The 115,343-nt window shown below is 43.7% G+C and carries 85 protein-coding genes; 62 read left to right on the top strand and 23 right to left on the bottom strand.

What is annotated here, in order from left to right; translation table 11 throughout:
• Nucleotides 1–4: 4 nt before the first annotated feature.
• A complete protein-coding gene (locus LU351_RS20675; RefSeq protein ID WP_269783357.1) occupies nt 5–667 on the bottom strand; it encodes a LexA family protein in 663 nt (220 codons plus the stop codon).
• 111 nt (nt 668–778) lie between these two features.
• Between LU351_RS20675 and LU351_RS07805 the strand changes: the two genes are divergently transcribed.
• The 34 genes from LU351_RS07805 (at nt 779) to LU351_RS07640 (ending at nt 27,358) form a co-directional block, all read left to right on the top strand.
• Nucleotides 779–1,006, top strand: coding sequence for a transcriptional regulator (locus LU351_RS07805; protein ID WP_232593507.1), 228 nt, complete (start codon nt 779–781; stop codon nt 1,004–1,006).
• Between the two features lie 86 nt (nt 1,007–1,092).
• Nucleotides 1,093–2,136, top strand: coding sequence for a helix-turn-helix domain-containing protein (locus LU351_RS07800; RefSeq protein ID WP_232593506.1), 1,044 nt, complete (start codon nt 1,093–1,095; stop codon nt 2,134–2,136).
• On the top strand, nt 2,126–2,377 hold the full coding sequence (locus LU351_RS07795) for a hypothetical protein (protein ID WP_232593505.1): 252 nt from the start codon (nt 2,126–2,128) through the stop codon (nt 2,375–2,377). The genes LU351_RS07800 and LU351_RS07795 overlap by 11 nt, the downstream gene beginning before the upstream one ends.
• Nucleotides 2,374–2,574 (top strand): hypothetical protein, encoded by a 201-nt coding sequence (locus LU351_RS07790; RefSeq protein ID WP_232593504.1) that lies wholly within the window; start codon nt 2,374–2,376, stop codon nt 2,572–2,574. The genes LU351_RS07795 and LU351_RS07790 overlap by 4 nt, the downstream gene beginning before the upstream one ends.
• A 14-nt stretch (nt 2,575–2,588) precedes the next feature.
• The gene (locus tag LU351_RS07785; protein ID WP_232593503.1) at nt 2,589–2,768 is read left to right on the top strand and encodes a hypothetical protein; all 180 of its coding nucleotides are present in this window, start codon (nt 2,589–2,591) and stop codon (nt 2,766–2,768) included.
• Between the two features lie 12 nt (nt 2,769–2,780).
• Entirely contained in the window at nt 2,781–3,239 is a 459-nt protein-coding gene (locus LU351_RS07780) for a NinB/YbcN family protein (protein WP_232593502.1), read from the top strand.
• Entirely contained in the window at nt 3,232–3,546 is a 315-nt protein-coding gene (locus tag LU351_RS07775; RefSeq protein WP_232593501.1) for a nuclease domain-containing protein, read from the top strand. The genes LU351_RS07780 and LU351_RS07775 overlap by 8 nt, the downstream gene beginning before the upstream one ends.
• Nucleotides 3,546–3,905: an antiterminator Q family protein gene (locus LU351_RS07770; protein ID WP_232593500.1), complete on the top strand. Its 360-nt coding sequence runs from the start codon at nt 3,546–3,548 to the stop codon at nt 3,903–3,905. Before LU351_RS07775 ends, LU351_RS07770 begins: the two co-directional genes overlap by 1 nt.
• 73 nt (nt 3,906–3,978) lie before the next feature.
• Nucleotides 3,979–4,662 carry a hypothetical protein gene (locus tag LU351_RS07765; protein ID WP_232593499.1) on the top strand — a complete coding sequence of 228 codons (684 nt, stop codon included), beginning with the start codon at nt 3,979–3,981 and terminating at the stop codon, nt 4,660–4,662.
• Between the two features lie 17 nt (nt 4,663–4,679).
• Nucleotides 4,680–5,888 (top strand): helix-turn-helix domain-containing protein, encoded by a 1,209-nt coding sequence (locus tag LU351_RS07760; protein WP_232593498.1) that lies wholly within the window; start codon nt 4,680–4,682, stop codon nt 5,886–5,888.
• Between the two features lie 215 nt (nt 5,889–6,103).
• Nucleotides 6,104–6,568, top strand: a complete 465-nt coding sequence (locus LU351_RS07755) for a glycoside hydrolase family protein (RefSeq protein ID WP_232593497.1) — start codon at nt 6,104–6,106, stop codon at nt 6,566–6,568.
• On the top strand, nt 6,568–6,999 hold the full coding sequence (locus LU351_RS07750; RefSeq protein WP_232593496.1) for a 3TM-type holin: 432 nt from the start codon (nt 6,568–6,570) through the stop codon (nt 6,997–6,999). Before LU351_RS07755 ends, LU351_RS07750 begins: the two co-directional genes overlap by 1 nt.
• Nucleotides 6,999–7,283: a hypothetical protein gene (locus tag LU351_RS07745; RefSeq protein ID WP_232593495.1), complete on the top strand. Its 285-nt coding sequence runs from the start codon at nt 6,999–7,001 to the stop codon at nt 7,281–7,283. Before LU351_RS07750 ends, LU351_RS07745 begins: the two co-directional genes overlap by 1 nt.
• 140 nt (nt 7,284–7,423) lie before the next feature.
• Entirely contained in the window at nt 7,424–8,134 is a 711-nt protein-coding gene (locus LU351_RS07740) for a Rha family transcriptional regulator (protein ID WP_232593494.1), read from the top strand.
• Between the two features lie 269 nt (nt 8,135–8,403).
• The gene (locus tag LU351_RS07735) at nt 8,404–8,559 is read left to right on the top strand and encodes a hypothetical protein (protein WP_232593493.1); all 156 of its coding nucleotides are present in this window, start codon (nt 8,404–8,406) and stop codon (nt 8,557–8,559) included.
• Between the two features lie 217 nt (nt 8,560–8,776).
• On the top strand, nt 8,777–9,211 hold the full coding sequence (locus tag LU351_RS07730) for a hypothetical protein (protein ID WP_232593492.1): 435 nt from the start codon (nt 8,777–8,779) through the stop codon (nt 9,209–9,211).
• 76 nt (nt 9,212–9,287) lie between these two features.
• Nucleotides 9,288–9,680, top strand: coding sequence for an HNH endonuclease (locus LU351_RS07725; RefSeq protein ID WP_232593491.1), 393 nt, complete (start codon nt 9,288–9,290; stop codon nt 9,678–9,680).
• A gap of 166 nt (nt 9,681–9,846) precedes the next feature.
• Entirely contained in the window at nt 9,847–10,311 is a 465-nt protein-coding gene (locus LU351_RS07720; RefSeq protein ID WP_232593490.1) for a phage terminase small subunit P27 family, read from the top strand.
• Nucleotides 10,304–12,007 (top strand): terminase large subunit, encoded by a 1,704-nt coding sequence (locus LU351_RS07715; RefSeq protein WP_232593489.1) that lies wholly within the window; start codon nt 10,304–10,306, stop codon nt 12,005–12,007. Before LU351_RS07720 ends, LU351_RS07715 begins: the two co-directional genes overlap by 8 nt.
• Nucleotides 12,004–13,218, top strand: a complete 1,215-nt coding sequence (locus tag LU351_RS07710) for a phage portal protein (protein ID WP_232593488.1) — start codon at nt 12,004–12,006, stop codon at nt 13,216–13,218. Before LU351_RS07715 ends, LU351_RS07710 begins: the two co-directional genes overlap by 4 nt.
• The gene (locus tag LU351_RS07705) at nt 13,208–13,993 is read left to right on the top strand and encodes a head maturation protease, ClpP-related (protein ID WP_232593487.1); all 786 of its coding nucleotides are present in this window, start codon (nt 13,208–13,210) and stop codon (nt 13,991–13,993) included. The genes LU351_RS07710 and LU351_RS07705 overlap by 11 nt, the downstream gene beginning before the upstream one ends.
• Nucleotides 13,994–14,000: 7 nt before the next feature.
• The gene (locus LU351_RS07700; protein WP_232593486.1) at nt 14,001–15,164 is read left to right on the top strand and encodes a phage major capsid protein; all 1,164 of its coding nucleotides are present in this window, start codon (nt 14,001–14,003) and stop codon (nt 15,162–15,164) included.
• Nucleotides 15,164–15,463 (top strand): head-tail connector protein, encoded by a 300-nt coding sequence (locus LU351_RS07695; protein WP_232593529.1) that lies wholly within the window; start codon nt 15,164–15,166, stop codon nt 15,461–15,463. The genes LU351_RS07700 and LU351_RS07695 overlap by 1 nt, the downstream gene beginning before the upstream one ends.
• On the top strand, nt 15,460–15,783 hold the full coding sequence (locus tag LU351_RS07690; RefSeq protein WP_232593485.1) for a head-tail adaptor protein: 324 nt from the start codon (nt 15,460–15,462) through the stop codon (nt 15,781–15,783). The genes LU351_RS07695 and LU351_RS07690 overlap by 4 nt, the downstream gene beginning before the upstream one ends.
• Nucleotides 15,780–16,271 carry an HK97-gp10 family putative phage morphogenesis protein gene (locus tag LU351_RS07685; RefSeq protein WP_232593484.1) on the top strand — a complete coding sequence of 164 codons (492 nt, stop codon included), beginning with the start codon at nt 15,780–15,782 and terminating at the stop codon, nt 16,269–16,271. The genes LU351_RS07690 and LU351_RS07685 overlap by 4 nt, the downstream gene beginning before the upstream one ends.
• A complete protein-coding gene (locus LU351_RS07680; protein WP_232593483.1) occupies nt 16,268–16,639 on the top strand; it encodes a DUF3168 domain-containing protein in 372 nt (123 codons plus the stop codon). Before LU351_RS07685 ends, LU351_RS07680 begins: the two co-directional genes overlap by 4 nt.
• On the top strand, nt 16,636–17,094 hold the full coding sequence (locus LU351_RS07675) for a hypothetical protein (protein ID WP_232593482.1): 459 nt from the start codon (nt 16,636–16,638) through the stop codon (nt 17,092–17,094). The genes LU351_RS07680 and LU351_RS07675 overlap by 4 nt, the downstream gene beginning before the upstream one ends.
• 2 nt (nt 17,095–17,096) lie before the next feature.
• Nucleotides 17,097–17,429, top strand: a complete 333-nt coding sequence (locus LU351_RS07670; protein ID WP_232593481.1) for a hypothetical protein — start codon at nt 17,097–17,099, stop codon at nt 17,427–17,429.
• A 208-nt stretch (nt 17,430–17,637) separates the two neighbouring features.
• Nucleotides 17,638–19,947 (top strand): coiled-coil domain-containing protein, encoded by a 2,310-nt coding sequence (locus LU351_RS07665; protein ID WP_232593480.1) that lies wholly within the window; start codon nt 17,638–17,640, stop codon nt 19,945–19,947.
• Nucleotides 19,944–20,318 carry a hypothetical protein gene (locus LU351_RS07660; RefSeq protein ID WP_232593479.1) on the top strand — a complete coding sequence of 125 codons (375 nt, stop codon included), beginning with the start codon at nt 19,944–19,946 and terminating at the stop codon, nt 20,316–20,318. The genes LU351_RS07665 and LU351_RS07660 overlap by 4 nt, the downstream gene beginning before the upstream one ends.
• Nucleotides 20,319–20,321: 3 nt before the next feature.
• On the top strand, nt 20,322–22,268 hold the full coding sequence (locus LU351_RS07655) for a hypothetical protein (RefSeq protein ID WP_232593478.1): 1,947 nt from the start codon (nt 20,322–20,324) through the stop codon (nt 22,266–22,268).
• A complete protein-coding gene (locus LU351_RS07650; RefSeq protein ID WP_232593477.1) occupies nt 22,268–22,810 on the top strand; it encodes a DUF1833 family protein in 543 nt (180 codons plus the stop codon). Before LU351_RS07655 ends, LU351_RS07650 begins: the two co-directional genes overlap by 1 nt.
• Before the next feature lie 2 nt (nt 22,811–22,812).
• Nucleotides 22,813–23,238: a hypothetical protein gene (locus tag LU351_RS07645; RefSeq protein ID WP_232593476.1), complete on the top strand. Its 426-nt coding sequence runs from the start codon at nt 22,813–22,815 to the stop codon at nt 23,236–23,238.
• Nucleotides 23,219–27,358: a host specificity factor TipJ family phage tail protein gene (locus tag LU351_RS07640; protein ID WP_232593475.1), complete on the top strand. Its 4,140-nt coding sequence runs from the start codon at nt 23,219–23,221 to the stop codon at nt 27,356–27,358. Before LU351_RS07645 ends, LU351_RS07640 begins: the two co-directional genes overlap by 20 nt.
• A 54-nt stretch (nt 27,359–27,412) precedes the next feature.
• Here LU351_RS07640 and LU351_RS07635 read toward each other — a convergent pair whose 3' ends face one another.
• From LU351_RS07635 to LU351_RS07615, 5 genes are all read right to left on the bottom strand, one after another.
• Entirely contained in the window at nt 27,413–27,703 is a 291-nt protein-coding gene (locus LU351_RS07635) for a type II toxin-antitoxin system RelE/ParE family toxin (protein ID WP_232593474.1), read from the bottom strand.
• Entirely contained in the window at nt 27,696–27,950 is a 255-nt protein-coding gene (locus LU351_RS07630) for a type II toxin-antitoxin system ParD family antitoxin (protein ID WP_269783356.1), read from the bottom strand. The genes LU351_RS07635 and LU351_RS07630 overlap by 8 nt, the downstream gene beginning before the upstream one ends.
• Nucleotides 27,951–28,082: 132 nt before the next feature.
• Nucleotides 28,083–28,322: a ribbon-helix-helix domain-containing protein gene (locus LU351_RS07625; RefSeq protein ID WP_232593473.1), complete on the bottom strand. Its 240-nt coding sequence runs from the start codon at nt 28,320–28,322 to the stop codon at nt 28,083–28,085.
• Nucleotides 28,323–28,358: 36 nt separating this feature from the next.
• The gene (locus LU351_RS07620; RefSeq protein WP_232593472.1) at nt 28,359–29,345 is read right to left on the bottom strand and encodes a GTP pyrophosphokinase; all 987 of its coding nucleotides are present in this window, start codon (nt 29,343–29,345) and stop codon (nt 28,359–28,361) included.
• Nucleotides 29,338–30,435 (bottom strand): nucleoid-associated protein, encoded by a 1,098-nt coding sequence (locus tag LU351_RS07615; protein WP_232593471.1) that lies wholly within the window; start codon nt 30,433–30,435, stop codon nt 29,338–29,340. The genes LU351_RS07620 and LU351_RS07615 overlap by 8 nt, the downstream gene beginning before the upstream one ends.
• A gap of 365 nt (nt 30,436–30,800) precedes the next feature.
• Here LU351_RS07615 and LU351_RS07610 point away from each other — a divergent pair, with 365 nt between their 5' ends.
• The 4 genes from LU351_RS07610 to LU351_RS07595 all read left to right on the top strand — a co-directional run bounded on the left by LU351_RS07610 (nt 30,801) and on the right by LU351_RS07595 (nt 32,752).
• On the top strand, nt 30,801–31,187 hold the full coding sequence (locus LU351_RS07610) for a hypothetical protein (protein ID WP_232593470.1): 387 nt from the start codon (nt 30,801–30,803) through the stop codon (nt 31,185–31,187).
• Nucleotides 31,188–31,260: 73 nt separating this feature from the next.
• Entirely contained in the window at nt 31,261–31,608 is a 348-nt protein-coding gene (locus LU351_RS07605; protein WP_232593469.1) for a hypothetical protein, read from the top strand.
• A gap of 189 nt (nt 31,609–31,797) precedes the next feature.
• Nucleotides 31,798–32,397: a hypothetical protein gene (locus tag LU351_RS07600; RefSeq protein WP_232593468.1), complete on the top strand. Its 600-nt coding sequence runs from the start codon at nt 31,798–31,800 to the stop codon at nt 32,395–32,397.
• Nucleotides 32,398–32,545: 148 nt separating this feature from the next.
• On the top strand, nt 32,546–32,752 hold the full coding sequence (locus tag LU351_RS07595; protein WP_232593467.1) for a hypothetical protein: 207 nt from the start codon (nt 32,546–32,548) through the stop codon (nt 32,750–32,752).
• Between the two features lie 25 nt (nt 32,753–32,777).
• On the opposite strand, the gene LU351_RS07590 is transcribed toward LU351_RS07595, so the two are convergent.
• From LU351_RS07590 to LU351_RS07580, 3 genes are all read right to left on the bottom strand, one after another.
• Entirely contained in the window at nt 32,778–33,476 is a 699-nt protein-coding gene (locus tag LU351_RS07590) for a Rha family transcriptional regulator (protein WP_232593466.1), read from the bottom strand.
• A gap of 297 nt (nt 33,477–33,773) precedes the next feature.
• Nucleotides 33,774–34,391: a hypothetical protein gene (locus LU351_RS07585; RefSeq protein ID WP_232593465.1), complete on the bottom strand. Its 618-nt coding sequence runs from the start codon at nt 34,389–34,391 to the stop codon at nt 33,774–33,776.
• 192 nt (nt 34,392–34,583) lie between these two features.
• Nucleotides 34,584–35,159, bottom strand: coding sequence for a hypothetical protein (locus tag LU351_RS07580; protein ID WP_232593464.1), 576 nt, complete (start codon nt 35,157–35,159; stop codon nt 34,584–34,586).
• A gap of 607 nt (nt 35,160–35,766) precedes the next feature.
• Between LU351_RS07580 and LU351_RS07575 the strand changes: the two genes are divergently transcribed.
• On the top strand, nt 35,767–36,921 hold the full coding sequence (locus tag LU351_RS07575) for a DNA cytosine methyltransferase (RefSeq protein ID WP_232593463.1): 1,155 nt from the start codon (nt 35,767–35,769) through the stop codon (nt 36,919–36,921).
• Between the two features lie 6 nt (nt 36,922–36,927).
• Here LU351_RS07575 and LU351_RS07570 read toward each other — a convergent pair whose 3' ends face one another.
• From LU351_RS07570 to LU351_RS07555, 4 genes are all read right to left on the bottom strand, one after another.
• Nucleotides 36,928–37,467 carry an Eco29kI family restriction endonuclease gene (locus LU351_RS07570; protein WP_232593462.1) on the bottom strand — a complete coding sequence of 180 codons (540 nt, stop codon included), beginning with the start codon at nt 37,465–37,467 and terminating at the stop codon, nt 36,928–36,930.
• Nucleotides 37,468–37,488: 21 nt separating this feature from the next.
• A complete protein-coding gene (locus LU351_RS07565; RefSeq protein ID WP_232593461.1) occupies nt 37,489–37,668 on the bottom strand; it encodes a hypothetical protein in 180 nt (59 codons plus the stop codon).
• 48 nt (nt 37,669–37,716) lie between these two features.
• Complete coding sequence (locus LU351_RS07560) at nt 37,717–40,011, bottom strand: S9 family peptidase (protein ID WP_232593460.1); 2,295 nt, start codon at nt 40,009–40,011, stop codon at nt 37,717–37,719.
• A 141-nt stretch (nt 40,012–40,152) separates the two neighbouring features.
• Nucleotides 40,153–40,842 (bottom strand): hypothetical protein, encoded by a 690-nt coding sequence (locus LU351_RS07555; RefSeq protein ID WP_232593459.1) that lies wholly within the window; start codon nt 40,840–40,842, stop codon nt 40,153–40,155.
• Nucleotides 40,843–41,126: 284 nt separating this feature from the next.
• On the opposite strand from LU351_RS07555, the gene LU351_RS07550 reads away from it, so the two are divergent.
• The gene (locus LU351_RS07550) at nt 41,127–41,900 is read left to right on the top strand and encodes a hypothetical protein (protein WP_232593458.1); all 774 of its coding nucleotides are present in this window, start codon (nt 41,127–41,129) and stop codon (nt 41,898–41,900) included.
• Between the two features lie 83 nt (nt 41,901–41,983).
• Here LU351_RS07550 and LU351_RS07545 read toward each other — a convergent pair whose 3' ends face one another.
• The 3 genes from LU351_RS07545 to LU351_RS07535 form a co-directional block, all read right to left on the bottom strand.
• A complete protein-coding gene (locus LU351_RS07545) occupies nt 41,984–42,577 on the bottom strand; it encodes an HD domain-containing protein (RefSeq protein ID WP_232593457.1) in 594 nt (197 codons plus the stop codon).
• A 70-nt stretch (nt 42,578–42,647) separates the two neighbouring features.
• Complete coding sequence (prfH, locus tag LU351_RS07540; RefSeq protein ID WP_232593456.1) at nt 42,648–43,337, bottom strand: peptide chain release factor H; 690 nt, start codon at nt 43,335–43,337, stop codon at nt 42,648–42,650.
• Between the two features lies 1 nt (nt 43,338).
• Nucleotides 43,339–44,592 carry an RNA ligase RtcB family protein gene (locus LU351_RS07535; RefSeq protein ID WP_232593455.1) on the bottom strand — a complete coding sequence of 418 codons (1,254 nt, stop codon included), beginning with the start codon at nt 44,590–44,592 and terminating at the stop codon, nt 43,339–43,341.
• Nucleotides 44,593–44,662: 70 nt separating this feature from the next.
• Here LU351_RS07535 and LU351_RS20670 point away from each other — a divergent pair, with 70 nt between their 5' ends.
• Nucleotides 44,663–44,797, top strand: coding sequence for a hypothetical protein (locus tag LU351_RS20670; protein WP_269783354.1), 135 nt, complete (start codon nt 44,663–44,665; stop codon nt 44,795–44,797).
• Between the two features lie 202 nt (nt 44,798–44,999).
• On the opposite strand, the gene LU351_RS07530 is transcribed toward LU351_RS20670, so the two are convergent.
• Nucleotides 45,000–45,752 carry an HAD family hydrolase gene (locus tag LU351_RS07530; protein ID WP_232593454.1) on the bottom strand — a complete coding sequence of 251 codons (753 nt, stop codon included), beginning with the start codon at nt 45,750–45,752 and terminating at the stop codon, nt 45,000–45,002.
• 206 nt (nt 45,753–45,958) lie between these two features.
• A complete protein-coding gene (locus tag LU351_RS07525) occupies nt 45,959–48,007 on the bottom strand; it encodes an alpha/beta hydrolase family protein (RefSeq protein ID WP_232593453.1) in 2,049 nt (682 codons plus the stop codon).
• Nucleotides 48,008–48,676: 669 nt separating this feature from the next.
• Here LU351_RS07525 and LU351_RS07520 point away from each other — a divergent pair.
• From LU351_RS07520 to LU351_RS07460, 13 genes are all read left to right on the top strand, one after another.
• Complete coding sequence (locus LU351_RS07520; protein WP_232593452.1) at nt 48,677–49,207, top strand: hypothetical protein; 531 nt, start codon at nt 48,677–48,679, stop codon at nt 49,205–49,207.
• A gap of 377 nt (nt 49,208–49,584) precedes the next feature.
• Nucleotides 49,585–51,039: an NAD-dependent succinate-semialdehyde dehydrogenase gene (locus tag LU351_RS07515; RefSeq protein ID WP_232593451.1), complete on the top strand. Its 1,455-nt coding sequence runs from the start codon at nt 49,585–49,587 to the stop codon at nt 51,037–51,039.
• A 602-nt stretch (nt 51,040–51,641) separates the two neighbouring features.
• Nucleotides 51,642–53,192: a trypsin-like serine peptidase gene (locus LU351_RS07510; RefSeq protein WP_232593450.1), complete on the top strand. Its 1,551-nt coding sequence runs from the start codon at nt 51,642–51,644 to the stop codon at nt 53,190–53,192.
• Nucleotides 53,193–53,519: 327 nt separating this feature from the next.
• A complete protein-coding gene (gene fliE, locus LU351_RS07505; protein WP_232593449.1) occupies nt 53,520–53,912 on the top strand; it encodes a flagellar hook-basal body complex protein FliE in 393 nt (130 codons plus the stop codon).
• Nucleotides 53,913–54,090: 178 nt separating this feature from the next.
• Complete coding sequence (gene fliF, locus LU351_RS07500) at nt 54,091–55,788, top strand: flagellar basal-body MS-ring/collar protein FliF (protein WP_232593448.1); 1,698 nt, start codon at nt 54,091–54,093, stop codon at nt 55,786–55,788.
• Entirely contained in the window at nt 55,781–56,812 is a 1,032-nt protein-coding gene (gene fliG / locus LU351_RS07495) for a flagellar motor switch protein FliG (RefSeq protein ID WP_232593447.1), read from the top strand. The genes fliF and fliG overlap by 8 nt, the downstream gene beginning before the upstream one ends.
• A 229-nt stretch (nt 56,813–57,041) precedes the next feature.
• Complete coding sequence (locus LU351_RS07490) at nt 57,042–58,073, top strand: FliH/SctL family protein (protein WP_232593446.1); 1,032 nt, start codon at nt 57,042–57,044, stop codon at nt 58,071–58,073.
• Nucleotides 58,070–59,647 (top strand): flagellar protein export ATPase FliI, encoded by a 1,578-nt coding sequence (fliI, locus tag LU351_RS07485; RefSeq protein ID WP_232593445.1) that lies wholly within the window; start codon nt 58,070–58,072, stop codon nt 59,645–59,647. The genes LU351_RS07490 and fliI overlap by 4 nt, the downstream gene beginning before the upstream one ends.
• Before the next feature lie 13 nt (nt 59,648–59,660).
• Nucleotides 59,661–60,119 carry a flagellar export protein FliJ gene (fliJ, locus tag LU351_RS07480; RefSeq protein WP_232593444.1) on the top strand — a complete coding sequence of 153 codons (459 nt, stop codon included), beginning with the start codon at nt 59,661–59,663 and terminating at the stop codon, nt 60,117–60,119.
• Between the two features lie 591 nt (nt 60,120–60,710).
• Entirely contained in the window at nt 60,711–61,016 is a 306-nt protein-coding gene (locus LU351_RS07475) for an STAS domain-containing protein (RefSeq protein ID WP_232593443.1), read from the top strand.
• A 199-nt stretch (nt 61,017–61,215) separates the two neighbouring features.
• Nucleotides 61,216–62,904 carry an ATP-binding SpoIIE family protein phosphatase gene (locus tag LU351_RS07470; RefSeq protein ID WP_232593442.1) on the top strand — a complete coding sequence of 563 codons (1,689 nt, stop codon included), beginning with the start codon at nt 61,216–61,218 and terminating at the stop codon, nt 62,902–62,904.
• Nucleotides 62,905–63,049: 145 nt separating this feature from the next.
• Entirely contained in the window at nt 63,050–63,397 is a 348-nt protein-coding gene (locus tag LU351_RS07465; protein ID WP_232593441.1) for an Hpt domain-containing protein, read from the top strand.
• A 277-nt stretch (nt 63,398–63,674) separates the two neighbouring features.
• On the top strand, nt 63,675–64,802 hold the full coding sequence (locus LU351_RS07460) for a flagellar hook-length control protein FliK (RefSeq protein WP_232593440.1): 1,128 nt from the start codon (nt 63,675–63,677) through the stop codon (nt 64,800–64,802).
• A gap of 267 nt (nt 64,803–65,069) precedes the next feature.
• Here the strand turns inward: LU351_RS07460 and LU351_RS07455 are convergent, their stop codons facing one another.
• From LU351_RS07455 to LU351_RS07440, 4 genes are all read right to left on the bottom strand, one after another.
• Nucleotides 65,070–66,902, bottom strand: coding sequence for a PhoX family protein (locus LU351_RS07455; RefSeq protein WP_232593439.1), 1,833 nt, complete (start codon nt 66,900–66,902; stop codon nt 65,070–65,072).
• A gap of 119 nt (nt 66,903–67,021) precedes the next feature.
• Entirely contained in the window at nt 67,022–69,748 is a 2,727-nt protein-coding gene (locus LU351_RS07450) for a TonB-dependent receptor (protein WP_232593438.1), read from the bottom strand.
• Nucleotides 69,749–70,029: 281 nt separating this feature from the next.
• Nucleotides 70,030–71,100 (bottom strand): FecR family protein, encoded by a 1,071-nt coding sequence (locus LU351_RS07445; protein ID WP_232593437.1) that lies wholly within the window; start codon nt 71,098–71,100, stop codon nt 70,030–70,032.
• Between the two features lie 25 nt (nt 71,101–71,125).
• Nucleotides 71,126–71,686 (bottom strand): RNA polymerase sigma factor, encoded by a 561-nt coding sequence (locus LU351_RS07440; protein WP_232593436.1) that lies wholly within the window; start codon nt 71,684–71,686, stop codon nt 71,126–71,128.
• 413 nt (nt 71,687–72,099) lie between these two features.
• Between LU351_RS07440 and LU351_RS07435 the strand changes: the two genes are divergently transcribed.
• The 8 genes from LU351_RS07435 (at nt 72,100) to LU351_RS07400 (ending at nt 114,928) form a co-directional block, all read left to right on the top strand.
• Nucleotides 72,100–86,205 (top strand): choice-of-anchor Q domain-containing protein, encoded by a 14,106-nt coding sequence (locus LU351_RS07435; protein ID WP_232593435.1) that lies wholly within the window; start codon nt 72,100–72,102, stop codon nt 86,203–86,205.
• A gap of 208 nt (nt 86,206–86,413) precedes the next feature.
• Complete coding sequence (locus tag LU351_RS07430) at nt 86,414–104,356, top strand: hypothetical protein (protein ID WP_232593434.1); 17,943 nt, start codon at nt 86,414–86,416, stop codon at nt 104,354–104,356.
• 189 nt (nt 104,357–104,545) lie between these two features.
• Nucleotides 104,546–106,999, top strand: a complete 2,454-nt coding sequence (locus tag LU351_RS07425; protein WP_232593433.1) for a type I secretion system permease/ATPase — start codon at nt 104,546–104,548, stop codon at nt 106,997–106,999.
• Nucleotide 107,000: 1 nt separating this feature from the next.
• On the top strand, nt 107,001–108,398 hold the full coding sequence (locus LU351_RS07420) for an HlyD family type I secretion periplasmic adaptor subunit (RefSeq protein ID WP_232593432.1): 1,398 nt from the start codon (nt 107,001–107,003) through the stop codon (nt 108,396–108,398).
• Nucleotides 108,399–110,591: a type I secretion system permease/ATPase gene (locus LU351_RS07415; RefSeq protein WP_232593431.1), complete on the top strand. Its 2,193-nt coding sequence runs from the start codon at nt 108,399–108,401 to the stop codon at nt 110,589–110,591.
• Between the two features lie 227 nt (nt 110,592–110,818).
• Nucleotides 110,819–111,307, top strand: coding sequence for an Hcp family type VI secretion system effector (locus tag LU351_RS07410; protein WP_232593430.1), 489 nt, complete (start codon nt 110,819–110,821; stop codon nt 111,305–111,307).
• Nucleotides 111,308–111,392: 85 nt separating this feature from the next.
• Nucleotides 111,393–111,992, top strand: coding sequence for a class III lanthionine synthetase LanKC N-terminal domain-containing protein (locus LU351_RS07405; protein ID WP_232593429.1), 600 nt, complete (start codon nt 111,393–111,395; stop codon nt 111,990–111,992).
• Between the two features lie 281 nt (nt 111,993–112,273).
• Nucleotides 112,274–114,928, top strand: coding sequence for a reprolysin-like metallopeptidase (locus tag LU351_RS07400; RefSeq protein ID WP_232593428.1), 2,655 nt, complete (start codon nt 112,274–112,276; stop codon nt 114,926–114,928).
• Between the two features lie 183 nt (nt 114,929–115,111).
• Here the strand turns inward: LU351_RS07400 and LU351_RS07395 are convergent.
• Nucleotides 115,112–115,343: hypothetical protein (locus tag LU351_RS07395; RefSeq protein ID WP_232593427.1), on the bottom strand; the 232-nt coding region annotated here is incomplete at its 5' end.

Raw genomic sequence — 115,343 nt, 5'->3', positions numbered from 1 at the left:
GGGGTTAGCGAGGGCGCCTCCATATCGCCGAGGCCGCTATCGCCACAATTTCAAACTTATCGAATATTTTTGGGTACTCAGGGCTGTCATTCAAAGGCTTTAGACATCTCCGCCCCTCCTCGCTGGAGAGCATACGAAATGTTGGAAAGCCATTATGAATGGCTAGAACGAAATCGCCCGGCTTGGCATCTGAAGTTGACTCAAAATGAATTGTTAAGCCTCTCGGAAAGCTTGCTGCCGGCGTGCCGGGTTTGGACGTCATCGCATCGCTGTCAAGAATTAACGCAAAGCTATTTTTACCCAACTCGTCACCGGGGTCTGGAATCTGATCAATAGGCGTTGGTCTCTCGGATGGAGGAAGTTCTAGCCAGCCGGAAACTTGACCCCACTCAATCAAAGGGATAGAGGTTTGTTTGGTTGTTCCCACAGAGCTTGTGCCGCTTGACATTATAGAGCCCTCGTTGAGACCCCAATGCTCAGCTCCAGCTACGTCCGAAAAGTAGTCAAATAAGGCGGGTAGCTTGGTTTTTGCTATTCGCCCATCCTTGATCCACCCATCCACTGACGGCGGCTTTACTCCGAAGTGCCTAGCAAGCTCTGACTTTGAGATGCCTTTTTTAACTCTCGCGGCCTCAATAGCTTGGCCCAGCTTCTTTCCTTCAATCATTTATCTAACACCATTAAGCGATGCCTAATTACACATCAATAAGTATTGGTAAGGCAATGGCTTGTTTTGTTTTAGCTTATGCCTTAGTCTTTATGTAAAAGGAGGTCAAACATGCCCAACAACCAACATGTAAAACGGGTAGCAAAGATTATTGGTACTCAAGTAGAGCTTGCAAAACGTCTGGGGGTCAAGCCTGCAACCGTAAACCAGTGGGTTACGGGGGTTCGCAGGGTGCCACCAATAAGAGCAGTCCAAATGGAAGATATAACCGATGGTGTAGTAAGTCGAATCGATCTTTGCCCCAACTTTCCTTGGCAAACTTTAGAAAAAGCCGGTTAGCCAAGATGTGTGAATTATTTCAAATTTTTTGGGTTTCGTTAATAACCCCAGGTGAATGTTTTTTTATCCAGTAGTACAGGTGATTAATGGCAATCATAAGAGGTAAGCGCCCGGATTCGGGTTTTTACGTGCTCAATAACGAGATACCGAATGACGAGCGGCTGTCTCTTGATGCAATGGGTTTATTGATATTTCTTTTGACTCGTCCCGACAACTGGGAGATTCAAGAAGCCCATTTGCGTAAACGTTTTGGTATCGGCAGAGACAAGTGCAGAAAGCTTTTGGGCGAGCTTGTAGAAGCTGGCTACGCGCATAAAACTCAGTCTCGTAAATCAGGCGGATCATTTGATAAAAACGATTGGATTATTCAAGAAACACCGTTTACTGAAAATCCGTCAACGGTGAAAAAGGAAGAAAATGTTACAGAAAAGTTACCGTGTACGGATTTACCGTCGACGGGTTTACCGTTAACGGATTCACCGTCGACGGCAAATCAGTCACTTAATAAAGACTTAGATATAACAAATACTGAATTTAATAAAAACTTACTTGATCAAAACGAGTTTGATCACGAGCGTGAGCCGGAAAAGCCGTTGCCGAAGAAATCAAAACCAAAAACATTCAAACCGAATCTCGACGATTGGGAATCATGGCATTGGCCTGAGCGACCGAGTGACGAATGTTTTGATGCTTGGCTTGATGCTCGGAAAAAATCACGAGGGACGATTTCGATGCGAGCGTTCAGGCTTATCGGAAAAGAATTAACACTGGCGAACATGTCTGGTTACACCGTAGAGCAATGCCTTGATACCGCAATGATGAAAGGTTGGCGGGGCTTTGAATTTCAGTGGATAAAAAACTCACAAAATTTTAATCAGGGGGGGAATCATGCAAACAGCTACCGAACTGGGAAACCAAGTTATAAACCAACTCCAGCAGAGCGAGCAGAAGCCGACTTCATCGAGCACATGGAACGCCTCGACCGAGAAGCTGGTGTCAGCCCTGTGGGTGAGAATGGCGCAACTGTACGGCCACCTGTGGACTACCAGAGCGGGGGCTTTTCTGGTGAAGGGCGAACTTTCGAACACGGCGAAATTGTGGTGCAAGAAACTGAGCCATTTGACTTCTGAGGATTTTGCTCGTGGTTTTGCAAAGCTTGAGCAAATTATCAAACAAAAAACTCTGGATGGCGAAGATGCGTACCCGCCAAGTTACGCACAGTTTGAAAGTCATTGCGCAGTGCCACCACAAGCACGAGGTCACCGAGAATTTACACCGCTAGCGCTACCCAGCGACGAAGCAATTAAAAAATCCAAAGATGCTAACAACCGATTTCAACAAGACTTTAAAAACATATTTGGTGACTTATGAATCCGCTGGCCCTGTATCAAAGTGTGCATGACAGATCATGGGCTTATTTTGATAAGCCAGGAACAATTGTTTTAAGTGAGTCAGAGAAACGCATTGCTGAGAACTTTAAAGCTGTCGATTTCTGCAAGCGTATGGGTATTACCGATGAAAGAACTTTGGCGAATGCGCAGAAATTAGATGGGCTTGTTAAGCAATAAATCAGGAGCGGGGTGTGATGGACATGATTCTTTTTATTTTGATGATGTTGATTCTTTTTTATTGTTGTTATTTTTTCATGAGGCTTTGCCTTGCCATTCGGGAAGATTTTAAAAAAAGTGAAAAATATAAAAAGGACTGGGATAAGGCGGGGCTTGATGTCAAAAGTAAACTTGATGAGATTTTTAAACGTTAATTGGGGGATGTGATGGGCGCAGCATGGACAATAAATTCAGATCAAACACTAAAGGCTTTCACTCAGCACGTTAGCGAGCTTTATCAAAAACACAAATACATTACATACACACAACCACGCATTGGTGCTGATCGTTCACTTGATCAAAACGCATTAAGTCACATCTGGTATGGGCAAATAGACAAAGCGCTAAGTCAGCCCACTGGTAGCTCAAGACGATATTGTAAATTGCATTTTGGTGTGCCGTTGATGCGGGGTGAGTGTGAAAAGTTTCGCGTTGCCTACGACACGGTTTTAAAGCACAGGGATTATCCGGAAAAGCTTCAAATAATGGATTTTTTTACGGTCACCAGCTTAATGAGTCGCGAGCAAATGACACGGTATATGGCAACGATACAGCAACACTTTGCATCTGAGCATGGGATTACGCTGGAGAGTAAGGGCGAGTTTAAGAGGTATCAGAATGGCTAAACAAACCGCTCTAACAAAAGCAGCACGCGGTCAAGAGTGCACTGTACAGCTTTATCCGTATTGCAACGGCAACCCAGAGACGACGGTGCTCGCTCATGCTCCTAGCGAGATGAAAGGCATGGGAATAAAAAGCCCCGACTACTGGGGTGCTGATTGCTGCTCTGCATGTCACGACATTATTGATGGTCGTATGCAGGTCAAAGATATTTCGCAAGACGAGATTTACCGTGCTCATATTCGTGGAGTATTTCGTACTTTGAAACGCCGGATCGGGCAGGGGTTGATTAGTGTTAAGGGGGTTAAGTGATGCTGGCCAGAAATGACAATCAGATGTTTGATACACCTTGGCTTCTAGATCAGTGGGCTCGCTGGGCTCGCTCTAATCCCGACAATATAGGGTATCCGACGATTGAGCCATTCAGGCGCTTGCTGGGCTCTAAGGGCTTATCACCCGCTATCTCCGATGATGAGGCAATGAGAGTGGACGCGGCTTTGTCGCGCCTTTTAGCGCGAGACTCTGAAATGGGAGAGGCGGTGACTAAGTACTATTTATATGGTGGAAACTTATCGCGGTTGGCGCGGGAGCTGAAGGTTGACAGGCGCAGAGCGGAGGTGATTGTGAAGGCTGGTACGGCATGGATGGATTGTGCCCTATATGCCTTGTAATCGCCCATTTCATTGTAAAACTAAATTTTTAGGACTAAAATTCCGATTAACTTAACCCAGCATCGAGAATTTTATGTCCAATATTAAAGAGCGTATAGCTGAATTCATTGTTCGCTCCATTGATAAGAGCGTTGTCTTGTCTATTCAGGATAGGATCTACTCCGGCTACAAATTAGCATATGAAGAAACGGCAAAACTTTTTAAACATCGGGAACCTAGCAGACCGAGGGCGCAGCAGCGACACTATCTGATAGATGAAGCATTGGGTGCTCCTATGAAGGGTGTCCAGACTGATTTTATATATACGAAGCCGAAGGGGGAGCAATATGTGGTGCTATCTGTGGGGGACATTTCAATAAGCCACTGCGAATTACATGATAAAGATCTCCCAAGGCCGGCAAAGTATCGCGAAATGCTTGCGCAAATGAATAAGGATTTTGATCCTCCAATAGATGACATGCTCAGCCCATCACCTTTGAGGTCTGATAATGGTCGAACTTTGCATATTGTGATGCTTGTTATTCACTCAGAACAAGATCAAGACTTATCTATTCCGAAAGAGGTTATAGTTGCCGTGCCTCATATTAATTGGAAGGACTTTCACTTAAAGATTCCAATTGTGGAGTTGTTGCAGATGTATACAGATATGCCTGCTGAAGAGGTTTCAGAGCCTGATAACGCATGGCCTGATTTTAGAAAAGAGGTTATTGAGGCGGAACAAGATTCAGCGGAAGAAGATTCAGCTCAAGATGATTAGTGTTTAAGGTATAAATTATGAGAAAAGGGGTTAGTGGGTTTAATTCAGAGAGATTAACCCAGGTGCGTAAATTTTTAGGCATAACGCGTAACGCATTAGCTTCGCTGGTAGGGGTATCACCGGCAACTATTTCCAATTGGGAAAAAGGTACTCAAGCCCCAGAAAACGAAAAATTAAGCCGCTTAAGTGAAGTTGTGAACTTTCCTGAAAGTTGGTTTTTGAAAGATATTGCCAGTCATGGAGAAAAGCCTTATTTCTTTAGATCTCAAGCATCCACTGCGAAGTCTGCTAGAGGGGTGTCACAGATGCGACTTGATTTTCTTTCAGAAATATCTGGATATCTTTCTAAGTGGTTAGTTTGGCCCAAAGTGAATATTCCATTCATTGAAGAAACAAACCCGCTAAATATATCTGATGTTGAAGTAGAGAAGATGGCAGCGAAGTGCCGTGAGGTTTGGGGGTTGGGGTTGGGTCCAATAAATAATGTTGTGCTTACCTTGGAAAATGCTGGTGTCATATTTACCAGAAATGAGATTGGTTACGTTAAAATGGATGGTGTATCCAGGTGGAGTGAGACTGACGGCCATCCATATGTTTTAGTTGCAGCTGATAAAGCAAATGGTATTCGCAGTCGATTTGATGCTGCACATGAGTTGGGGCATTTGGTTCTGCATAGATACGTAGATGGGTCTCATTTAAATTCAAGTTCTACATACAAAGAAATTGAGCGACAAGCCGATCTGTTCGCGGGGTGTTTTCTAATGCCTTCGGAGTCTTTTGTGAATGAAGTTGTTTGGCCTACTCTCGATAACTTTCTGACTTTGAAGCGCCGCTGGAAATGCTCTATTGCTTCTATGATAATGCGATGCTATCAGCTTGGAATTATTGATGATGACACTAAGCTTCGATTATTTAAGGGTATTTCAGCTAGGGGATGGAGAAAGGGAGAACCGTATGATGATCAAGTTCCATTTGAAATGCCAAGGCTATTGAATCGAGCCGTATCAATGTTGGTTGATAATAGTCATATTTCTAAGGGCGAACTGGCCTTTCAATTAGGTTTGCCTAAAGAGCTGATAGCTGATCTTTGCGGCTTACCTGAAAATTATTTTTCTGAACGTCCGCAAGCGGAAAATTTGGTTGAGCTAAAGCTAAAGCCAAGAGGTGTTAATTCCTCGTTAGGTAAATCTGGCTCAGTTTTAGGTTTTCCAAAAAGAAATAATTGATTTTTTGTGCACAATAAATTACTCTGAATCACATATTGTTAATTCTTGCGCCCTAAATAAATGTTTAGGGCGTTTTTGATTTAAAGCTGCGAAACACAAAGCCTCGGCACTCTGTCGGGGCTTTTTTATGCCTGAAATTTAGGATTCTAGCGTACCCCCAATGCGCGTTTTCGGTTGCCCTCTTCGGAGGGCTTTTTTATATCTGAAATAAAACTATGAATAACGTTATCACTCTTGCTGCAAAGATATTGCGTGCTGAAGAGGGCTTTCGCTCGCGTCCGTATTATTGCTCTAACGGTTACCCCACGATTGGGTATGGATTAAAAATTGGTACTAAGTGCGCACCGCTTCACTTTTTCACCCTAACGCTAACAAAAGAAATGGCTAATGCTTGGCTGCTTGATAAATGCAGCTCATTGCTGGACCAGCTTGAGCAAAAAATCCCTGCTTTTATAGAGTTAAACGATGATCGTAAAGCTATTTTGATTAGTATGGCTTATCAACTAGGCGTACAAGGGTTATTAGGGTTTACAAACACTCTTGCGTGTATTGATGCTGATGATTTTGACGATGCCGCACGCGAGATGCTTGATAGCAAATGGGCTGAGCATGACAGCCCTCAACGTGCGGAGCGGCACTCACAAGTGATGCGCACTGGCTCTATTCGGGGTGTTTATTGATGATTAGCGAAGTTGCAGGTTTATTAACATCGGCCATTGATAAGTTTGCAATCAGCAAAGCGGACAAGGCAAAGCTTAAGCACGAGGCCGCAAAGCTGGCAATGGAAGGCAGATTTAAAGAGCAAGAGATGGCAATCCAAGCAATTGTTGCTGAAGCGAAATCATCTGATCCTTATACATCTCGTGCTCGACCAACATTTTTATACGTCATGTACGGCGTGATTATCTTCTGTTTTTTAGGCGGCATCCTCGGCATCTGGTGGCCTGATCAAACATTTCAGGCTGCAAAAAATATAGAGGCTTTATTGGACTCCGTGCCCGAGGGAATGTGGATCATGTTTGGTGCCGGCTATCTCGGCTATGTTAAAAAGCGAAGTGACGATAAATTACTGTTGTCCGGTAATAAAGTTACAAAATCAGGATTACTTTGATGGATGATTTTGACAGATTGGCAACTCGGCTCGAAGCAAGGCTTGTCAGAATCGAAGACAGTCTCAACATGTTGGTACGCATTGAAGAGCGTCAGGCCAACTCAGATGATGCAATTAAGCGCTCTTTTGAACGACTAGATAAGCTTGAGTTAAGGGTACAGGCTGTTGAGGTGGCTCACAGTAAAACGGATTCACAGTCACTGTTTAACTCAAAAGTAGCTTGGACAGTCCTTGGCGCATTTCTGACTATCGCCACAACCGTTATTGCATTTCAGTTGCGTTAATTACGGATACTTCAACACTCAAAGCCCGCATCTCGCGGGTTTTTTTATGCCTGCAAATCGAGAGCACGTCATGGGGGAAAGTGGGCTTACTCTCGGCCCGACGTGAGCGAGTACCCCACCTTTAATCGGAGAGATCAAATATGAACACATTACCTACTGCTGAAATTAAAACCATGTCGAGCCGTGAGATAGCGGAATTGACGGGTAAGCAGCATGGTCACATTAAGCGTGATATAGAGAAATTATGCACCGATTTGAACCATCCAAATTTGGATAGTTCGAATTATGTTCATAATGGTAATACATATACTGAATATCATTTAGATAAAGAGCTGACACTCACCCTGATCACGGGTTACAACCCAAACCTTCGCAGAGTGATCATCAAGCGCTGGCAAGAGCTTGAGCAATTAGAAAAGCCAGTAATCGAAAACAAACCGCGCATTGCACCAGCTCAACACGCAGCCGCTCAATTATCTGGCTACATCGAAGCGAGTAAGTTACTCGGTACCGCCCCGGAAATGGCAAAAGCTATCGCAGTAGACCAAACCCTCAACGACACCGGTGTCGATTTTAATCCGCTATTAATCGGCCATAACACCGTTACGGAAGTACCGCTAATCCCCAGCAAGCTGGGTGAATTAATTGGCAAGACAGCACAGGCAGTAAATAAGCTGCTTCTAGAAAACGGTCTTCAAGTAAAAATAAACGGTAACTGGGCACCAACTGAACTCGGTATGGAATATTGCAGCATGGAGCCATACAAGGCCAAAGATAGTGATCACTCTGGCTATCGCCCTATGTGGTTTAAGCGAGTCTTGGAAGTAATTGCATCAGAGCAGGCGGCGTAAGTTCAACTTACCTCGCCAGAATGGAAATTTCCATTCTGGGAATCAACTATCCAAAAATGGATGGTTAACGATACATCCAAATCTGGATGCATCGCCAATCAAATAGAGATAGGCCCAAATTTGGGCGCATCTAACCCGTTAATTCGACGGGGCAGGTCTTAGAAGAGCTAAGCCAGAAAAATGGCTTAGGTAGATAAGCTCAAATCTGAGCTCATTAATACCGTCATTTTAACTGACGGAATTCCGGCATCGAAAAAATTGGAGTGAACATGGAGCAACTATTAATTGGTCTTCTGGCTCTCGGTCTTCTTTGTATGGCTTTTGGGTTTATTTACTTTGCGAGGCTTGAAAGGCGAAGAATGGACTTTTACACGGACTTTGAGTGTCGCCACGACGAAACCCAAGACATGGAGCTAGATGAATAAGGGAGCTGCCACCGGCAAACAAATGCCCGGTCCCTGGCACTACAGCCGGTAGTGGTGACAGCTAATCCAATCCTTTGATGTTTCCGTCCGTGGAATTCAACCTCTCCTAACTCACAAGATTAATTTGGCGCCATTTGATAATTTTATTTTTCCTTCTCGGTATTCCTTCTATTGAGGTACTAGCTGAAATAAAACTTAAAACCAATAGGGGATTACTATGAGCGGAAGGCTCTACACTCAACCAGATTTGTTTCGGACAAAGGGTTTGCGTTTTGTAAGCTTTGATAATAAAGGGTACATAACGATACAGGGAACGCATGCTAAAGGTAAATTTAAAAATATAGCTCCATTGGAGAAGCATGAGATAATAAGTGCGGGAAATTATCCGCCAGGTGGTACCGCTACGCATGATGCATTTCATCGTCAGTTGGAGCAGTGCTGGTCCCTGGAATTCACTAATAATGCCATCCAAGGCACAAGTGCTTTGGATCATGCGCATGGAGGTGTTGAAGATGACTTGATTGGTGATATTGATAATGAAATTCGAATAGTTGCTTATGTTTGGTTGTATATGAACGGAGGGTGTCCCACAGCTGGGCTCATAAGGACCGCTAAAGTATTAAGCAAACAATTGAAAACTTTACACTATTAAAAATTATCTATTCATTTAAACACAACCCGCCCAGTGCGGGTTTTTTAATGTCTATAGAAAACTAAAGAACTTACTCATGCCCAGCAAAACTCCTCGCCCATGCCGCTCACCTATGTGTCCAGGCAAGACCACAGCACGCCATGGCTACTGTGATAAGCACGCACATAAGGCAAGTGGATGGAGCAAGCGCCAGAGCATAAGCAAGAGAGAAGGTCGTAATGGATCAACAACACGTTGGCGTAAGTTAAGAGAGGCAGTAAGACAACGAGCCAGAGGTTTATGTGAGGAGTGCTCACGCTTAGGGTTACTGGTACACGGCAATGAGTGTGATCACATCATACCGATAAGCGAAGGCGGTACGGATCACATCAGTAACTTACAGTGGTTGTGCAAGGATTGTCATAAGCGCAAGACACAGCAAGAATCGTTAAAAGCACGACGTTCGAGAAGCCATTCTAAGGTATCTTAAAGAGCTTGTATTAACATACAGTATCTTGGTATGAGGCAAATCAATTAATCATGTCATACGCGCAGGTAGGGGGGCTATGTGAATTTCTAGGGCCTTCTCTAAACCACCGCGCGGCCTAGTCACTTTTTCACACCCGCGAAATTAAAGAAAAAATGGGAGGCACTCAATGCCTACTGTTGGCAGACCTCCAAAACCTACGGCGGTTAAGGAGTTGGAGGGAAATCCCGGCAAAAGGCCGCTCAACGAAGATGAGCCGAAGTACGACATCATCCGCAATGCTGACCCACCTAAAACGCTGAACGAAGAAGCTGCCGAGTATTGGTGTCATTACGCTCCATTGCTTGGAAGTCGAGGGGTTTTGACGGTAGCTGATCTGCACAACCTCGAAGTGTTTTGTCAAAGTTACGCTGATTTTCAAGCTGCTGAGCGCTTAGTGATTGAGCATGGAATGTTGGTAGAGGGGGCAAGCGGACTGAAGAAAAACCCGGCCTTAACGATTAAAAACGAAGCGGCAGCACGAATGCAAAGATTTGGTGCGGCGCTCGGCTTAGACCCCTCCAGTCGATCGCGAATTCAGGCTCCAAAAAATCCAGAAGAAGAAAACGAGTTTTTAAAATTGCTGAATGCTTGACCCGGTAAATGTTAACAAGGCGCATGGCTATGCACGTGATGTGGCTAGTCAAAAGATTGTTACGTGCAGGTGGACAAGATTAATCTGCCAGCGCCATATTGAAGATGTCGAGAAGCAGGATTCAGATAATTTTCCGTTCTATTTTGACAGCAAGGAAGCTGAAAAAAAGTGCCGCTTAGCTCAATTATTTCCCCACACAAAAGGCAAGTGGGCACGTGAAAAAAAGCTGATCAAGCTTGAACCGTGGCAATTATTTTTAATTGCTTCGGTGTTTGGTTGGAAGCAAAAAAAGGATGGCTTACGCCGTTATCGTGAAGTTTATGCAAAGGTTCCGAGGAAAAACGGTAAGTCTGTTTTGGCTTCCGTTATTGGTAATTTGTGTGCTTGGCTGGATGGTGAGTTTGGTGCGGAAGTGTATTGCGGCGCAACCACGGAAAAGCAAGCATGGGAGGTGTTTCGTCCTGCTAAATTAATGGTTCAAAAAACGCCGCAGTTGATGAGTGCGCTTGGTATTGAAGTGAACGCCAAGAATATGAACTGCTCACGAGATGGCTCACGGTTTGAGCCAATCATTGGAAACCCTGGTGATGGCTCTAGTCCGTCGTGCGCCATTATTGATGAATATCATGAGCATGATGTTGATGATCAGTATTCAACGATGCGAACAGGGATGGGCGCTCGTGAACAGGCATTAATTTTTATTATCACGACCGCTGGGGACAATATCGCCGGACCTTGTTATGACAAGGAATTAGAAAGCCGGGAATTGCTTGATAATCAAAGCGACGAAGATCGATTATTCCCGCTGATTTATGGCATTGATGACGACGATGACTGGACGCTGCCAGAGGTGTTGGCAAAAGCCAATCCCAATATTGGGGTATCGGTTTTTCAGGATTGGCTGGAAGCCGAACAGCGCAATGCCATTAAGAACGTTAATCGTCAAAATCGCTTTAAAACGAAGCATCTTAATGTTTGGGTTAGCGCGGGCAACCAGTGGCTAAATACCGAGCAGTGGCGAGCCTGTGGTGACAGCAATTTAGAGATAGAGCAATTTCATGAAGATGATTGCTGGTTCTGTTTAGACCTTGCATCAAAAATGGATATATGTGCGTTTGTACAATTGTTTCGGCGAGAGATTAAAGGTCGATTACATTACTACAGTTTTGGTCGTTATTACTTACCTGAAGACTCGCTTGGGTTGGATGAGCGTAATGAATCAGCGTATACCCGATGGTCAGGTAAGGGTTATTTGACACTTACGGATGGGGCAGAAATTGACTTCAATAATTTGGAAGAAGAAATACTTGAGGTCGGTGAAGATTTTGATGTTATTGAAGTACCTCATGATAAATGGCGAGCAACACAACTTGCGCAAAAGCTTGAGGCAGTCGGTTTAAACCCAATTGAAATTGGTCAAGGTTTTGTACTTGGCCCTGCGATGCGTGAACTTGAAGCGGCGGTGGCAAGTGGTCGGTTTCATCACGATAACAATCCCGTCCTAAATTGGATGGCGGGCAATCTCCAAGCCAAGGAATTCAAAGGCAATATTTCCCCCATGAAAGAAAAGAAGCGGCCCGATCAAAAAATCGATGGCATGGTTGCGCTTTTAATGGGTATTAGCCGTGCCATGCTCGATACGGAAAGTGAGCAAGAGGCTATTGATGACTTTTTAAATAATCCGATATCCCTATGAGACTATTCAATACCGTTCGCCGTTGGTTGGGCGCGGGTGCGACTCGCGTGCAACAAGGCGATCAAACCGGGCAGCCGGATGGCTATACCCAAAATGCAGCCGCGTATGTGAATGAAGATACCGCTTTGCAGGTCAGTGCTTTTTGGTCGTGCACGAAATTACTTACAGAGGTTTTTGCCAGCTTGCCGTTGGGCATGTACGAAAAAGGTGAAACACGTAAGCGTATTTATGATCATCCGTTAATTGATCTTCTAACGTTATCGCCTAATTCTCGAATGACTCCAACGGAATTTTTCGAAACCATGCAATTAAATTTGGTATTGCATGGCAACTGTTATGCGCGAATTGCTCGGCGTAATGATGGCACTCCGGTGGCGTTATGGCCGTTACCTGCCCAAAACGTTCAGCCAGAATTACAGCCCAACGGTTCGGTGACGTATTACTGGTATCACGACACGGATGTGCACGCGATTGCTGATCGAAATATTTTACACATTCGCTTATTTGGTAATGGCCTGATTGGTTTAAGCCCATTGTCCTATGCCAGAAACACCGTGGGGTTATCTTTGGCGACGGAAAATTACGCCGCTAAGTTTTACGTGGATGGCGGGAAGCCAAGCGGAGTGTTGTATACCGATGCGGATTTAAGTACGGCTCAACGTAAAAAAGCGAGAGAAAATTTTAGTGAAGTCGTTACCGAAAAAGAAGAGTCTAGGCGTTTACTGGTCTTGCCATTGGGGTTTAAGTATCAGCAAACACAAATCAGTCCCGTAGAAATGGAAGTGCTAGCGACTCGACATTATCAGGTCGCAGATATTTGTCGGTTTATGGGCAATATCCCACCTGTATTGGTGTGTGAAAACACTGGAACCACCACGCTAGGCTCAAGTATCGAACACATTTTATTGGGGTGGTATCGCCTAGGGTTAAACCCCTACGCCCAACGCTGGGAGCAGGCGCTGGCCAAAAAATTATTATCCCCAGCGGATCGTCGTAAATACGCCTTTGATTTTGATTTCGATGCCTTAACGCGCGGAGATTCCAAAAGCCAAATTGAGATGATCAAAGCGTCTGTCGGTGGCCCCATTTTAACGCCCAATGAAGGCCGAAAATTACGCAATTTACCACCCATTGAGGGAGGTGACATTCTCAATCCTTCACCTCATGAGGGAAGAAAAGCAACGGATAAATCGGTAAACCATGATGAGTAAAAATACTTTCTTTAAAACCGAAAATGTCAGCAATGAAAAAAGTCGCTATCACATTAATGGTGTTATTGGGCACTGGGGCAACTCGACGGACGATATTCTTTGGCACATTGAAAATAATAAAAGCTCAGAGCTTGAAATTTTTATTCAATCTCCGGGTGGCAATGCATTTGAGGGATTGGCTATTCACAATGCCTTGGTGGCTCACTCTGCGAGAGTCACTACACAGGTGTTGGGTGCAGCTGCATCCGCAGGCTCTTTGATATTTATGGCGGGCGACGAGCGCATTATGCCTGACAATACACACCTCATGATTCACGAGCCCACTGTTAATGTGAATGGAAAGGCGCGGGAATTAAGAGAGGCGGCGGATTTTCTCGATGGGTTAACTAATTCTTTAGTGTCTACGTATTTGCCTCGCGCCAGTATTGATGAAGAACAATTACTGCACATGATTCGTGCGGAAACATGGATGAACGCTAAAGAAGCGGTGGAATACGGATTGGCCACCCAGAGAGTGGCCGCCAGTGGGGCCAATAATTTGGGAGGCGATTTTAATGCTCGCTTTGCCTCGTTGCCCACTGCGCAGGCCAAAACTCCCATTGATGTCGACTCCATTACCAGCTTAAAAGATGCAGAATCTTGCCTGAGAGAGTCAGGTTTTTCTAAAAGCAAAGCAACCACCATGGTTGCCAAAATACGCCGTTTACTTCAGAGCGATTCTGAAAACGAAACCGCAATTTTAAACACACTGAAATCGTTCAATGCAAAACTCTGAGGTGACTATGCCATTTACTGCTGATGATGTTCAAAACGAACTGAAACACATTCAAAACAAACTTTCTGAATCCATTCAAGCCGTCAACGAAGAGGTAAAAAAACACGGTGAAATAGGAACCAAAAATAAAGAAGCACTGAATACACTGGAGGAAAAAATCAAAGAGGCCACAGCGCGTGTGTTAGAGCTAGAGCAGGCGGGCACCAGCCAAAGTGATGTGGATAATGCCATTAAATCGGTTGGGGCGGAATTTACCGATTCGCAAGCGTATACCGATTTCTCAGCGGGCAATACCACAAAAGCCACGTTCGCCGCAGAAAATAATGCGGTCACCAATGATGAGGCCGCTACTTATACGGATCGTCGCTCAGGGGTGTTAGGGCTGGCCATGCGCAAGTTGCGTGTACTGGATGTATTACCCAAAGGCTCTACGTCCAGTAACTCCATTGAATACACTCGCGAGGTGCTGTGGGATAACAAAGCTGCTGAGACAGCAGAGGGGCCAGGGGCGGCGTATCCTGAATCCAGTATTCAATTTGAAACCACGACCGTACCGGTACGCAATATTGGTCACTTCATTTATGTATCCAAACAGATGTTGGAAGACAATCAAGCCATTGCCTCTTACATTGATGGACGTTTGCGTTACGGGGTGGAATACCGTAAGGATTTACAAGCCTTAAGAGGCAATGGTACGGGTCAGAATTTAAAAGGTATTTTTTCCAGCGGCAGCTTTACCAATGCGACGAACGCCGGTCAAAATATTTACGAGACAGTGCGTCGTGCCATGGCTCAAGTGGAGTTGGCGGATTATTCTGCCACGGCGATTATTTTAAATCCGTCTGATTGCGCGGACATGGACTTGCTTACCGGTAATGATGAGCATTTTATTTCTACTAATCCTCGTGCACAAAATGTCAAAACCTTATGGGGTTTGCCGGTGGTCGAAACCAATGCCATGCCCGCAGGGCGCTTTTTAACAGGGGCGTTTGACATGGCCTCTCAATGGACGGAGCGTCGAGGCGTTGTGGTGGAAATGTCGGACGCCGATGGTGATAACTTCACCAAGGATATGGTGACCATTAAGGCCACAGCGCGTGCGGCATTGGAAATTTACCGCCCCATTTCTTTGGTGGGTGGTGATATTACCGCTGCACCCTCCACACCGTGATGATCGTTTCTATCACTGAACTTCTGGCCCAGCTTCGGTTGGAGCCAGAGGATTACCCGGTAGATTCTCCGCAAACACAGCACTTAACTTTATTAGTCGACGCCGCCGTGGGCTGGGTCAATCACTACACCGGCATTGAATGGACCGAAGAGAACGTAACGCCCAATATCAAAATTGCGATATTGCTCATGGTGGATCATTTACACAAAAACAGTGCCGCGACCGCGCCGGTTGATCTCAAAGAAATTCCCTTCGGCGTCAAAGCCCATGCCGATATTGAGAAACAGGATTTTGTATGAGTGCCAGCCAATTAAATACCCGCTTTGAAATACAGCAGCGGGTGCGTGGTCGAGACGAGCGCGGAATGGAAGTGGATGAGTGGGAAAAAGTGGCGGGCACATGGGGAAAATTAACTTACCAAACCGGTACGCACGAAAGTGTGGAATCTGGGCGCCGGGATATTTCCACCGTTAAAGTCGAAATAAAGATTAACGCCCGTAAAGGCATCGCTATGGGCATGCGGTTTGTGCGCAGCAATGGCGATGTTTTTACTGTGCTGTACGAAACACCCTCAACCCAAAATGCTTACTCAACGTTTATTTGTGAGCAAATCTTATGATTGAAGTCGAAATCAAAGGGCTGGATATCCTTGAACAGCAGCTTATTTCATTGGGTAACGACATAGGCCCAAAGGCATTGCGCTCAGCAGCAATGGCAGCCATGGAGCCGGTTAAAAAAGACATGCTTGCTAATGTGCCTATATTTGAGGGTGAGTCACGTAAGGTCAAAAACAAAAAAGATCAAACGGTAACGCTGTACCCGGGCTTTATGAAATCCCGTATTAAAAAGCGCAGTCGATTAAATCGCAAGGGGCGAGCGGGCCGGCATTTTAAAAACCAAGATACCACCGTTGTGGTTCGTACGGGTGTATTTAGGGTGCCCTATGTGGTGCAGCAAGAATTTGGAACTACCCGGCATTCGGGAAAACCGTTTATTCGGCCCGCACTGGATAAAAATATCCATGTGGTAACCAATCTATTTAAGAAAAAACTGCAACAGCGCATTAAGTTTTGGTTGCGCAAACGACAGAGAGAATCGAAACGATGATCGAGCATTACGTCTCTCAACTTTTACACACCAATACGGCGTTGGCGAACATTGTTGATGATCGTATTTCTTTGCATATTTCCAGTGCTAAAGACGATTTTGTTACCTTTAAGTTACCCAGCCACCGCCGTTCATTGGATATCTCGAACGAAAAATCCAACAACATGGCTCGCGTGCAAGTTGACTGCTACAGCAAGCGCAACGCACGCACGATGGCCAACGCCATTGTTGATGCCTGGCATGGCGCGGTGATCCCGCCGTTTGACCAAATTATTAATGATTCTGAAATTACCTTTTATGAAGACGATACGCATTTAGAGCGGATCACTTTGGATTTTGCTTTTTATTTTAGTGAGGTCAATTTATGACAAAGCCAATTGCTAACAACACCACTCCTATTATCTCGCAGGGTGCTGAGCTAGAAGTGGAAATTGCCGATTCTTGGACATTGGCTGAGGGGCTGGAGTCCATTCCTCAGTTCGGTGGCGAAGGCTCCTACACCGAAGATCAAGATATTCATGAAATCACCAAGCGCCATGCGCCGGGCATTCAGGGGGGCGGCGAACTGGAGCTGGCCTTTAGGCGGATTGCCACCGATGCAGCCCAAAACTACCTTTTAAATAAGGCTAAAGATCAGAGTGGGATTCGTGACGATAAGCTGGCTCGCGTTAGAGTGACTTACCGCACCGGTGACATTGTTACGTCAGAAATATTACTTAATGGTTGGTATCTTGGAGCGGCCAATCAAGGTGATGAAAATCAAATGATGGCTGTTAAAGGTCAAATTCAAAATGTTCCAGAAATTTCCAGCGTAGAAGATTAATTATGAACACCTTTAGTTTTGAAGACTTATTAAAAGAACCCTGCTTGCGTACACGCGAGGCAAGCATTGAAGGTTTTGGCCGAGTAACGGTGCATGAATTAAGTAGCGCCGATGCTGCGAAAATTACCAAAGAGGCGCAAGCGCTTATTGATGATAGCGAAGCGTCTAAATTGCATTTGGCCAAATCGGTCGTGCATATTTTAAAGGGCAGTCCGGCCACCAAAGCCGAGGCGGAAAAACTCTCAAAAAATCTCAGCACCAGTATGCTTAACGAGATATTCAACGCCGCGATGCATTGGCGGGTTGATCCGCTGGACATTGAAAAAAACTCCTAGGGCATCCTGAAAACGGATGCTTACTAGAACTCTCTGAAGCCTACCAAGTCCCACTCTATAAACTTTCTGAACTCTTTTCGCCTCTAGAATTGCAAACACGCCTTGTACATCGCGTGCTTGCCAAGGGCGGCACCTACGATCATCAAAAAATTCACCGCGCTCGTGTCGATAATTTTCTGGCCGAAGCACGGCAACACTGGAATCACTAATGGCATCAGGCACTCTTGCAACGCTCACCGTTGATTTTGTGACAAACACAGCGGGTCTCAGTACCGGTTTACGAAAAGCGGCAAATGACTCGCGCCATTGGTCGAGAAATACGAAAAAACACTTTTCAAGTGTTTCTGCTGCATCAGTAGCGGCAGTAGCGGCCACGACCGCTGCGGTCTCTGCATTGGTGATAAAACAAGGTGATGCTTTGCTGCAATTGCAGAGCTACGCTACGTTGGCGAATACCAGTGTTGCAGATTTGGAGGCGTATGCCTTTGCTACTTCGCGGGTGGGCATTGAGACGGAAAAGCTCGCGGATATTTCAAAAGATACCCAAGATAAAATAGGAGACTTTGTTGCCACAGGTGGTGGTGAATTTAAAGATTTCTTTGAAAAGGTCGCCCCTCAAGTGGGTTTGACGGCGACTGAATTACAAAGAATGAGCGGGCCTGATGCACTGATAGCCGTTAAAAAAGCGCTCGACGATGCGAATGTTTCCGCCGGAGAGCAGGTTTTTTATCTCGAATCTTTGGCGAATAACGCTGCATTATTAATGCCCTTGCTGGAAGACAACGGATCAGCGTTAAGAGAGTTTGCAGAGCGGGGCAGAGAATTAAACGGCTCTATTTCCGATGTGGATGCCCAAAGCTTAATTGATGCGGCGAGCAACACTCGTGAATTTGAAATTGCATTTAACTCTCTATCTCGACAAGTTGCGGCTAATTTTGCCCCCATGATCAACAGCTCACTGGAAAGTATAACGAGCATGGTCACTGGCTTGCGTGACGCTCTTGCGGATGATAGCACTAAGTCAATTGAGTATTTGGTGGGAGAATTTGACAAGGTTTCAGACAGCATTGAACAGGGTGGTCGCGCTGGGATTAAAGCGCGCAATCAATACCGGGAATTATTAGCGCTGCTGCAAGAGTACAGTCCATTACAAATTGAATTAGCTCGCAATACCAATGCGTTGTCGGATGCACAAGAGCGGCTGAATGAATTACAGGCACCCAGAAATAGCGGGCGTTCTAGAGTCAGAAAGGAGCAGATTGAAGCGTACAAACAGCGTAAAGCGGTGATAGAGGGAGAAGTAGAGGCGCTGCAACTCAGAAATGCAGAGTTGCGCAAACAGGTGGATTTAGAGGTTAAATCTGCCCAGGCGACCGAACCGCAAACCGCAAAAATTATACCTGAAGTTGAACAAACCATAGCGGCTTTAAAAAAGCAGGCGGAAACCACGGGAATGGGTCAGAGGGCATTAGCGCTGTATAACGCTGAGCAATTAAACGCTGCGCCTGCACAATTAGCGGCGATAAATCAGTATCATGATTTGATCGAGGCTAAAGAAAAGGATTTATGGCTAGACAATTTGCGTGTGCAGAATTCAGCAGCCAATGCGCGTGCTTTTGAGCAATTACAGGTTGGCTTGCAAACGGAAGAGCAGCACATTGCAGACAGTTATGAGCGTCGCCGCAATATTATTTTAGACAACACTCAAGCGGGCAGTGAGCAACAATTATCGTTACTCAGCCAATTACAATCGCAATTCAGCGAGCAAATGTTATGGGGTTTACCAGAGCCTCAATACAATTACGATCAACAGTTGCTCGACCTCGAAAGTTTTTATAATCAGCGTCTAGAAGTCATCCGGCAGCAATACGGAGCGGGCTCTGAGTTAGAGATTGAATTAACTCGACGTGCCGAAATTGCCAAACAGGAAATTCAAACGCAATCGCATCTTGCTCAAGTGGGTATGGCGTCGGACTTTTTTGGCACCTTGGCAGGCTTATCATCTGCATATAGTGGAGAGCAGAGTAAGACTTATAGAGCATTGTTTGCTGCAAGTAAAATATTTGCAGTTGCAGAGTCAACTATCAAGATTCAGCAGGGGCTTTCTCAGGCGTGGTCATTGGGTTTTCCGGCTGGCATTCCTGCAGCGGCAACCGTTTTGTCGCAAACAGCAGGCATTATCAGTACGATAAAGAATACAAAAATGCAGAGCTTCGACGGTGGCGGCTTCACTGGTTACGGCCCTCGCTCAGGCGGCATTGATGGCAAGGGCGGATTTCCCGCAATCTTACATCCCAACGAAACCGTCATGGACCACACAAAAGGCCAGGGCAGCATCACCAAAATTACCATCATTAATAATGGCCAGCCCAAAACCGCTCAGGTACAACAGCGCGGCGGCGAAGCGACCATCACGCTTGATGACGTAGAGGATTATTTGGATAACCGCATTCAGCGCGGTCAGGGCCTCTACAGCACAATGAAAGATACCTTTAATTTAACACCGAACGCATTATGAAAATTTATTGGCCAGAACATTTACCGCTGCCACAGCGTAGCGGCTATTCCGTGCAATCCAACCCCTCACTAATTCGCACCGAAATGGAAAGCGGGCCGCCTGAAGTCTCACGCACCTCGCACATCACTATGCGAGAAATTAACGTTAGTGTGTTTTTAACGGACAGCCAAGAAAAAGATTTTTGGCATTTCTTTGAATCGGCAAGTGGTGCGAATGGGGGAGCGAATTACTTTTCTATGCCTGTAAAAACCGTGGGCAATGTTGTTCCTCACCAAGTGCGCATAAAAGACAGTCCGGCCTCCATGCTTGTTGGTGTTAACTCAGTTGAAATTAAATTTACAGTCGAAACCGACGAAGCCCATTACGAGTAAATTATGATTACATTAAAAGGTCAGTTACAAGACCCGATTAACGGCGGCGGTTTGGCAAATGCGTTAATTACTTTGACTGCAAAACGTAATGAAGCCGTTGCTATCGTCAAGAGTGCAAGCGCGACGTTTGAAACGGATGCTGCTGGTAATTATGAGCAATCTGTTTTACCCGGTTTTTATAATGTCCGAATCTCAGTTGTTAATGTTGCGCGAGAGCTGGGTAGTATTGTTATTAATCCCGAAGACAGAGGAGAAATAACATTAAACTCCTTGCTCTCTGAAAATGATACACCGCTAGGAACCGTTGAAACTGAATTGCGCGCAATATTGCAAGAGGTACGAGAAAAAACCGCAACCACATTGGAGTCTGCACAAATTGCGGTTGATGCAAAAGATGAATCTGTTGCGGCGGCGGATGCGGCAAAAACTTCTGAGAACAATGCAAAAGCCAGTGAAGGGGCAGCAGCGAACAGCGCTCAGTCAGCACTGAATGATGCAAATCGTGCAGATGAAGCAGCGACACAAGCAGTTACTGCAAGTAATGCAACGGGTGAAAATCTTATTGAGGTAAGCCGTCTAGCTGATCAAGTCGCTAATGATGCAAACACATCAACTCAAATGCGAGAAGATTTAGAAGCAGCGGTTGAGTCAGCTTCGAATAGCGCAACCAGCGCGGAAAATAGTGCGACGTTAGCATCAGAAAGTGCTCAGCAATCGAATAATAATTTATCGACAGTACAGGCGCTTGAAGCCGGCGCACAAGAAGCCTTAACCGGCGCTCAAGAATCCGAAAGAATCTCAACAGAAAACGCCAGCACAACAGAGTTAAATAAAAATAATGCGGCTCAAAGCGCAACGGATGCGCAAGCTGCGTTAGCTGAAATTACTACTATCTCGCAAACTGTATCGAGCGACGCCGCCGATAGCGCTGCGTCAGCCAGTGACGCAAAAGCCGATGCCGATAGAGCGGAAGTTGCAGCAACGCGTGCGGATGACATTGCTAAAAGTATTGCCAATGCATTGGTGTTTATGGGGGCGTGGGACGCATCGTCAAATACTGAGCCACCAATACCAGAAGGAGAGCCTAACGAGCCCGCTCACTTTTATAAAGTCTCTGTGGCCGGTCAAATTAACGACGTAAATTATGCCGTTGGTGACAATATTGTTTGGGACACGCAGGCCAACCAGTGGTTCAAAATCGACAATAGTGATGCGGTTTTTAGAGTCAATGGAAAACAGGGTGACGTCATTATTACTGCTTTAGATGTCGGGGCTTTACCTTCTGGCGGTACAGCTCAGAATTCCGAACTTTGGGATGGTCACAGGTTTGGTGATATTTTAAATCAAGATGTTAGAACCACCGCTCGACCCACATTTAATGGGGCCACTTTTAATCAAAATATTACCTTAAGCGGCTCAGCAAGTCACATCATTGGCCGCTTTGGTAATATGGTTACATCTCGCGATGGGTGGTTAAGGCTTAATGATGGCGGCGGGCACGAGCAAGGAACGTATTGTAACGGCCCAAAGTTTAGAGCTGATGCACGTATTGAGATGGGTAGCAGCGGAACTCATTTTTTAGTGACGCCCAGTATTTGTAAGCACGCCGGAAACGACCTTGCCTACACCTCAGAAAGAGAAAATGACGGCACGATTAGATACTGGATAAATAAAAGGGAAAGACAATTTATTGTAACGGGACGGTCTGCTGTAAGAACCACAGGTGGTCGCGGTACACAATTAGTGGGATTTCCGTCTAAGTTACCAAGTATAAATTATACCCTTACATTATCATCAGAGGCGGCTAACGGTAATAAGCCCGGAGCAGATTTAAGGTTCTATTGGGATGAAGGTGATGACCGTGCACAACGATTCAGAGTGATAATGACCGCTCAAAGTGAGTCTAATGCATTACACTCATTTCATTGGCAAATCATAGGGTTTTTCTGATGCTCAAAATTGACGATCAAATTCAGAAAGAAGCCATCGCCCGCGCCGACGTTAACATCCAGCAAATCCCCACTTTTGAATTTATCCACCCAACTTTTCCCGAACCAATACGAGTTGTCCCGTTAAAAGATAATCGCGAACGCCCCACGTTTGATTTTAAACTTGATGATAATGCGCTTTTTAATCCGGGTGAGGTGGTCTCGTTTCGTGGCCTTGCGGGCACGTTTACCGAACCGGAAACCAGTACTGAAGTTGATAACACCGCTACAGTAACACTCGATGCAGTGAGTGGAGAAGTGCAAGCGTACATCGCGGCAGCCAATAAAACGGTTTATCCGGTGGAATGCATGATTCGTCAGTACACCTACAATCACATGACGAAAACCACTCTTGGTAAGCCGTCGATTATTCGTTTGCAGGTGCGCGGTGTTACGGTCACTTTAACCCAAGTACAAATGCAGCTCGGTTATAAAAACTCTGCAAACCAAAAATTCCCTGCTCACACTTACACCCCTACAAGCAATCCCGGCTTGATCGAGTAATTATGCAGCTCAATGATTTTTTAGATCGTGTTTACCCATCGCACGAGGCACCGTGCTGGGCGTTTGTTCGTGATGTGTATTATCACTTAAAAGACGTCGAATTATTGCGTGTCGGTATTAGCGGTCACAATAAAACTGCAATTCGCAAAGCCTTTAAAACCCATCTGATGCGCGGCTGGTTCGAGCCCACGGATAAGCCGACTGAATTAGATATTGTTGGCATGTGCGATGTCGGTGACGATGAGTGCAATTTAACCCATGCGGGTATTTGGATGCCGCCCGACAAATCTATTTTTGCCTTGCGAAACGGTTTAATTATGCACGCCGTGCATGGTGGAGTGACTTCCATTCCCCCGGATCGCCTCGCCCATTTTAATTTAAAACTCTACAAGTTCTATCGGTATAACAATGCAACTGACTCAATTTAATGACCCGCTTGATTTTACTCAGCGCAAGTCATCCGAAATCACCGAAGGCTCTACGATAAAAGAGGCGCTTAAAGAGAGTGGGGCATGGGAGTTTATTCACTCGGTGGTCTCGCTCGTTAATTTGAATGGCGAACCCGTTTTAGAATCTGAATTCGATACGATTTTAAAAGAAGGCGATCACCTCACCGTTGAACCGATTCCACAAGCACCCGCAACACTTGCCTGGGTGGCGTTTGCTATTAGTGCGGTATCAGCGGTAGCGGCATTGTATATGGCTGGTGCCAATAAAGCCGATGGTGTAGCAAGTGCCGAATCACAAGAAGGCAGCCCTACTTATCAAATTAGCTCGCGGGGTAATCGTGCGCGCATGGGGCAGCCCAAGCCCCGAATTTACGGCTCACTCCGTACATGGCCAGATTTATCGACGCGCAGTTACACCGAGTTTGTGGGCGATGATGACCAAATTATCTACGAACTCTTTGAAGTAGGGTTGGGTAGTGTTGATGTGGATATGACAACCGCACGATACGAAGATACACCGCTGTCTGATTTAAATGACGTGCAGTTTGAAGTTATCCCGCCCGGCAAAAAATCAAAGCTCTTTCCTAGTGATGTGGTGAGCAGTTCGGAAGTGTCCAGCCTTGCCATTAAAGACGAGCGCTTAGGGCCGTATACGGTCAACGAGCAGGGCACCACCATTACTCAAATTGCCTGCGATGTTGCTTCTGCTGGTATTTATAAAACTAAAGATAATGGCAGTACGCGTCAGCACTCGGTCTCGTTTGAATTTTTTGCTCGTGAGGTCGACGACGATGACAACCCAATAGGGAATTATTTTAGGCTGGGCCGCGAAACCTTTACCAGCGATACCCGCGACCCCATTCGCCGCACGTTTAATTATTCGGTCGAACCCGGTCGTTACCAAGTCTATTGTGATCGCATTACACCCAAAGACGACAGTATCCAAGTCACCGACGACATCGACTGGAGTCAATTAAAAGGCTTTTTAGAAGACGGTAACCCGATTACTAATACCACTCGCATTGCGATTAAAGTGCGTGCAAGCGAGCAATTAGGTAACCGGTCACTATCTAAATTCAATGTAGTGTCTCGCGGGAAAGTTTCTACCTGGGCCCCCGATCAGGGCTGGACTGATAACGTAACAACGAGCAATCCGGTATGGGCCTTTATCGACGTTGCAAAATCCCAATACGGTGGTAACCGTGCCGACCCTTACATCGATTTAAATTACCTCTATGAGCTGGCTTTATTCTGCGACGACCAAGGTTATGAATTTAACGGTGTCTTTGATACCCAAACCACCGTCTGGGATGCACTCACCAAAATCGCGGCAGTGTGTCGTTGCCATCCCGTCGATAAAAATGGTGTTTATACCATGGTGCACGATGGTTATTCGCCGCAACCAATGTCTACTTTCACAATGCGCAACATAAAGCGCGGGTCATTTAAAATTGAGCATGTGCCGATCACTGACGAAACTGCAGACGGTGTGAGGGTTAAATATCTCGATAAAACTTACTCTTACATTGAGCAAGAGGTGTTGTGTGCATTACCCGGCAGCGATGCAAAAAACGTAAAAGAAGTGAATGCATTCGGCGTAACCGATCGAGACCAAGCGTATTTATACGGCATTTATATCTGTGCCGTAAATCAATACCGTCGTCAGAAAATCTCGTTCACAACTGGGCTGTCCGGATACCTGCCATTTTTTCACGACGTCATCACCGTCAGTCACATCATGCTGTCCATTGAAGGAGCAACACAAATTAGCGGTGATGTGATGCATTGGAACGGTAACGATGAATTACATCTGTCCGAACCTGTGCACGAAGATATAAAAAACCCCTTTATTGTCATCAGAAATCAAGACGGCACCCCCGGTGATCCGTTAAAAATTACGGTCATTAATGATAAAAAAATACGCTTAGACTCGCCCGATTTGCTCGATAAAACAGCGATGGTCTGGAGGCATGACGCCAACGTTTCTAAGCCAATGTTTTTATTAGGCGAGGGTATCGACTTTGCTTACCGAGTTAAAGTCGAGCGCATCCGCCCGCGTGGAAATAACCAATACCAAATAGAAGGTTTTGTTGATGATATCACCGTATACACCGCTGCTGATGGACTACAAGTCCCACCCATCGACGCCATACCAGACGCAGCAAATATTGCCCCCGCTGTATCTAACTTGCGTGCTGTTGTTACAGGCACTAATGATGATCCTCGTGTTGACTTAAAGTGGACGGGACAAAGAGCGGATCGTTATTTAATCGAAGTCTCTACCGATAACGGAGCGAGCTTTTTACCGCTTGGCCCCGGTTACACAACACGAACAGAATATACCGCTTACCCCGACCCTGATTTGGTCAGCGATGATAAATACATTTACCGAGTCGCGGGTGAAAATATTTTTCGTGGACGCTGGGAGCAAATCAGTGTTGATATCTCCGACTCGTTAGACCAACCACCGCCAGCACCGACAAATTTAAGGCTCAGAGAAACCTTTAACGGCCCTTACCTTCGTATTGCGTGGGACAGTTACACTGAGCGTCATCGTATTGTATGCGTTGTTGATGGTGTAGAGCGCTATGCAGTAAATAATATCGACGCGAAAGAGTGGGATTTACATGGGACCACTGCACAGGATTACGGCTTGGGTCGTGAATTCGATGTGCGAGTTTATGCCGTCGATACTGCAGGCAGAATCAGCGAAGAATATGCAAAGCTACGAGTACGCAACGAACCGCCAGCGCAATTAAATAATTTTACCGCAGTCGGTTTTTACGACACCGTGGGTATTGATTTTGATTGGCCTGATGACTTGGATTTATCCGGCGTTAGTGTTTGGATGTCGACCAATAATGGTTTTATACCCAACGCGACAAACCTTGTTATTGATAGCTCTCGTGATCCGGTTTTATCTGTGCCATTTAAAGAGGGGCAGGAAGTCGCTTATATTCGAGCTGCCGCTGTTGATGTATGGGGTAACCGTGGTCTTAACTTCACTGGTCAATACCGAGTCAATCGCGGACTTGTTGATCTCTCAGAAATACGAGAAGATTTACAACAGCTTGAAGGAAAATTCCCCGTCAAGAATACGGACATTCAAGACAATTCAATTAGCTCACCGAAGATTATCGCCAACTCGGTATTAAGTCGGCATATTATTTCCAGTGCAGTGACCGCTGAGAAAATCGCCGCTCTTGCTGTTACAGCCGGGAAAATTGCGGCCAACGCTGTCACCGCCGATAAATTATTTGTGAATGAGTTATCGGCTATTGCAGCAAGCATGGGCTTGTTAACCGCAGGCACTTTCCAAACCACGAGCGGCGCAACTCCAAGAGTGCGTATTACCTCATCTGGCAACTTAGCGTTTTGGATTGGCGACGGCGCTTTAATTAACGAAGCCAATGGACACGTCTATTACAATAAAGCCAACCAGCGCTTTGTGATTAACGACCCGGACAGCGGCTATCGCTTTGAATATCAACCCGGTTCGAATATGCCGATGTGGTTTGGCACTGGCGCTAAAAATGCAAACAACGGATTATTCTATTACGATAAAAACGCCCGACAACTTGTAATTGATAATGCAAAAGTAAGAGGCGATTTAGAAGCTACATCAATTAGAGCCAATACGGCAAATATTATTGATACACTGATGCTTAGGGGTGAATCGATTACCGCAAGGGAGTTTTACAGTAGTCGTGAGGAGGTTGGCTTTAATGATGATGGGTGGGGTGCTGGCTTTTCTCGAAGCATAAACTTTGATGATGCGGACTCTCGCTCTTCGGTGATTATCACTCTGCAAATACAGAATCATATTGAATTTTTATCGGGTCGGCGCGGGCCTGTATTCACAAGACTAAGACTCAGAAGAGGGAGTACTGTTTTAGATGAGTGGGTTTTAATCAGGTCAGACCCGCCAGCCGGATCAGAGACTCGACAGGTTAGTTTTGTGGATCGTCCGGGGTCTGGATTACACACCTATACCGCTGAGGTTATTTTGTCGAGCACAGGAACGGGAGGAAAAGTGAATACTATTGATAAATCTACTTTGTTGTCGCGGTTGATGATACTGGACGGAGCCAAGCGCTAAATCAAAGCAGAGCAACAATAAGCCTTATTGATTGCTCTGTTTATGATTAGAGGGTTACAAATGCCGCTGAAAGTCCATGCTTTTGTGCAGTAGTCGAACCACTAATAAAAAATCAGTACTTTGGCGATAAAAAATAACGTGTGAGCCAACGGAGTAACAAAAATAACCCGGCTTTATATAGCTGGCTGTGCGACCTTGTAATTGATTTTGAGAGAGTTTGGTAAATGCAATTTCAAGGTCGTAGATGTAGCGATCAGCTCGGGGGTATCCCCAATTTTCAACGCTGTAGTCGTATATGTTTTCTAAGTCTAATTCTGCTTGCGGTGTGAGTTTAAATTTAGACACGCTTTCGCCTTGTTTTCATCCTCTGAAGGAATTTGTCTGCGCTCCACTCTACAGGTTCACCGCTGTTCTCGCCTTCCTCTATTAGCTTTCTGAGCTGGGTAAGCTTCGATTTAGCGGTCTTTTCGTGCAGTAGTCTTAGGCTGTCACGGATTACTTCGCTTTGGTTAGCATAGGAGCCAGACTCGACCATGGCCTCAATGAATTCGCCAAGTTCGGGGCTGGGTTGGAATGTAATTGTGCGAGCCATGCTGAATACCTCAAGTAAGCAAGTTTCTTACATTATAATCTTTGGTTAATGGTTTTCAAGCGGTGGGGTAGAGTGGAGATTGGTGTGCAATAGGAGAGGTGGAGATAGGCTTTTCGAGGAAAGGCTAAGGGGTTATAGCTTGGCCTTAATCTCTGCTAGCAACCCCTCTCTTGTGACTTTGACAGGAGGGCCTGAGTTTAGCCCCTCATCAATCAACCGGCGAAGGCGGGCCAGTTTGGCATTGCTATCACCCGCAAGCAGCTTCAGAGCGGCTTTGACGGCCTCTTGCTCGTTTGGGTACTCCCCAGACTCTACAAGACCCTCAATGATTTCGCGGCTTTCTTGGTCGTTGAGTAGCGCTGTGTTTTGCATTGCTCTTACCTGATCAAATGTTGAGCTTTGAGTATATCACCCTTGGTCAAGACTAATGCCCAAATCTATGGATGGAAGCTCTAACAGCTTATAGTCGAGAGGCCAGTCTTTTAGTAAAGCGTTTCTCTTTCTTTTCATTAGCCAGTAAACAAATAGGATTGTACTTTGTTGATACATTATGTGTTCAGAATAATGATCTTTTATGGCAGAACAGATGCTTTCAGATTTATCTATAAGCTGTGTTTGAATACTATTAATTAAACTATCATCGATAAACCTTTCGAATGAATCCCATACCGCTAAGGAAGATTTTTGCCTGTGTGGCTTAATGCCAGTTAAGTTTTCATAGATTGCATCCAGTCTACTTAATATAGAAAATTCCTCTAGCGGCCCATGATTAAGTTGTTTTGTGGCATCAGAAAAAAAACTGTCAGTCGTTTCGATAAGCGCCATGCTTTTCGCGACAGTTCTATGTACACTTGCCTTAACTGTTTTTTTTGCCTTGTAAATGGCGTCATGTGTAAGTTCTGCATGAGCGTGTTGCAGTAAAGTTCTTATTTGTATCTCGCATGGAGTGGTTTTGGGTATTAATATATCGTTGATGTTAAAATCGTTAGCGGGGCGAACAACATAGTGAACTGATTGGTATGTGAAAAGTAGGGGCTCGTTTTCTTTATCCTCATCGAAATGTTTGCAGGCATCAAAAGTCCATTTATTATTTTTTTCTATAATTCCACATATTTTATCAATATCTTCCAATAATAATACAACAAAACGGATGCCAACCTTATCTTCAATTTGGTTATAAGGGTCTGTATAGCCTTTTCCGGGTCTATGAAATGCCTTGTCTACGAAAGATTTATCATCCTTTAATCGTGGATTAACTGGAATTTTAAAAAAGGAGCATAGATCGGTTTGATCCTTTTCTAAATCATTGCAAATGCTATTCGCAATATGTACACCCCAGGCTTCATAGATGGGCTTTTCAGAATTCCATGTCTGTATTAATTCCGACTCATTCATTAAGTTGACTCACCTTTTCTTTAATTATAACTTTTGTCCACTCGTTAGAAGCTCCAGAAGAGTTGGTGTCTCCATTTATTGATTCTATTGTGATTGAGCTATCAAAATCTTCTGGTGAAGCTATTAGCTTAATCCTTTTTCCAAACTTCATTTTTCGTATTTTGAGCTTACTTTTTATATGTTTGTTATCTTTGGCGAAAGAGTTTGTTGGGATTCCAGTGTCTTCTAGGTGGGATATGTAATCGTCTTGTGTATCCCCAGCGAAATAATTTTCGGCAAAATCACGTGGTGTTATTATATCAGATTTTTGTGTTTTTAGATACGTAGTTAGAGCGCTAACCAAATCATTTTTTTCTTCTGAGTCTATATCTAGGCTTCCGATGAAAGAACTGGTTGCGTCATAGAATTTCATTGTTTTTCTGGCACTATCTAGAGGGTAGTCAAGCCCCAAAAAATCAGAATAAAAATATCTTGCTGCAAATTTTCCATTGGAGGCTGTCATTTGATGATCTTTTATTCTCACTGCATATTTGTCATTTAGATCATCTGAATTAGAGGTGTCTGTATTTTTTTCAAAAAAGGCAACCGCCTTGTGAAGCCTGTTGTTTGGTGTTAATAATATATCCTTTACGTAATTTAGTATTATTTCACCGGTATTAGGGTCGATGGCTTTTTCATAACCGTTATGAAGATCAGCTTTGATGACGCCAAAAAACGCTCTATTCAATTTTCTTTGCTTGCCTGTAAAAATGACAACAATTCCACCTGTCATGCTTCTTTTCGTTTGGGCGTCAGCAAGCTTGTGTGCTATGTCGAATGAAGATACTAAAAAATCGTCATCAGGTTTTCTTATCATGTTATCTAAAAGTGAAGAAAAGCTGTTTTTGCTTTGATCTATAATGTGCATCTCTACAGATTTAGACCCTTCGCCCAAGCTATCTACAACTCTGCTTTCAAATTCAACCATTGCGTCTTTGTTGAATCTTGTAAAAGAGTTGCTTTGTTTTGGAGGAACTTTATTTCCATTGGAATCCCTTTGAAATATTTGATGAATGACGATTCTATCTACTGAAAGTCCAGATAAATACATTGCTAGCTCCTCGGTTCTAAAAACCGCGCAGACTACTTTACTGAAAATAAACCAACAATATAAATGCGAATCAAATCAACAAATTGTCATCTTAATTTTTCTGTATTGGCATTCAAAATAACTTCGGTCACTTCTTGGTCATTTGTATTGAAAACCTAATACTGTATTATTATACAGTATTTATTATTCATTGTCACAATCCGCTAACAATCAATAATCAATTAGTAAAGAACTGTAAAAAAGCATAAAAAACAAACAGATAAGCACTATTCATAACTGATGTTTATTGATCCTGAAACGTTTAGTAATTAGTATTTGCGCTTAGTATTATTTACATGATCAATTAACTTTTATTTGAGAGTTTTATGAGACTGATTTTAGTTTCTTTATTTATTTTATCTGAGAGTGTTTTTGCTACTACTGGCGGGCTTTTACAACCTGATCCTTTATTTGCACAAGAGGATACAGAAGCCGAGCAAACGCTAAGACCTATTACGTCTGATCCGCACGACGAACATTTTATGAGCCGCTTTATGCGGTTGTTTGCTGCTACAGGTGGTAGTACACAGCCAGATAGACAATTATTTCTTGCTGGCGGTATTGGCGGAGTAGATCAGCCCAGTCTAGAAATTGTAGGAACGGGCACGGGTCACCAGCCCCCTCCCGATAAAACTGGAGGAACTGGGCAACCAAAACGTCCTAAAGGTTCGGGTGGTGAAGTAAGCCAACCTGAAATAAAAACTCTCACATAAAATCAATTGTAAGACTTTACACAGATTGACAAATCTCTCTCAATTCTTGTACTAGGTAGAATCTGATTAGTTTATGATAAAGCCGGAAGATGCCCATAGAATACTTGTATCCTTTTTGAAGGACATAGAAGGCACTCGCGGAAAAGTTGACCCCTTTTTGAAGAAGGCGAAATCAACATTACATAATTGGTACTACAACAAAAGTAAACCAAACTATGTTTTGTTTTTAAGCATCTTGAAGGCAGTGGGGATAGACTTTTCCAATTATTGGGTTGTAAAAAAAGATTTAGATTCTATAGGTGTTGATCCAGACATATCGCCTATTCTTGCTCTCATAAAAACAAGCGGGACTGATATTGAGAAGCTAAAAGGCGAAATTGATAAGGTGCAAAGTAAAGAGTTGGAGAGAGATGATGCTTGAATTTCTGTGTGCAATAGTAATGTCAACAACAATGGCTTGCTCGGGGCCAGCCGATCATGAGGTCAGCGCTAGCGGTAGTTCTGGCGGTGCAACAACAATGGGAACTGGTGGTGGCGGCAACTTGCCGCCTAGACCAGAGTGATGATTTGTTTCAACTTATCTAATTAAGCGATTCTAGGTTAAGTTTTTATGGGATTCTTTGAGATAATTGCAAGCTGGACCGTAAGTGAGTGGCATTCGGCGGGCTGGCTTTGCACAATGCTGCTTTTATTTCTCGCCAGCCTAAGCTGTAGAAATATCAGATGGCTGATGTTTTTAATGTTATCAATAGAGACTGTAGGTTATTTTACTGTCGGGCAAAAGTCCTTTGCTGATAATTCAAACCCATATATTTACCTATTCCTTATTAGCCTGCAAGATCTTGCCGTAATCCTCTGTATCGCCCTTCGCCTTATAATTATGCGATTATTTTCGCATCCAAGTCTTGGTGTGCTTGGAAGAGCTTTTAAGGTTGGAGAGGATCACCAGTATTATAATGCAACAACAAACGAAGGGCTGATACTCATAATTATGGTTCTGTCAGTTCTCGTCAATATTGGCACTGCGATAGAGTGGGTATTATGGAATGCAGACATTATTAAAAGCTACCTATTTTACAACAGCTTCTTTTACGTGAAGGTATTTTTATCTTGGCTGATCAACTGGACTTTATTGATGGCGGTAATAAAGGGATTGGCGGGTAGATACTCAGAAAAATGGCGCGAAGATCATTATTGTTCAACTCATTGAACAAGCTTTCAGTTAGCCTAAGTACATCGCTAACGGAAATAACAAACCCGGCCACAGCGTCGGGTTTTTTGTGTCTGCGCGAAGGGGTGATCTATAACAATGGTCTTGCTGCAATAGCGGCGTATAACAATTAAACAAGTGGTAAAAAATGAAGCAATTTCAACATTGGAAAATGAAAATTGCTACGAATGAATTTGTTGCAGTTGTACTAAATGAAGGAGGAGAATTAGAGGAAATGCAACCGCATCACTTTGTCCGTAGGGAAACTCAGGAGAAAAAGTTAAGTGCTGAAGCTGCATATTTACAGGCATTTAACGATATATCAACGGGTTCATTTGATCCTGATAAATTTTAGGATGGGGCGCATTGGCGCCCTTGTTTCATTGGAGAAGTCTTAATGGCTTACCTGAGTCAAACTGGTTTCTTTGCATGTCTGAGCCAGCATCAAGATAGCCCGCAACGAAGTACATTTGCTCAATCTCTTTAGCTCGCCTCACAAATTCATCTATATTAAGACTGTATTGTTCAATCCCTTTCTTGAGGATCACGGTTAATTTCTGCGTTTGAAGATTTTGGTGAAAACTTACGGGCTCACCCAATGCCTCAGGCTTGGGAAGATAGCTCATGTCGTGACCTTTTTGCTCTCCGTATTGCTTGAGCATTCCCAGCTTCTCGGCCCTATCTGATTTTAGTGTCTTCGCTACAAATTCGAACATGTCTTGTTCGGAAGTTTTAGGGCAGGGTGGTGGAGTAGGGGGCTGATTTCTTAGTTGTGCTTCCATTAAGTTGAATGCATTTATGTAAGCCTCTTTGATCTGAGCAGCCTTCTTGCCAGTAAAGCCCATTACTAAAAACATAAAGCCGTCTTTTGTCATTTCAAATGAGTCATACTCATTTCCTCGGTGATTGTATTTAACCGCCGAAAAGTTGGAGGTTAAAAACTGCTCAGAACAATCTATGGATTTAATTTTATCGATGACATGACTGTGTCGCTTCCCAAATGCTTCTGCAACCTTTAAGGATGTTGTAACTAGACGATTATTAATTAGGTGAACTTCTGGTGTGGAAAGACTAGGCATTGTTTGGCTCCTGTTGAAATTTGAGCCATCCCAATTAAGTTCCTACGCTCAATAGGGTGGCGGGTTGCTCGGGGTAGGAATGCCGGTCAACAGGGGCCGGTGGGCGCAAGGCCCCCCGGCAACCCGCCATAACGAGTCGCTACGCACAAAAAAAGCCGCATACAGAAGAACTGGCGACTTGTGCGCCTGTTGATGATTCGGGTTCCTACGCCCGGCACTAGATTTTGCTAGTGCTACTTGAGTATGCGCTTGCTTGGCAGGTGTGTCAAATAGCCCCCGCAAAGCAGGGGGTTGTTATTAGGTGCTTTGTTGATGCTTGTTTATTTCAGCTATGAATTCTCGGATGGATAAGATCGCGGTTCCTTGACCTCCAGGAATACGCTCTTTGGAAAAGATAGCTTCCTCGTAACCCTTGCTTGTATGTATGCGAACCCTGCAATCTTCAGCCGAAACCATTTGCTGTAAAAGGCTGTATGGAACCACTACCGAATTAGTGCTTTCCGTGTAAATGGTTTTGGACACTGTGTTGTAGCCACCGCTGTCCAGATTGGTTGACTTTCCAGACTTAAACGATTCTATGTTGCCGTCGGTATTTATGTCGATTCCCGTAAGGCTAAGATATGCTGATTTGGCGCTTGCAACGTCTGAACTATAGGAGAGAACCAATGCCACATACTCCGGAGCCTTGCTCGACCATCTGGCACCCAGCTTTACTTGGTTGCCCCATGTGCTCTCTGGATCATACAGAAAGGTAGGTGAAACCTTTATCAGGGTGGCCCCATCAAATGTTGACTTTTCCTTGCTAACAACGCCTAAGCCGGAAAGTTTAGACATAGAGTCTGCCATTCCGGCGCAGGATATCAGCACGCCCGCCAAGCACATATAAAAAGATACCCTAAAAAACACTTTTAACATTTACCGCTTCCTCGTTGTTTGTTTTTGATGCTCAATAATATATTGGCCTCAAGAGGTGAGGAATTTATGTGGTGACCAATATGGTGATTTTGGTGTCAATATAGGCTGCCTATGTTGGCAGTGAGAAAGGCCGCGAGCCTCATGCTGGCCTTTCTTCGGTCTTGTCAAAGATGCCTGCGGCTTTATCTACCTCTATTTGTAGATGTCGTCGACATTCTCTACTTTTATCTCGTTTGAGCTTAATTGGAGAAGTAGCCTTTTGAGTTCTTTTGCATTAACCGGGTCGAAGAAAAGGGCGTTATCATCTAAGCAAGTGCCTACGGCACAAAAAGATACTGAGAGAAAGTGTCTTTCAGAATTTCCGCTATGGAATACAAATTTAATTTCACCTGATGGCCCAGCACTCCAAGAGTCAACCCTTCCTATTTCCTTTGTTATTGCATCCCCCCTGCTAAGAGCAAGCTCGTCCCACTCAAAATATTTGTCTATGAGAGAGACATATCCATCTGTATTCGATTGTAAAAATCGAATAGGAGCGACCATGTGATCATTTCCTCCATAGCCATCTCTTGATACTGACAAAACAGTGCTCCCGTCACTCATGTTTTCAACGGATGTGAACGTTGGTCGCAGCATGTAGTTTGCAGCTAATGAATTGTACTCCCTCGCCTTTAAGTTAGTCGCAACCCTTGTGCTTTCTTGGACGCTTGCACATCCAGCTAAACAAAGAGCAGCGGATAGAACTAAAGTTTTGAATTTTCCTAGCATTTAATTACACCCCTCACTTTTTTGTTGAAGGGGCATGTTAAACAAAGTGTGACTGGAATTACGTTTTTGTTCGCGCCTTTTTTGATCAATATAGTGCCAATCATGCTATCGAAGATATAGCTTGTGGTTTTGGGGTGTCAATATATTTCTTGGCTGCATAGTCGTAGTTAGCATTCTTGGATGGCTGTCTTTATACTCCCGTCAGACACTTTCACTATTGCTATAAGTGAAGGCCTCAAGATATCATCTACAACTATTAAGAGCTGTTAAACCGCAACGAACCGCAACGAGGTAGTGAGTATTGAGCGGGTTTTAGGGTGAAAAATAGGTAAAATGGCAGAGAAAAAGCACTGTATATGTACTGTATATCCGCCAGAAACGCAGATATACAGCACTGGCAGTGTTGAGGTCAGCGGTTCGATCCCGCTAGGCTCCACCAATTTTTTCCTTTAAAATCAATTATTTACGAAAAATCGTAATTTTCTACTTGCAAACCTGTATCTATCGATGGTCCGTATATGGTCCACCTTCAATCCTTGTTATAAAACTTAAAAGTATCGCACAATGTTATCTACGATAAATTTTAAGTGGTGAAATTGATCGATTTATGACCTTGAAATCCATTGAACTATTCGCAGGAGCCGGAGGACTTGCTTTCGGGCTTCATGAGGCCGGTTTTGAAACACAAGCAGCCATTGAGCTTAATAAAGATGCCTGCTCTTCTTTAAGAGGAAGTGTTTTACTCGGTGACCATTGTCAGATTGTTGAATCAGACATCAAAAATCATGATTTTGCTAAGTACCCATCTATCGATTTGGTTTCAGGGGGGCCGCCCTGTCAGCCATTTTCTTTAGGTGGAAAGCATGCTGCAAATACCGACAACAGAGATATGTTTCCCGAAGCCGTTCGCGCTATCAGGGAGTTAAGCCCCAAATCATTCGTCTTTGAAAATGTGAAAGGCTTATTGAGAAAATCTTTTTCTACTTACTTTGAGTATATTCTCCTGCAATTGCAGTATCCAACAATGGTAAAGAAAGAAACCGAGAACTGGGAATCACACCTCTCCCGGCTTGAAAAAAAGCGTACGAAAGGAGATAAACCAGAATATAACATTGTTTTTCGTTTGCTCAATTCAGCAGATTATGGCGTTCCGCAAAAGAGAGAGAGAGTTATCATTGTAGGCTTCAGAGCCAACCTTGGTATTCAATGGGCTTTTCCCAAACCCACCCATACTGAAGATCGCCTCCTTTGGGAGCAGCTTGTTAATAATGAATACTGGAAGAGGCACAATTTAAAACCGCCTGCACTTTTGCCGCAACAAGAAAGAAAAAAAGCCTCTTTAATAAAAAAATATGGCTTGTTTACTCCCCCTGAAAAACCTTGGGTGACTGTTAGAGATGCAATTAGTGATTTGCCAGAACCTTATATTGAGTTGCAGGATGGAAAAATAAAAAATCATATTTTTCGTGATGGAGCACGCATGTATCCGGGACACACCGGTAGTTATATTGACTCACCTTCCAAGACACTTAAGGCTGGTGTTCATGGTGTGCCGGGGGGGGAGAATATGATTCGTTTTAGTGATGACTCTGTTAGATACTTTACCGTTCGTGAAAGTGCGAGGATGCAAACATTCCCTGACTTCTATGAAGTATCAGGGTCTTGGTCAGAAGCAATGCGCCAACTCGGTAACGCAGTACCAGTGGCGCTTGCAAGAGTCATAGGAAATAGCCTTTATGAGGCTTTGATCCCTAAAAATTAAGCTTTTTTATTGTAGTTTTTCTGCCCATGCACGCCCCGGATGCAGCTTATCCCAGTTTGACCGAGCTTGCTGATATCGACCACTTCCGGGGTCATGATTTCCAAATCCATCAATTGTTGTATTCCATATAGGTTGCAACAATTGAATCATAGTTGATTCAATTACAGATATTATCGCCGCTAAATCGTTAGGAATTATTGCAAATTTGCACTCAAAGTCTGACAAATTTAAGTTGCTGGCGGCGTTAATACTTCTTGCATGCTCTGATAATCGTGACTTTAGTTTTTTCTCCAGAGGCTTAGATATAACCCCGGTTCTCCAGCCCGTTGGCACAGCTTTTCCAACGTAGATGGGAGTGTTTGTATTGCTGAGATGCGAATACTTTGCAAAATTGCCTTTATAGAAAATCATATACACACCTGAACCAATAAAATCGCCTTGAGGGGGAAGAGTATGGCGAGGTGTTCTGTTCATGAAATTGATAGCGTCATTCGCTAATTGTATTAACACGCCCGATCTGAACGTTTGGTTCCCTACATCAATCATGAAATTTTCCTTCAATTTTAGTTATTGAAAATCGTGCTCTAACCCCCAGAGGAAGATTGGCATTGCGGAAGGTGATTTAAGTTTACTGTGATCGGCAGCTATTGGAGCATTAAAACTTTTTCTAATTATTTTAATGCTTTCGGTTTTCTTCAGGGCTCGTTTACGCTTAATCTCGACTTTTCTCTGTTTTCCGCTTTTCATACCTCCCCCCAATTAAACAGTACCTTAATTATACTATTGAACCTTGTTTTATTCGGAAATCCCATGGGACAGAAGAGTAAACGTCATTTCTTCCGCATTATCCAATAAGCGACCATAACGTCCGCTATTAGAGAAATGTCCGGCTCCCATGTTCATGCGCATCATTAATAAATTATTGTCTGTTTTTAGATGACGCATTTTTGCCGTCCATTTTGCTGGCTCCCAATAGGTAACACGAGGATCATTTAAACCGCCTGTGACCAGCATGGCGGGGTAGTCAGTGGCGCTAATGTTATCGTAAGGGGAGTAGCTGCGAATTAACTCAAACGCTGCTTTGTCTTTAATAGGATTTCCCCATTGCTCCCATTCCGGTGGGGTTAACGGCAAGGTGGCATCGAGCATGGTATTGAGCACATCCACAAACGGTACGCCTAAAATCACGCTACTCCATAATTCAGGTGCTTGAATCGTAACGGCGCCCATTAATTCGCCGCCGGCGGAACGACCAGAAATACTGATGTTGCCGGCTTGGGTGTAGCCTTTATCAATTAATCCACGAGCGACATCAATAAAATCATTGAATGTATTGTTACGCTTTTTGAGTTTTCCATCTAAATACCATTGATAGCCCATTTCATCACCACCACGGACATGAGCAATGGCATAAATCACACCTCGGTTAACCAAGGATAAACGATTACTGGCGAAACTCGGCGACATGCCATAGCCATAGGCACCGTAGGCGTAAAGATGCAATGGGTTGCTGCCATCCAGTTTTACGCCTTTTTTATGCATGATAGACACAGGGACACGAACGCCATCTCGTGCAGGGATCATCAAGCGCTTGGTTTCGTACTGAGATTTATCGTAGCCAGAAGGAATGGCTTTGACTTTGCGCTCGATTAACGTCTTTGAGGAAAGTTGATAATCAAAAACGGTATCGGGTGTAATCATTGACTCGTAGTGAAGTCGAAGGTGAGGCTGCTCAAACTCTGGATTATTAAAAAAGGATGCTGTGTAGACCGATTCAGGGAAATCAATGGCTGATTCATTGCCATCGTAGTCACGCAGGACTAATTGATCGAGCCCGTTGACAGACTGTTTTATCGCAAGGAATTTGTTGAACGTTTGCACGCTTTTTATGTAGGTTTTATCAGAACCTTCAACGACGGTTTTCCAATTTTCATATTGCGGCGCATTGTCCTCCACTGAGGCGATACGAAAATTAACGTGCTTATCGTTGGCGACAATCCAGAATTTACCGTGAGCGTGATCTAGCTCGTAGTTAAAACCTCGTTCACGAGAAGCCAATAAAAGCGGTTTTACGGATAAATCCGATTGAGGAACAACATAGTATTCCGAAATTTCTGCTTGGCCGCTGCCAATGATAAGGTACTCATCATCTGAAGTGCTTTCAAACCCTAAGAAGAAGCCATCATCAGACTCCGCCAGCAGAACCTTATCTTTTTCTGAGGGGGTGCCAAGGTAATGGACGTTGATGCTCTCGACGCGCCATTTTTCGGTTTCCAGTGCCCCATAGACCAGCGCATTACCTTGGGTGAATAAGAGTTGGCCTGAGGTATTTTCTACGGTATCAGGTAATGTTTTCCCAGAATTCAAGTCAATCAAGTGGACGGTATAGCGTTCACTGCCATCGGTATTAACACTGTAGGCAAGAAATTGGTTGTCTGGGCTGATATCGAAACCACCCAAGTCAAAATAATCAATGCCTTTGGCTAACTGAGGGGCATCAAGAAAGACTCTGTAGGCAGAGTCGTCTTTTCCAAGCGGTTTTCGAAGATACGTTTTATATTCCTCTCCATCGCGGTATTCCCATTTATACTCATAGCCATTATTTACCCAGGGTACGGACGTTTCTGTTTCGTCTAATCGGCCTTTAAACTCTTTAAAAAGGGTATTTTTTAATGGAGTATAGTCTTCAAGCCATTGATGAAAATAGGCATTTTCGGCTTTCAAATAAGCCAGCACGTCTTCATCATCTGTGTTGGGGTAGTCTGGGTCTCTTAGCCAGTTCCAGGGGTCGGATACGGTGATGCCATGATGGGTAAAGTCGAATGGCTTCTGCTTCGCAGAGGGGGAATTAGGCAGTTCGTTTAAAAAGTGATTCACAATGTCTTTTTTACTCTCTTTTGCATTGAATTCAACGGGTTGTTGAGATTCAACGCATCCATATAAAGATAAGCTTGCTAAAAAACCAAGGCATAAACCTCGTGCACGATGAAGATACGAGATTTCATGCAGATAGAATTTTTTGGGATTGTTATCGGAATTTTTCTCAGAACGTCTTTTGGCGTTCTTTCCAAAATACTGAGTCAGTATCATTTCCCCTCCGGTATGAGTGATTGATAACCATCTAATTGGGAAACTGTAACATCGCAAGACTACTTCCGTCTAAATCTACTTTTTTGTCTAAAACTATTTTTACCTAAAGCTTTTGAGGTCATTTACATGACAGGGCGGTTATTAACGAGGCGAATAGATAAATCGTCTAAGGTTCGTTATAAACGTATTGTGGGGGACGATGTGTACAGGGGATGTGCCTACGAGGGTATCATTATTTGACCAATATTTTGGGAGCGCCATATTACGTGGTGACGGATCAAACATACCTTGAGGTGCATCGTTTTGAGTAACTCTAGCGTTATTGTAACCCCGAGCCAATACTGTGTTGGGATTGGCTGGGTTGCTCGCGACCACGACCATTGAGTGTTGCGGGTTTCTTGGATGATCAAAGATTAAGACGTCGCCGGGTGCGGCTATTCTTGAGAGTTGTCGACGATTGGGTACGGCTATAGCGCCTTGGCAAAAATGATGCCCGTATGTCATATGGTTACCTGTGACATGCATGGAGTTGATAGGCACGTCATATTTTCCTCTTCTACGCATAAATGGAAAGAAACGTCGAAAGCCTTTATTGGGCGTTTTCACTGGGGCTGAAGGTGGAGCAGGGTTGATACATCCAATACAGCTGGATTGTATATAGCGCTCTACAACCTTTGCAGCAGCAGGGCCTGAGTATCCGATAGATTGAGCAGCCCAGTGAATCGCGGCCAGATGGCATACATAATGTCCGGGTGTACCATCGATATGACGGTAGGTTTGTGGGTTGGGACACATTTGAGCGAAGTTGACCATTCTATTGCGTGTTGTCATATCGGTATCTACTTTCAGTAATATTTCAGTCTCAGTAATATTTCAGATGCATGCAAATTAGTACCGAAAAAAGAGGAAATGAGTGTCAATTTGCCATGCTTAATTTAAGGCAGTAAACATCCGCTTTGTGGATGTCATTCAACACGACTCATTTGGCATCTAAATATAAAATGGTTTTTTTTGATCGGATGAGGCGAACATAGGCTACTTCGTTTAGGGTGGGGAGAAGTAGAGAGAGGGAGTGTTTTTACATGATGATCTTTACCTTTGGAGCCATAACAAAAATGAAAAAAAAGCCATTTTTACACCTACCCACTTTAACCGTTTTTATTTTCTTCCTCTTCGGAGCAAGTTACAGTTTTGGGCAATGCCCAATTCCTTCTAGCGAACCTGTATTTCGTAGTGAGTCACGTAATATTCAACAATACGAATGGCGCTTGAATAATGCGCAAGCTTGGTTGGAGGTTGCCCAGACGCCTGTTGATGAGTTTATTGCCTCCTTCCATGATTATGTTTCGGCCAATACAGATTTAGATCAGTATGGGTTATTACGCCGTCAGCAGGATATATTTGCGCGATATGTTGGGCCAAACGATGATGCGGTTTTGTCTATTCAAGCGTTATTGGATGGCGATGCGGCCACAATAGGAAAAGCGACATGCTTAGACCAACTCCTACTCTCTGGGCAGTTGCAGCGTGTTGACCCCTCGATGCCAACAGAGTTTCAGGCGGATATCTTCAAGCAAGGCGATCAATTGAGAATTTATGTGGCCTGGAGAACGGTGGCAAATTACTCTGGCCCTCCTGTTGATCTGAGTACACGAGATCGCAGAAATCTAATTCGATCAGGGTGGGAATTTTATACGTCGTTGCATAATCATCCCTTCTTTTTTGGCAATATCGATATAGCGGGTACTATTATCGCCAGTTCGCCAGATTTAAATTTGTACCGAAACTATTACTCAACGTACCCATTAGGTAGCGCAAGAATTACTAATGGAATAGATTCAGCCATCTATTCGGAAATGGATGTGGACTACTTGTCGCTCTTTGAATAACCGCGTTATCGCTCTTTGAATAATAATGATTGTGTGGGCGGTTTCGAGAAACGCCCACACATTAACGAAACATAAGTGATAATTTAGGTGTCTTGTAACCAACCTTTTTCTGTGGCCTTTTCAATTTCTTCCAAAACAAAACCCCACAGTTTTGGAGCAGAGCGCTCTAAGTGTCGGTTTCGATTAATCACCTGCGATTTTTTTACGGTGTTGGCAGCCCAGCTACCTCCGTTATTTTGAATATTTTGCATTAACGGAAGAACTCGATCCATTGCTTTGGCAAAACTGGCATCGGGTGTTTCGGCTTCTTCAAATTCCATCCACAGTGAAATAAATCTCTCAGCTTGAGAGGGGGGTAATAGACCGAAAAGGCGTTTTGCTGCGGCGATTTCCTTATCCGATTGCTCTGCCAATATGGCGCTGTCATCAAACGCGAAAGTATCGCCTGCGTCGATTTCAACAATATCATGCAGTAATAGCATGAGCGTTACCCGCCCAACATCAATGGGCTCTTCGGCATACGGAGCAAGTACATGAGCCGTCAAAGCAATATGCCAACTGTGTTCTGCGCTGTTTTCACGGCGATTATTATCGGCTTTAATTAGGGCGCGACGATAGACCGCTTTGAGTTTATCCATTTCGTTGATGAACTGAAGTTGCTGTGATAAATCGTTCATTCAAGCTTCCTATTTATATTGAAATGTCTACGATGAAAAGATCTGTATTAAAAAAATAATGGCCCTCAGTTTAGTGTGCTTTAAATTCGGAACCAACAAATATTTTTACTGCATTACCGCGTCCGACGTGAAAATGCTGTTGCCAACGATCTTTTGTTTGTTGTGATTGTGTTTGATGGTTTTTACTGTCTAGCAGTGTTTGCAAGCGTTTAAGCGCCAGTTGTTTATTGCGATGTTGAGAGCGTTCAGTGTCCACTTTTAATTGAATGCCTGTGCGAGGGTGTGTGAGTTGCACCGCGCTGCTGGTTTTGTTCACATGTTGCCCTCCTGGCCCGCTGGCGCGAGTACTAGAGAATTGCACTTCTTTTTCCAGCTCTTCCATAAGTTGATGTTCGTCTTTGAGTGGAGTCACTTCATTGACCGAAACAAACCAATTTTGTCGTTTATGTTTTGGACGATAATGGCTTTCACCGCGCCATTGAATGGTGCCTTCCCACTCTTTGATAAACGCTTTCCGATTCGTACCTGATATCTGCACAATCACCGATAAGTAAGCGTCTGGCTCAATTAACGACTGTTTGCGCAAGTGTTTATCATAAGCCACCGTTGTTTCGATGTTGAGCTTTAATTGGTGAGCTTTCGCAGAAACTTCCATGGCTTTTATCACTTGTGCGACCACCCATCCGCATTCCTTAGGACCTTGACCAGCACTTACTTGAAGTAAAGTATTATGGTTGTTTTTTCTGTTATCCGTCTTCATTTTATTTTTTCCTGGTTTTGTAGGTGAGCAAGGGCTTGAATTGAGCGATTAGATCAATCATGCCCGCTTGCTGTAAATCTGAAATCACCACATCGATATTTTTATAGGCTTGTGGTGCTTCTTCAAAAAGTAAATCTCGTTGTTTACAAATCACGCGTCCGCCAAACCCGTTATTTTCTAAATCCTTTACGGTAAAGTTATTGCGTAACTTCCCTTTTGCATCACTACGTTGCCATTTTCTGCCCGCGCCATGGGCAAGAGAGTATCCTCCATGACTTATGGCATTTTTATTGTCCGTTTTAGGTTTAACCAAGTAGCTGTGGCTGCCTCGGGAACCGGGAATCATCACTAACCCCTGATCCGTAGGGCTAACGCCTTTTCGATGAATCCACATCGTGTGCTTTGATTTTTCTGTAAGCGATAGTGGAGCGCACAGTGATATCATGTCGTTTTGTTGCTGCGACGATAACGCCGTAACGGAGTTATGAGTAATATCCAATATCGAATGTCCGCCTGCTTTTATGGCAGATAGAAATCGTCTCGCAATGATATACCGATTAATTTCGGCCCATTTCACGGCTGTATCATGTTGATGCAAATAGCCATTTTGAGTACTTCCGGTAAGAGAGTTTGCTCCGTGAGAATTCATGTGTTGATGCAAAATGGCTTGACCCAAACCGCGAGAACCACTGTGTACTAACAGCACGGTACTACGCTTAGTTAAACCAGTTTGTTCGAAAACATCAGAGTCAAAAATTTTGGCAACCGACTGGAATTCGGCAAAATGATTACCGCCACCAATGGTGCCGAGTTTATTGTTTAATGCATCAATGTTTTCGATTCCCATTCGATCGAAAGCGGATAAGTCAAAGTCATATTGCTCTAATAACTCGTTGGGGCTTTCTTCATAAGGCTCATCCAGCCCCACTAATCGTTTTTCGATTTTATCCATTTTGAACTTGTGTGCCGGGACATCTAGGTGCCAAAGCCCCATGCCACAACCGATATCACTGCCCACTAAGTGAGGGTAGATATGTTCCTGAGAAATAAACGCCGCTCCAATGGGTTGTCCTTTCCCAGGGTGTAAATCTGGCATGCCGACTCCAAGGAGCATACCAGGCAGTTGTGTTGTGTGAATTAATTGATCCACCGCAGTGGTTTCTAACCAATTTTTTTCTGATATCACCAGGTTAACCAGTGCGCCATTATTGAGTTTTTGAGAGGCGCGTAAAGGTGAAAAAGGGGAATTGCCCATAATTTTATATCCGTATTTCACCTACTCTTTACAAGATCGTAACGAGAAAAGAGGAGGAGTATTAATCACTGTGAACAGCGATAAATTGGCAATAACAGCTACCGAAAAAGCAGTAATGATATTGCGTTACGGCATTGGCAATCTGAAGGTTGGAATTTGCGAAAGTGAGAGTATGACGATTTTGGTTGTCGTCAATACTATTTAGCAAATAGGACTATTTTCAGAGGCCAGTGCTTGGTGTTTTGTGAATTGCATAAAGAAAAACATATTGACCTCCTGTTGATATCGTAGGTTGAGATAATAGATGAAGTGACTTTTAAAATAATGGATGAGATGTCATCAATGGCGCGCACTATAAACACCCTCTGTGCGCGCTGCAAGCATTTTGTTTAATTTTTTTACCTTATTTATTGTAAAGGTTGTGTTGTTAGTTCTTGTATTAATGCTGGAATTTCATCTGGGTGCAGAACGGTATGATGTGGATTAATACCTAGTTCTGCATCTAACGGTTGTTGGTGTTGAATCCAAACAGAGGTAATACCGGCATTATGGGCGCCTACAATATCCGCCGCTAAGCTATCACCCACATGAATGGCTTCATGGGCCTCACATTGAGCTAGCGTTAATGCTTTTTCAAAAATAGATCGAGCGGGTTTTTGCTCTGGCTCTTGTCCACCAATAATAATGTGATCCACATGAGAAGAAAGATTGATCCTCTCCACCTTTGGAACTTGTGAAAATTCGGGGCCATTGGTAATGACGACTAACGTAAAATATTGTCGGGCTTTACTCAGGAATTCGGGAATACCAGGATAAAAATCAAAAGCCTGAATACGGTCGTCATCAAACTGTTTTTGCAATGCTAAGGCCTCTTCATTTGAGACGGATGGGACACCGGCATTACTGAGTAAGTCTTGAATCAATTGAATACGAAAGCTCATTTCGCCTGTGCTTTCAATGATGGGCAAGTATCGAGCGCGTTGAGCTTCTGTCCACTCTCGATAAATGCCTAAAACATAGTCATCTGCAAAACCATGTAGGGCGTCTGAGCCTGTAAAGCGATCCATTACACTTTGTTGCAATAATTGTTTCGCAGTGTGGTTGGCGCCTTGGGTGTCGCACAAGGTTTCATCCATATCGAGAAAAAGCGCTTTTAACATAATGATGCTTCCAAGTTTAAGGCGGTATAAATGGGTACTTTCTTGAGTCTTTCTTGTTTTTTCATGAGGCTAGATCATACAAGAAATACTTGACGATGTGTTGACAGGATGTTCACTTGTGAATAGAGGTTGTGAAGGAGGGTTGTGAAAGAAGAGTAACAAGAGCGGGCCAGAAACGCCCGCTCTTGAAGGAAAGGGAATGGGAATTATCTTCCTAAATGTTTGGCTAAAAAATCATCCATCAGGGTAAAGAACTGAACACGATGCTCTTCTTTACTGAGATAATGATCGCCATCTTCTTGCTCAACATAGGTGACGTCTTTACCGGCTTTGCGCAAGGCCTTTTCCATTTTGCGGCTATGATTGTAACGTACGCTGCGGTCTTTGGTGCCATGGACCAGCAGAACCGGTACATCAATACTATTAGCCTGATTCACAGGGGAGTATTTTGCCAATTCTTTGAAGTTTGAGCCGATTTGCTCTTTTACGACTTCATAATTGGTGTAACGACGATTACTCTTGACTAGATATTCAACATCGGTAACGCCCGCAAAGCTGATAGCACATTGATATAGCTCGGAAGAGTTTGCGGCTTCCATTAAGGCTGCATAACCACCATAGCTACCGCCAACAATGCAAATTCGTTCAGGGTCGGCGTAGCCTTGTTCTATCATCCAGCGGGTGCCATCTTCTACATCCGTTTGCATTTGTTTTCCCCAGTTTTTTAAGCCTGCTTGCATAAAGTCAAAGCCATGTCCGGAAGAGCCACGAAAGTCCATTTGCAGCACGGCATAGCCCCGGTTGGCAAAAAACTGTGTCCAATAATTGAAACCACTACCACTGAAACTGATTGGTCCACCATGGGGGTGGATAATGGTCGGTAAAGATTTTCCGTCACTGCCTTTAGGAAGCGTTAAAAAGCCTTTAATTTTTACTCCATCTCGTGCTTTATAGGAAACGCTTAATTTTTCGGCCATATTTTTGGGGTCAAGCGCCCGATAGCGATAAGCGACGAGATTGAGTTGACCTGAATCTCGGTCTCCGAGGTAATAGGTTCCAGCATCTAAGTCACTTTTAGAAAGCAATAAATATCTGCGTTCATCGCCACTGAAGTCAACAATGATGTTATCGTAGTCCGGTAGGGCTTTATTAATTCCATTTTGAAGCGCTATGTATTTTGGATCCCAAAAGGTAAAGCCGCTTTTGGTTGAGAAGGTGGTGCCAATGACTTTGTCTGTTATTTTCGAATAGAGAAGGCCACCATCGGCATCGTATTCCTCATCTGAAAATACTAATGAGAGTTCGCGCTTGGGGTCGGTAACGTCCACTTTGAAAATGGCGAGTCTATTATTGTGATATTTCTGAACATACAAAATTTTGGGGTCGAGATCGAACCCCAATGGCCAAACTTGATCTTCCGCGAAGGCTTCGAATGTCCAGAATAATTCCCAGTCACGGCTATCAGGGAGTCGTACTCGTACACGGAATTCAGTATCTTCCCTTTCTACTCGGGCACGAACATTATGTTGTTGATCGGTTGTCCAACTGTTTACAAAGCGTCCACGCTTTTCCTGAACTCGGACTTTTCCAGATTTTAAATTGACTTTAATGACTTGGGATGATTCAGCTTTTACCGACAACTCCATTAATATGTGGTCTTTATCGTTGGGGAGAAGGTCGATAATTTGGTCTTGAAACTGTGGCATAAAGTCCAGTTTACGCAGATATCGCCTAGGTAAAACCGCTTCGTATTCGCCTGTTGTTACATCAATACTAAGAAGTCGAGTTTCTGTAGTCGGTACGCCATAGCGAACAGCCGGAAAAATAGCGCTTGCTAGCAGAGTATCGCTGTTCCCCCAGAGAATCCAAGAAAGTTTGTATTTGGTATTTTCGGCATAAATGGGGTAAATCGATTTACCGGTTTTTAAATCCGTAATTTGAACAGCGGTGCCTTTTTTTTCCTGGGTATTAAGGCGAATTAAAGAGGCAATTTTGTCCCCTTCGGGCGAGAGTTTTATGTCCGCTACATCAGGGAGGTGTGCAAAAGCCTCGACGGGTAATGGTGTATAGGTAGGATCATTTTCTTCAGAGTGATTGGCTGTGCTGACTGAAGAGTCGACATTGTTCTCTTGATAAGAGTTTTCTTGATGAGGGCTTTCTGTGAGAGCCGTATTTTTGTCAGCGGCGAAGATGATTGAAGTATAGCAGGCGGTGCTGAGCAAGAGAGCTACCAGCACACATTTGAAATCCTTCATATAAAGCTTCCTTTACAAAGATGTATAAAAAATAAACTTCTCTAAGGTTGAGTGTGGTGTATTGTATCGTGCTGTGAGTATTTTCCAAGGGATGTTAACGGCAAGTTAGGTAGTGGTTCATTGAGTCTATCTCGGTGTTTTCGATTTATTTTTGAGGTTGTAATAGTTTGTAATGGTCTGTGTACCCTATAAAATTATAGAGTTCACATGTGATTCTGTTTTTCATGCAATAATTGCAGCTTGCGCGCGATATTGTTACTCAATTCACCGATGATATAATTAATTTCCTTTTGATATCCTGCAGTGAAATGGACAGGTGGAAGAGAATAATAAATAGAGGAAGCTGCAGATAGAGTAAAATGTATTGATGATATGCGCATGAATTTGAGGGCTAATGATTGTGATTATCATTTTAATTGATTTTTTGTGCTCACTTTTTTCTTAAAAAATTAATTATTAAGTTTGACGAATTTATTACTTTAGTGTCTAGTTAGCACTTATATATTCACCCTTGGAATCAATTACTTTGAGGGTGTAGAAATAAGATCTTATCTTAGTAAAGAAAGTAAAAAATGAGTTGATATAATGAAAAAAATCATTTCATCAGCTTTACTCAAAAAGTCAGCCGTAGAGCTGAAATCTTGATCATTTATAAGAGGACGTATCGTTATGGCATGTAGCCCATCTGCTCGTAATCCTAGGCACAGCGGTCTGTGCAACATTCACTACCCATGCACTCGTGTAGCGCCTAGCGGTGATTTTCCAGCAACGAATTTCAGGGACTGTACCCAAGGAGGGCTTTATGTTCCTGGTAGGGATATTAATCAAACATTGGGTTATGAAAACAACATGGATATGTTGAGCTTACAGGAATTTATTTCTTTTGTGAGTAATCAAGCGAAATTTGGTTCTTATGTAAGTGGTCGATCTGGGCGTACTCGCAGAAATGAACACTTCTGTGTTGATAAAGGCCGCCGTACAGTAGATGGTCGTCGCTTAGCGTGGCTTTGGGTATACCCTGATGGTGTTCCCCGTGGTTCCAGTAAACTCCTTCCCGATCCGCCTAGCTGTGTCTGGACTAAACAGCAGATCATTGATGCTTATAGAGCGGCCAACAATCCTGCATTGCCGATGTTTACTCGCCATAAAGAAATTCATTCTGAGCTTGCGATTACATTTTGTTTGCCTTATCCCACTTAAGCGCATGATGTCATCATGTGTCTTTAATGAGTAGTACGAGCAGTAGCACGACTAAGTGGTACGACTAAGTAGTACGACTAAATAGTACGACTAAGTAGTAGTACGGGTAGACTCGGGGAGAGGTAGTCGTTCTCTTAAAATAAGCGTTCGATTTCCATTGCCTCTCCCTCTCCCTCTCCCTCATATTTCCGCTTTATTTCCGACCTGCTGAGTTTCATTAGCCTGCTTTCCTAATCCTTTATTTTATAATCTCCTATCTGAGTGCCTTAATTTCTTTCATTGTTTTGGCTTAATTAAATCATGCTTTTATTGTTGAGGTTTACACTGGGGTTGGTATTTTGTTCAATCTCTCGTGTGAATTGACTTAGGAGCCCCAGATGAATAATCACTTGAGTCACAGCCATTTGCTGAAGCAGTTTTCTTATATTAATGGCCGTTGGCATTCCAATTCCAGTTTGGGTGAATTGGCGATAACAAACCCTGCGAATGGGGAACTCATTGCTAAAGTTGCCAATGCGGGTGCCAATGAAGCGTGTCTGGCGGTAGAGTCTGCGAAGGAGGCCTATCGTGAGTGGTCGAAGGTGCCAGCCGGACAACGTTCGTTATTGTTGAGGAAGTGGTTCGATTTAATGATGAGCCATCAAGAAGCGCTTGGGCAACTGTTGACTTTGGAGCAGGGTAAACCACTGTCTGAAGCGAAGGGCGAAATTGCTTATGGTGCTTCATTTATTGAGTGGTTTGCAGAAGAAGCGAAGCGCGTGTATGGCGATACCATTCCTGCTCCAAGTGCCGATAAACGTTTGGTGGTCATCAAGCAAGCGGTGGGTGTAGTGACTGCAATTACCCCATGGAATTTCCCCAATGCCATGATTGCCCGAAAAGCAGCGGCGGCATTGGCGGCAGGTTGTACTTTTGTAGTGAAGCCCGCTGCGCAAACGCCACTTTCTGCACTGGCAATGGCCGAACTTGCAGATCAAGCAGGTATTCCAGCTGGGGTGTTTAATGTTGTCGTCGGGACGGATCATGAAAGTATAGGCAAAGTACTTACCCAGCATCCGGCTGTTGCGAAGTTCACGTTTACAGGTTCTACAGCGGTTGGTAAAAAATTGATTTCGCAATGTGCTGAGAGTGTCAAAAAGGTCTCGATGGAATTGGGTGGTAATGCCCCTTTTATTGTGTTCGAGGATGCGGATCTGGATGCGGCTGTGGCTGGGGCTATTGCGTCTAAATATCGTAATGCGGGGCAAACCTGTGTGTGTACTAATCGAATTTTGGTGCAACAAAGTGTTGCGGACTCATTCACTCAAAAATACGTTAATGCGGTTAGACAATTAAAAATGGGTGATGGCTTTAACAGCCATGTCAACATCGGGCCGATGATTAGCCAAGAAGCGTGTGATGGCGTGCATCAGTTGGTCGAGACATCCATTGAGATGGGCGCCAAACTTTTGATGGGTGGCGAAAATAACCATTCTGGTTTTTACCCCCCTACAGTTTTGACGGCGGTTTCCAACGACATGCCGATTGCTCGTAGTGAAATATTTGGTCCTGTTTCGCCGATTATTCAATTTGATACCGAAGAGCGGGCTGTCGCTATCGCGAATGATACAGAATATGGTCTTGCCGCTTATTTTTACGCAAGAGATATCGGACGAATTTGGCGAGTCTCTGAAGCGCTTGAATTTGGTATGGTTGGCATTAATGAAGGTATTATCTCTAATGCGGCTGCACCGTTTGGTGGAATGAAAGCGTCGGGTAGTGGTCGCGAGGGTTCCAAGTATGGGTTAGATGATTATCTCGAAATTAAATATTTGTGTATGGGAGGGATTTAGGGATTTTAAAAAAATGGATTCCAAAATGTTGCGGGCCATATTTTTCCAATGAGCACTTATTAATGCAATGAGTGCCTGTTGCGATTTCTTTCATACGCTTGTTTTGCCTGGTTGTTTAGGTTTTGTTATTAAATGTACAGATGCTTTGATTTAAAAATCATTGCTATGAATTTTGTCGCTTAAGTCTTTTTATTTTTTCATCGTCCTTTTTAGGGCGGCGGAAATGTGAACTTTGTATGAAGTTTGTGGGATTGAGTGATGATGACATTAAACAAATGGCGTGAATTGATATATATTCTGATGAGGTGAATTAATTGAAATTGCCTTGCTTAATGTTTGGCTTTTTTGTTGTTTTTTTAATTTAGTTTTTTGTATTGTTCTGTGAACTCCCTCCGTCTAAACGCCATTCTCATGATGGTGTTCATGTTTTTGTATTTTTGATAACGAACTGGTTTTCGAATTTGATAGTCTTTTTCTTTATGTAAATAAAAATATTACATATTGGAGAGGTTTGTGTCTGTTGAGTTTGCACGAGGATAAAAAATAGCTCAGGTCAAGTGATGTACGAATACATTAAATAATAATTTCTTGTGAGGAAAATTATGACTCGTTCTTTAAAGCCCTCTCTGGCGCTGAGTGCTTTGGCCTTTATGATTGGTCAAGTCAATGCTCAACCGCTTGGTTTGAAATATGGACAGCATGTCTCGGTTCTGCAAGAGTACCATATGGAGTCTGTGGATAATCGTTCTCTAAAATTGCAATCAGAGCATAAGGAAACACATTCAGAAAGTCAGCAGCTGGCGCCGATGGAAATTGCTACGGCTTTGCACACAGATGTATCGCTTACTCAATGGGAAACATTAAAAAGTGCCGCGTTAGATGGTCAGGCCATGTCTGTATCACGCTATAAAATAGTGTCTGATGGGGCAATGAATATCAGTTTGGGTTTTAAAGAGTTTTATATGCCTGAAGGGGCATCTGTGTATATTTACACTGCGGATGGTAAAGAAATATTAGGGCCGTTTGGTGTAGAGCAAAATGAAACACATGGGCAATTCTGGACACCTATGTTGGCCGGAGATGAAGTGATTGTTGAAGTGAATGCTCCAGCAGACGTTATCGATCAAGTTAAACTCAAACTCAAACAAGTGAATCATGGTTTTTTAGGCGATAAGCCTTCTTCACAAATGGATGTTATTTTAAAGTCTGGTTCGTGTAATGTGGATGTGGCTTGCTCGGATGCCGATGGTTGGCGTGACCAAGTAAATTCTGTGGCACATTATCAATTTTCCACAAACAGTGGTTCATTTGTGTGTACAGGAGCGGCTATTAATAATACGGCAGAAGATGGAAGAGCATTATTTCTAACCGCTGACCATTGTTTGGATCAACCTCAGTATGCCAATACCGTTGTTGCGTATTGGAAATTCGAAAGTCCAACTTGTCGTACACCCGGCTCTTCACAGAGTGGTGGTAATGGTAATGGGCCACGTAATATCAATCAGTCTGGTGCGGTGATGCTGGTGCAAAATCCAAATTCGGATTTCGCTTTGATTGAATTTGATGATCCAATCCCAGCAGCAGCGAATGTGTATTACGCTGGTTGGTCTCGCAGTTCAACCCGCCCTGAAATCGGTGTAAGCATTCATCATCCTCGTGGTGATGAAAAACGCATCAGTTTTGATAACGATCGACTAACCGCATTGTCGACACATTGGCGAGTGGAGGACTGGGATTTAGGAACGACGGAAGGCGGTTCTTCAGGCTCACCCATTTTTGATCAAAATCAGCGAATTGTCGGCCAATTAACCGGTGGCTTAGCGGCATGTGGTAATAATGAATACGATATTTATGGTCGTATGGATGTGAACTGGAGTGCGGGTATTGATCGTTATCTTGACCCTGAAAATACCGGCGTAGTGACGCTAGATGGACGTTACGCAACGGGTACACCGACGCCGACACCAACACCAACACCAACACCGACACCGACACCAACACCGACACCAACACCGACACCAACACCAACACCAACACCAACACCAACACCAACACCAAACAGTTGCCCTGCAAGTCACCCTCTGTATTCGCAATCCTGTGATCGGTGTTTTGTGGATGAAGCGCAAGCGGCTTCTGCAAATTGCCCTGTTTAAAGCAGTATTGTCGATAAAACCTTCGCTTAGAAATCAAGTTATATAGATGTAGCGTCGTTTAGTCTTGTGCATAGGTCGATGGCTTTGCTGTCGACCTTTTTTCCTTTCTGTTCCTGCCTCGTTTCTGCTTTGGCCCGCATCCTGCAATGACCCCTGTAATGATTCCTTCAACGTCGAATAGCTAAGGAAAAGTCAGCGATTAAGTGCCTGTTCGTCGAGTTTCTGACGGTTTGTTTGGCGTGTGATGAAGGTGAGTGTCAAGGTTTTGTTATTTGTTTTACGTCAGCAACATTGTTTGCCTGTAAAGCTAACCAGTAAGGAGTTGTTGTGAGAATCACTGATCGGCCAGACATTAATCAATTATTGATGAATATGCGTCAAATGCGTGAATCGGTACAGACGCCTAATCAAGAAATGGGGGATGTGCCGACAACACGCCGAGTTTTTGAGGGCATTGCTCCGGGAAATTTACAGGGAGAAAGCAGCGCGCCTGCCACCTCGAAATTTGGAGACTTATTCAATCAAGCCATTGGTAATGTGAATGCACTGCAAAAAACGTCTGGTGCCTTGGCTGAGGCTTATACCATGGGTGACGAGAATGTGGATATTACCGATGTCATGGTGGCGAGTCAGAAATCCAGTGTTGCATTTCAAGCCACTGTGCAGGTCAGAAATAAAATGGTGGAAGCGTACCAGGATATTATGAACATGCCGATGTAGGTACTTTAATTTTTCATTTTTCATTTTTCATTTTTCATTTTTCATTTTTCATTTTTCATTTTTCATTTTTCATTTTTGATTTTGATTTTTTGGTCTTGATTTTAATCATTGTATTTAAAGTGGTTTTTAGCGTTGGCCGCTAAATTAAGTGTATTTTTCAGTAGATAGGGTTGCATGAATGGCTGAACAAGCAGAAGCGGACGCATCAACCGATGAGGTGGAAGTAAAATCTCGTCCTACCAGTGATTTGGTGGAGGGATTTAATAATTTAAATTTAATTCGTCAGGCCAGCTTAATGATTGGCTTGGCGGCCAGTGTGGCGGTGGGCTTCGCGGTGGTGTTGTGGACACAAGGTGAAGATTATCGCCCTTTATACGGCAGTTTGGATCGTCTTGATTCTTCAGAAGTGGTTCAAATACTGGAATACAATAATATCGAATTTAAGGTAGACCCTACCACAGGCGCTATGCTGGTGGCCAAAGATGATATTCATGAAGCGCGCTTAAAATTGGCCGAAGCGGGTATTCCTGGCGAAAGCTCGGTGGGTTTCGAATTATTGGATCAAGAACAGCCTTTAGGCACGAGTCAATTTATGGAAGGGGCTCGCTTTCGTCGCAGTTTGGAAGGCGAGCTTGCACGTACCATTACCAGCATTAATAGCGTGCGTCATGCACGAGTGCATTTGGCGATTCCAAAAGAATCGGTGTTTGTACGAGATGCGCGTGAGCCATCGGCGTCTGTTTTTTTAGAATTATTTCCTGGTCGAAACATTACCCCTGTTAATGTGAAAGCTATTGCTAATTTAGTGGCCTCCAGTATTCCAGAATTGATGTTGGAGAATGTTACGGTTGTTGATCAAAAAGGCAATTTATTATCGGTAGGGGAAGAGGCGGAAGCATTATTGGAAGCGGCCAGACAGCGCGAATACAGTCGTAAATTGGAAAATGAATTAATTGGTCGAATACACAGTTTACTGACGCCGATTGTCGGCCAGGAAAAAATAAAAGCAGAAGTCAGTGCGGATGTGGATTTTACAGAAGTTGAACAGGCCGAAGAGGTATTTAACCCGGATTTACCGGCGGTACGCAGTGAGCAAACGTTAGATGAGCAACGCGTTGGTAATAATTTAGGGGGTATTCCCGGTGCGCTTACCAATCAACCTCCGGGGGATGGCGAAGCACCTGAACAGGCCAATGCGGGTGACAATGAAGGGGGGAGTGCTCCGAGCAACACCCGAAAGCAGGCCACACGTAATTTTGAATTGGATCGAACCGTCAGTTATACCCGTCATCAATTGGGCAAAGTTAAACGACTCACGGTGGCTGTCGTGGTGGATGATAAAGATGTGGTTAACCCGGAAACCGGTGTGGTGGAGCAGGTGCCTTGGACGGAAGCTGAATTGGAGCGGCTGTCTATACTGGTACGTGACAGTATTGGCTTTTCGGCGGCTCGTGGTGACAGTGTTAATGTGATTAATACCCGTTTTATTCCTCAATTGGGAGCGGAAGATACGGGCATTCCGGTATGGGATCACCCCTTGTTTAATGCCTTATCGAAACATCTCGCGGCGCTTTTAATTATTCTTATTCTTTTAGTGGGTTTGTTGCGACCTGTGTTGAAGAGTGTGGCGGCATCTGGGCTGAAGGTACGTCAAGAAGAGGAAGCCAAAGAGCTGGCGGCTTTGGAATCTTCGGGACTGGATGCGTTTGACTCGTTGTCTGATGAGACCGTCACGCTCAGTGGTGGGGATGCCTTGGCATTGCCCAGCCCAGAAGAAAGTTACGAACAGCAATTGAATGCGGTGAAAGGCTTAATTGCAGAAGATGCTGGCCGTGTGGCCCTAGTGATTAAAGGTTGGATTAACGAAGATGGCTGAAGAAGCAGACAGCGCTGGGAAAGCGCCGGCGAAAAGTGTGTCTAAATTAGATCAAGCGGCCATCTTATTGATGACGTTGGGGGAGGCGGATGCAGCCGAAATTTTAAAGCACCTTGGGCCAAAAGAAGTGCAGCGATTGGGAACGGCGATGAGTCAGTTGTCCAACGTGCAACAAACCGAAGTAGAGGCGGTATTGTCGACCTTTTTGGAAGAGGTGCGTACCTTAACCGGTTTGGGTATGGGGGCAGATGGTTATATTCGGAATATGCTGGTCACGGCTTTAGGTGAAGACAAGGCCAATGGCCTGATTGATCGTATTTTGCTGGGCGGTAATACCACGGGGCTGGATACGCTTAAGTGGATGGAGTCTCGTTCTGTTGCCGATATTATTCGTAATGAACATCCGCAAATTCAGGCCATTGTGATTGCGTATTTGGATGCGGATCAAGCGGCTGAAATCTTGGATTTCTTCCCCGATAAGGTGCGGTTAGACATTATGATGCGTGTTGCAGCATTGGATACGGTACAACCTAGCGCCTTGCAGGAACTCAATAATATTCTTGAAAAACAATTCTCTGGCAGTGCCGGTTCTCAGACGAAAACCATGGGCGGCGTGAAAGTGGCTGCCGAAATTGTCAATAATCTGGATTCCACTGTGGCCAATGAATTACTCGAGGCCATTGAAGATGTGGATGAGGATCTTTCTTCACAAATTCAGGATCTAATGTTTGTGTTCGATAACCTGAAAGATGTGGACGACCGAGGTATTCAGGCGCTGTTGCGGGAAGTGTCATCGGAAATTTTAATTGTTGCCTTAAAAGGTGCCGATGAAGATTTACAGAATAAAATATTCAGCAATATGTCCAAACGGGCGGCTGAATTACTGCGTGATGATTTGGATGCGAAAGGCCCTGTGAAAGTGTCTGAAGTGGAAGGTGCGCAAAAAGAAATTCTGACCATTGCTCGGCGCATGGCCGATGCCGGTGAAATTAACTTGGGTGGTGGCGGTGAACAAATGCTGTAAAAAACACAGTAAATAGACGTAATTTTTGCTTGGGTTGCCCACTTTTTACCGCCTATTTTGGGTTGTTTTTTATTGTTTATTATGGGTCGTTTGTTTTTAATTATTTCTTGTTCGTCGTTAACATTTTTATATTTGCGCCATTGTTGAAAGTTGTTACTCAAAACGTGATAAAACGTTTGAGATGAGTTATTTGCAATGGTTTATTTAGGTAATCAATAGGGAGGCTTTTATGTCTCATGCCTCTGAAAACGGTAATCCACCTGAGTCAAAATCCAATGAAGGGGGAGGCGCTTGGGAAAGCTGGCTGGTGCCAGAATTTGGTGAGCGCGAACAAATTTTTCGTTCTGATGAGAAAAAGCCTCGTAAGAAAATCGACACTAAAGGGAAAAAGCCCGCCTCAAATACTGGCACTAAACCAACGGCTGGAAAATCCACCACGGCGGCGAAGACGTCCTCAGTAAAGCAAGCTGCCGCAAACAACACCTCAAAAAATCCAAAGCAAAACGTCACTACTGATGAGGTGACCACCGATTCAGAGGTGGAAGCGAACTCCACAGACACGCCGGCCGATGAATCCGTAGAGGATGTCGAAACCCAACCTTACCGTTTGCCCAGTGCAGAAGAGTTGGCGGAGTTGCGAAAAGGGGCTGAGCTGGAAGGGTATAACGAAGGCTTCAGTAAAGGGGAGCAACACGGGTTTGAAAGCGGTGAGAAGAAAGCACACGAAGAGTGTTCAGCACAATTGCAGCACGCCATTGCTAGGGCTCAAGGCATTACCGAAGCTTTGCAACACCCGTTGGCACAACAGCAGTCGGCCATTGAAGCCATCATTACCGATACCATCGTTAATTTAACTCGCGCGGTGGTGGCCCGTGAGTTGCAGTTGGATCGGTCTCATATCGTAGAACTGGTGCAGCAAAGTCTTTCATCGTTGCCGTTTTCAGCGGACAACGTTCAAATTATGGTTCACCCCGATGATCGTGATGTATTGGAAAAACACGCACAAGCGCACGGTTTGGAGTGGCAATTAAAAGCCAGTGTGTCGATTGAACCCGGCGGCTGTCAGGTGATGAGTCGAGACAGCGTGGTGGATTGCCAAGTATCTGAGCGTTTGACGGCGGCCATCGACCAGTTTTTAGGAAAGCATTTGGCGGGTGAAATGCCGGCTGCTGGTGAGTTGCCGCCCTCTGAAAACCAGGTCAATTCTGAAGGAAGTTCAACCGATCAAACCGGCACGACTTCGGAGCATTCGTTGCCATGACCGGAGTTTTCACACCTTCTGGGTCTGTTGTTTCAGAACCCGTCACTTCAGAGCCTGTCACTTCAAAACCTGTCACTTCAAAACAATGGCAGGCCCCTTTGTTGTCTCGCTTACAGCACCTTCGCCCACAGCGGGCTCCGGAATTGGAGCCGGTGGCCGCAGGCAGACTCACTCGTGTGGTGGGCATGACGTTGGAAGCGGTCGGGCTGAAGGTGCAATTGGGTCAGCAATGTGAAATCAGCGTCTCTGGAGATCGTAGATTAGAGGCGGAAGTAGTGGGATTCAGTGATCATAAAGTGTTCCTGATGCCCATCCAAAATATTGAGGGCGTGCAACCCGGCGCGCGCGTCACGCCGTTATCCTCTCACTTGGGTATGCGTGTGGGGCCGGGCTTGTTAGGGCGTGTCATTAATGGCTTGGGTCAACCTCTGGATGGTGACGCGTCTTGGGGTGGTGAAGAATACTTGGAGTTTGCTCCTCATACCATTAACCCATTAAAACGTCATCCTATTGAAAAACCGCTGGATGTGGGCGTTAGAGCCATCAATGCGTTATTAACTCTTGGGCAGGGGCAGCGTGTCGGGCTTTTTGCCGGCAGTGGTGTGGGTAAAAGCGTGTTGTTAGGCATGATGACCAAGTTTACTACCGCCGACATCGTGGTGGTGGGGCTGATTGGAGAGCGGGGCCGAGAGGTTAAAGAATTTATTGAGCATAACCTAGGCGCAGAAGGGTTGGCTCGCTCTGTCGTGGTGGCATCTCCGGCGGATGATCCACCGTTAATGCGCCTGCGGGCCTCCCAGTTGGCTACCCGTATCGCTGAGTACTATCGCGATAAAGGCCAGAACGTTTTATTGCTGATGGATTCACTCACCCGTTATGCCCAGGCTCAGCGTGAAATTGCGTTGGCCACGGGCGAACCACCTGCCACCAAAGGATACCCGCCTTCGGTGTTTGCAAAATTACCTCAATTGGTGGAGCGAGCCGGTAATGCGGATCGGGGTGGTGGCTCCATTACAGCGGTGTATACCGTGTTGACGGAAGGGGATGACTTGCAAGACCCGATTGCCGACTCTGCTCGGGCTATTTTGGATGGCCACATTGTGTTGTCTCGATCCTTGGCTGAAGAAGGGCAGTACCCGGCCATTGATGTAGAAGCGTCCATTAGCCGTGTAATGCCAAACATCGTTGCCAAGCCTCATTTAGGAATGGCTCAGCGCTTTAAGCAATTGTTGGCGTTATATCGTCAAAATCGGGATCTGATCAGTATTGGTGCTTATACCGCCGGTGCAGACAAAGACATCGATCAAGCCATCGCCATGCGTCCGCACTTACGTAATTACCTCAGTCAGGGCATCAATGAAAGTGTCCCTTTTCCCGACAGCTTGAATACTTTGCAAAGGCTATTTAATGGGGACGCGGGGGCCAGCCAGGGCCAGGCAAGTACTAAGGCCGATGCCAGTGCGCCGGTGATACCTCGTGCTGGGGCAGGAATCGGAACTGCTGGCGAGCGTCCCGCGAATAAGGCTGCCCGAGCTTCAGCACCATTGGCGCGGGCGCATAACCGGCAAAAGTGAATAAGAGGCCACCATGGCTGATAATGATCGAACAAGACGTTTAGCAGTGGTGTTGCAGTTGGCTCAAAAGGCAGAAAACGATGCGGCAAAATTACTGCAACAGCAGCGTGCGCAGTGGATGAGTGACGTTAACCAATTAAAACAATTGCACCATTATTTTGAAGAGTATGTTGCTCAATTTTCCTCAGTGCGTGGCAGTGTCTCTACCGAAACACTGATCAGCCAACGTCACTTTGTTGGGCAATTGGAAAACGTCATAGAAACCCAGTCTGAACGAGTAGAGACTCTGCGGCAGCAAACAGACCGAGCCGAACGTTTTTGGCGGGAAAAGCATCAGCGGCGAAAATTGATGGAAGAGTTGATTGAACGTATTCGTCTTGATGGTGACCATATTGCTGAGAAACAATTACAAAAAGAATTGGATGAAATGGCGGGGCAATCGTTTATTCGAGGCCAAAAAATCAACTCGTAATTTACAACCTGCTATACGAACTACTAGCTATACGAACTACTAGCTATACGAATTACTAGCTATACGAACTACTTTCAGTACGTGCTATTCAGTACTCGGTTATCCCGTATCGGTTTTTAGGTGCGTCTTTATGAAAGCAGAGAAAAGGAGCCGCCTTGGTGTTTTGTCTATAATGATAAAAATGAATCGGTATTGGCGAAAACAGTGGTCGCAGAGTGCAATAAAGTACGTACAATCGGTGGCGATACTCTGGATTTGTGGCACGAACGCCTGCGATTATTATTTAAATAATGCGCATAAACGCCTTGTTGTTAGCCTCAGACATACCTCATAAAAGGTATGTCGGCCAATGTTTTTTATTACATCGGTTGAGTTGAAATAGCGACTGTGAATAAAACCATAAGACAATCTATAATGTCGGTTTACAAAAAATTGGCTAAAGTTAACAGCGATGTAACCACAAGTGTGAATAAACGCTAAAATGACGATGAACTTATGGTTAACCGCTGGCGTTAAAAATAATGTTAAGGCGAGTAAAAAAATAACAAGTGATTTTGAGGTAATTTTTTAACCATCGGAGCAAAGGTATATATGGCAATTTCCTCTGAAATGACGCCAAATGGCGCAATGTTGAAAATCGAAGTCAGTGGGCGTTTTGATTTCAGTTCTCATCATGACTTTCGCAAAACGTATGAAGAACTGGATTCTAAACCTGAAAGTTTTCTGGTCGACATGAAAAATGCGACGTATCTTGATAGCTCTGCGCTGGGCATGTTATTGCTGTTGCGTGACTATGCGGGAGGTGATGAATCCAATATTGAGATAACCAACTGCAGTCCAGATATCCGTAAAATACTCACTATTTCTAATTTCGAGCAATTATTTGCGATCAATTAATTATTGAGCTCGAAAAATCCAGTGTATGGGCATTCTGTGATGGTGTATTTCAACGCCATTACATTGTGCTGTTGCACGCCTACCTCGTCGTTTAAATTTGTATTAAAACATGTTGCGAAAAGCAGATTGGTGAGGCGTGGCAGTTTTCCGGTGAAGGTTGGCAGCCGTCTTTATTCATCAACTCGAAAAAGGTTGTGGCATGCTCACTGTACTTGTGGCCGATGACACCAGTACTGATCGAATGATTTTGGAATCGTTGGTACGACAATTGGGTTACATCACGGTTCCAGCGTCTAATGGTTTGGAGGCCATTGCCTTCTATCAACAATATCAGCCCGATATTGTCCTTATGGACGTGCTTATGCCAGAAATGGATGGTTTGGAAGCGGCGCGCTCCATTAAAAAATTGGCAGGGGAAAACTTTGTTCCTATTTTGTTTTTAACCTCGTTGTCGGATACGGAGTCTCTTGTTGCTTGCTTGGATGCCGGCGGGGATGACTTCATTCCGAAGCCTTATAACAAGCCGATTTTACAGGCCAAAATCAACGCGTTTGGTCGTATGCGAGAATTACAGACCACATTGTTGCAACAGCGCGATCAGATTCGCTTGAACAACAATACGCTACTACAAGAGCAGGCAGTCGCCAAAAAAGTTTTTGATAATGTGGCGGGTAAAGGGTGTTTGGATGACCCGAACATCCGTTTTCATTTGTCCTCTCAGGCAATTTTTAATGGCGATGTATTGGTGGCTGCTCATCGCCCGAATGGAAATCTAATGTTGCTGCTGGGGGATTTTACCGGCCACGGTTTGCCGGCGGCGATTGGTTCGATGCCGTTAGCCACAGCGTTTTATGGCATGGTATCAAAAGGCTTCTCGCTCCAGGATATTCTTCGAGAAATTAATCACAAGCTGAAAACGCTGTTGCCGCCGGGGATTTTTTGTTGTGCCTCACTCTTGGAAGTGGATTATCAGGTACAGCAAGTGAAGGTATGGAATGGGGGTTTGCCCTCTGGGGTTTTGTATCGGGGAGTGAGTGGCGAGGTGGAATTATTGTCTTCTCAGAGTTTGCCCTTGGGAATTATGGGTAATGACAGGCTCAATTCTCAATGCAGATACTTTGATATTTCCGCCACTGATCGAATTTATTTATGGACAGATGGTATTCATGAAGCCCGATCTTTTGATGGGGAAATGTTCGGGGAGGCTCGTTTGCTCGAAGTATTTAGGCATGGTTCGGATGTTAAGGCCAATCAAATTTTTGACCGAATTTTGGAAGCGGTGCATGAACATGTTGGCAGTGATGTGTTTGATGATGATTTATCGTTGGTAGAAATTTCTTTGGCAAGCCCCCCAGAACCGACGGATGATCAAGATGTCGGGGCTCGGGGTGATCAGGGGCTAATTGAATGGTCAATGAGTTTTGAGATTAAGCCGCCAACCTTTCTTCATTTTGACCCTCTACCATTACTGATGACGGTGATTTCGGATGTGCCAGGGTTGAGAGGGAAAAGTGCGCAGGTCTACACGGTATTGGCAGAACTATACTCCAATGCATTAGAGCATGGTTTATTGCAGTTGGATTCATCCTTAAAAAATGATGCGGAAGGGTTTGCGGAATATTATCGTTTGAGGAAGCGACGTTTAGAACAACTGACCGAAGGCTTTATCCGATTCACTTTAGCGCACTCTGTGAATGGGGATGAGGGGGTATTACGGTTAACGCTGGAAGACAGTGGTGAGGGTTTCGATCATCACAATAAGTTAAGGGAAACCGGAGAAAAAGATTTCAGTGGTCGAGGTATCGCATTGGTTACCACTTTGTGTGCCTCTCTGACCTATGAAGGTAACGGTAATATTGTCAAGGCCGTCTTTACTTGGAAAGACTGAAGAATATTGCTACTGAAGAGTATGACTAAAGAGTATGGCTAAAGAGCATGACTATGTAAGCGCTACAGGATGAGTTTCTTAGGGACGTGTTTATAACCATTGCGCGTCAATGCAACGCGCCGAAGATGAAAAGTGAGAGGGCATAATGACCCAGTTTACGAGTTTGGATGAGTCTGTTATTGATACATTACGAGAGATCATGGGACAAGAATTCAACGATCTTATTCAAGCCTACCGTATTGATTGCCAAACTCGCATCTCCGCATTAAAACAAGAGTTATCAGAGGATAATTGCGATGGCGTGAGACGAGCGGCACACAGTTTAAAAGGCAGCAGCGGCAATGTTGGTGCTTCTCATATGCAGGAGCTGTGTTTGGCGCTGGAAACCTCGGCCAAGAACGAAGATTTGTCTTCAGCGCCGGAAATGATCGCGAACATCGAATCAGAATACCAAAATATTGAATCAGACTTAAACGTCATTACTCGCAACTGAGTATTTGTAACTGAGCACTTGTAACTGAGTATTCGTAACTGAGTATTCGTAACTGAGTAGTGGCGGCTTTTATTTTTCTCTACATTATTCTCCTTATGCCATTGCTTGCGTAATTGGCATTGCTGTTGCAACTCCCCTTGTGATGATCGTTTTTAGCGGCAGGGCCTTGCCGCATAAGACGAAAGAATTCCAATGTCAGCATCACGATGTGATGGTTCGTGGTGAGTCAGCACCATCACATGATCGCATTAGTGGAAACAGAAGACACGAGGCGAATATGAACAGCGCACAAAATATTCTTTCGTTGGCCGCCAATAGCCCACGGGCGGCTAATGATAAAAGCGTTAAACCAAAAGACGATATGGCGTATCACGATGATCGCCCCTCTTTTGAGGAAACACTGGCGGAAGAAAGTCGCCTGCAAGAGGCAAATTCGAATGAGACAGTGACTCAAGAGCCTGAGGGGCTGTCGCATGAGCCCCATGAAGGAGAAACGCCGGAAGAGTTTGGCTTAAATGCTGAGGCAACCGCGTTATTGGAAGAGCATGGCATTGACCCGGCAATCTTCCCGCTATCAATGGAAGAGGTTGTTGATAGTATTGTGCAATCCATCGAGGCTCCTCAAGAGACGGCAATCTCAGCCCTGATGCAAGAGCAACGTTTAGCAAAGTTATCGATTCCGGTAGAAGGTGAATTATTGCCGGGGGAGGGCGATCTTTTACTGGAGGAGGGGCTGAATGCAAAATCCGGTGCGCTTACTCTGCAATCTTTACAGGCATCTTTAGCTCAGGGAGGGGCGTCAGCAGAACAATCTCAATTATCCATGTTGTCAAACCGGGAGGGATTAGTGAGTCAGGAATTTGGTCAGTTACTCACGAATCTTGATAGCTCGGAGATCAATGGGGGGGAAAAGCCTTCTCCATTATCACAACCGCAAAGTGCTCTTCAGAGAATGTCTGGTGCGGCTATACCGGTGGTTGAAACACCTGTTGCACAACGGGGGTGGGGGGATGCGGTAGGCGAGAAAGTGTTATGGATGGCCAGCCAAAATATTTCTGAAGCGGAATTGCAACTAGATCCGCCTGAACTTGGGCCATTACAAGTGAAGGTAGTGGTAAGCCAAGATCAAGCCCAGGTCGTTTTTAATAGCCAGTTTGGTACGGTCCGTGATGCATTAGATCAAAGTGCCGCAAGGCTTCGAGAAATGTTTGCGCAAGAAGGCTTAAACCTAGTGGATGTGGATGTTTCTGATCAGTCTGCTGAACAGTTTGCGGGGCAAGAAGAAGGCTCGGGTGGCACTCAAGATTCGGGGCAGTCTTCTTTTGTTGATGACGGTGGAGAAGAGGTTGCGGTCAATCCCACTGTGATGCAGCGGTCGACTCGTCTTGTGGATCATTATGTTTGAATGGGGTTTGGATGTGGTCATTCATATCTGATCTGTCGTCACTCAAGTACCGTCATTTCAAGTACCGACGTTTCAATTTGATCTAACAGACGTTTGCTATTTAGTGCGTGTCTGTTAGATCAAATTAGGACTATGGCATGGTATTGGACTATTTATTTAACTACGTATTTAACTATTTATTTAACTACGTATTTAACTATTTATTTAACTACGTATTTAACTATTTATTTAACTACGTATTTAACTAATTTGTAACTACGTATCCAACTACGATCCAATACGTTTGCCATGATTATTACGAGTGACGACAACGGCTGGGCGTGGCGGCAGTGTATTTGAAAAATCTGGCCAGCGTGTGCTGGGGGTTTCATACGTTGATCCGCTTGCGGGGTGTTGAACCGAGCAAAAAAGATTTTTTCCATCTTTAGTAAAAAATGGGCCACACATTTCTGCCCCTTTGGGAATGGCCATAAAGCGTTTCGTCAGTGCACGATGTTTACCAGAAACTTCTGTGGCCCAAAGTCCTTCGGGAATGCCCGCATTTTCCGCGCCGTCCGTCGCAATCCATAAATTCCCTAGCGGATCAAAAGCGCAATTATCCGGGCACGATAGCCACCCCTCTTGAGGTAAGTCTGGGTGGTAAAGAGTAATGTCTTGTTCAGGGTTGCCGGCTAATAAAAACAATTCCCACTGAAACACATTCTTTGTGTGGTCTCCATCCTCTGGCCAAAATTCGATGATTTGCCCATGCTGATTGTGAGCTCGGGGGTTCGCTGCATCCAATTGGTGTTCAGTCCGGCCAGAATTGTTGGTAAGCATGGCATAAACTTTACCGTTGGAGGGATTCACCTCCACATCTTCTGGGCGATCCATGGGGGTCGCTCCTAAAAGATCGGCAGCTCTGCGTGTGTCGAGAAGAACATCTGCCTGGCTTCCAAAGCCATTGTCTTTATTCAGTGGGCCCTGGCCATAAATTAAAGGTAGCCACTTTAGTGTGCCGTTATCCAAAAAGTGCGCGACGTACAGAGTTCCTTCTGTTAATAAGTCCATATTGGCTTGGCGATTACTGTCGTCGTATTTTCCCTTGCTGACGAATTTATAAATATATTCAAATTGCTGATCATCACCACAATAAATCACAGCACGCTTGTCTTTATTGATAAAAATATTTGCCCCTTCGTGTTTAAAACGCCCTAATCCTGTACGCTTTTTCGGGATGGAATGAGGATTGTAGGGGTCGATCTCAACGATCCAACCTGAATGCAGTAACCCTTGTGGGTTTTTTTCCAAATTCCAGCGATCATAAAAATCCCCCCAGTGTTTTCGACTTTCGGACATGCCAAAGCGTTCATAATTTTTCGCTTCAGGTAATTGGGTGTGATCGCCTAGAAAATATTCATCCACATTTTCTTCCCCTGTTAATAGGGTTCCCCAAGGAGTGACACAGCCTGAACAGTTAGAGAAAGTGCCGATTGTCTCGACACCCTCTTTTGAGATAAGGCTTTTGAGTCGTTCATGTCCTGCGGCTGCACCGGTGAGATTCATGGGGGTTTCTGGGGTGATTCGCCGATTATAAGGGGATGATTTAACGACTTCCCATTGGTTTCCTTCCCGTTTGATTTCGATAATACTAAGGCCGTGAGCTGCGATATCGATATCCGTTTGATCTTGTGTTAATTCCGCATCACTCGGTGATCCGGGAAACATAAGTTCGGGGTTGGTGTACTCGTGATTCACCATCAATAGGCCGTGATCAGTCTGTTCGCTACCGAAAGGCAAAGGAAGAAATCCCACGTAATCATTGTTGTAGCCAAACTGCTGCTTTTGTTTTGCTGCCGTTTGAGTGAGCGGGTCGAATTCAGGTGCTTCATTAAATAAAGGATCGCCCCAACGTATAAGAACTTGGCTTTGGTAGTCTTTTGCAACTTGAAGCTGGTTGTGGGCAGTGGGGTTGACTGGCGAGAAGGTCAGGCTACTTGAATTTTCCAGGGTTGAATACCCACAATGACTCACACATGCGCTGGCACTGACGACACCGACACTTTTTAAAAATCCGCGACGTGTTAAATAAGCCTGCAACACATCCTCAAATGTTTTCATAAAAACTCCATACGATGGGATGTTAATATCCATTGGCTGACGGTATTCTATACATCTGAAAAATTAGTGTCAGATGTCAACGTCAGCCAATGAATTCAGCCAATGAATAAAAATAGGATTTAGAAATCCGCTGATGCTCGTAAGAATAAGAATCGACCGTTAATGCCCATCTGGACAGATCGCCATAAAGCGCCACTGACTAAATCAGGATTCTGTTCATCTGGATATTGGTCAAAAATATTATTCGCACCCGCTGTTAAGGTGATGGCATCATTGACGTGATAGGAAAAATTCAAATCAACCGTGGTTTTGGGCGCATAAAATTGGTCATCCTCTGGATTACCACTGGAAGCCGCATGATTCACATCACCAAAATACGTGATTTGAGAACCAATAGAAAAGTTATTTAATTCGTAAATGGAACTTAAAGACGCTTTTAAGTTGGGTGCGCCACTTTCGATAAATTTCCGTTCTCGTCTAGCCAGAAATCGCCCTTCTAAGCCTTGGAAGGCTTCAGGTGTATTGGGTTCTCCAACAACGTTGGTGTTATTGTAATTAACGCCAAAAAAGGTGGATAAATTTGCCAAGCCCACTTCTGTGTCATGGGAAATGGTGAGGTCGATACCTTGGGTTTTTGTGTCAATGGCATTAACAAAAAACTGAACACTGGCAATGTTGTTTGCTTCTAGAAAAGCCAATGCATCTGTAGAGTTGATACTGGCAAGACGAGATTGCGAGATGCCTTTGGTCAAAACCACACGATCTTCTATGTCTATACGATAGGCGTCTAGGGTAATGTCCACAGAATCAAATAGGCTCCAGGTAAAACCCACACTGAAACTGTCAGAGTTTTCAGCATCGAGTTGGGGAACACCAATGGTTCTGGAAATATCGCTATCATTTGCCGCGAGTAGTTCATCTTGAGTGACTAATTCGTTCGTATCAGAATTGAATTCAACATCAGTAAAGGTGGTATTGAAATAGAGTTGGTGAAGTGACGGTGCCCTAAAGCCAGTATTGTAACCGAATCGAAGAGCTAGATTGTCAGATACATACCAGCGCCCAACCAATTTGTAGTTAACGGTATTGCCAAAATCACTGTAGTCTTCGGCGCGAATTGCCGCACCTAACATTAAGGCGTCGTTTATCTCTAATTCTGCATCGAAATAAACAGATTGACTGTCTCGATCTTGGTCGGTTGCATTCTCAGGCGTAAATCCGGGAAACCCTTGAGAGCCAGCCGGCCTTGGGCTGCCATTGATGGGCGGTTCGTTTCCTAAAATGAAAGAGCCTTCTTCACCGGCAAAAATACGGTAGTTTTCATTTCGAAATTCAAAACCACCCGCAATATTTAATGCATATAACACATCGTATTGACGGCTTAAGTCTACATTAATGGTATTTTGAGAAAACTCGAAACCACCGGCATCAAACTCAGTGGGTGATAACGCACCCAATGAGGCATTGAGTGTGTTAGAGACAGTGTACTCAAAACGGTTTTTACCATAGGTGTTGCTAATATCGTAAGACCAGCCTTTCCAGCCGCCATTGATACCAATAGCCAGTGAATCATCAAAAATATCTGAACCAATATTGGGAACAAAACCATTAGGGTAGATGCTTGCAATATTTCGAGCACTATCCGCTGTACGAGTGAAGGCGCCAGCTAGGCCTTCGCGTCTGGATATTCCGCCAAAACTATAAAACTCTGAGTCTTCTCCGAGTGGTAATGCAAGATTGAAGAATCCACTGGTGTTTTCAACTTGAGAGCTTCCGATCGACCGTAAAGGCTCGCTACCAACGCCGTACGTTCGATTGGTATTATCCCGATCCTGATAATCAAAAGATAAATTTAAAAATCCGCTGTTATCAAACGCAATGGTGTGGCTTGCTAAGAGTTGAATGGTATCGCCATCGGTTGCTGAAAAGTCGCCAGCAGGGCTATTGTAATCGGTATCGTATTGCCCTGTTTGAAAAGAGAATTGTGTTCCTTCTTCCTCTTTTAAAACGATATTAATGACACCGGCAATGGCATCAGACCCGTATTGTGCCGCAGCACCGTCTCGCAATACTTCGATATTTTTAATCGCAGACACGGGAATGGCATTCATGTCCGTACCCACATTGCCTTTACCGGAAGAGCCAAATATATTGATGAGAGAGGAGTTATGTCGGCGCTTTCCATTGATCAAAACAAGCAGTTGATCAGGGCCTAAACCTCTCAAGCTTGCAGGGTCTATATGGTCGGAGCCATCGGCACCGTGCTGTCGATTTGCATTGAAAGAGGGCGACAAGGTATGCAGTATCGCATTGAGATCAATATTGCCTGATCTAGAGAGAAGTTGGTTTAAAGGAATAAGATCGACCGGTACAGGCGAGTCCATTTGGCTGCGGCCTTCCGCATTTCTAGAGCCGACGGTGACCACAATTTCTTCAATAACTCCAGGCGTGGTCGACCTTTGTCTTATATTTTCAACCCGGTTTTGGCTTACCGTATCATTATTGAGTGAGTCATCTATTGTGGTGATGTTTTTGTCTTTATTTTTTTGAAGGGTTTTGCGAACAGCGATTGCACCATCTTTACCTACAATGTAGGTTAATCCGGTTCCTTCTAGAAGTATTTTGAGAGCCTCAACAGTAGTAGGGTAATCCCCCTCAATAGCTTTATTTTTTAGGCCCTTGGTTGATTCGGGGGAGAAAAAAACATCGACATTGGCTTGTTGTGCGAATTTCTTAAGCGCACTGTCTAGGTTTTGTTCAGGAATTTTGTATTCAAGTGCATACGCAGGTAGTGATGCGCAAGCTGAAACCAACATCGTGGCTGTGAATAGCCTATTGAGTTTCACAACGGATACCTCATGTATTTAATATGTTGAAAATTAACGTTACTCGACCATGACTTCCTCCGGTCACTGACATAAACTCTTGAAAATGAAGAAACCGCCAAATTTTTTACTATGGCAGAGAATTGACTATGGAATGACTACAAAAACGATGTGTAAGAGACAATGCAGGAAAGTGATTCAGCCAACAGTAATAAGCCAACCGTAATTAAACCAACAGCATTTAAATCGACAGTATTTACATCAGCAGCAATTGAGTAAATAAGTTCAGTTTGTATTCACGGTTAGTCAAAGGCTTTGGGTTTGTAGAGATACACGCGGCCTGATTTAGAATAATGTTTAATGCCATAAACTTCATTCAAAGCAAATAACAAAGCGTCGACATTTTTGACATCAAAATAAGCGCTGATGTGTTCATCCGCAATACCGTTTTCTTCAATCACTAAACGACGGGTGGTGTATCGATTGACCTCATTAATCACATCAATCAGCTTCGCGTCAGAAAAATTCAGTGAACCATTCTTCCATCCTACAATATCGGTCGCATTGGGCACTTCCGTTTTTGCCGTTATACCATTTTGTGAAAATAAGAGTTGTTCGCCTGGATGCAACTGTTTAACACCACTTCGGCTATTTGCCTCTACAGGTAAATCGGTTTCCACTTCCACTAATCCGTCAAGCAGAGTGACGATGGTATTACCGTTATATTGTCGAATATTAAACTTGGTTCCAAGTGCCGTGACTTCACCGACCCCTGTGTCAACAATGAACGACCGTTCGGGGTCATGAGCAACTTCATAGAATACTTCCCCGCTTACCATGATAATGCGTCGTTCTTGAGCAGTATATTGAACGTGAATTTCAGAGCGTGTGTTCAGAGTGATAACCGACTCGTCCTCTAATAAAAAGGTTTTTTGCTCTCCAGTGGAGGTTTGATAATGTTGGTTAATGGTTTTGTTTGTAACAAAATTGAAAGACAACGTCGTTAATATTGCGATCATTAAAAAAGACGCTGCAATACTCGCATATTTAAAAAAAGGCTTGCTTTTTCGAGTGCTTGTCCATTCGTTTCTATAGGACGTTGTGTTTCTATGGGACGTTGCGTTTTTGTAGAGTGTTGAGCTGTCAACGAATGAGTCTCCTACAATTTTATTCAAATTATCGGCATCCAAACAGCTTAACTCAGCTAAACACGCCTCACTTTTGTTCAGCAAGGTTTCGTGAATTGGGTCTTCCCTTAGCCACTGAATAAATTCAACCTGCCTGTCTTCTGACATATCAAGTTGTGACTGAAGCTCTATGCACCACTGTGCGGCTTGCCGTTCTTTATTGGATAATCTATATACTTTTGTCATTATTTCTATTGTTATTCCAGTATGTTCAAACCAATGATTGACAGCGAACCAAGGCATCACTGAGATATCGTTGCACGCTTCTCAGTGGAATACCCCGTTTATCGGCTATTTGTTGGCACGTTAGGTGGTGAATTCGGTTTAACAAAAGTATATCTCTTTGCTTCTCTGGTAATCTAGCCACTGCACGTTCTAATAAACTTAACCGTTGATGAAGGTGCGTGTGCTCCTCAGGATTGCTTGATACTGACGTCAGCTCTTCATCAATATAGCGTTGCCCATCGGCCACTTCTTTGCGCATATTTTCTCGGCGAATATTGTCTCTTACCAAATTAGTTGCGATAGTGAATAAATATGCCCTTGGGTTTTGTTCAAGTTTATATGGTTTATTTTGTCTCACAAGCCTAACGTATACACTTTGCACAACATCCATTACCTCACCTTCGCTACCGAGTAACCTCCTTACAAAGTTGCACAGATCTTTGTGGTGCAATTTATAAATCGATTGATAATAGTCACGGTCTTTGTCAGTTAAAGCCGTGTCGATGCTTAAAATATCGGCATCTGGTTTAGTATCAATATTAGTCACAATAAGCCGCTCATAAAACCGATAAAAACAGTCAACATGTTATGCAATCTTGTGTTGTTAATTTTTGGCAAAGGTTTACAGCTAGTCACATGATGGAATTAACGCATGTGCTTGGTCAGTAAGTTATGGGTTTTCAGTTAACTGTTTTCTTTGACCGTATCAAAAAGTAGCGAACAAAAATTAGCCACTTCATTCATGCACATGCATGTTTAGAGACGCTCTAAAGGTCGATTTTCAGCCGATCTAAACATATAAACGCATGATTCAAAGGAACCCGCCAATTTTTTCCATTTTTTATATACCGTAAAGAGTGAATTTTCATGTCACTAAAAATTCACAATTTTTTTGGCGTTTCTCTGCAGATTGTTTTGTTTATTACAGTAGTCCTTAAAGAATTATCGGAGAAGTGAACCATGCCAATATTTGTTGTCACCACACTTGCAGATGAAAACCCCTATGACTTAGATGAAGGAATTCAGGATGCGGGGCTTTCTTTGCGTGATGCGATTCATCAGGCTCATCTTATTGATGAACCTAGCACGATAATATTTGATCCTTCTTTGGCTGGAGGGGCTATTTCGCTTTTTAGTCAACTGTTGGTGGCCGGTGATATTACGATAAACGGGGATATTGATGGTGATGGCTTTCCCGATATTGTCATTGATGCAGGAGGGCATGCCCGAGTATTTCTTATTGATGATGGAGAAGGAGATCAAAAAAGAGACGTTGTCCTTGAAGGGTTGGTCATCACGGGTGGTTTTCACAGCAATTCTGAAGTTAAACATTTTGCCGGTGGAGTTACGAATAGAGAGAACCTGACAATAAAAAATAGTGTTATCACAAATAACGTTTCACTGGGTAATGCTGGGGGGATATTCAATGAAGGTGATTTAGCCATTCTCCATACCTCGGTGAGTAACAATCGTTCCGGCTTTCACGGTGGCGGTGTGATGAGTGGTAATGGCGAATTGATAATTTCTGATAGCACTTTTGATGGTAATGCCGCAGAAGGAAGTGGAGGTGGCCTGTTAATAGCTTCTGGAGATACACAGATTTTGAATTCTACATTTTCCGGTAATGATGGTGATGTGGGGGGGGCAATCAGTTCAAATGGTGCCAATGTAATCGTTACTGGCAGCACACTCACAGGTAACAACGCTAAACAGAGTGGTGGGGGTATCAAAGGAATGGTTACCCTTCATAATAGTATTGTCTCAGGTAACTCTGCTCCTAACGAAACCAACATTGGTGCGTATTCGGGAAGCCATAACGTTGTTGACGCTGTAGTTCAAAAAGATGACGGTGTAGTTCAAAAAGATATAGGGGCTTTTGAGTCACAACAACAACGGTTGCCAGGAGTAGTGGTGACCACACTCAATGATGTCATTGATCCTCATGATGACAAAATCAGCCTTCGTGAAGCAATAAATTCTATTAATGACGGGAGAGCAATTGGGCCAATTACGTTTGACCCTGGCATTGTTGGAAGAAGAATCAAACTCACTTTGGGTGAGTTAGTCATCTCTCGAGATGTTGTTATTGATGGTGATATTAATGGCGATGGTATGCCCGATATCATTATTGACGGGCAGAAGCAATCTCGCGTTTTTAAAGTCGACGATAACGATAGTACTATTACTCGGAGTATTGCACTTAAAGGATTAATTATTACTGGCGGCGATGCGGCTAATCAAGCGGGAGGTGGTATTTACAGCGCTGAAAATTTAGAGCTTCAAAATACTGTTATCACTCAAAATACTGCTAGATATGGTGGTGGGATTTTCGTCGCATCGGGAAGTCTTTTGATTCAGGCTTCTGAGATACGTAATAATAATGCATTGGTGAGTGGTGGTGGTATTTCCACAAAGGAAAACTCCGTTCTACATATTATCGACTCGACAATAAAAGCGAACCACGGGAAACAGCGTTCCGGTGGTATTTACAGCTTTGGTGAGACGATAATTACCGGAAGCCATATTACGCACAATTCTACCGAAGGTTATGGTGGCGGTATTTCAAATGCGAATATAGGTAGCCTTACGATTACCGAATCAACGATTTCAAATAATCACGCAAAAGTCGGTGGGGGAATTGAAAATAACGGTAACTTGTCTGTTTCAAATAGCGCGGTTGTTCGTAATAACTCTCTTGATTGGGCAGGTGGTATTTTCAACCGCAGTCGTCTTGACCTATTCACCTCGACGATTGCGGACAATACAAGCACTACCGGGGCTGGGGGAATTCACAATAAAAACTCAGGGGAGCTGAGTATTTCCAATACCACCATTTCTGGAAATAGCGCTACAGGTCAAGGTGGAGGTATTTACAGTGAAAATACCGATGTTGAAATTACGAATACAATCGTTTCCGGAAATCAGGCGAAGGTTCACGATAATATTAACCAATACAATAACATTGGTGATAATAACAACCTCATTGATGTTTCACCGGAAACACTTTTTGCGGATATTAATCCTGTTACGGGTGGCGGGATGCTTGCTGATAATGGTGGCTCCACTCAAACCATTGCACTGAATCGTGACGCCAATAATGCGGCTCTCGATGCGGCTGAACATGTTGTGGGTGAAGATCAAAGAGGTGAGCAAATTTACGATGCAGATTCGAATGGAACGTCGAGCCGAGATATTGGTGCATTTGAATCTCAAGTAGCGGCTATTGATTACGTTACGATAGAGGCGAATGTTAATGGCGAAGTGATGAATTTCCAATATCACTCGGGTACTTCGGATTACATCGTTTTATTTCCGGGTTCCGCGCGAGTCACAGTGCAAACCAGCGCCCCCATTCATCAGTTTGGTCTGGTTCCCAATGGTGATGATGAAGCCATGGTCTGGGCGCTGACCGAAGAAGGATTTATCGAGGTCACCGCCATTAATCGCGACGTCGAACCAGACGAGGCCTCGTCGGTGGCAGTCATGAGTATGATACACGCTCAGGAACAGCAGTATGTCGCCATGGAAATTCAGCCAGACGGCTCGGTCAACATGCTCGATTCTGATGGTTATCTGTATCGATTTGCGGTGGAGACCGGGCACACCACCTTGGTTAAAACCGCTGAGCCTGTGTTTGCCCCCGAAGTGATTAACAGTAAGCAACCAGCCAAACTTACTCTGCTCGCTAATGGTCAGTTTTCGCTATCCCAGGATAGAACAGACGACGCTAGCCCCTTTACCGCCGCAAGCCGGATTAACGACCCTCATCAACTGGATACACGTTTTGGTATTGTCAGGCTGGACAATGGACAGGTATTAAAAAGTAAAGACGGTGGGCTATTTGAACTAAACACCAGCGGTCAATGGCAGAAATTACCGGGGCTGGACCTAGACAATTTAGAACACAGTACCGAGGGGGCGCTCTCAGTTTTGGGAAACAAAGGAGTCGCGTTATTCGCAGAAAACGGAACACGCACAGAGGAGTACTTCGACATAGACAATGCTGTGGTGATTGCCGCTGGCCGTCATGCAGGGACTACCTATGCCTTGGATTCACAAGGAGTTATCCATTTCCAGGGGGCACTCACCGGTTCTTTATTGTTAACTGATGCGTCACTCTCTGATATCGCGGTGACAGCGGAAGGCATTTGGGGAATAACGATAAAGGGCGAATTCGTGCAAGTTGCACTGCCTGTGGGCAATGGCGATAACCAAGTCGGCCCACTAACGGCTTTGTCTGAGCGAGAGTTCTTATCCGTTAGCCTTGGGCACGACGGTCAGCTGAATTTACTTGAATACGCGGGTGGTGACACACACTATACAAATTATGAGCCGCAATCTGCCAATTTTACCCTTGGCTTGGCAACAGATACGGCTGGTATTTTTAATGCGAACTTTCGTCAGGCAAGCGGAATACATCTCACCTCCGAAGGCATTGCATACTCGTTAAGTGGTGGCGAACTTCAGGTGTGGGACCCACGTATCGAAGACTGGTTATCTGCTGGCCCCAGCGAACTCAATAAAATCAAAGTCGGCGCAGATGGAAAGCTATATGGATTGTATGGCGATAATGTCATTGTCGCGCTAGATCGTTACGGTAACATGCAAGCGTCTGATCTTTTATCAGAAAATCTTGAGTCCTGGAAAGCCAAAGCCATTACCACCCTTGGCACTATCAGTGATTTTTCAGTCGCAGCCGACGGTACTATCACCTTTATCGACCAAAACAATCAACTGCTAAAAATCCCTTCATCAGAACAATCTTGGGTCTCGTCTTATTACGGCAGTACCACAAATGCAAAAACCTGGAAACAACCCTTTGCGGTTGGTGAAAGCCTAGAAGTTGAAAACGGTAAGTTCGTAAACGTCGCCCAGTCTGCTCAACTTGCCAGCGGAGAACGCTTGATTGTTACAGACGTAGGTGAAGTCTATGTTGGACTTGTGGACGAGTTTGAAGGCCAAACTTACTACGATTACACCCTTCAACGCTGGCCCGGTAAAATAAGCTCTCTATCTGTCTCTGAGCAAGGTGTGTTCTTAGCTGATGTAGAAACGCTGCAGGGAGATGCACGTAAAATGGCCTTTGCCGGTGAGTGGCGAGAGGTATCGACGCCACTGCTCGTAGAGCCTCCTAAAGCTATAGGTCTTGATACAACTATTGTAAGCCATGCGGTGGATGCTGAAGGCGCTACTTGGGTGTTGGATAATAAAGGCAATTTATTCAGGCAAGCTGATAACACTGACAGTTGGTCACAAATAGATACCGGTAATCGTCACTTTGAAACCATACAGGTAAATGTACTTGGCAACATTATGGTGACGGGCCAAAACGGCGAAAGGATGACCCCGACCAATAATACCTGGCAAGCTTTTAATTTCGGCGCTGCGGTTGCAGAGGGACCAACGAATTTCAATGAGGACTTTGACAACCTTGCACTTGGAAGAGCGCCTCGGTTTAAGGGGAAAACTGAAATCCTTGGAGTAAAACACAAGGGTAAGTTTATAGGTTCGGGATTGAACTTTGGACAGTGGTTTAGAACTCACGTTGCCAACGGCGTTTTCTATAAAGGCCCTTCAGGAAAAGGGATTGGTTGGGGCAAAGGCAGTGAGTTTTACAGTGCCCCAACGGATACCAAAAAAGAATTTATCCAGTCTGAGAATTTTCTTTACACTACACCTTTTGACAAAATTAATTCCGATCAGGCTGGCCAAACTGAACTGTTAAACGAATTAAATAAATCTGGTAATGAGCTGTTATCCGATTTAGATAAAAGTCTTAATGTGCTGATTTCTCAACTGGGTGTTGATGAAGCTGGTTGGAATAACTCTTCATTGAAACAGTCGATGGCCACATACAGAGACCGCCATCTGTCTAAAAGCGCTAGACAAGATTTAGTACCATTAATTCACGATTACGCCAAGACACTGTTTGGTGAAAATCATGAAATCACACGAAAGATTAACGAAAAATTAATTAATAAAGGTGTCTTTGCCAATCCGACTGCACTGAACGAATATGGTGCAATATTTGCGCAAATTACACAGGATTTAGCTACATCCGCACAGGTGTCTGATCTGCTCAACAATCAAAATCTGCCTGACGGAGAGCGAAATAAAAACATTGACCAACTATTAAAAGACCGAAAAGATAGCCTGATTGCACTTACACGCAAAAGCGGGATGCACAGATTAGAGTCAACCGGGCATATTGTGCGTGGATTTGATTATTTTCAGACAGTTATCCAAAACCCTTATCACAGAGTAAGCAGGCAGTTTAAAGCTTATAATATCTCCAATGCTGATGACCTTAAAACTAAACTGCGAGGAATGAAAACCGGTGATACTATTACCATTTCTTCGGGCTGGTATCACGGTGGAGAGGTAAAAACAAATTTCGGCACCACTTTTCTAAACCCGGCCGACACCTTTTTCGGCGGCACCGCTTATGCCGGTGGTGGAGTAAATTATAACTATTCAATTAGCTTTAAAAAGATTGCTGACGGTAATGTTGAGGTCAGTATGGGTCGCGACAAATCTCATGTGTTGGAATTAGGTGTAGATGTATACACCGATGCGACGTTATTGAATAAAATTGGCGATGTTGAGATTTACCCTGAGTTTGATTTATCTATCGACTACACAAGAGACAGAAAACTGCGTGACGGTCTAAATATGACCATCGGTGCCGAAAGCCTGGAGGCCAATTCAACAGATACCTTTTTTGATAGGTTTTTCAATCAATCACTCAAACCTGAATCATTGTTAGATCAGGCAAATGGTGGTGTGAGTGGCGAACATAAGAATGTTTTAAAAGTCACATTAGATGCGTCTATCGAAGCTTCGTTGCTCCCCTACAAAGGTCACTCTAAAGTAGAAAACGAAGAAGGTGCTCGTCTAGTTAGCGGCTCTGTATATGGTTTTTTACCGGGGTTAGGGGCTGAAGCAAGTATCACTTTGTATAGCTCAGAAAAAGCGTCAAGCTTCGATACAAACAATGCAAATGCCAAAAAAACCAAACAATACCAGGGGTTTTTCACCAAACGCAGTTACAACTTCGCAGCTCGACTCGGATTTACCAACCGTTGGCGGGCAAACTACGGGCCTGAATTCGTAACACCAATTGAAAACGACATTAACGCAAAGGAAAACAGCGACGGTTCAGAAGAGCGCCGCACAGTAAATATGGGTTTTCCTGTATATACCAAAGGGGCGGCAAATCTTATTCAAGAGGGATGGGACAGCGATGAACAAAAACGTTTAAAACGTGACAGTCTCAGGCCGGATCATAATTTCTATCGAATTGATGCAGAAAAAGGTGAACTCAACAAAGTTAGTTGGTCTGTATCCGCTGAGCGTGATTACCGATTATTGGAAATTCCGCTAATCAAAGAGCTTCTTGAGGGCAAAGGGGCTAAACCTCTTAGCGATGCTCAACGACAAGCACTTCGTGAAGACTTGGTTCAGTTAGTGAGTTTTACAACCAAAGAAAACCGTGTGCAAATTAATACCGACCTTGGTGATCTAAAAGCTCATATTGATAGTTTAACGCTCAGCAACAGCGAACGTAGAAGAGCAAATAAACTGCTGTTGTCACTGGATAGCATGAAAGAGTTTATGAACGGTGGAAATCCTGCTCATCCGAACGAAGGCGGTGGTAATTCAGATAAACATAAATTTTTTAATACGTTGTCTGATTTGGATGTTTTAATCTTCGGAGCGCTCCCCCAATCTTCTTCAGACAGCAATGTAATTAAAAGAAGACAAACAAAAGTATATTCTGATGCACTTAGAGAGCGTTTGACAGATGACAGTTTGTGGACGAAGCACGGACCTGATCGTGGCCGTTCAGTCAGTATCAGTGTGCAAATGAACGATAAAGCGTTAAAGAGTATTGACATGAGTCAGTCTCAGTCAAATGTTCATAATCAAATTAAAAATTTATTTAAAGACGGCAACAACTTTCAGGTAAATGGTATTTCTGCTTCAGAGTCTCGCTCTCGTAATACCAAGTTTGCTTTCAGTTTGTTGTATAAAACTAAAACAGAGGCCACTCGCTCATTGTCGCGAAGTCTAGGCAGTATAAGCCTTAGCTATGGTGAAAACAGTGCAGTCTACAACCAGGCAAAAACCACTGGCCACTTGTTCAGTGATAACAACACTGACAGTCTCTCCGACAGCGCGGGCGATGCCCCATTGACTGAAATAATTGGCCCACGTGATGACAATTTAGAGCCACAAACCGTAGTTCGAGATTCGGATTCTTATGCAAAAGAGCTGAGCAGATTAAGTCAAATGGCTAAAGTTGACTCGTTAATGCACAAGCTGCATCAACCACAGGGTCTACTTGAGAGGTTTTATCAGGCATCACTCGCGTATTTAAATAATGCTGAGGCCCAAGCGCTTACCAATAGTTTTGCGAGTTCTATATATGGAGAAGTTACTGCTGTTGGTGACAGCACTTCCGAACAAGATTTTAAAGAGTCAATTTTAAAAAATCTCTATAAATTTATCGAACATGAATCTGACACAACAAGGAAGCCCGCACTGCTGCAGCTTTACAATAAATTTAGTGGAGAGCTTGGTACTAAATTAGCATCTTTATATCAAGCAGTAAATAACGACGGGAACAATACGGGATTAAATCGCAAAAAAACGTTAATGAAACAAAATGGCGTAGTCTTAGCCGAAAATAGCCAAGGAAATTTAGTTCGGGTACCTCAGGACATCCTTAACGAACTTTCTTCACAGGAAGGTAATACTGATTTTGATAAGTTTTTGTTTGGTGATACGGATCAAACTGTATTTGAACTGACTCGTGACCTGTCTTTAGAACATTTGGCTCGTATAGATGCTCTGGAAGCTGTCTCTGAAGCTGATATAGCCGCAGTAACGAAGGGATCGGGTTCTGAAAATGAAATAATGTCCATTATCGATAAGTTGCGCACTCGAAAACTTAGTTATGTCACCATGACTTCTGCTCAGGAACAAATTTTGTACGGTTTTTTTCCAAGTGCAGATGGAAAAGTGGATAAGAAAAAGGTTAGGCATGTTGTTCGCAATCCAAGTTCATATAGGCAATTTCAGCGTGATCTGATCTTGTTCAATTCCCTCGACCCCAATGATATTCAAGGGATTACACCAAGAGAGGCGATAAATAGGGCTCGAAAAACTATTGTTTTTGAGCGGACGATAAACGAAATGATCGCTCAAAATAGTAATGCCCAATCCACACAGTCGGAAACTGATCTTCCTATTTTTAATAATGTCATTGTTGACCAAGATTCTCAGTCGTTTACGCGACCAAGGCATTCAAAAACGTCCTCAATAGAACTTGCCAAATTAGCTTTGATTTACGGTGGAAACAACCTGATGTTTTCCACTTCTATGGCATTGGCAAATACTAAGGTTGACCAGATGGTAGTCAATCTTCAACAGTATGGATTGACTTCTCAGCGAGAGGCGCTACAGATCACTGCCTTTCATGAGCACCTCGAGGGTATAGCAAGGGCTTCGGGCTTGTTGGGGGAGGGCCAAATTATGAGTTTGGACGATACCCTTTCAGCATTGCAAAATAAAACCGGCGACAGTTATTTTCAGTTAATTTCTGGTGACCACATGTTTGCCGTGGGCAAAAAGGTTTCAGTAGATTCGCAAGGGAATGCGACTTCGAACTATTTTTTTCTTGATCCTTCAATCGAGAAAAACCTGGTCAGCACAAACAAAGATATCACCGCTTTAAAAAATGAGATTGAGAATTACCTTAGCTTACGCAGTACATCTGGCGTTTGGGATGGCATACTGGCAGATCACTATGGACTTCAAAGCCAGGGCGATCGTTATCAGTTCAGTGCAATTGAATTTGACCCAAGCGCACTTGCTGACAACTCAGACTACCGCTCTCTGCAAAACATCGTCTCCACCGTCCAAACTGACCGAGAGATACTTGCCTCTGCTCAAACCAGCCTGACTATAGCGGGGGTAGAAATCTCTCTTGAGACTCTCTATGACATGGGAGCCATAATAGATGGTGAGCGAATTAGCGTTGATAGTCAGTTAAGCCCCGACCATATTCGCTACAACCCACAAATACTTGCTGATTATTTAGCTCGTCCAGATGGAAGAATGCATACGCGTACAGAACAAGCTAAGGCGGTTAAATTACTAAAACAGCAAATAAGCGACCAAAACTATCAAGGTGTGCTTTCCGGTGAAGGAACGTTTGAGGGATACAGGCTACTAAAACTCGTAGATAAGAATGTCAGCGCAGATGGTGCAATTAGCAACAAGCTTTGGTCGAGTATTACTGGTAATGCATTACAAACAAATAACCTTGTTAGCGACAGAGGGCGTTTTGCCGGCACCATAGACCGGCTAGACAAGTTGTCTTTCGGTCTTGGCTCAATTCAGTCTGTGATGGCATTCGTGAATTATGCCCGGCGTAAGCAAAATGGCGAGCGCATAGGAAAAGCTGAGGAGCGGGACATCGCTATTTTAGGCGCAGGGCTAGGAGTCGAATTAGCTTCTCCGGTGATAGAAGGCGGCCTGTCAAAATTAGGTACGCACATCGCTGGAAAGACCACAGATGTTGCCAAAGGCGGAAAATGGCTATCCAGAAATGTGGGCAAACTGTTATCCAAAGGCGGGGCGCTACTGAGTATTTTATCCGCACCGCTAGATATCTATGGTGCCGTGACAGCATTTAAGCAACTGGACAATGACGACCTAACCAGTAATCAAAGACAAGACCTGATTGTTTCTGGGTCATTGTCGGTAGCCGGAGCAGCACTAAGTATTGCAGTGGGGGTGGCGATTATTGCCGGTGCCGGTGTGGCCTTAGCCTCAGGCGTAGGAGCGGTGCTAGGGGCGGCTTTATTGATTGGTGGGGGGATATATTCCGGTGTCAGAGCAGTTCAAGACATCAAAGAACGCGTAAGCCTCGACGTGGGACAAAAAATTAAAGAAGGATTTCGAGGCTTCTTTGGGCTAGGGCCAAGCGAAGCCACCATGCAGAGGATCAAAAATTCCTATTTGCCAGAAGCTGAAGCACAAGCGAATCAGCCCCTCTATGACAGTCTTGAAATCAGCAATCTGAACATGTTGGCGCAAGACAATGAAAGCGAAAACGGTCGGTTGGGCGGTGTGGTATTCACCTACACCAATGGCGTGAAGCTTGACCACAGGGATTATCAAAAGATTACCTTAACGGAATTTCCCGATGCCCCGCCTAATAGTATCGCCGGTGGTGTGCCTCATAAGGTAAATATAGATCACTTACCCTTTGAAACAGAAGGTCTTCGCCAAGGCTCAGAAACCGAGACGGCTAAGGAGCAGGTTCGTCAATGGGCACAACAGAATATTGACTCCAACCATACGTTTGTGGTGGCCAATGTCGATGATGATGAAGCTGGTTTTTATTTTATCCAAGACGGCGAAATCGAAGATGCGCACGACTACTATCATTACAGCAATCAAGGTTCGGTTGATGCACTGCCTTATCTTACCAATTACAACGATATCATTACCGAAAACGGATATGACCTGTCGGGATTGGATTTAAGTAGCTTAACCCACCGACGTGAAGGAACATGGGGCAGTATTATTCGCAACGACTTTGATGTGGATAAAGATTTTATGCTCTACAACATGGGCGAGGGCAACGACAGATTTTTTGCTCAGCTTGAATATAAATCGGTATTTACCATTTATGGTACGGGTCAGAAGTTTGTAGTAGGTGGAAATAAAGATGATGCATTTATGCTTTACAACAAAGAGCTAGATGCCCCCGTTTTTACCGGACAAACCAGTATCTTCGATGGAAAAGACGGAAACGATACCTTGATCGTAGAAGGCACAAGATCACAAGGCAACCATATTGAATTAAACGACGTTGGAGAGCACTTCGGAAACCACTTGTTTGGAACAGCTAAAGAATCCTATGTGGCTGACCAAATTGTATATATTGTTGGGATAGAAAACATCCAAGGTGCAGTGGATGCCCAAGACACTATTATCGGAAATGGTGCGGCCAATGTCATTGATGGGCGAGGTGGCAACGACATTATCGATGGGGGCGAAGGCGATGATCTTATTAGCCTTTACCACGGAGATAAGGTTGACGGAGGAAAAGGTAACGATACCTATTTTATCCGCCGTCGAGAGGCCACGACTGGCAGTATTGAAATTACCGAGTTTGCGGCGAAGGAAGAGTCAAATGGTGTGGTATTGGATTATTTACTTGAGCAAATAGAACAAACAAAACTCGTACAATCCGATTCCGGTGATTACGATATTCACATCTCTCTTCAAAATGGCGACGCAGGTGTTACCACACTGATTCTCAAAAGTGTTTACGCTGCTGACCTTAGTCGTAATGACATCAACTTCACTCTGACCACCAAAGATGGGTTCTATCTGATCCCTCAATTTAATAGCGACCTCAACGATATCTCCGAATTTAAAGCTGAGTTTGCCGCTCGTTATATCTCGGCGGCTGATCAAACCCTTGATGCGGAATTCGTCGCAGGTGGTGTGCAAATAAGTATTGATGCGGTCAGTGGCACACTTACAAAAAATGGTGCGACCACCATCGTACAAACGCTTCCGGATAATATGCATCTTATCGCAGAAGGTTCATCGCATGATGATCTTGTATTAGGTACCAGTGGCAGCGATGTAGTTCGGGGTTATGCTGGTAATGATGACCTCACCGGCGCCGGTGGTGATGATGTGTATGTGGTTGCACTGGACATGGAAGAAATTAACGACCTGAGCCTGATACCAGAGAATTTCAATGTGACCGATACGGGCGAAAAAATTATTCGTAATGTCGAGTCTGGAATTGTTCAGTTGGATGAAAATGGTGATCCACTATTAGATGCTGATGGTAATCAAGTTAAAAAATTCGGAGAAGATTACCTGATTTATGGCGCTAAACGGGAAGACATTGGCCTACGCCAAGATGGTAACGATATCGTACTCTATTACAAACCAGATGAAAGCCGTGCAGCAACAGTCCGCATTAAAGACTTCATGGTGGGCCAAGAGTATCGTCATATTTCCTTGATGGATGCGGAAGGGGTAGTTTGGGGATTAGAAATTGATGAAAACGGTACCCCCTATATTACTGAAGGCGTGTTAACGGGCACCCAACAAAATGATGAATTGATTGGCCCCAAAGATACCGCCTGGATCTTTACCGGGGATGGTGATGACAGCATTACCGCGCAAACCTATCAAGACGAAGAGGGTGTATGGCAAGGTGGTGATGTCATTGATGCGGGAGGCGGAGACGATATGCTAATTGACAGTGACGGCGATAATACCTTGCTTGGCGGAGACGGTGATGATGAATTTATTATCAAAGGTGGTGACGATTTAATTATGACTGGGCAGGGCTATGACCACATCGACCTTAGTAACGCCACGGGTGTCAAAGTAATCAATGCCTATGCTGAAGAGTTTACCTTAAACACCATAACCACACCGTTTGATTTTACCTCGTCTGATGTCGTCTTTATGCGTCAGGAAGACAATCTGTTCATTCAATCTCCTGTGGATGAAAACGGTGAGGCTACTTTAACCATTATTTTAACGGGGTATTTTGCCAATCTAACGAATCAACGCACGCATTTACGGTTCGGGGAAATTTACTGGGACAGCGAAACTCTATTGGCGCGAGCACTCTATGTTGAGCAAACAGAAGTCGATGATTTTATTCGACTTAGTGATCGGAATTTCACTAATGTGGATAATATAACTGCGGAATTCGATGCGCTTCAAGGACATGATGTCATCATTGACGTTGAGCAACAGCAAAGTGGTGTAACTCATATACTTCGCGGTGCTAGCGGTGATGACAACATTTATGGCGGCGATGGGCGTGACATGATCTACGGTGGTGAGGGGCATGATGAACTGCATGGGGAAGAAGGTGATGACCACTTACAAGGGGGGGGAGGAAACGACTTGTTAGTGGACTATCAAGGCACCAATATTCTTAGTGGTGGCAACGGTGATGATGAGATTTACGGTAAGGGTGAGTTGAATGGTGAAGCGGGTTCTGACGTACTAATCGGGAGCGATAGTGGTGATACCCTGCGCGCCGGTCATGGTGTAGATGATACCAATATTCTCATCGGTTATGGCGGCAATGACAGCCTACAAGGAGGCTCAGGCCGAGACATAATGAATGGGGGCGCCGGCGATGACAACATTTTCGGGGCCGATGGCAACGACTTAGTCTACGCATCGACAGGTTTAGAAAGTTATCACGGTGGAAACGACCATGACGTGCTTTCTTTTGAGGAGATGGAATGGAGCATAGAGGCTGATTTTAATGGATTGCAATTCAATGGAATAAGGTTCCATGTTAATAGTGCTGGAAAAAAGCAAGTCTCAGGATTTGAAGAGGTAATCGGATCACAGTTTGACGACAAACTTACTCTGGGCAAAGAAGTATTTATTTTAAAAGGTGGTGTAGGCAACGACACTTTAATTAGTCATACCAAAAAGAAAGATTTTACCAAGGCCCAACTGCATGGCGGCATTGGCAACGACGATTATTTTGTAACCCTTAGTGCAGGCGAAACGGTCACCTTGGTAGAAACTGATGGTTACGACACACTTAACATTAACACTCGCTTCGCTTTAAACCATGATGTATCTGATATTTGGTTTGAGCTAAATAATGAAACAGACGATTTGCACATCAGTATGAAAAATACCAGCGGTGAAGATGCTCAAATCATTATCGAAGATTACGCTTCAGAAACCGCAGACAAACAAGTCGAAGAAGTGATTGTGAATGAGCAAAAGCTGGTGTTATCCGACATCGATTTACTGATTAGCCATATGGCGAATCACCAACGCTTTGATGTGAGCGCAAACACAGGCGAAGGTAAGAGTGTGCAACAACGCATTCATGAATTGTGGCAAGGTTCGGAGCTGCATTCGGAAAGCAGTAAAGCTAGCGATAAGCAAAGTGATGGCGCTAACCCTGCGCTATCGGACGTTTATCGTAGTGTGTATTACAAACGAGGCAGTGAAACCCCTTATGCGACTTACTGATGGAACAAGCGCACGAATAACAGTATCCCTTTTCTAATTTTATCACAGGCTCCTTGGCGTCCGCTTTGGGGCCTTTTTTTCCATTTTTTATATATCGTAAAGTGTGAATTTTTATGTCACTAAAAATTCACACTTTTTTTGGCGTTTCTCTGCAGATTGTCTTGTTTATTACAGTAATACCAACGAATATTTCTCAAAGGCAGCTATTATGCAAACACTGGTCGTAACCACACTTCAAGATTCAATGTCATCCAGTTCAGACGGAAAACTTTCTCTGCGCGAAGCACTTCAGCAGGCGAGATCGATTAATGGTGAATTGACTATAACGTTTGACCCCTCATTAATCGGAGGAACGATAAACGTCGAAACGACTTTAGATGTCCTAAGTAGTTTAACTATTGATGGGGATATCGATGGAGATGGTCAGCCTGATATTACACTTGATGGTCGAGATAAGCACCGAGTGATCTATACCGGAGAATCGACCTCCGTCAAGCTTAAAGGGTTAGTAATACAAAATGGAAATGCAGAAAATTCAGATTCTAATAAGGGGGGTAATATTGTAGCGGGTGGAGATCTTACTGTTGAAGACTCTATCGTCTCATCCGGAAAAGCGTGGATTGGAGGGGGGATAGCGACCACCTACCCTGCGGATAACCTTTCTATAATTAATAGTGAAATTGTAGGCAACGTTGCGGAATATAAAGGTGGCGGTATTTACTACTACAGTGTTTCAGAGGAAAAGACTTTCACAATTAAAAATAGTCTTGTTCAAAATAATTCCGCTACAAAGAACGGTGGGGGAATCAATAGTGTGGGTAAACTTAACATTGAAGAAACATTATTTCAAAATAATAACGCAGGTAAAAAAGACCCCGCAGAAGCTTATGAAGCCGGTTCAGGTGGTGCGGTAAGTAGTGAAGGTCGTTTAAGCGTCCTGCGCAGTACATTTAATGAAAATACTGTTACACATAGCGGAGGCGCTTTATCAGTTAGTGGTATATCTAAAATTATACGATCCACTTTTACAGGTAATACAGCGAATACTGATGGCGGAGCTATTTCACAGAGACCAAATACGGGAGGGCGTGATTACCCACTTTCAGTCTATAGCAGCACCTTTACGGGTAATGCTTCAACATATGGTGTGGCAGGGATTTTTATGGCAAGCGGTAAGGTCAGAGCTGCTAACTCACTTTTTTCTCACAATGTTACTACATGGAGTCCTGATGGTAGTGGTGCCACTGATTCTAGTTTTGATCAAGGTAATTACAATTCAGTTAAAGAGGAAAATCTTACAAATCTTATCGATATTGATCCGGAACTTGTTTTTAGTGAAATAAACACGATCAACGGAGGAGGGCTGCTTGCAGATAATGGGGGAGCAACACCAACAGTCGCACTAAAAAATGATCCAGCTAATCCTGCTATTGATGCTGCAAGAACTCATAATTCTGATATTCTTGACAGTTTTTTCAATCCTATATGGCGCGCTGAAGGTAATTTAGAAGATCAAAGAGGGGCGGCTGCAGATGATGGTAATGGAGATGGAGAATTCTTTGGTGATATAGGCGCATTTGAGGTGAAACCATTTTTTGATCTAGTGGTTACCTCTTTAGAGGATGGTACAGAGCAGGCAAAGGGCCTCACGTTACGTCATGCCTTAGAGCAAGCGAAAAGTATTCCCGAGAAAGTAAGAATTGTGTTTCACTCTGATTTGGCCGGAGGGGTAATTAAACTTTCTCAAGGTCCTCTAGTGTTATCGTCCAATATTTATATAGATGGTTTTGATTCTAATATTTATTCTTCTCCGGCTTCGGAAGCGGAGATAGATTTGCCATTACAGTCTAACATTACCATTGATGCTGGCGGAGAGTCTCGCGCCTTTATTGTGGATAATAATTCAGAGCACGAAGCAGAAGTCATGCTCAGAAATTTAAATATTGAGGGGGGGTATGAGGGGCAATACTCTGGAGGGGCCATTTTAAATGAAGAAAAATTAAGTTTAAAAAATGTAAAAATAACAAACAGCAAAGCGCCTAATGGCGATGGCGGAGCAATAAGAAATAATGGCCATTTGCGTATCTATAATAGTATATTTCGTCACAACGAAGCCCTGAATGGTGGGGTAATTGGTAATGGAGGTTATACCATAATCCGAGATAGTAAACTGTCGGACAATATTGCCACTAAGAGAGGCGGGGCTCTTCACACTTGGGGACAGGCTGTTGTTCTTCGAAGTACGGTTACTCGAAATAGTGCTGAACTGGGTGGAGGTATTTTTGATACTTCCGATACGGGGCTGTACACTGAAGACAGTACCATTGCAAATAATATTGCAAATAAAGGAGGAGGCATTTTTTACAGTGATAGCATTAACTATGCTGCTATTTGGGAATCAACAATAACAGGAAACAGCGCAAATGATGAGGGTGGTGGTATTTATATTGGTAGTAGTGATAAAAAAATAAATATTCATAGCTCTATCGTAAGCGGTAATAAAGCCAAAACTCACCAGAACATTGATCAAACTTTATTACTAAGTGAATCATCACTTAACCTCGTGGATGTTGAACCTGGATTAATATTTGAAGAAGTAGACGAAATTACAGGCGGTGGAAAACTTACATCGATTGAGACTTTTCAAGAGTCAGCGGCGTTGAAGCCAAAAAGTGATAATCCCGCTATTGATGGAGGGGACGCTATAACAGGAGAGGATGTTGATCAGTTAGGGAATCACCCATTCAATAGTGTGAAAAATGAGGAGGGAGTTTATTATCGAGATATTGGTGCGGTTGAGCTAAGTCTGTACCCCAAATACATTACTGTCACTAGCTTAAGTGATGATGAATCCAGCGATGGTATCACCTTACGCAAAGCAATCGAGATGGCAAATAATGATGTGAGCGGAGTTCATTATACTATTGGCTTTCATAAATCATTGTTGGGGGGCACTATAAAACTTCAGCAAGGCGCATTAAAAATTGCTTCTAACCTCTCAATTGTCTCTCCGCGTAAGGGGATTACAATTGATGCCCAAGGAGGATCTCGTGTACTCATTATTGATGATGCCAAATCAGATGACAACTCTGAAGTCAGCCTGGTAGGTCTAACTATCACAGGTGGGCATTCAGCATCAGGAGATGGCGGAGGTATTTTAAATAAAGAAAAGTTAGGGTTGTGGGACGTTACTATTAAAAGCAATCATACGGACGGTGGTGGCGGTGGAATTTATAATGATGTAACGGGTAATTTGTACATAAAAGAAACGCTTATTCAAAACAATACAGCGAGTTATGGCGGAGGTGTTGCGAATAAGGGGGCGCTGGAACTAATAGATAGTCAGATTTCTAGTAACAAAGTATCAGGCTCTGGAGGTGGAATCAGTTCTTGGGGTAGTTCCCTAGTCGCTAAAAAAAGCACCATTAGAGATAATGTTGCCGACTCTAAAGGTGGTGGAATCATTAAAATTGGCCAAGAAAAATTAGAGTTGAATGGTGTTTCGATCATAAATAATAAAGCCGGTTTTGAAGGTGGAGGTATTTATGCAAATAAAGGTCTAGAGGTTGCATTCACAACCGTTACTTCCAATGCATCAGAAGGAGTCACAGCGGGAATATTTATTGAAGAGCCGGATGATAATTCAAAATTATTGAATAGTATTGTGACTGGAAATGTAGCTAACAATTCTGGTGACGTAGAAAATATCTCTGATGTTTCATTGCATACTAGATCTAAGAACTTAATCAATGTGAACCCTAGATTGGTTTTCGAGCATATAAACCCAAACACTGGTGGAGGTGACTTTGATCAGTTGGGTGCCGTTAGACTGAAAAATGATCCGAGTAACCCTGCAATAGATAACGCTAACCCCGTGAATGCTGCTGTTATTTTTGGTGCACATAGTGAAGTTGTAGATGGCAATCAGGATGGCTTTTTAAATGCCGATTTTGGCGCATTTGAGATGAATATACTACGTGTTACGCATCTTGAAGATGATGTTAACAAGCAAAAAGGTTTGTCTCTTCGTCAGGCTATTGAAATCGCGAATAAAAATTACGGCATGATTATTGAGTTTAGTGAAGATTTGGCCGGCGGTACATTGCTGCTCGAACAAGGAGCGCTGAATATTACAGGAGCGTTTACTATTAATGGAGATATTGATGGTGACGGAAAACCAGATGTAAGTATTGATGCTGCAGGTAATTCAAGGGTCTTTAACGTTGATAATCCCGGGTATTCGTCTGAACTATACCAAGCCCCAGTATTAAATGGCTTGATTATTTCAGGAGGGTATTCAGAGAATGGGGGGGGAGCAGGCATTAATTTAACCGGAACCCTATATCTATCCAACAGCATCGTAGAAAATAACCAGGCTAGGGATGGCGCAGGTATTTATGCACGGACAGCAGAGTCTCCTATCGACCCATCAGGTGGATATTTGACAATAGAAAATAGCCAAGTACGAAACAATCAAGGGCAACGTGATGGTGGAGGAATTTACGCGTTAACGGGCCTGAATATTTATCGAAGTACCATCAGTGGAAATGATGCATTAAATCTAGGAGGTGGAGTTGTAAGTAAAGGTGCAACCGAGGTGGTAAATTCAACGGTTGCAAATAACTCAGCTGAAACAGGGGCTGGGTTTTATGCTTCTAATTCAATGCTTTTTAATGTTTTACAAACAACCGTAACAGGAAACAAAGCAAGTGCGACGGCCGGGGGCATATATATTGGTCAGAGTGTGAATTATTCATTAATTCATAACAGTATTGTTTCGGGTAATTCAGATACGGATGGTAATGCCAATGTCTATGGAAATTTTGATAATAATAGTAACTTAATTGATTATGACCCCGCGAATATCTTTGCCGCAATTGATGATGTAACAGGAGGGGGGGTATTACTTGATTTGGGTGGGGCGACACCAACAGTTCCACTGAATGCCGAAAGTGCTAATCCAGCATTAAATGCAAGTACTACTATGACAGTGGCGGGCTTAAACCTTTTAGATTATATTGCAGATCAACGTGGCCAAGCGTCATCAGGTGTAAGAGATTTAGGTGCTTTTGAGTTAGCACAGATACCCAGCCTTAAAGTGACGACGGTAGATGATAACGTAAACTTTTTTGATGATAAAGTCAGCCTCCGAGAGGCCTTATACTATGTAAATTCTGGTTTGCTTACTGGTACGATTACATTCGATGCTGAACTCCTTAGTCGGAAAATAGTGTTAAAGGCTGGCGAATTACACATTAGTCGTGATGTGACCATCGACGGTGATGTCGATGGAGATGGAGTGCCTGATATTATTTTAGATGCGAATCAGTCATCGCGTGTGTTAACAATTCAAGACAAAAGCACCCAGCTCAAGCGTGAAGTAACGCTAAAAAATCTAGTAATTACAGGTGGCCTTGAGGATGGGGTTGCTGGTGGTATTCATAACTTTGAAAATTTACTTATTGAAAATAGTGTAATTAAAAACAATCAAGCCCAGTGGGCTGGAGGTATACGCAATGAAGGTAATTTAACGATTCAACGTAGTCAAATTCGAAGCAATGTGGCTAAGTTTTCTGGTGGAATTGGTAATTCGGCGGATTTGATTATTACGGAGAGTAGTGTTTCTGGAAATATAGCTTTGCATAGTATAGGAGGGATCTCTAATACCGGCACGTTAAATGTGATGAAGAGTACTATTAGTCGAAATGTAGCGGAGCATCATGCTGGTGGTGTTAGAAACACAGGTGGGGGCGATGCATACTTTGAGTATACCACTATCGCGAATAATGAAGCAGCTGGCCAAGGTGGGGTGCAGGTTAATGCTGGTGAGGTGCGTCTATATAATACAACGGTCACGGGTAATAAAGATCGTCATACAACTGGTGGCATAGAAGTTAATGAAGAGGCTAATTTAATACTAAATAGTAGTATTGTTTCTGGTAATACTTCCAAATGGGGAGATAACAATGTAAATGGGCGGTATGAAAATGCCAATAGCTTGATCGATGTTCCTGCTAATCAGATTTTTGCTGATGTCGATCCCATTTCAGGAGGGGGGGTGCTTGCTGACAATGGAGGGCCAACATTAACCGTTGCGCTTAACAGGGATAAATTTAACGGTGCGGTTGACAAGGCCCCTGGCTTACCAGGTAAGTGGACTGACCAGCGAGGTGAGTTGGCGTTTGATGCTGACGAGAATGGTCAAACGGAGAGAGACCTTGGGGCATTTGAGCTGCAAGAAGCATCTTTAGCATACTTGTCAATCTTTGGGGAAATTAACAAGACACCGATAGAGTTTAAGTATCATCCAGGAACGGAAGAGTTTGTCATTTTATTTGCAGACGGTGCCCGTATAACCCTTGAAACATCGGCCCCAGTGAAAGAATTTTTATTTGTACCAGATGGTGATTTGGGCATGGCCTGGTCGTTGAATCGTGATGGGTTTGTTGATGTTGTGGCGATTAATGGCGACATGAGCTACGACGTAGGTGGTTCGTATGCAATTATTTCTATGTTGCAAACCTACAGAACCGACTTTATTTCAATGGTTAATGGTCCTGACGGGCAGGTATTGTTATTAGACAGCAAAGGCTTTCTATTTAGCTACCAGATGTTACCTGGTACTACCAGCGTTTCGAAGTCGGCAGTTCCGGTATTCGATATTGACGAAATTAATAGTCGTCAGCCGGTGAGGATAGGTATAAGCAATGCTGGTCAGCTGGTGCTGTATAAAGAAGATGAGGGTATAAATGGTGCGGAAGCGTTAATTAATACGACCGCATTATCGCACTTTGATCAAGCGAGTCTCGATGAGCGGCTAGGTATCATTCGTCTCGCCAGTGGAGAGGTGATCAAACATCAAGATGGTAAACTCTATAAGCGTGATGAAAATAATGTCTGGCAAAAACAACCGGGAATTGGTATTCGTAATCTTGAATATAGCAGTATGGGGGCTGTGGCTTTACTCGATAACGATAAAGTTGTATTGATATCAGATGATGACGGGGCGCGCAGTGAAGTCGATTTTTCTATTCCTGATGGACACATTATTGCTGCAGGCCATTCAAATGGTGTGACCTATGCATTATCGTCTAATGGAGGGGATATTCACTTTACAGGAGAAATACAAGGTTCTCTAAAAGTGTTTGATCAAGCCTTGGGTGATTACACATTAATGGATATTGCTGTATCGGACGATGCAATTTGGGCAACTACCGGCAGTGGAAAGCTGTTGCGAATTGATTTACCTACACATTCAGGTATTGATCTGAACATCAACGCTAGCGTGATTGAAAGTGAAGGCTTTTTTACCGCTGTCAGTCTAACTCACGAAGGGCATGTGAGCTTAATTGAAGTGGGAGAAGAGGATGCAATATTCACTCACTATAATCCTGCAAGTGGTCAGTTTACCCCTCGGCTTTCCCTCATGGGACCCTCTGCAACGTCAGCAGCTTTTCACGAAAACGCCGGTGTTTATTTTACAGATGAAGATACGGCTTACACTTTTACCGCTGGTCATTTATATCGTTGGAGCGCCATCGATGATGACTGGGTAGATTTGGGGTCACGTGATCTTCGAGCCATTAGGGCTGGAGCGGATGGCGAACTCTACGGTTTGATGGGGGATAATGTCATTGTTGCCTTAGACAGCAATGGTAATGTGCGTAAAACCGATAAACTTACGCCGGATATGAGTAGTTGGTGGGGGGAAGCCATTACCACTTTGGGACGAGTAGTGGATTTTTCGATTAGTAAGGATAGAACGATTCATTACATTGATGAAGATAATCAGCTTCGACATATTAAGTCTGGTGATAGTTGGAATAGCTACTTTTACGGTTCTTCAGACGCATTAGATCAATGGAAAGTTCCGTACACGGAAGGATCTTCGTTAATGATAGGTGACGAAGAAATCGAAGTAAGATTATCCGCCGAATTGCCGTCCGGAGAGCAGCTGATTGTTGACATTGATGAGAATGTTTATTTTGGACTTATTGACGGGACACGAGTAGACGATATTATCGATGATGAAATTGAAGATCGTCATAAATACATGGATTGGACAACCCAACAATGGCCCGGAATCATTAAAAAAATTTACATCAGTAAGCAATATAGTTTTATTGCTGAGGTCGAAACCGGCAGTGGTATTAAACAGATGGCTTTGGCGGAGGGTCAATGGCGTGAAGTAGTGACGCCAGCTATAGTGAATCTTCCTGCAGATATTCCTACCAACCATGGAATAAAAAGCCTTATTCACGATGAAAATAAGGTGCGATGGCTATTGGATAGTCGTGGTGTATTATTTTCAAAGAAAACGCGTGAAAGCGAATGGGTAAAATTGGATACAGGGAATACTCGGTTAGAAAAGTTACTGGTTGACAATGAAGGTAAAATTGCAGGGTTGAATCAACAAGGCAAGGTTATTGCGCCGCAAGACCCTGCGAATTTATCACTATGGAGTGTTTGGCCATGGTTCGATTCCATTAAAAAAACCCCGAGATCAACCTTTGATGAAGACTTTGAGCAGCTAAAACAGTATTGGGAGCACCTTGAAATTAAAACCAAAGCGCAAGTCAGTGGTGTTAAGCACAATGGTGTCTTTACGGGTTTTTCAAACCCATTCAAGTACTTATCAACACCCTTTAAGTATCTGAGAACTCATATAAGTGCAGGCATTTTAAGCGGAGGGGATTTAGTCTTAAGTAATTATTGGAATCTAGAGCAGAGTGCAAGGGGTGAATTTTTCGCAGCGAATGAGCAACTATTGAATTCTTTAGGAAGGCTAGAAAAGTATAAAAATTATGAATACAGCAGTGTAAACACGTTTAGTTTATTTGATGAAAATACGAGAGATATTCAAAGCGCCTTAATTCTCAGTTTGGATAAACTTACAACGGAGTTGCAAATTTCGTCTGATGGTTGGGGGGATCCTAAGCTACAAAAAATCTCGGAAAATTTTGCTGAAAATAATCCCAAATATGACAAGTTGCCATTGTATATTAAATTTGCCGAGAGATTATATGGTAAAGATTCAGCAATCGCAGAAAAACTGAATATTCTGTCTAAGGCTGGAGTCTCAACGGCACCAGCTTTATTGGGTAAGTTTAGTGCTTTATTTGCACAAGTGGCGACTGATATTGTGTCTTCGGCAAACATCCACGCTGTTTTTTTGGATTTGGATAAAAATAGTGGGGGTGCTGATATTAGCCTTGCAGGAAAAGATGTACGAAAAATTGAATCATATTTAAATAAAAGACAACGTAGTGCAGTTCATCAATCTCGGCTTACCGGAGGGAATCAGCTTTCGGTAATGGGTAAAACGATTCGCGTATTTGATTATTTTCAAAACTCGATGCAGAATCCATTTCATAAAATTAATAGACAGTTTAATAAGCTCAATATATTTAATGCCAGTGATTTAAAGGCAAAAATTAATGGTTTGAGACCAGGAGAAACTTTACAGATATCGTCTGGATGGTTCCATGGAGGAGAGCTGGCAACCAATTACGGTACAACTTTTGTGAATCCCGGTGAACCTTTTATTGGTGGTACTGTTTCTGGTTCTGTAGGTCAGTCATATCAATATTCCATGGGGTTTAAGAAAAACCCTGACGGTACGGTAAGCCTTAATGTTGGAAGAACCAGTTCAAGAGTGATTGAGTTGGGAGTGGATACATATACGGATGCATGGCGCTTAGCTCAATCGAAAGCATTCAGCGGTGACAAGCGAGTTAAGGTCTTTCCCGAGTTCGATGCTAATATCGATGTTGCTAAAAAAGACGGGCGAAGAGATGGCCTTGATCTCACAATCAGTGGTAGTAGCCTCGATTTAGCATCTGATAATACGTTTTTTGATCAGCTCTTTAACAAAAATATTGATCCTGTACAGTTGCTGGCTCAAGCAAATAATGGCTCTATATCTTCTAATCATAAAGATATACATAAAGTTACAGTGGACGTATCTTTTGAAGCCGCACTGCTGCCATATTTAGGTCATGTTGATGTCAAAGTTAATGATGATGGAACGCCTACCCGAGTCGTGGGAGGGTCATCTTATTTGTTTATTCCCGGTATAGGTGGTGAATTGGGAAGAGAGTTTGGTAGCGAGTCTGAACAGAGTTTTAATCCAAACGATGCCTCTTTAAGCAATTCAAAAGATTTTTCAGTAGGGTTTTTTGATGGAAGTGATGGGAAAACTACCGCAAACCTTTACTTTAAGGGCGGCCAATTTAATACGCGTTTTCGTACGGGTTATCAGTTTTTTGGGGAGCATTTAAGAGAGGATAAAGAAGCGACACCAGATGGAGGAGAAACGGTGTATCGTAAGCAGTCTGTTAATGTGGGTTATCCTTGGTATCCTGTAAAATATGCGGCGTATTTAAGGGCAAAAAGGTTTGCTTATAATTCTCAGGAATCTGAGAAGCTCAACCGAAGAAATTTGTTATCCACGAATAATCTCTACAAAATTGTAAGAGACAGTAAAGGGGAAATCACCTCCATTACATGGTCAGTTTCAAGTGCGAGAGATAAGCGTTTGTTTTATATAGATGCTGTTCAAGAGCTGTTTGTTGATGCCAGCCCTTTGGATGAGGAGTCAAAGAAGGATTTAAAGAATGATTTAATGTCGTTGGTGAGCTTTACAACTGCGGAGAATTTAAAAAAAATTAGAAGTAAGCTGAATGAAATGGAAGATGCAATTAATGCTGGTGTACTAAGTGACCCGGATAAGGAAAAGGCGCTGGTTCTGTATAAAGAAATGCAGGGCATAAGTGGTTTTACGGATTCTAAAGTCAATGAGAGAAAGCTTTTTTTGGATAAGTTGAAGGCTGTTGAATCGATCTTTAGTGAGTATGAGGGGAATAAAAATTTTAACGATTTGAGAGATTTAATTACAGATGATGCGAGCTGGAGTAAACATGGAAATAATCGTGGCACATCTGTGAATATTGATGTCTCTTTAAGTGAGTCTGCTATCGCTTCTATTAATGAAAATATGAAGGAAGGGAGTGCCGATTTAAAACAATTAATTAAGCAGGAAATTTTAGCTAAAAAAACGAAGATAAATGGTTTTTCGGCCTCTCGCTCACGAAGTCGAAGTTCGAATTTTCAGCGTGCCTTGATATACAAAGCAAAGAGTGAAGCCTCTACCACGTTGACTCAGAAGTTGGCGAGCATAAGTATTAATTATAATGAGGATGGAGTTGGTGCCAGTTATGATAGCAGTAAAACTTCTGGATACTTATTTAACTCTGCGGAAAAGCAGCAGGGTAATGATGTGCAGGCTCTATTTTCTGATTTAGGTAGTAAAGAAAAGATTGTGTTGGTCGGTGAAGATATAAAAAGTTTGATACGAAGTTCCGATCGTAAGCGTCGAGAGGCTGTCTGGGAGTCAATAAGTTTACAACTTAAACGTGTGTTGGGTGGAGATGGTGTTGATGGAGCTTCCATTAGAGAAATTTCTAAAGTGGCTAAAAAAATATTTGTAGAAAGTTATGGTTTTCCGGGTTTTGAAGAAAATCTTGAGAGTTCATTGAAACCTTTTATGCGTAATGAAGGTATAAGTGAGGGTGATACAAATTACCATGTTTATTATTGGGTTGACGTCTTCGTACGTGAGTATGATGGTAGTAATTTAAATAATGCTGAGTTTTTACAGGCAGTAAGTGGTGGCAATGGTTTGTCTAACAATATTTATTTTTATAATGGTCTAATAGTATATTCAAATGATCAAGATCAGCTTGTGCGTGTTCCAGATGATATGGTTCTTCCTCTTTTGAATAAAGTTCCTAATGAAGACTTAAAGAATCATATTAAAAATGGTAAAGATGGTGTTTTTCTATTACTCGAATCTAATGATTTGGATCCGTATCAAAGAAGAAAGTTGGAAACCCTTGCTCCAGTAAGTAGTGAAGAATTTATAAAAACAAAATCGAACTCGTTGGTTAGTGACAGAGAAATTATTGAGAGGTTATCAGAAAGTGGTCTAGATCCGGAGTCATTGTCGTCAATTGAGCGGGCTCGACTTTATAGTAATAAAAAATATGAAGGTAAAAATGGATATATCGATATTGAGAGTATAAAAAAGGTCTTAAGAGGGGAAACGAGCGATAGTCCTACTCTTAGTCAAGTCGAGATAGAGGGGCGAGCTGCTCTTCTAACGTATGATTTGCTCGCACAAGCATTGATTCAGACAGGAAAACTGAAGCAGGAAAGTTATGACGATATAGAAAGGTTGAAGATTGATGGTGAATTTTATGGGTTCGTTTCGAATCGTGATAGGATTACCTATGCAGAGTATAAGCGTATTCTTAATAAATTGGCGGTTGATCTAGAGTTTTTGCATAAGAATTCTGATAAAGTTAAGTTTGATGAGTTAGATGCTTCTTTAAGCGTTTTCAGTGCGTCTGAAAATTATTATAGTCAACTGTTTATTAAGGATAAGGTATTTTCTTTGAGTTTTACACAATCGGATACAGGAAAAGCTCAATATGTCTTTGTGGATTATCAATGGTTTGATAAAGATGGTCAGTTCGCAAAAATAAAAAGTAATGACTCTTTGGTTTTAATAGGAGAAGTTAAAAAATATTTAAAAGATTATCATAAGGACCTTGGTAATGATTTGTTTTTTCATGTCAACGACTTAAAAGCTTCATCTGTTGATGAAGATAGTCTAAAGCTTCTTAAAGAATTAAAAACTGATCGTAGGCTACTGTTCGGAGATGACAATAGCAATAGTGTAACCATTGATGGCATTGATATATCATTAGGGCAATTATATGATATGGGGGCTATGGTTGGAGGTGAACGTATTCATCCTGGCATGAGTCTTTCTGATCCTGAACAACAGAGAAGGATTATATTTCACTCTGATATTCTTGCAGACTATGTGTTGAGATCTCAAAAAAATGAATCGAACTCTGGTGAGGGCAAAGCACAAAATACGCCGGAGGTGTTAAAACTACTCAAGAAGCGACTGTCCATCAGTTCTGGTAATCTAAACAGTGTTGTTACCCACACCGATAGCAGAGAAATTGTTCGTTTACTCAATTTAGTGAATGAACATGTCAACGTGAATGGTGAGATCTCACCTGAACTTTCAAATAAACTGAAAAACAATTTATATCTAGGGCCTGATGTTAAAACAAAGTTAATAGGGGCTAATGCGATAGCTAATACACTCGACCGTTTTTCTTATCGTTTAGGAACGATGCAGTCTGTAATCGCATTAAGTAATTTTTTTCGAAGGAAAAAATCTGGCGATTATATTTCTAGTGAGGAGAAAAAAGGTACCATTGTTCTGGGTGCTGGTTTGGGGTTTGAATTTGCTCAACCCGCTCTTTCCTATGGCCTTACTAAATTTGTTTCAAAAACTTGGAATTCTGTTAGTGGAGTTAAAAACTCGGCCGTTGCTATCGCACGTTCTTCGAGCACTTCTGTGCGTGTCGGTGGGATGTTGAGTTTGCTGGGTTCCGCATTTGATATCTATGGAGCGATAACATCCCGAAAATTGTTGGAGCAAGAGAATTTAACGAGTGATCAGAAAAAAGATTTGCGCGTTAATGTGGCTTTATCAAGTATTGGCGCCGCTACAGGAATTGCTACAGGGTTAGCGTTAATGTCTGGTTTTTTAGTTGGAGCAGCTACGGGAATAGGTGCGATTGTTGGTTTTGGTCTTTTTTTAGCGGGTTCTATATACGCGGGTGTTCGAGCGGTTCAGGATATGAGTAAGCTTTTGGAATTATCCAAAGCCGAGAAATGGAACCTCGGTTTTTTTTCCGCAATGGGACTTGGGCCCTCGGATAGGCTAAAGCAACGCTTGATTGACGAAATCTATACTCCCCAGACGAAAAATAAAGTATATAAGACGATGAAAGATCAATGGTTAGTCTCTTCAATGAGGATGATGTTTGATCAAAATGGCGAGGAGAATGCGCGCTTAGGAGGCGTGGTTTATTCACACAATAAAGCCGTGGATCTTGACTTAAAACAGTATAAAAAAATTGAAGGTAGGGTATATGACTTAGCAGTAGAAGGGACAGATTTCGATCTTATTACCACGCAGGAATTGAAAGATGAGGGTGTTAAATCAGATAAGCTAAAAGAGGGCGCTGAGCTTAATCGCCAAATAGATAGGGCTCATGATTACCTTCGTGAGAATTATCCAGGAATGAATCGTTCAGTACATACTTGGGACGATGTGGACAATGGCTTGTATATCGTTGATCTAACAATTGAATCTGCGCATGATGACTACTTCTATGATAATGATAAAAAAGAAATTGAACAGTTACCTGATTTTAAGGATAAAGAAAATGGTTTTGATGCTATTTTTGAAGACGAAGATGGAAACTTTGATGAAGGTTTTCGCTTTATCGACGACGAGTCATTTCTAAACAGTATTCAATTGAGCAGAGTGCAATATGAAGTCTTGGGAGATCGCAGTAGTGTGACTTGGAAAGAAATTAAACGGAAAGACTTCGATCCTGATAAAGATTTTTTCTTATACAATACAGGTGAAGGTCGAGACTCTGTTGTCGCCAACCCTAACTATATTTCACAGTTTATTGTATATGGCGAATGGTTGGGCAAGCGTCTTATTTCTGGTTATCGAGATGATGTCTTTAGCATCTATGAAAATGAGGCGGCTCGAGTGCAAGATCTCGGCGGTACAGTCTTTGCCAATGCATTGATCGACGCTTTGGCGCAAGGGCTTACTTTTACTGAAGCGCGAGCGTTATTGGAAACGGAAGGAATTCACCCTGATACACAAGGCATCAATATGCATTCCGGGAATTCATTCACACGGCCGAGTATTTTCGATGCGGGCAAAGGCATCGACACACTTACATTTGAGACGGTACGCAGCGGTGGAAATATTATTCGCTTGAATGACCATAGGCTGAATATCACAGACCTTGGCGATGATAGTATTTATACACGAGCACATTTTACTCTCTCAGAAGATCAAATGTTTATTGCGCTGGGTTTCGAAAATGTGATGGGAGCTGAGGCAGGAAAAGATTATATTGAAGGAAATAATCTGGCCAATTATCTCGATGGTCGCGGCGGCGGCGATAGCCTTTATGGTAAAGCAGGTGATGATAATATTAATTTGTATGCGGGGGATAAAGCTAACGGGGGAATGGGTAACGACACTTATTTTATTCGTAATCCGTCAAGCGATGATTTTATCTCCTTACCTCTTAATACTAAAGTGATTGAAATTTCCGAAGAGATATCTGTTACAGATCAAAACAGTGTCAATTTGGATTATTTATTAGAAGAGATTGGCGAACCCAGTTTGGAAGAAAATTCGAGTGGCAATTTCGATATGCATATAGTGCTAGCTGGTGGCACTCCGAATGAGTTGGTGTTAGTGCTGAAAAATGTGTATTCTGCTGACTTTAAGCGCAACGATATCAATTATTCTTTTTTATCCAAAGATGGCTTTATGTTATCGCCAAAGTTTGTTTCAGATTTGGCTTCAAAGAATGAGTTTGATGGAGGCTTTTATGCTTATTATCAGCCTGTCATGGATCAATTGATCGACAAAGAGTTTTCCACGGTTGACCTTAAAATACAGGTGGATGTGGCAGAAGGTCGGGTAGTGCGCACAGGGTTTACTGAGAGCTCTACATCAACGCATATTGCTGTTTCAGGTAAGCATATCGAGCTGTTATCTGCAGGTAGTAACCTTGATCACGAGACAATGGGTGGAGATGATGATGACATTATTGTTACCGGGCAAGGTAAAAATAATGTCATTGGTGGTAAAGGTAGCGATACTTACATCATTAATGTCAATTTAGAAGGCACTCCTGACCTACCTGATTCTTCAGAATCACCAGCTATTCTTTTAGGGCAGTACTCTGCAAGAACGATGATTGATAATTTTGATCCGGGAACTCTAATAACGGATGAAGATGGGCAACCAATCTTAGATGATGAAGAGAATTCTATATATGAATATGCTGATGACTATGTAATTTTTAACATTAAGCGAAAAGATATTAAGATTCGTCGTGATGGTAATAACGCGATACTTTATTATGGCCCCGATGAAGATGTTGCAAAGGTGACGCTCAAAGACTTTTTAAAAGAAGAGGCCTATCAGCATATATCACTCATAGATGTTGACGGTGTGATATGGGAATTGGCTATTGATGATGATGGTGAACCCTATATTGGTAATGGAGTATTAATAGGAGATGGTGAACAGCATGTAGATGATATACTTGAAGCTTCAATGGAAACGACGTGGATATTTGCTGGAGAGGGCAATGATGTCATCCATGCCGTGTCTTATTTAGATAGTGAGGGTGAGGCTAAGGGTGGAGATATCATAGATGGCGGTGAAGGTAATGATATCTTGTATGATGATGCCGGCGATAATAGTTTTATGGGGGGGGCAGGTGAAGATACGTTTTACATCGGTAAAGGAAACGATATGGTTATTACCGGCATGGGCTTTGATGTCATTGATTTGTCCAATGCTAGTGGTGTCAAAGTGATTGATGCTTTCTCTGATGAATTTGAATTTAACACATTGATTTTACCTTTTGATTTCACCGAACCAGATGTTATTTTCGTGCAGGATGGTGATCATTTAATTATTCAGGCTGCGGAAGATAATAATGGAGAGTCGCCTCTGACTATAATTTTGACCAACTATTTTTATAGTGAATTAAATCAAAGTATTCATTTACATTATGAACAAATACGTTGGGATATTCGTGACGTATACAAGCGTGCGACTCGTGGAGAAGTAACACGTGCAGACGACACGATATTTCTTCAGAAAGAGAGTTTTGAACATATTTCAAGTGATCTTAGAAGGTTTGATGCTTTGGAAGGCCACGATACGATTGAAGATATTTTAGGCCAAGAAGCTGAAGTCGTACACGAGTTTCATGGCGGTACCGGAGATGACCTCATTTATGCAGGTGATGGTAGAGACAATGTCTATGGTGGTGAGGGTAACGATAGACTTTATGGTGGAGACGGCCTTGATCAGATGATAGGTGAGCAAGGAGATGACTTCTTGTTTGATTATAGTGACGATCAAAACAGGTTGTTTGGTGGTGAGGGCGACGATGACATAAGGGGCCGTGGTGTATTAGACGGTGGCCAGGGTTCAGACAAAATCGTGGGCAGTGATACTGATGATGAGCTGAATTCCGGTTATGGTGATGATGTTGATGATATTAATAACCTGTATGGCATGGGAGGGAACGATATATTGAACGGAGATGCTGGCAGAGACTTCTTAAATGGGGGAGCTGGCAACGATACAATATCTGCAGGAGGTGGTGACGATGTGCTTTATGTATCCACAGGCGCAGACAGTTACGATGGTGGAGCGGGCTACGATATTTTCTCCATGGAAGATATGGATGACTCAGTGGTGGCTGATTTTAACTCAATGACGTTTTCCGACTTTGAAATCTACCAGGATGAACATGGCCAATTCCGGTTTACGGGTATTGAAGAAGTGATGGGAACCGCATTCGATGACACCTTAACCTTTGGCAATCGTATTTCTGTTTTAAAGGGTGGTTTTGGTAACGATATTCTGATCAGCAATACCAACACAGCGGGTTCAACTGCGGCTCAGCTTTATGGGGGTGTTGGCCATGAGGATTACCTTGTTACTTTGAGCGCGGGAGAGACGGTCTTTATTGTGGAAAGCGACGGTTACGATATTCTCTCTATCGATACCCACTTTTCTCAAACGGATAGCCCTTCTAATTTTTGGTTTGAGCTGAATCATGAAACAGACGATTTACACATCAGTGTGAACAATACCAGCGGTGAAGATGCCCAAATTATTATCGAAGATTACGCTTCAGAAACCGCAGATAAAAAAGTCGAAGAAATTATCGTGAATGAGCAAAAGCTGGTGTTATCCGATATCGACTTACTGGTGAGCCATATGGCGGGTCATCAGCGCTTTGATATTAATGCGAGTACCGGTGAAGGTAAGAGTGTGCAACAACGCATTCATGAATTGTGGCAAGGTTCGGAGCCATATTCGGAAAGCAGTAAAGCTGATAATAAGCAAAGTGATGGCGCTAACCCTGCTCTGTCGGACTTTTATAGTGGTGTGCATTACAAACGAGGCAGTGAAACCCCTTATGCGACTTACTGATGGAAAAAGCGCACGAATAACAGTATCCCTTTTCTGATTTTATCACAGGCTCTCTGGCGTCCGCTTTGGGGCCTGTTTTTTTGATTAATGGTACGTGCTGTCACCAAAAATTCATAATTTAAATGGCGGGGTTTTCAGCGAATTCTGTTTATACGATTGAAGTGTAATTTTTCAATTGAAGAGCAGTCAATGAAATCCGTCGTCAGATTAAACCGTCCCGATCAGACCAATTCTTCTGGTCAGATCAACCCTTCCGATCAGACAAGCCCTCCCAATCAAAATAGTGGGAATGACAGTAGTGGAAATAACAATAGTGGAAATGACTTTCCCTACGAAAAAACAAGCGTTGCTTCTTTATTAGGCAGTATTCTCGTTGTGGCGATGATTCATCGTTTGGACGTGGATTTTGAGCAGGCAGAAAAACGGGCCTCGTCAATGATAAGCAAGCAGATCAAGCCGTGTGATAAGGCAGATAAAAAAATGGCTAAGGAACTTGCTTGTGATCTAGGCCTTAAAGTGGCGTTTCGTCAAAAAGCTCTGGTGGAACTAGACCATCGTCAGTTGCCTATGGTGTTTCGCACCAAAAAGGGAGATTGGGCGGTATTGGCAAAGCTGAGCGAAGAACAGGCATTGGTGCAACGCCCAGGAGAAAAAGCCCCTCATATATTGACTCACGATAAGCTGGCGGACATCTGGAGTGGCAGTGTTGTCTTTTTTAAGGGCCGTTCTGCGGCGAAAGAAAAAGTGAAGCCTTTTGATGTTACCTGGTTTATTCCGGAATTTTTACGTTATCGCCATTTTGCCTATGAAATGCTTGCCGCCTCCGCTTTTATTGAGATGCTGGCGCTATTAACACCCTTATTTTTTCAAGTGGTGATGGACAAGGTGATTGTTCATCAATCTATGTCGACATTGGATGTGCTGGTAACGGTACTGGTGATTGTGGCTGTATTGGAGGTGCTGCTGAAATGCCTTCGGCAATACGTTGCCACCCAGACGGCCACTCGGGTGGATGCACGCTTAGGCGGAAAACTTTTCAGCCACATGATGGAATTGCCGATTGCCTATTTTAAAAACCGCAGTGTAGGGCTGACGGTAATGCGCTTGCGCGAACTTGATTCTATACGAGAATTTCTCACCGGCGCGGCGAATACATTAATTATTGATTTATCGTTTACGTTCATCTTTTTTGCTGTGATGTATTTTTACTCTCCGTTTTTAACCTTGATTGTCGCAGCATCCATTCCGTGTTATTTCTTATTGTCTTTTTTGATTACAGCGCCGTTGGAAACACGTATTCAGGCGATGTATCGAGATGGTGCAATCAATAACGCCTTTTTAACGGAAACCCTAAGTGGGGTAGAAACCGTTAAAGCGCTGTCGTTGGAGCCACAACTCACTCGCCGCTGGGAAAAACAAACCCAGAATTTCGTGCACTCCAATTTCTTAGTGCAGCGCTTAATGCAGCTTTCTGGGAATCTTGTTACGGCCATTCAAAAAATAACGACGGTTCTGGTGTTATGGTTTGGAGCGCGGATGGTGATTGATCTTGAGTTATCGATTGGTCAATTAATTGCGTTCAAAATGATGGCTGATCACGTGAGCCAGCCGATCACACGTTTGGCGGAATTGTGGCGTAATTATGTGCAGGCCAGGGTTTCCATCGACCGTTTGGGGGATGTGTTGGATACGCCTGCCGAGCGCTCGGAAAAACAGCCGGCACTTTCAAATAATATACAAGGGCGAATTACGTTTAATAACGTCACATTCAGTTACGCACCGAATCTGTCCCCTGTTTTTAACAATTTCAATCTTGATATTCCTGCCGGTGCCATGGTGGCGTTTGTTGGGCCATCGGGTTCGGGTAAAAGTACCATCACAAAATTAATTCAGAAATTGTATTTGCCTTCAGAGGGGCAGGTCTGTGTTGATGGTGTCGATATCGCAACGGTGGATGCGGTGTCTTTGCGTGAACAAATGAGCGTGGTGTTGCAGGAAAACTATCTGTTCAATCGCTCGGTGCGAGAAAACATTGCTATTGCAGACCCAGCCGCGCCGCTTGGGGAGGTCATCGAATCTGCCAAAATGGCGGGAGCGCACGACTTTATTCTCGAATTGAGTGATGGCTACGATACCGTACTGGCTGAAGGCGGCGCTTCTCTTTCTGGTGGCCAACGGCAGCGTATTGCCATCGCGCGAGCTTTAATGAGTAACCCGTCCATTCTGATTTTGGACGAAGCAACGAGCGCTTTAGATGATCACTCGCAAGCCATTGTTCAGCAAGGCTTAGAAACCATCCGCCGGGGAAGGACGGTCATTATGGTGGCGCATCGACTCTCTACGGTTCGCAATTGTGACCGTATATTTGTTCTGGAGAACGGCAAGATTGTCGAATCGGGCAATCACGACACACTCTTGGCAAAAAAAGGCGCCTATTCACGTCTTTGGTCTTTGCAAAAAGGCGAATTAGGTATGCAGCAGCATGACCACGATTTTTCACAAATACGTCAACAGCAACAATCACCACAAAGACAAACACAAACACAAACACAAACACAACAACAAAGAGATCGTACGGCGTTTACCCAAGGTGAGGTAACTTTCGAAGGTGTGTCTTTTAAAGTGGATACGGTGAGTTCTTAATATGTTTTTAAACGGTGTAATAAAGCATTTTCGAGTGTTTAAACAAGCACTTCAAAGGCAGTTAAACGAGGTTCGAGGGCCCACGCGTAATCATCTTGAATTAGAGTTTTTACCAGCGTATTTAGAGGTTCTTGAGCGACCGCCGTCTCGGGTTGGGCGCTTTTTGGGAGTGGCCATTATGCTCCTGTGTTGTGGCGCTTTGTTGTGGTCGATTTACGGAAAACTGGACGTGATTTCTTCTGCGCCGGGGCGAATTGTGGTGGGCCATTATTCTAAAACCGTTCAGGCGGCTGAGGCCGGTGTCGTTACCAAAATTGCGGCATGGAATGGGCAAACGGTTCGTGCCGGTGATGTGTTAATTGAGTTGAACCCAACGTCGGCGGAAGCGGACACCAAACGATTACAGTGGCAGTCTGATGTGACGGCACTGAGTGTGGCGCGGCTTGAGGCGCTTCTTCAATCCGACCCTATGGCCAGCTTTATGGTGCCCAACGGGGTTGATGAGGAATTGGTGCAGCAAGCCAAAGCATATCTGCAAGGCGAGTGGTTGGCGTTCGTGACGTCTAGAGAAGCACTGAAATCCCAACTGGATCAAAATGCCACGGAGCAGGCGACATCAAAGACGTTGATTGAGCAAACTCATGTGCTATTAGCCACGGTGGAAGCGCGTTACGAATCCATAGTGCCGTTGGCCCAAAAAGGCAATTTTTCGAAAGTAGAGTTACTTCGTAGTAAGCAGGAAGTGTTGGAACATAAGCAGAATTTGACGGAGCAAAAAGCGCGACTCGATGTATTAATTCAGCAAGAAGCAACATTAAAAGCGGACTTACAAAAACAAGCAGCACAGTGGCGGCAAAATACCCTCAACCGCCTTGAAGAGAATCGTGCTCGGTGGGTCGACTTACGTCAAGAATTGGTGAAGGCCGAAGAAACAGCCAAGCTGCAAACCGTATTAGCCCCTGTGGATGGCGTTGTGCAACAACTGGAAGTTCATACGATTGGTGCAGTGGTCTCACCGGGTACGGCGTTAATGATGATTGTGCCTGATACTCGTAATCTTGAAGCCGAAGTCAATATTCTGAATAAGGATGTAGGTTTTATTCGTGCCGGACAAAAAGTGGAAGTGAAAGTGGAAAGTTTTCCTTACACAAAATACGGCACGGTACGCGGTGAAGTGCTGCACGTATCCCGAGATTCCATCGAAGATGAACAATTAGGGCTGATTTATCCGGCACGGGTCAGCCTCGATACTCTTGAATTTATGACGGAAGGCGAAACGGCTGAATTGTCTGCTGGGATGTTGATTACGGCAGAAATTAAAACCGGTAATCGACGGGTAATTGATTATCTTTTAAGCCCTCTGCAGGAATATCAATCTGAAGCGTTGAGGGAGAGATAAGTGAGCACTGAAGCCGAATCGTTAATGCAAACTTCGTGGACCAGTGAAGCGTGCAACCGTGTTGACCCGCAGTCAGACAGTGGCTTGCAAGCCTTGATGTTGGCTGCTGCTATTCTCGATCAGCCATGCGATGCCCTGCAGAGTTGGCATGTGCATGGGAAAACCGACGGTCGTTTTGAGGAGCTGGATATTCTTCAAGTGGCAGGCCGTATTGGGCTTCGAGCAAAGGCCTCAACATTGCGAATTGACAGGTTAAATCGATTGTCCCCTCCTGCGTTGGTGTATGATCAATTGCATCAGCAGTATCGGGTATTCGAAGGTGAGGAAGCGAAGATAATCACACTGACCGACCCACTCACTAAAATTCGTGAGTCGGTAACCCTGTCGTCATTAAAGCGCCGTTTGGCTCCTCGGGTTATTTTGTTATCACGAAAAACGTCTGAAACTCCCTCTCAACATCGTTTTGGTTTTCGCTGGTTTCTTCCTTCTATTCTCAAGCATGTCGATCGCTTTCGAGGCGTTATTGTGGCCTCGTTATTGATTCAGCTTTTCGCCTTAGTGACACCAATGCTGTTTCAGAATGTGATTGATAAAGTGTTGGTCAGTCGGGGTTTGCAAAGTTTGGATGTATTGGCCATAGGGCTGATTGCTTTAGCGGTTTTCGACCCATTAATGGCGTATTTTCGTGGGATTATTTTTACTCATTTGGCCAGCTGCGTGAACTCGGAATTGTCTGCGCGCTTATTCAGGCACCTTGTGCATTTACCGCTAAAGTACTTTGGAGCGCGCCAAACCGGTGAAATTATTGCGCGGGTAAGGGAGTTGGACAGTATCAGAAATTTTCTGACCGGCTCTGCCCTAATGATGGTGTTGGATTTGGCTTTTATTGGGGTGTTTATTATCGTGATGTTCAGTTATGCCCCTCAACTGACTTGGCTGGTGCTGGCCTCATTGATTATTTATTTATTGGTTTGGACATTCATCGCGCCTTTTTTACGTGCTCGGGTGACTCGGGAATTTGAACGCGGGGCGGATAACACCGCTTTTCTAACCGAGACTGTAACCGGTATTGAAACGTTAAAATCGTTGGCGGTGGGTGAACGTTTCAAGCGTGATTGGGAAGCGCAATTGGCCAGTTATTTAAAAGCGTCTTTTCGCACCAACATGTTGGGCAACTGGGCCGGTGGAGTGATTGGCTTGGTGCAAAAATTATTGAGCGCACTGTTACTTTGGTTCGGTGTGCGTTTAGTGATGTCTGGGGATTTATCCATTGGCCAGCTTGTTGCGTTCAATATGTTGGCTGGCCATGTCACCATGCCGATTTTGCGGCTGGCTCAAGTTTGGCAAGATTTTCAGCATACCGGGGTGTCAATTAACAGGCTCGGCGATATTCTCAATGAACCCACCGAGGCCATTGCCAGTGCGGGCCGGTCGTCATTGGAAAAGCTCGACGGTGAAGTGGAGCTAAGAAAAGTGACTTTTCGTTATACAGATACGGGCAATGAAGTATTACGACGCCTTGACCTTCGCATAAAGGCCGGTGAAAAAATTGGTATTACCGGGATGAGTGGCTCAGGAAAAAGTACCATCACGAAATTAATTCAACGCCTTTATGTACCGCAAAGTGGTCAAGTGCTGGTGGATGGGGTGGATCTTGCGCTTGCCGACCCGGCCATGTTGCGACGTCAGTTGGGAGTCGTGTTACAAGAAAGTTTTCTTTTTAATGGGTCGGTTCGCGAGAATATCGCGTTGGGGGCAACCCAAACCAGTCAGGAAAAAATCGAACACGTTGCGCGCTTAGCCGGCGCACATGATTTTATCTCCGAATTACCAGGTGGGTACGATGCTCAAGTGGGAGAGCGGGGTGGTGCATTGTCCGGTGGGCAGCGTCAGCGAATTGCCATTGCTCGGGCATTGTTGGTCAATCCCTCGGTATTGATTTTCGATGAAGCGACTTCTGCCTTGGACTATGAATCAGAAGCGGCGATTATCAGGCAACTGCCTAAAATATTGGAAGGGCGTACCGCCATCATGATCGCCCACCGTCTGAATTCCATGCGTTTGTGTGATCGTATTATCGTAATGGATAAAGGGGAAATTATTGAGGAAGGCTCTCATGATCAATTATTGGAATTAAATGGCCAATACGCCCAGCTTTGGAAGCTGCAAAATGGAGCCACTGGATTTCACTAAAACCTTTGGCTCCCGTCTCTACCATTCTGGTTAACCAAGTCTTGCTGCCTAGCCATCGTTCAGTCGCTTTGGTCTTTTTGCAAAAAAAGTAAAATCAATGCAACTATTCTCGTCTGCAATCAGTATTAATAAATTGAAATGCTTGATACAGGTTTTCAGCATGACAACAAACAACGACGTTTATGTTTGGTTGTTTTTTATACGAATTGCATATAGAGGTGATGTACATGGCTATTTACATGAACTACAACAAATTGGCGGTTAAAGGTGGCGTGACTGCGAAGGGTTATGAAAACTGGATTGAGCTGGATGGCATAAGCAAGGGTCATGGGCGTGCGGTATCCATGGATGTCGGTGCAATGTCTAATCGTGAGGCTTCTTTGCCTATGCTGAGCGAGATGTCTATTTCGAAAAAAATGTGTGCTGCATCTGCGGGTTTGTATAAAGATTCGTTGGCGGGTGATGCAGGTGTGCCAGTAGAAATACATATCGTGCAAACCGGCGCAAAAAGTGTTGAGAAATTTGCAGTATTTAAGCTGGACAATTGCATGATTTCTTCGTGGTCTATTGATGCGGCAAATGGCAGTGCACCTTCAGAGAGTATGTCTTTGAGTTTTGCAAAAGTGGAGTCGGATCTAACTCATGCAGACAAAACGAACAAAAATACGAAAAATATGAAAGTAGGCTTCTGTTTAGAAAAAGGTCAGGCGCTTTAATTATTAAAGGTATGAACTATTTTTTGTGGTATTTTTCTAGGCGCTCACTTCTATATGCGCCTAGTAGAAAATGTGGTGAAATAATATGTCTGAATTTATTTTCGCAAGAAAATCGCATAGAAATAAAGTATTAAAAACGAATTGGAATTGGGTGATGCCTGATGACGCCGTCATGCCAGATGAAGGTTGGAAATTGCATGTTAGTGCCAATGTTAACAATGCACACCAAATTTTATGGCAATTGGAGGATGTGTTATTTGATTTGGATTTGGTTTTCAAGTTTATTCCTAATAAAGCGGCGTTAGCGCAACAAAATGCCAGTGGCACACAAAGAGGAAAGTTTTTGGTTGTCTATCCTCGCGAGATTATTAGTGCCTTCATGGCGGTTTATTGTATAGATGAAAAATTAAAAAAAATGCACATTCGACGTTCGAGCAGTCCTGCTGTGCCTGGTGAAAGAGCGGTAGGGGATACCGTCATATATACCCGATATGGTGGATTTAATAATGATATTGTTCTTGGCCCTAATGGTAATCCTAAAAAATCCCCACGAGGAGTTATCTCACCAACGTGGATTAGGGATCCTTGGAATTACTACCAAAATGACGGGAGTGTGAATATACACAAGCTGAATACATTTGCAAAATGGCCTAAGCATCCAGCTGAGTTTCATCGATATGGGTGAGTGAACGATCACTAATTTAAATGCTGCGAAAGCGCTGCAGATTATTAAAGATAAGAAGTGTTTAATGAAATTTCTTTACGCTTGCTGAGCTTGTATCAAGGTGTTGAGTTGTCAATTAAGAACCACTTCACAAAATTTGTATTTATAGTGAATAGCTCTGACATACATATCGATTCTTTTCAGTACTTGTCTCTATGATAATTGTAATCCTTAACAAGGAGGACAATTAGTATGCCATTTCAAGAACCTAGGACAGAGTTTTGGTTTGGAGTATGTCTACTATGTTTAGATTATTCGCTGTTGTCGTTAGTTGTTGTTTGAGTAGCATTGTTTTCGCGATACAACCAGAAGAATTGTGGCGTAGTCACGGTCATGTTTCCTCAAATACAGAGGGAGTTTCTTCTCAACATTCGTCTAAATATTCTCATGCGAAACATGAAAATGGGAATGCTCATTCGGGGCATGAAAAAAGGGTTGGGATAAATTATCACAGTTTATCTGCTGACCTAGAAACGTTAACGTCATACTTTAAAACCGCGCCTGTTCAAGGCTCAACCGATAAAGGCCTTCCTTTTTATTACCCCTCACCCTCGGGTGAGTATATCTTGCTAGAAGCATTTTATTCACCGGCCATGTCGCCGGAGCTTGCAGAAAAATTTCCCAATATTCGAAGCTATAAGGTATTTAGCCCTGATGATGGCAATATCAGTGGCCGTATTAGCGTAACTCCGCTTGGGCTACAGGGGTTGGTGTCTACACCGAAGGGTGCAATGGCATTGGATTCCGGTGTTTTTTTTGGTGTTCCTCAAGGAGTTAATGAATATCGCGGGTATTTTGTTGAAGATATTAAATCCTCATCTCATGATTACGAAAAAAATTCTCATGATGGGATTTCATCCGATCAGATTTTTATGAAAGACACTAAAAGTCTTGATATTAAATCAGATCAGTATCACCAAATGAAAAACAGCCAATATAGAAAGCATTTTGGTGATCATGTCCGCGTCTATCGATTCGCGCTTGCTGCAATAGGTGAATTTACTCAAAACCTGATAAGTGGACAAAACGGTACTCCAAAAGAGATCACAATGGCTTATATGGCCTCTTTGGTTAATCGAGCAAACCAAATTCTTGAGCGCGATATTGCTGTGAGGCTTGAATTGGTAGCCGACAACGATAAATTGATATACACCAATCGTCACGCAGACCCCTACGGTGGTAATGGCTCCTATATTTATGATAATGAAACTAACCTGAACAATGTAATAGGGGTTGATAATTATGATCTTGGGCATATGTTGTGCCTTTCTGGAGGGGGGTTAGCTACTGTTGGACGACCTTGTAGAGAAGGTAAAGCCAGGGCATTTTCTTGTATCCCTCTTCCTTTCAGTTATTTCGAATTTTACGTTGTGAATTTATTTCTTCATGAGGTGGGGCATCAGCTTGGCGCTTTGCATACGTGGAATGCTCAAAATTGTGGTTGGACAGGTGAGCGGCGATACAATCTGGAAATTGGAGTAGGCACCACCATTATGACCTACGCATCGGTTTCTTGTGGAGGATCAGATCAAAACGCCATTCGGGATGAAGGTTCGGCGAGTCCTTTTTTTCATGCTGGATCGATTGAAGAGATGAATTGGATGGTGCATGAAGGCGCTGGTCAGTTTTGTGGCAGGTTTGAGCCAACCGGGCTTGTGGTGCCGTTTGCTGATGCTGGTGGAGATGATCTCACCATTCCAGCCAATACACCTTTCGCTTTAACAGCCCAAGTGGATTTCCAAGCTGCAAACCAGACTTTTATATGGGAACAGGTCGATGCGGGTGTTGTTAGGACATCAACTCTGGAAGAAATGAATACTGATCATGGTAGTGGCCCATTATTTCGCTCTTTTGAACCAGTATCGTCACCGACACGTTATTTTCCAAAAATGGAAGCGATATTATCTGGGGATTTAAAATCGTCTTTTGCTGAAATTCTGCCGACCACAGATCGTACAATGCGATTCAGGATGACGATGAGGGCAGGAGGGAGCGGTATTTCTCAGGATGACAAGACCATTACCGTCGATTCTGCTTCTGGCCCATTCAGTGTAATTGCACCGAATGGTGGCATGTTTGACTCGGGTCAGCCTATGGAGGTTGAGTGGGATGTTGCGAGGACGAATTTAGAGCCTGTTTCCTGTCAAAATGTCGATATTATTTTATTGAGCGGCGAACATTATTCACAGGAAAGAGTATTGTTATCCTCAACTCCCAATGACGGAGCTGAAAGTGTTTTATTGCCAAACCTTCAAGTCAATTTGGGTAGAATAAAGGTTGAGTGTAGTAATAATGTTTTCTTTAATGTCTCGCTAAATGATTTTCAGATTTCGGGGAATGGAGGTGGTGAGGATCCTACTTCTCCAGACGGAAATACCGATCCAGATGGAAATACCGGTTCAGACGGAAATACCGGTTCAGACGGAAATACCAATCCAGATGGAAATACCGGTTCAGATGGAAATACCAATCCAGATGGAAATACCGGTTCAGACGGAAATACCAATCCAGATGGAAATACCGGTTCAGACGGAAATACCGATCCAGATGGAAATACCGATCCAGATGGAAATACCGATCCAGATGGAAATACCGATCCAGATGGAAATACCGGTTCAGATGGAAATACCGGTTCAGATGGAAATACCAATCCAGATGGAAATACTGGTTCAGATGGAAATACCGGTTCAGAAGGCGATACCGATTCAGAAGGTGGTATTGATTTAGACGGAAACACTAATTCAAATGGAAGTGCTAACTCAGGTGACAATGTCAATTCAGATACAGTGGATGGTGGTTCAGGTGGTTCAGGTGGTTCTGGAGGAGGTTCATTCGACTTTTTACTGCTGATTGGTTTAATAATATTTGCTTTACGGCGTCGTTATGTATTCGAGTAAACCCTGACAATTGAGAAGTAGGCATACCCTGCACAAAAAGAAAGCTTCAGGTGATCTAAATGGCTACTTCAGCTCCATTCCATTAAATAAAAAAACCCCGCCATAAAGGCGGGGAAAATCACTCACTTCTTACTACTTCTCACTCACTTCTTACTGACTTTGCCTTACTTGGTGTTGCCCTACTTAAAAAGCGCTGGTTAATACATTCATGGGTGTAGCGTTGATGCTGTCAACAGCTGCTTCAGTTGCTCCGGCGGTGGTGTTTTCGCTGCGCTTGTAGCCCCACAAGGTGTCGAATAAGCCAGGCATGTCCATCATTGCCGGTTGTGATAATTCGTCGATCATGTGGAACGTCTCGTTAAAGCTTGGGTCAGTGTGGTATTCCGCCAAGTTCGCTTGAGGTGCGTAAGACACG

Source organism: Marinibactrum halimedae, assembly GCF_021234875.1.
Taxonomy (GTDB): domain Bacteria; phylum Pseudomonadota; class Gammaproteobacteria; order Pseudomonadales; family Cellvibrionaceae; genus Marinibactrum; species Marinibactrum halimedae.
Note: the sequence above shows the minus strand (reverse complement) of the source record. Positions and strands in the feature narration are given on the sequence as shown.

Excerpts from the sequence above, each read along its gene's own strand:
- LU351_RS07425 (WP_232593433.1), top strand. The coding sequence starts at position 104,546 with ATGAAATCCGTCGTCAGATTAAACCGTCCCGATCAGACCAATTCTTCT.
- LU351_RS07735 (WP_232593493.1), top strand. The coding sequence starts at position 8,404 with ATGGAGCAACTATTAATTGGTCTTCTGGCTCTCGGTCTTCTTTGTATG.
- LU351_RS07650 (WP_232593477.1), top strand. The coding sequence starts at position 22,268 with ATGCTCAAAATTGACGATCAAATTCAGAAAGAAGCCATCGCCCGCGCC.
- LU351_RS07715 (WP_232593489.1), top strand. The coding sequence starts at position 10,304 with ATGCTTGACCCGGTAAATGTTAACAAGGCGCATGGCTATGCACGTGAT.
- LU351_RS07690 (WP_232593485.1), top strand. The coding sequence starts at position 15,460 with ATGAGTGCCAGCCAATTAAATACCCGCTTTGAAATACAGCAGCGGGTG.
- fliI (WP_232593445.1), top strand. The coding sequence starts at position 58,070 with ATGACCGGAGTTTTCACACCTTCTGGGTCTGTTGTTTCAGAACCCGTC.
- LU351_RS07510 (WP_232593450.1), top strand. The coding sequence starts at position 51,642 with ATGACTCGTTCTTTAAAGCCCTCTCTGGCGCTGAGTGCTTTGGCCTTT.
- LU351_RS07610 (WP_232593470.1), top strand. The coding sequence starts at position 30,801 with ATGAGACTGATTTTAGTTTCTTTATTTATTTTATCTGAGAGTGTTTTT.
- LU351_RS07545 (WP_232593457.1), bottom strand. The coding sequence starts at position 42,577 with ATGAACGATTTATCACAGCAACTTCAGTTCATCAACGAAATGGATAAA.
- LU351_RS07490 (WP_232593446.1), top strand. The coding sequence starts at position 57,042 with ATGTCTCATGCCTCTGAAAACGGTAATCCACCTGAGTCAAAATCCAAT.
- LU351_RS07670 (WP_232593481.1), top strand. The coding sequence starts at position 17,097 with ATGAACACCTTTAGTTTTGAAGACTTATTAAAAGAACCCTGCTTGCGT.
- LU351_RS07640 (WP_232593475.1), top strand. The coding sequence starts at position 23,219 with ATGCAACTGACTCAATTTAATGACCCGCTTGATTTTACTCAGCGCAAG.
- LU351_RS20675 (WP_269783357.1), bottom strand. The coding sequence starts at position 667 with ATGATTGAAGGAAAGAAGCTGGGCCAAGCTATTGAGGCCGCGAGAGTT.
- LU351_RS07620 (WP_232593472.1), bottom strand. The coding sequence starts at position 29,345 with ATGAATGAGTCGGAATTAATACAGACATGGAATTCTGAAAAGCCCATC.
- LU351_RS07720 (WP_232593490.1), top strand. The coding sequence starts at position 9,847 with ATGCCTACTGTTGGCAGACCTCCAAAACCTACGGCGGTTAAGGAGTTG.
- LU351_RS07515 (WP_232593451.1), top strand. The coding sequence starts at position 49,585 with ATGAATAATCACTTGAGTCACAGCCATTTGCTGAAGCAGTTTTCTTAT.
- LU351_RS07600 (WP_232593468.1), top strand. The coding sequence starts at position 31,798 with ATGGGATTCTTTGAGATAATTGCAAGCTGGACCGTAAGTGAGTGGCAT.
- LU351_RS07400 (WP_232593428.1), top strand. The coding sequence starts at position 112,274 with ATGTTTAGATTATTCGCTGTTGTCGTTAGTTGTTGTTTGAGTAGCATT.
- LU351_RS07585 (WP_232593465.1), bottom strand. The coding sequence starts at position 34,391 with ATGTTAAAAGTGTTTTTTAGGGTATCTTTTTATATGTGCTTGGCGGGC.
- LU351_RS07750 (WP_232593496.1), top strand. The coding sequence starts at position 6,568 with ATGATTAGCGAAGTTGCAGGTTTATTAACATCGGCCATTGATAAGTTT.
- fliF (WP_232593448.1), top strand. The coding sequence starts at position 54,091 with ATGGCTGAACAAGCAGAAGCGGACGCATCAACCGATGAGGTGGAAGTA.
- LU351_RS07780 (WP_232593502.1), top strand. The coding sequence starts at position 2,781 with ATGGGCGCAGCATGGACAATAAATTCAGATCAAACACTAAAGGCTTTC.
- LU351_RS07680 (WP_232593483.1), top strand. The coding sequence starts at position 16,268 with ATGATCGAGCATTACGTCTCTCAACTTTTACACACCAATACGGCGTTG.
- LU351_RS07445 (WP_232593437.1), bottom strand. The coding sequence starts at position 71,100 with ATGACAAAAGTATATAGATTATCCAATAAAGAACGGCAAGCCGCACAG.
- LU351_RS07555 (WP_232593459.1), bottom strand. The coding sequence starts at position 40,842 with ATGACAACACGCAATAGAATGGTCAACTTCGCTCAAATGTGTCCCAAC.
- LU351_RS07660 (WP_232593479.1), top strand. The coding sequence starts at position 19,944 with ATGAAAATTTATTGGCCAGAACATTTACCGCTGCCACAGCGTAGCGGC.
- LU351_RS07705 (WP_232593487.1), top strand. The coding sequence starts at position 13,208 with ATGATGAGTAAAAATACTTTCTTTAAAACCGAAAATGTCAGCAATGAA.
- prfH (WP_232593456.1), bottom strand. The coding sequence starts at position 43,337 with ATGAAGACGGATAACAGAAAAAACAACCATAATACTTTACTTCAAGTA.
- LU351_RS07790 (WP_232593504.1), top strand. The coding sequence starts at position 2,374 with ATGAATCCGCTGGCCCTGTATCAAAGTGTGCATGACAGATCATGGGCT.
- LU351_RS07695 (WP_232593529.1), top strand. The coding sequence starts at position 15,164 with ATGATCGTTTCTATCACTGAACTTCTGGCCCAGCTTCGGTTGGAGCCA.
- LU351_RS07470 (WP_232593442.1), top strand. The coding sequence starts at position 61,216 with ATGCTCACTGTACTTGTGGCCGATGACACCAGTACTGATCGAATGATT.
- LU351_RS07465 (WP_232593441.1), top strand. The coding sequence starts at position 63,050 with ATGACCCAGTTTACGAGTTTGGATGAGTCTGTTATTGATACATTACGA.
- LU351_RS07405 (WP_232593429.1), top strand. The coding sequence starts at position 111,393 with ATGTCTGAATTTATTTTCGCAAGAAAATCGCATAGAAATAAAGTATTA.
- LU351_RS07805 (WP_232593507.1), top strand. The coding sequence starts at position 779 with ATGCCCAACAACCAACATGTAAAACGGGTAGCAAAGATTATTGGTACT.
- LU351_RS07575 (WP_232593463.1), top strand. The coding sequence starts at position 35,767 with ATGACCTTGAAATCCATTGAACTATTCGCAGGAGCCGGAGGACTTGCT.
- LU351_RS07520 (WP_232593452.1), top strand. The coding sequence starts at position 48,677 with ATGGCATGTAGCCCATCTGCTCGTAATCCTAGGCACAGCGGTCTGTGC.
- LU351_RS07570 (WP_232593462.1), bottom strand. The coding sequence starts at position 37,467 with ATGATTGATGTAGGGAACCAAACGTTCAGATCGGGCGTGTTAATACAA.
- LU351_RS07605 (WP_232593469.1), top strand. The coding sequence starts at position 31,261 with ATGATAAAGCCGGAAGATGCCCATAGAATACTTGTATCCTTTTTGAAG.
- LU351_RS07740 (WP_232593494.1), top strand. The coding sequence starts at position 7,424 with ATGAACACATTACCTACTGCTGAAATTAAAACCATGTCGAGCCGTGAG.
- LU351_RS07615 (WP_232593471.1), bottom strand. The coding sequence starts at position 30,435 with ATGTATTTATCTGGACTTTCAGTAGATAGAATCGTCATTCATCAAATA.
- LU351_RS07435 (WP_232593435.1), top strand. The coding sequence starts at position 72,100 with ATGCCAATATTTGTTGTCACCACACTTGCAGATGAAAACCCCTATGAC.
- LU351_RS07530 (WP_232593454.1), bottom strand. The coding sequence starts at position 45,752 with ATGTTAAAAGCGCTTTTTCTCGATATGGATGAAACCTTGTGCGACACC.
- LU351_RS07565 (WP_232593461.1), bottom strand. The coding sequence starts at position 37,668 with ATGAAAAGCGGAAAACAGAGAAAAGTCGAGATTAAGCGTAAACGAGCC.
- LU351_RS07800 (WP_232593506.1), top strand. The coding sequence starts at position 1,093 with ATGGCAATCATAAGAGGTAAGCGCCCGGATTCGGGTTTTTACGTGCTC.
- LU351_RS07685 (WP_232593484.1), top strand. The coding sequence starts at position 15,780 with ATGATTGAAGTCGAAATCAAAGGGCTGGATATCCTTGAACAGCAGCTT.
- LU351_RS07770 (WP_232593500.1), top strand. The coding sequence starts at position 3,546 with ATGCTGGCCAGAAATGACAATCAGATGTTTGATACACCTTGGCTTCTA.
- LU351_RS07560 (WP_232593460.1), bottom strand. The coding sequence starts at position 40,011 with ATGATACTGACTCAGTATTTTGGAAAGAACGCCAAAAGACGTTCTGAG.
- LU351_RS07550 (WP_232593458.1), top strand. The coding sequence starts at position 41,127 with ATGAAAAAAAAGCCATTTTTACACCTACCCACTTTAACCGTTTTTATT.
- LU351_RS07730 (WP_232593492.1), top strand. The coding sequence starts at position 8,777 with ATGAGCGGAAGGCTCTACACTCAACCAGATTTGTTTCGGACAAAGGGT.
- LU351_RS07710 (WP_232593488.1), top strand. The coding sequence starts at position 12,004 with ATGAGACTATTCAATACCGTTCGCCGTTGGTTGGGCGCGGGTGCGACT.
- LU351_RS07455 (WP_232593439.1), bottom strand. The coding sequence starts at position 66,902 with ATGAAAACATTTGAGGATGTGTTGCAGGCTTATTTAACACGTCGCGGA.
- LU351_RS07595 (WP_232593467.1), top strand. The coding sequence starts at position 32,546 with ATGAAGCAATTTCAACATTGGAAAATGAAAATTGCTACGAATGAATTT.
- LU351_RS07765 (WP_232593499.1), top strand. The coding sequence starts at position 3,979 with ATGTCCAATATTAAAGAGCGTATAGCTGAATTCATTGTTCGCTCCATT.
- LU351_RS07725 (WP_232593491.1), top strand. The coding sequence starts at position 9,288 with ATGCCCAGCAAAACTCCTCGCCCATGCCGCTCACCTATGTGTCCAGGC.
- LU351_RS07525 (WP_232593453.1), bottom strand. The coding sequence starts at position 48,007 with ATGAAGGATTTCAAATGTGTGCTGGTAGCTCTCTTGCTCAGCACCGCC.
- fliJ (WP_232593444.1), top strand. The coding sequence starts at position 59,661 with ATGGCTGATAATGATCGAACAAGACGTTTAGCAGTGGTGTTGCAGTTG.
- LU351_RS07420 (WP_232593432.1), top strand. The coding sequence starts at position 107,001 with ATGTTTTTAAACGGTGTAATAAAGCATTTTCGAGTGTTTAAACAAGCA.
- LU351_RS07655 (WP_232593478.1), top strand. The coding sequence starts at position 20,322 with ATGATTACATTAAAAGGTCAGTTACAAGACCCGATTAACGGCGGCGGT.
- LU351_RS07430 (WP_232593434.1), top strand. The coding sequence starts at position 86,414 with ATGCAAACACTGGTCGTAACCACACTTCAAGATTCAATGTCATCCAGT.
- LU351_RS07630 (WP_269783356.1), bottom strand. The coding sequence starts at position 27,950 with ATGGCTCGCACAATTACATTCCAACCCAGCCCCGAACTTGGCGAATTC.
- LU351_RS07460 (WP_232593440.1), top strand. The coding sequence starts at position 63,675 with ATGAACAGCGCACAAAATATTCTTTCGTTGGCCGCCAATAGCCCACGG.
- LU351_RS07675 (WP_232593482.1), top strand. The coding sequence starts at position 16,636 with ATGACAAAGCCAATTGCTAACAACACCACTCCTATTATCTCGCAGGGT.
- LU351_RS07755 (WP_232593497.1), top strand. The coding sequence starts at position 6,104 with ATGAATAACGTTATCACTCTTGCTGCAAAGATATTGCGTGCTGAAGAG.
- LU351_RS07625 (WP_232593473.1), bottom strand. The coding sequence starts at position 28,322 with ATGCAAAACACAGCGCTACTCAACGACCAAGAAAGCCGCGAAATCATT.
- LU351_RS07745 (WP_232593495.1), top strand. The coding sequence starts at position 6,999 with ATGGATGATTTTGACAGATTGGCAACTCGGCTCGAAGCAAGGCTTGTC.
- LU351_RS07580 (WP_232593464.1), bottom strand. The coding sequence starts at position 35,159 with ATGCTAGGAAAATTCAAAACTTTAGTTCTATCCGCTGCTCTTTGTTTA.
- LU351_RS07645 (WP_232593476.1), top strand. The coding sequence starts at position 22,813 with ATGCAGCTCAATGATTTTTTAGATCGTGTTTACCCATCGCACGAGGCA.
- fliG (WP_232593447.1), top strand. The coding sequence starts at position 55,781 with ATGGCTGAAGAAGCAGACAGCGCTGGGAAAGCGCCGGCGAAAAGTGTG.
- LU351_RS07475 (WP_232593443.1), top strand. The coding sequence starts at position 60,711 with ATGGCAATTTCCTCTGAAATGACGCCAAATGGCGCAATGTTGAAAATC.
- LU351_RS07535 (WP_232593455.1), bottom strand. The coding sequence starts at position 44,592 with ATGGGCAATTCCCCTTTTTCACCTTTACGCGCCTCTCAAAAACTCAAT.
- LU351_RS07775 (WP_232593501.1), top strand. The coding sequence starts at position 3,232 with ATGGCTAAACAAACCGCTCTAACAAAAGCAGCACGCGGTCAAGAGTGC.
- LU351_RS07410 (WP_232593430.1), top strand. The coding sequence starts at position 110,819 with ATGGCTATTTACATGAACTACAACAAATTGGCGGTTAAAGGTGGCGTG.
- LU351_RS07665 (WP_232593480.1), top strand. The coding sequence starts at position 17,638 with ATGGCATCAGGCACTCTTGCAACGCTCACCGTTGATTTTGTGACAAAC.
- LU351_RS07760 (WP_232593498.1), top strand. The coding sequence starts at position 4,680 with ATGAGAAAAGGGGTTAGTGGGTTTAATTCAGAGAGATTAACCCAGGTG.
- LU351_RS07700 (WP_232593486.1), top strand. The coding sequence starts at position 14,001 with ATGCCATTTACTGCTGATGATGTTCAAAACGAACTGAAACACATTCAA.
- LU351_RS07590 (WP_232593466.1), bottom strand. The coding sequence starts at position 33,476 with ATGCCTAGTCTTTCCACACCAGAAGTTCACCTAATTAATAATCGTCTA.